Annotated in this window: 97 protein-coding genes, 3 tRNA genes and 3 pseudogenes (2 of these 103 cut by a window edge); 42 read left to right on the top strand and 61 right to left on the bottom strand. The window is 69.8% G+C overall.

Annotated elements, in window-relative coordinates:
* Nucleotides 1-204: the 3' portion of a M18 family aminopeptidase gene (locus ACZ4SA_RS02950; RefSeq protein ID WP_468269144.1), read on the top strand. 1,092 nt of this gene lie to the left of the window's left edge; the window shows 204 of its 1,296 coding nt (coding positions 1,093-1,296); its start codon lies beyond the left edge, outside the window; the stop codon is at nt 202-204.
* Nucleotides 205-345: 141 nt separating this feature from the next.
* Here the strand turns inward: ACZ4SA_RS02950 and ACZ4SA_RS02945 are convergent, their stop codons facing one another.
* Nucleotides 346-2,145 (bottom strand): NHL domain-containing thioredoxin family protein, encoded by a 1,800-nt coding sequence (locus ACZ4SA_RS02945; RefSeq protein WP_468269142.1) that lies wholly within the window; start codon nt 2,143-2,145, stop codon nt 346-348.
* 117 nt (nt 2,146-2,262) lie between these two features.
* Here ACZ4SA_RS02945 and ACZ4SA_RS02940 point away from each other — a divergent pair, with 117 nt between their 5' ends.
* Nucleotides 2,263-2,757 carry an LURP-one-related/scramblase family protein gene (locus ACZ4SA_RS02940; protein WP_468269140.1) on the top strand — a complete coding sequence of 165 codons (495 nt, stop codon included), beginning with the start codon at nt 2,263-2,265 and terminating at the stop codon, nt 2,755-2,757.
* 54 nt (nt 2,758-2,811) lie between these two features.
* Here the strand turns inward: ACZ4SA_RS02940 and ACZ4SA_RS02935 are convergent, their stop codons facing one another.
* Nucleotides 2,812-3,603 (bottom strand): carbon-nitrogen family hydrolase, encoded by a 792-nt coding sequence (locus ACZ4SA_RS02935; RefSeq protein ID WP_468269138.1) that lies wholly within the window; start codon nt 3,601-3,603, stop codon nt 2,812-2,814.
* A 168-nt stretch (nt 3,604-3,771) separates the two neighbouring features.
* On the opposite strand from ACZ4SA_RS02935, the gene ACZ4SA_RS02930 reads away from it, so the two are divergent.
* On the top strand, nt 3,772-4,596 hold the full coding sequence (locus ACZ4SA_RS02930) for a maleylpyruvate isomerase family mycothiol-dependent enzyme (protein ID WP_468269136.1): 825 nt from the start codon (nt 3,772-3,774) through the stop codon (nt 4,594-4,596).
* An 83-nt stretch (nt 4,597-4,679) separates the two neighbouring features.
* On the opposite strand, the gene ACZ4SA_RS02925 is transcribed toward ACZ4SA_RS02930, so the two are convergent.
* The 6 genes from ACZ4SA_RS02925 to pdhA (ACZ4SA_RS02900) form a co-directional block, all read right to left on the bottom strand.
* Nucleotides 4,680-5,987, bottom strand: coding sequence for an MFS transporter (locus ACZ4SA_RS02925; protein WP_468269134.1), 1,308 nt, complete (start codon nt 5,985-5,987; stop codon nt 4,680-4,682).
* Nucleotides 5,984-6,634: a GntR family transcriptional regulator gene (locus ACZ4SA_RS02920; RefSeq protein WP_468269132.1), complete on the bottom strand. Its 651-nt coding sequence runs from the start codon at nt 6,632-6,634 to the stop codon at nt 5,984-5,986. The genes ACZ4SA_RS02925 and ACZ4SA_RS02920 overlap by 4 nt, the downstream gene beginning before the upstream one ends.
* Nucleotides 6,635-6,740: 106 nt before the next feature.
* The gene (locus ACZ4SA_RS02915; protein ID WP_468269130.1) at nt 6,741-6,917 is read right to left on the bottom strand and encodes a hypothetical protein; all 177 of its coding nucleotides are present in this window, start codon (nt 6,915-6,917) and stop codon (nt 6,741-6,743) included.
* Between the two features lie 114 nt (nt 6,918-7,031).
* A complete protein-coding gene (locus ACZ4SA_RS02910) occupies nt 7,032-8,474 on the bottom strand; it encodes a dihydrolipoamide acetyltransferase family protein (protein ID WP_468269128.1) in 1,443 nt (480 codons plus the stop codon).
* A 14-nt stretch (nt 8,475-8,488) separates the two neighbouring features.
* Nucleotides 8,489-9,469: an alpha-ketoacid dehydrogenase subunit beta gene (locus ACZ4SA_RS02905; RefSeq protein WP_468269126.1), complete on the bottom strand. Its 981-nt coding sequence runs from the start codon at nt 9,467-9,469 to the stop codon at nt 8,489-8,491.
* Between the two features lie 2 nt (nt 9,470-9,471).
* On the bottom strand, nt 9,472-10,623 hold the full coding sequence (gene pdhA, locus ACZ4SA_RS02900; protein WP_468269124.1) for a pyruvate dehydrogenase (acetyl-transferring) E1 component subunit alpha: 1,152 nt from the start codon (nt 10,621-10,623) through the stop codon (nt 9,472-9,474).
* 327 nt (nt 10,624-10,950) lie between these two features.
* Here pdhA (ACZ4SA_RS02900) and ACZ4SA_RS02895 point away from each other — a divergent pair, with 327 nt between their 5' ends.
* On the top strand, nt 10,951-11,619 hold the full coding sequence (locus ACZ4SA_RS02895) for a response regulator (RefSeq protein ID WP_468269122.1): 669 nt from the start codon (nt 10,951-10,953) through the stop codon (nt 11,617-11,619).
* Between the two features lie 657 nt (nt 11,620-12,276).
* Nucleotides 12,277-13,284 (top strand): phosphotransferase, encoded by a 1,008-nt coding sequence (locus tag ACZ4SA_RS02890; RefSeq protein ID WP_468269120.1) that lies wholly within the window; start codon nt 12,277-12,279, stop codon nt 13,282-13,284.
* Nucleotides 13,285-13,316: 32 nt separating this feature from the next.
* Here ACZ4SA_RS02890 and ACZ4SA_RS02885 read toward each other — a convergent pair whose 3' ends face one another.
* Nucleotides 13,317-14,867: a protein kinase domain-containing protein gene (locus ACZ4SA_RS02885; protein ID WP_468269118.1), complete on the bottom strand. Its 1,551-nt coding sequence runs from the start codon at nt 14,865-14,867 to the stop codon at nt 13,317-13,319.
* A gap of 367 nt (nt 14,868-15,234) precedes the next feature.
* On the opposite strand from ACZ4SA_RS02885, the gene ACZ4SA_RS02880 reads away from it, so the two are divergent.
* From ACZ4SA_RS02880 to ACZ4SA_RS02855, 6 genes are all read left to right on the top strand, one after another.
* Nucleotides 15,235-16,854: a protein kinase domain-containing protein gene (locus ACZ4SA_RS02880; RefSeq protein ID WP_468269116.1), complete on the top strand. Its 1,620-nt coding sequence runs from the start codon at nt 15,235-15,237 to the stop codon at nt 16,852-16,854.
* 183 nt (nt 16,855-17,037) lie between these two features.
* Nucleotides 17,038-17,592 carry a hypothetical protein gene (locus tag ACZ4SA_RS02875; protein WP_468269114.1) on the top strand — a complete coding sequence of 185 codons (555 nt, stop codon included), beginning with the start codon at nt 17,038-17,040 and terminating at the stop codon, nt 17,590-17,592.
* A gap of 85 nt (nt 17,593-17,677) precedes the next feature.
* Nucleotides 17,678-18,358, top strand: coding sequence for a PadR family transcriptional regulator (locus ACZ4SA_RS02870; protein WP_468269112.1), 681 nt, complete (start codon nt 17,678-17,680; stop codon nt 18,356-18,358).
* A gap of 221 nt (nt 18,359-18,579) precedes the next feature.
* The gene (locus ACZ4SA_RS02865; protein ID WP_468269110.1) at nt 18,580-19,341 is read left to right on the top strand and encodes an ABC transporter ATP-binding protein; all 762 of its coding nucleotides are present in this window, start codon (nt 18,580-18,582) and stop codon (nt 19,339-19,341) included.
* Nucleotides 19,338-22,199, top strand: a complete 2,862-nt coding sequence (locus ACZ4SA_RS02860) for an FtsX-like permease family protein (protein WP_468269108.1) — start codon at nt 19,338-19,340, stop codon at nt 22,197-22,199. The genes ACZ4SA_RS02865 and ACZ4SA_RS02860 overlap by 4 nt, the downstream gene beginning before the upstream one ends.
* Nucleotides 22,200-22,378: 179 nt before the next feature.
* Complete coding sequence (locus ACZ4SA_RS02855; RefSeq protein ID WP_468269106.1) at nt 22,379-22,921, top strand: bacterial proteasome activator family protein; 543 nt, start codon at nt 22,379-22,381, stop codon at nt 22,919-22,921.
* 152 nt (nt 22,922-23,073) lie between these two features.
* On the opposite strand, the gene ACZ4SA_RS02850 is transcribed toward ACZ4SA_RS02855, so the two are convergent.
* The 7 genes from ACZ4SA_RS02850 to pdhA (ACZ4SA_RS02820) all read right to left on the bottom strand — a co-directional run bounded on the left by ACZ4SA_RS02850 (nt 23,074) and on the right by pdhA (ACZ4SA_RS02820) (nt 31,564).
* Nucleotides 23,074-24,063, bottom strand: a complete 990-nt coding sequence (locus tag ACZ4SA_RS02850; RefSeq protein ID WP_468269104.1) for an NAD(P)H-quinone oxidoreductase — start codon at nt 24,061-24,063, stop codon at nt 23,074-23,076.
* Between the two features lie 10 nt (nt 24,064-24,073).
* A complete protein-coding gene (locus ACZ4SA_RS02845; RefSeq protein ID WP_468269276.1) occupies nt 24,074-25,129 on the bottom strand; it encodes a potassium channel family protein in 1,056 nt (351 codons plus the stop codon).
* A gap of 20 nt (nt 25,130-25,149) precedes the next feature.
* The gene (locus ACZ4SA_RS02840) at nt 25,150-26,631 is read right to left on the bottom strand and encodes a molybdopterin molybdotransferase MoeA (protein WP_468269274.1); all 1,482 of its coding nucleotides are present in this window, start codon (nt 26,629-26,631) and stop codon (nt 25,150-25,152) included.
* A 320-nt stretch (nt 26,632-26,951) separates the two neighbouring features.
* Nucleotides 26,952-27,872 carry an NTP transferase domain-containing protein gene (locus ACZ4SA_RS02835; protein ID WP_468269102.1) on the bottom strand — a complete coding sequence of 307 codons (921 nt, stop codon included), beginning with the start codon at nt 27,870-27,872 and terminating at the stop codon, nt 26,952-26,954.
* 106 nt (nt 27,873-27,978) lie between these two features.
* A complete protein-coding gene (locus ACZ4SA_RS02830) occupies nt 27,979-29,406 on the bottom strand; it encodes a dihydrolipoamide acetyltransferase family protein (protein WP_468269100.1) in 1,428 nt (475 codons plus the stop codon).
* Nucleotides 29,406-30,410, bottom strand: coding sequence for an alpha-ketoacid dehydrogenase subunit beta (locus ACZ4SA_RS02825; RefSeq protein WP_468269098.1), 1,005 nt, complete (start codon nt 30,408-30,410; stop codon nt 29,406-29,408). The genes ACZ4SA_RS02830 and ACZ4SA_RS02825 overlap by 1 nt, the downstream gene beginning before the upstream one ends.
* A complete protein-coding gene (pdhA, locus tag ACZ4SA_RS02820; RefSeq protein ID WP_468269096.1) occupies nt 30,407-31,564 on the bottom strand; it encodes a pyruvate dehydrogenase (acetyl-transferring) E1 component subunit alpha in 1,158 nt (385 codons plus the stop codon). Before pdhA (ACZ4SA_RS02820) ends, ACZ4SA_RS02825 begins: the two co-directional genes overlap by 4 nt.
* Before the next feature lie 211 nt (nt 31,565-31,775).
* On the opposite strand from pdhA (ACZ4SA_RS02820), the gene ACZ4SA_RS02815 reads away from it, so the two are divergent.
* Nucleotides 31,776-32,315 (top strand): Lrp/AsnC family transcriptional regulator, encoded by a 540-nt coding sequence (locus ACZ4SA_RS02815; RefSeq protein WP_468269272.1) that lies wholly within the window; start codon nt 31,776-31,778, stop codon nt 32,313-32,315.
* Between the two features lie 100 nt (nt 32,316-32,415).
* On the opposite strand, the gene ACZ4SA_RS02810 is transcribed toward ACZ4SA_RS02815, so the two are convergent.
* The gene (locus ACZ4SA_RS02810) at nt 32,416-33,009 is read right to left on the bottom strand and encodes a TetR/AcrR family transcriptional regulator (protein ID WP_468269094.1); all 594 of its coding nucleotides are present in this window, start codon (nt 33,007-33,009) and stop codon (nt 32,416-32,418) included.
* Nucleotides 33,006-34,520 (bottom strand): 3-hydroxyacyl-CoA dehydrogenase, encoded by a 1,515-nt coding sequence (locus ACZ4SA_RS02805; RefSeq protein WP_468269092.1) that lies wholly within the window; start codon nt 34,518-34,520, stop codon nt 33,006-33,008. The genes ACZ4SA_RS02810 and ACZ4SA_RS02805 overlap by 4 nt, the downstream gene beginning before the upstream one ends.
* A gap of 122 nt (nt 34,521-34,642) precedes the next feature.
* Here ACZ4SA_RS02805 and paaN point away from each other — a divergent pair, with 122 nt between their 5' ends.
* Complete coding sequence (gene paaN, locus ACZ4SA_RS02800) at nt 34,643-36,319, top strand: phenylacetic acid degradation protein PaaN (protein ID WP_468269090.1); 1,677 nt, start codon at nt 34,643-34,645, stop codon at nt 36,317-36,319.
* Nucleotides 36,320-36,411: 92 nt separating this feature from the next.
* On the opposite strand, the gene ACZ4SA_RS02795 is transcribed toward paaN, so the two are convergent.
* Genes ACZ4SA_RS02795 through ACZ4SA_RS02785 form a run of 3 tightly spaced genes read right to left on the bottom strand, consistent with a single transcriptional unit; the run spans nt 36,412 to nt 39,343 of the window.
* Nucleotides 36,412-37,071 (bottom strand): TrmH family RNA methyltransferase, encoded by a 660-nt coding sequence (locus ACZ4SA_RS02795; RefSeq protein ID WP_468269088.1) that lies wholly within the window; start codon nt 37,069-37,071, stop codon nt 36,412-36,414.
* The gene (locus tag ACZ4SA_RS02790) at nt 37,068-38,246 is read right to left on the bottom strand and encodes an HTTM domain-containing protein (protein ID WP_468269085.1); all 1,179 of its coding nucleotides are present in this window, start codon (nt 38,244-38,246) and stop codon (nt 37,068-37,070) included. Before ACZ4SA_RS02790 ends, ACZ4SA_RS02795 begins: the two co-directional genes overlap by 4 nt.
* Entirely contained in the window at nt 38,243-39,343 is a 1,101-nt protein-coding gene (locus tag ACZ4SA_RS02785) for a DUF5819 family protein (RefSeq protein ID WP_468269082.1), read from the bottom strand. The genes ACZ4SA_RS02790 and ACZ4SA_RS02785 overlap by 4 nt, the downstream gene beginning before the upstream one ends.
* Nucleotides 39,344-39,456: 113 nt before the next feature.
* On the opposite strand from ACZ4SA_RS02785, the gene paaA reads away from it, so the two are divergent.
* From paaA to ACZ4SA_RS02750, 7 genes are all read left to right on the top strand, one after another.
* Entirely contained in the window at nt 39,457-40,422 is a 966-nt protein-coding gene (gene paaA / locus ACZ4SA_RS02780; protein WP_468269079.1) for a 1,2-phenylacetyl-CoA epoxidase subunit PaaA, read from the top strand.
* Nucleotides 40,419-40,709, top strand: coding sequence for a 1,2-phenylacetyl-CoA epoxidase subunit PaaB (gene paaB, locus ACZ4SA_RS02775; RefSeq protein ID WP_468269076.1), 291 nt, complete (start codon nt 40,419-40,421; stop codon nt 40,707-40,709). Before paaA ends, paaB begins: the two co-directional genes overlap by 4 nt.
* Before the next feature lie 47 nt (nt 40,710-40,756).
* On the top strand, nt 40,757-41,491 hold the full coding sequence (paaC, locus tag ACZ4SA_RS02770) for a 1,2-phenylacetyl-CoA epoxidase subunit PaaC (protein WP_468269270.1): 735 nt from the start codon (nt 40,757-40,759) through the stop codon (nt 41,489-41,491).
* The gene (paaD, locus tag ACZ4SA_RS02765; protein WP_468269073.1) at nt 41,485-42,000 is read left to right on the top strand and encodes a 1,2-phenylacetyl-CoA epoxidase subunit PaaD; all 516 of its coding nucleotides are present in this window, start codon (nt 41,485-41,487) and stop codon (nt 41,998-42,000) included. Before paaC ends, paaD begins: the two co-directional genes overlap by 7 nt.
* Nucleotides 42,001-43,056: a 2Fe-2S iron-sulfur cluster-binding protein gene (locus tag ACZ4SA_RS02760; RefSeq protein WP_468269070.1), complete on the top strand. Its 1,056-nt coding sequence runs from the start codon at nt 42,001-42,003 to the stop codon at nt 43,054-43,056.
* Nucleotides 43,057-43,197: 141 nt separating this feature from the next.
* The gene (locus ACZ4SA_RS02755; protein WP_468269067.1) at nt 43,198-44,343 is read left to right on the top strand and encodes an acyl-CoA dehydrogenase family protein; all 1,146 of its coding nucleotides are present in this window, start codon (nt 43,198-43,200) and stop codon (nt 44,341-44,343) included.
* A 54-nt stretch (nt 44,344-44,397) separates the two neighbouring features.
* A protein-coding gene (locus tag ACZ4SA_RS02750) for an IS5 family transposase (RefSeq protein WP_468269064.1) occupies nt 44,398-45,278 on the top strand; the annotation gives its coding sequence in 2 pieces (ribosomal slippage) (nt 44,398-44,758 and nt 44,758-45,278; 882 coding nt in all).
* 255 nt (nt 45,279-45,533) lie between these two features.
* Here ACZ4SA_RS02750 and ACZ4SA_RS02745 read toward each other — a convergent pair.
* The 9 genes from ACZ4SA_RS02745 to ACZ4SA_RS02705 form a co-directional block, all read right to left on the bottom strand.
* Nucleotides 45,534-45,878, bottom strand: a complete 345-nt coding sequence (locus tag ACZ4SA_RS02745) for a rhodanese-like domain-containing protein (RefSeq protein WP_468269061.1) — start codon at nt 45,876-45,878, stop codon at nt 45,534-45,536.
* 151 nt (nt 45,879-46,029) lie between these two features.
* A complete protein-coding gene (locus ACZ4SA_RS02740) occupies nt 46,030-46,878 on the bottom strand; it encodes a J domain-containing protein (protein ID WP_468269059.1) in 849 nt (282 codons plus the stop codon).
* 33 nt (nt 46,879-46,911) lie between these two features.
* Entirely contained in the window at nt 46,912-48,363 is a 1,452-nt protein-coding gene (locus ACZ4SA_RS02735; RefSeq protein ID WP_468269268.1) for a DUF2252 domain-containing protein, read from the bottom strand.
* 253 nt (nt 48,364-48,616) lie between these two features.
* Nucleotides 48,617-49,933, bottom strand: coding sequence for a D-alanyl-D-alanine carboxypeptidase family protein (locus ACZ4SA_RS02730; protein ID WP_468269056.1), 1,317 nt, complete (start codon nt 49,931-49,933; stop codon nt 48,617-48,619).
* A 146-nt stretch (nt 49,934-50,079) separates the two neighbouring features.
* Complete coding sequence (locus tag ACZ4SA_RS02725; RefSeq protein WP_468269053.1) at nt 50,080-50,808, bottom strand: polyamine aminopropyltransferase; 729 nt, start codon at nt 50,806-50,808, stop codon at nt 50,080-50,082.
* 154 nt (nt 50,809-50,962) lie between these two features.
* On the bottom strand, nt 50,963-52,648 hold the full coding sequence (locus ACZ4SA_RS02720) for a ribonuclease J (RefSeq protein WP_468269050.1): 1,686 nt from the start codon (nt 52,646-52,648) through the stop codon (nt 50,963-50,965).
* A gap of 372 nt (nt 52,649-53,020) precedes the next feature.
* Entirely contained in the window at nt 53,021-57,865 is a 4,845-nt protein-coding gene (locus tag ACZ4SA_RS02715) for a DNA repair ATPase (RefSeq protein WP_468269047.1), read from the bottom strand.
* An 82-nt stretch (nt 57,866-57,947) separates the two neighbouring features.
* Nucleotides 57,948-59,993 (bottom strand): flotillin family protein, encoded by a 2,046-nt coding sequence (locus ACZ4SA_RS02710; RefSeq protein ID WP_468269044.1) that lies wholly within the window; start codon nt 59,991-59,993, stop codon nt 57,948-57,950.
* A 49-nt stretch (nt 59,994-60,042) separates the two neighbouring features.
* The gene (locus ACZ4SA_RS02705) at nt 60,043-60,648 is read right to left on the bottom strand and encodes a hypothetical protein (protein ID WP_468269042.1); all 606 of its coding nucleotides are present in this window, start codon (nt 60,646-60,648) and stop codon (nt 60,043-60,045) included.
* 238 nt (nt 60,649-60,886) lie between these two features.
* On the opposite strand from ACZ4SA_RS02705, the gene ACZ4SA_RS02700 reads away from it, so the two are divergent.
* Nucleotides 60,887-61,948, top strand: a complete 1,062-nt coding sequence (locus ACZ4SA_RS02700) for a PucR family transcriptional regulator (RefSeq protein ID WP_468269039.1) — start codon at nt 60,887-60,889, stop codon at nt 61,946-61,948.
* Nucleotides 61,949-62,070: 122 nt separating this feature from the next.
* Here ACZ4SA_RS02700 and ACZ4SA_RS02695 read toward each other — a convergent pair whose 3' ends face one another.
* The gene (locus ACZ4SA_RS02695; RefSeq protein WP_468269036.1) at nt 62,071-62,763 is read right to left on the bottom strand and encodes a response regulator; all 693 of its coding nucleotides are present in this window, start codon (nt 62,761-62,763) and stop codon (nt 62,071-62,073) included.
* 303 nt (nt 62,764-63,066) lie between these two features.
* Here ACZ4SA_RS02695 and ACZ4SA_RS02690 point away from each other — a divergent pair, with 303 nt between their 5' ends.
* From ACZ4SA_RS02690 to ACZ4SA_RS02680, 3 genes are all read left to right on the top strand, one after another.
* The gene (locus tag ACZ4SA_RS02690) at nt 63,067-64,797 is read left to right on the top strand and encodes a sensor histidine kinase (protein WP_468269033.1); all 1,731 of its coding nucleotides are present in this window, start codon (nt 63,067-63,069) and stop codon (nt 64,795-64,797) included.
* 215 nt (nt 64,798-65,012) lie between these two features.
* A complete protein-coding gene (locus ACZ4SA_RS02685; RefSeq protein ID WP_468269030.1) occupies nt 65,013-65,894 on the top strand; it encodes a universal stress protein in 882 nt (293 codons plus the stop codon).
* A gap of 54 nt (nt 65,895-65,948) precedes the next feature.
* The gene (locus ACZ4SA_RS02680) at nt 65,949-66,653 is read left to right on the top strand and encodes a CBS domain-containing protein (RefSeq protein ID WP_468269027.1); all 705 of its coding nucleotides are present in this window, start codon (nt 65,949-65,951) and stop codon (nt 66,651-66,653) included.
* A 371-nt stretch (nt 66,654-67,024) separates the two neighbouring features.
* Here ACZ4SA_RS02680 and ACZ4SA_RS02675 read toward each other — a convergent pair whose 3' ends face one another.
* Nucleotides 67,025-67,981 (bottom strand): Acg family FMN-binding oxidoreductase, encoded by a 957-nt coding sequence (locus ACZ4SA_RS02675; RefSeq protein ID WP_468269024.1) that lies wholly within the window; start codon nt 67,979-67,981, stop codon nt 67,025-67,027.
* Here ACZ4SA_RS02675 and ACZ4SA_RS02670 point away from each other — a divergent pair.
* Complete coding sequence (locus ACZ4SA_RS02670; protein WP_468269021.1) at nt 67,980-68,240, top strand: hypothetical protein; 261 nt, start codon at nt 67,980-67,982, stop codon at nt 68,238-68,240. The genes ACZ4SA_RS02675 and ACZ4SA_RS02670 overlap by 2 nt on opposite strands.
* Before the next feature lie 58 nt (nt 68,241-68,298).
* On the opposite strand, the gene ACZ4SA_RS02665 is transcribed toward ACZ4SA_RS02670, so the two are convergent.
* Nucleotides 68,299-69,195: a universal stress protein gene (locus tag ACZ4SA_RS02665; RefSeq protein WP_468269018.1), complete on the bottom strand. Its 897-nt coding sequence runs from the start codon at nt 69,193-69,195 to the stop codon at nt 68,299-68,301.
* Between the two features lie 314 nt (nt 69,196-69,509).
* Here ACZ4SA_RS02665 and ACZ4SA_RS02660 point away from each other — a divergent pair, with 314 nt between their 5' ends.
* Nucleotides 69,510-70,157 (top strand): CBS domain-containing protein, encoded by a 648-nt coding sequence (locus tag ACZ4SA_RS02660; protein ID WP_468269015.1) that lies wholly within the window; start codon nt 69,510-69,512, stop codon nt 70,155-70,157.
* Between the two features lie 28 nt (nt 70,158-70,185).
* On the opposite strand, the pseudogene ACZ4SA_RS02655 reads toward ACZ4SA_RS02660, so the two are convergent.
* Together ACZ4SA_RS02655 and ACZ4SA_RS02650 are read right to left on the bottom strand one after the other, a co-directional pair.
* Nucleotides 70,186-70,335: pseudogene (locus ACZ4SA_RS02655) on the bottom strand (DUF1918 domain-containing protein); the annotation flags it as partial.
* Between the two features lie 366 nt (nt 70,336-70,701).
* Complete coding sequence (locus tag ACZ4SA_RS02650; protein WP_468269012.1) at nt 70,702-71,604, bottom strand: universal stress protein; 903 nt, start codon at nt 71,602-71,604, stop codon at nt 70,702-70,704.
* A gap of 244 nt (nt 71,605-71,848) precedes the next feature.
* On the opposite strand from ACZ4SA_RS02650, the gene ACZ4SA_RS02645 reads away from it, so the two are divergent.
* On the top strand, nt 71,849-73,246 hold the full coding sequence (locus ACZ4SA_RS02645; protein WP_468269009.1) for a nicotinate phosphoribosyltransferase: 1,398 nt from the start codon (nt 71,849-71,851) through the stop codon (nt 73,244-73,246).
* Between the two features lie 185 nt (nt 73,247-73,431).
* Here ACZ4SA_RS02645 and ACZ4SA_RS02640 read toward each other — a convergent pair whose 3' ends face one another.
* Entirely contained in the window at nt 73,432-74,118 is a 687-nt protein-coding gene (locus ACZ4SA_RS02640) for a helix-turn-helix domain-containing protein (protein ID WP_468269006.1), read from the bottom strand.
* A 130-nt stretch (nt 74,119-74,248) separates the two neighbouring features.
* A complete protein-coding gene (gene ppdK / locus ACZ4SA_RS02635; RefSeq protein ID WP_468269003.1) occupies nt 74,249-76,951 on the bottom strand; it encodes a pyruvate, phosphate dikinase in 2,703 nt (900 codons plus the stop codon).
* 284 nt (nt 76,952-77,235) lie between these two features.
* Here ppdK and ACZ4SA_RS02630 point away from each other — a divergent pair, with 284 nt between their 5' ends.
* Nucleotides 77,236-77,685 (top strand): universal stress protein, encoded by a 450-nt coding sequence (locus tag ACZ4SA_RS02630; protein WP_468269001.1) that lies wholly within the window; start codon nt 77,236-77,238, stop codon nt 77,683-77,685.
* 430 nt (nt 77,686-78,115) lie between these two features.
* Here ACZ4SA_RS02630 and ACZ4SA_RS02625 read toward each other — a convergent pair whose 3' ends face one another.
* Both ACZ4SA_RS02625 and ACZ4SA_RS02620 read right to left on the bottom strand, forming a co-directional pair.
* A complete protein-coding gene (locus ACZ4SA_RS02625) occupies nt 78,116-79,027 on the bottom strand; it encodes a universal stress protein (RefSeq protein WP_468268998.1) in 912 nt (303 codons plus the stop codon).
* A gap of 406 nt (nt 79,028-79,433) precedes the next feature.
* Nucleotides 79,434-80,504 carry a zinc-dependent alcohol dehydrogenase family protein gene (locus ACZ4SA_RS02620; RefSeq protein WP_468268995.1) on the bottom strand — a complete coding sequence of 357 codons (1,071 nt, stop codon included), beginning with the start codon at nt 80,502-80,504 and terminating at the stop codon, nt 79,434-79,436.
* 23 nt (nt 80,505-80,527) lie between these two features.
* Here ACZ4SA_RS02620 and ACZ4SA_RS02615 point away from each other — a divergent pair, with 23 nt between their 5' ends.
* The gene (locus ACZ4SA_RS02615; RefSeq protein WP_468268992.1) at nt 80,528-80,977 is read left to right on the top strand and encodes an MBL fold metallo-hydrolase; all 450 of its coding nucleotides are present in this window, start codon (nt 80,528-80,530) and stop codon (nt 80,975-80,977) included.
* 141 nt (nt 80,978-81,118) lie between these two features.
* Here ACZ4SA_RS02615 and ACZ4SA_RS02610 read toward each other — a convergent pair.
* Nucleotides 81,119-81,205 (bottom strand) — tRNA-Leu (locus tag ACZ4SA_RS02610).
* Between the two features lie 336 nt (nt 81,206-81,541).
* Between ACZ4SA_RS02610 and ACZ4SA_RS02605 the strand changes: the two genes are divergently transcribed.
* The 6 genes from ACZ4SA_RS02605 to pknB all read left to right on the top strand — a co-directional run bounded on the left by ACZ4SA_RS02605 (nt 81,542) and on the right by pknB (nt 89,644).
* Complete coding sequence (locus ACZ4SA_RS02605) at nt 81,542-82,393, top strand: FhaA domain-containing protein (RefSeq protein WP_468268989.1); 852 nt, start codon at nt 81,542-81,544, stop codon at nt 82,391-82,393.
* Between the two features lie 10 nt (nt 82,394-82,403).
* The gene (locus ACZ4SA_RS02600; protein ID WP_468268986.1) at nt 82,404-82,916 is read left to right on the top strand and encodes an FHA domain-containing protein FhaB/FipA; all 513 of its coding nucleotides are present in this window, start codon (nt 82,404-82,406) and stop codon (nt 82,914-82,916) included.
* A 141-nt stretch (nt 82,917-83,057) separates the two neighbouring features.
* Complete coding sequence (locus tag ACZ4SA_RS02595; protein ID WP_468268983.1) at nt 83,058-84,554, top strand: Stp1/IreP family PP2C-type Ser/Thr phosphatase; 1,497 nt, start codon at nt 83,058-83,060, stop codon at nt 84,552-84,554.
* A gap of 24 nt (nt 84,555-84,578) precedes the next feature.
* The gene (locus ACZ4SA_RS02590) at nt 84,579-86,006 is read left to right on the top strand and encodes an FtsW/RodA/SpoVE family cell cycle protein (protein ID WP_468268980.1); all 1,428 of its coding nucleotides are present in this window, start codon (nt 84,579-84,581) and stop codon (nt 86,004-86,006) included.
* Nucleotides 86,003-87,463 (top strand): peptidoglycan D,D-transpeptidase FtsI family protein, encoded by a 1,461-nt coding sequence (locus ACZ4SA_RS02585; RefSeq protein WP_468268977.1) that lies wholly within the window; start codon nt 86,003-86,005, stop codon nt 87,461-87,463. Before ACZ4SA_RS02590 ends, ACZ4SA_RS02585 begins: the two co-directional genes overlap by 4 nt.
* Nucleotides 87,464-87,631: 168 nt before the next feature.
* Nucleotides 87,632-89,644, top strand: coding sequence for a Stk1 family PASTA domain-containing Ser/Thr kinase (gene pknB, locus ACZ4SA_RS02580; RefSeq protein WP_468268974.1), 2,013 nt, complete (start codon nt 87,632-87,634; stop codon nt 89,642-89,644).
* 91 nt (nt 89,645-89,735) lie between these two features.
* On the opposite strand, the gene ACZ4SA_RS02575 is transcribed toward pknB, so the two are convergent.
* Genes ACZ4SA_RS02575 through ACZ4SA_RS02550 form a run of 6 tightly spaced genes read right to left on the bottom strand, consistent with a single transcriptional unit; the run spans nt 89,736 to nt 94,123 of the window.
* On the bottom strand, nt 89,736-90,413 hold the full coding sequence (locus ACZ4SA_RS02575; RefSeq protein WP_468268971.1) for a class E sortase: 678 nt from the start codon (nt 90,411-90,413) through the stop codon (nt 89,736-89,738).
* Between the two features lie 27 nt (nt 90,414-90,440).
* Nucleotides 90,441-91,751, bottom strand: coding sequence for a class E sortase (locus ACZ4SA_RS02570; RefSeq protein WP_468268968.1), 1,311 nt, complete (start codon nt 91,749-91,751; stop codon nt 90,441-90,443).
* Nucleotides 91,748-92,386, bottom strand: coding sequence for an aminodeoxychorismate/anthranilate synthase component II (locus ACZ4SA_RS02565; RefSeq protein WP_468268965.1), 639 nt, complete (start codon nt 92,384-92,386; stop codon nt 91,748-91,750). Before ACZ4SA_RS02565 ends, ACZ4SA_RS02570 begins: the two co-directional genes overlap by 4 nt.
* On the bottom strand, nt 92,383-92,556 hold the full coding sequence (locus ACZ4SA_RS02560; protein WP_403856867.1) for a hypothetical protein: 174 nt from the start codon (nt 92,554-92,556) through the stop codon (nt 92,383-92,385). Before ACZ4SA_RS02560 ends, ACZ4SA_RS02565 begins: the two co-directional genes overlap by 4 nt.
* Before the next feature lie 56 nt (nt 92,557-92,612).
* Nucleotides 92,613-93,323 carry a class E sortase gene (locus ACZ4SA_RS02555; protein ID WP_468268961.1) on the bottom strand — a complete coding sequence of 237 codons (711 nt, stop codon included), beginning with the start codon at nt 93,321-93,323 and terminating at the stop codon, nt 92,613-92,615.
* 32 nt (nt 93,324-93,355) lie between these two features.
* A complete protein-coding gene (locus tag ACZ4SA_RS02550; protein WP_468268958.1) occupies nt 93,356-94,123 on the bottom strand; it encodes a DUF881 domain-containing protein in 768 nt (255 codons plus the stop codon).
* Nucleotides 94,124-94,263: 140 nt separating this feature from the next.
* Between ACZ4SA_RS02550 and crgA the strand changes: the two genes are divergently transcribed.
* Nucleotides 94,264-94,521 carry a cell division protein CrgA gene (gene crgA, locus ACZ4SA_RS02545; RefSeq protein ID WP_468268955.1) on the top strand — a complete coding sequence of 86 codons (258 nt, stop codon included), beginning with the start codon at nt 94,264-94,266 and terminating at the stop codon, nt 94,519-94,521.
* Nucleotides 94,522-94,791: 270 nt separating this feature from the next.
* On the opposite strand, the gene ACZ4SA_RS02540 is transcribed toward crgA, so the two are convergent.
* Both ACZ4SA_RS02540 and ACZ4SA_RS02535 read right to left on the bottom strand, forming a co-directional pair.
* On the bottom strand, nt 94,792-95,694 hold the full coding sequence (locus ACZ4SA_RS02540; RefSeq protein ID WP_468268952.1) for a rhomboid family intramembrane serine protease: 903 nt from the start codon (nt 95,692-95,694) through the stop codon (nt 94,792-94,794).
* A 151-nt stretch (nt 95,695-95,845) separates the two neighbouring features.
* Entirely contained in the window at nt 95,846-96,379 is a 534-nt protein-coding gene (locus ACZ4SA_RS02535) for a peptidylprolyl isomerase (RefSeq protein WP_468268949.1), read from the bottom strand.
* Nucleotides 96,380-96,654: 275 nt separating this feature from the next.
* Here ACZ4SA_RS02535 and ACZ4SA_RS02530 point away from each other — a divergent pair, with 275 nt between their 5' ends.
* Nucleotides 96,655-97,335, top strand: a complete 681-nt coding sequence (locus ACZ4SA_RS02530) for a DUF5324 family protein (RefSeq protein WP_468268946.1) — start codon at nt 96,655-96,657, stop codon at nt 97,333-97,335.
* A 116-nt stretch (nt 97,336-97,451) separates the two neighbouring features.
* Nucleotides 97,452-97,673, top strand: a complete 222-nt coding sequence (locus tag ACZ4SA_RS02525; protein WP_468269292.1) for a hypothetical protein — start codon at nt 97,452-97,454, stop codon at nt 97,671-97,673.
* A 215-nt stretch (nt 97,674-97,888) separates the two neighbouring features.
* Here the strand turns inward: ACZ4SA_RS02525 and ACZ4SA_RS02520 are convergent.
* Both ACZ4SA_RS02520 and ACZ4SA_RS02515 read right to left on the bottom strand, forming a co-directional pair.
* Nucleotides 97,889-97,948: pseudogene (locus ACZ4SA_RS02520) on the bottom strand (DUF6344 domain-containing protein); the annotation flags it as partial.
* 728 nt (nt 97,949-98,676) lie between these two features.
* Nucleotides 98,677-98,749, bottom strand: a tRNA-Ala gene (locus ACZ4SA_RS02515).
* Nucleotides 98,750-98,938: 189 nt separating this feature from the next.
* Between ACZ4SA_RS02515 and ACZ4SA_RS02510 the strand changes: the two genes are divergently transcribed.
* Both ACZ4SA_RS02510 and ACZ4SA_RS02505 read left to right on the top strand, forming a co-directional pair.
* Entirely contained in the window at nt 98,939-99,487 is a 549-nt protein-coding gene (locus ACZ4SA_RS02510) for a helix-turn-helix domain-containing protein (protein WP_468268943.1), read from the top strand.
* Nucleotides 99,488-99,532: 45 nt separating this feature from the next.
* Nucleotides 99,533-100,652: pseudogene (locus ACZ4SA_RS02505) on the top strand (serine/threonine-protein kinase); the annotation flags it as partial.
* On the opposite strand, the gene ACZ4SA_RS02500 reads toward ACZ4SA_RS02505, so the two are convergent.
* The 11 genes from ACZ4SA_RS02500 to dnaA all read right to left on the bottom strand — a co-directional run bounded on the left by ACZ4SA_RS02500 (nt 100,565) and on the right by dnaA (nt 114,455).
* A complete protein-coding gene (locus ACZ4SA_RS02500; RefSeq protein WP_468269290.1) occupies nt 100,565-101,338 on the bottom strand; it encodes a hypothetical protein in 774 nt (257 codons plus the stop codon). The pseudogene ACZ4SA_RS02505 and the gene ACZ4SA_RS02500 overlap by 88 nt on opposite strands.
* 405 nt (nt 101,339-101,743) lie before the next feature.
* Nucleotides 101,744-101,878, bottom strand: a complete 135-nt coding sequence (locus ACZ4SA_RS02495; protein ID WP_003958712.1) for a DLW-39 family protein — start codon at nt 101,876-101,878, stop codon at nt 101,744-101,746.
* A gap of 230 nt (nt 101,879-102,108) precedes the next feature.
* Nucleotides 102,109-102,185: transfer RNA gene (locus ACZ4SA_RS02490), tRNA-Ile, on the bottom strand.
* Nucleotides 102,186-102,267: 82 nt separating this feature from the next.
* Nucleotides 102,268-102,837, bottom strand: coding sequence for a DUF3566 domain-containing protein (locus tag ACZ4SA_RS02485; RefSeq protein WP_468268940.1), 570 nt, complete (start codon nt 102,835-102,837; stop codon nt 102,268-102,270).
* Nucleotides 102,838-102,924: 87 nt separating this feature from the next.
* Nucleotides 102,925-105,546, bottom strand: a complete 2,622-nt coding sequence (gene gyrA / locus ACZ4SA_RS02480) for a DNA gyrase subunit A (RefSeq protein ID WP_468268937.1) — start codon at nt 105,544-105,546, stop codon at nt 102,925-102,927.
* A 41-nt stretch (nt 105,547-105,587) separates the two neighbouring features.
* Complete coding sequence (gene gyrB, locus ACZ4SA_RS02475) at nt 105,588-107,657, bottom strand: DNA topoisomerase (ATP-hydrolyzing) subunit B (RefSeq protein ID WP_468268934.1); 2,070 nt, start codon at nt 107,655-107,657, stop codon at nt 105,588-105,590.
* A 307-nt stretch (nt 107,658-107,964) separates the two neighbouring features.
* The gene (locus ACZ4SA_RS02470; protein WP_468268931.1) at nt 107,965-108,525 is read right to left on the bottom strand and encodes a DciA family protein; all 561 of its coding nucleotides are present in this window, start codon (nt 108,523-108,525) and stop codon (nt 107,965-107,967) included.
* Entirely contained in the window at nt 108,522-109,649 is a 1,128-nt protein-coding gene (recF, locus tag ACZ4SA_RS02465; protein ID WP_468268928.1) for a DNA replication/repair protein RecF, read from the bottom strand. Before recF ends, ACZ4SA_RS02470 begins: the two co-directional genes overlap by 4 nt.
* A gap of 56 nt (nt 109,650-109,705) precedes the next feature.
* A complete protein-coding gene (gene gnd, locus ACZ4SA_RS02460; RefSeq protein ID WP_468268925.1) occupies nt 109,706-110,584 on the bottom strand; it encodes a phosphogluconate dehydrogenase (NAD(+)-dependent, decarboxylating) in 879 nt (292 codons plus the stop codon).
* Nucleotides 110,585-110,685: 101 nt separating this feature from the next.
* Entirely contained in the window at nt 110,686-111,816 is a 1,131-nt protein-coding gene (gene dnaN / locus ACZ4SA_RS02455; RefSeq protein WP_403856816.1) for a DNA polymerase III subunit beta, read from the bottom strand.
* Between the two features lie 881 nt (nt 111,817-112,697).
* The gene (gene dnaA, locus ACZ4SA_RS02450) at nt 112,698-114,455 is read right to left on the bottom strand and encodes a chromosomal replication initiator protein DnaA (RefSeq protein WP_468268921.1); all 1,758 of its coding nucleotides are present in this window, start codon (nt 114,453-114,455) and stop codon (nt 112,698-112,700) included.
* A gap of 362 nt (nt 114,456-114,817) precedes the next feature.
* Here dnaA and rpmH point away from each other — a divergent pair, with 362 nt between their 5' ends.
* On the top strand, nt 114,818-114,955 hold the full coding sequence (gene rpmH / locus ACZ4SA_RS02445) for a 50S ribosomal protein L34 (RefSeq protein ID WP_014047156.1): 138 nt from the start codon (nt 114,818-114,820) through the stop codon (nt 114,953-114,955).
* Nucleotides 114,956-114,977: 22 nt separating this feature from the next.
* Nucleotides 114,978-114,982: the start of a ribonuclease P protein component gene (gene rnpA / locus ACZ4SA_RS02440; RefSeq protein ID WP_468268917.1), read on the top strand. It continues 367 nt past the right edge of the window; the window shows 5 of its 372 coding nt (coding positions 1-5); its start codon is at nt 114,978-114,980; its stop codon lies beyond the right edge, outside the window.

The following is a 114,982-nucleotide window of genomic DNA, read 5'->3' as shown; positions in this document are numbered from 1 at the left end:
GCCGGCGTGCCGTGGCAGACGTTCGTGTCCAACAACGCCATGCCCTGCGGCACGACCATCGGCCCCATCACCGCCGCACGGCACGGCATCCACACGGTCGACGTCGGCGTCGCGATCCTGTCGATGCACAGCGCCCGCGAGCTCTGCGGAGCCGATGACCCGTACCTGCTCGCGAACGCACTGACCGCGTTCCTGCAGGGCTGATCCCGACCGGCGACCGGCGATCCGTCACCGGCCGCCCGAGCACGCGCAAGGCCCGGCGGCCCGCGCCTGTTCCGCCGGAGCGGCGCAGAAGCCTCGCCGAGGCGACCGGGGCACGCCGACCGCCCCGGCGCCGGCGCCCGGTTACTGCGCCCGGTCCATACCGGCGAGGACCAGCGGCAGCCGGGCCGCGCCGCCCTCGGTGACCTTGACCGGAACGCCCCAGTCCTGCTGGTGCACATGGCAGGCCGGATACTCGTTCTCGGGGGCGTCGTCGCAGGAGGCCGCCATCGCGGAGACGTGCAGCACGCCCTCGGAGACGGACGGGTCGATCTCGAGATCCCGGCTCAGGTCCGTACCCGCGCCGTCGCCCGCCCGCAGCAGCTCCGGCGGGGTGGCGGAGACCAGCAGCCGGGTCGAGGGGCCGTAGCGGGTGTCCAGCTTCTGGCCGGCCGGGGCCTCGAAGACCACGTCCAGCCGCAGGGCACCCGGCGCCACGTCGGTGGCGGCGCGCCGGGTGCGGTGGGCGACGGCCTCGACGCGTACCGCCTCCTCGGGCAGTCGCAGCCGGGTCAGCCGGTGCCTGGCCGACTCCACGACCACGATGTCCTCGCCGACCAGCACGGCCCCGCTGGGCTCGCGCAGGTCCGTGGCGAGCGTCGTGACCTCACCGCTCGACGGATCGAAGCGGCGCAGGGCGTGGTTGTACGTGTCGCTGACGGCGACGGACCCGTCGGGCAGCGCCGTGACGCCCAGAGGATGCTGCAGCAGCGCCTGCCCCGCGTCGCCGTCGCGGTGCCCGAAGTCGAAGAGACCCGTGCCGACCGCCGTGTGCACCACCGACTCCCGGTCTATCCAGCGCAGCGCGGACGTCTCGGAGTCGGCGATCCACAGCCGGTCCGCCGTGGCCGCGAGACCGGACGGCTGCGCGAACCAGGCCTCGGCCGCCGGCCCGTCGACCAGCCCCTCGTTCGTCGTACCCGCGGCGACCTGCACCGTTCCGGCCTCCGGGTCGTACGTCCACAGCTGGTGCACCCCGGCCATGGCGATCCACAGCCTTCCCTGCCACCAGGCCACGTCCCACGGCGAGGAGAGCGACACCTCGAGCGCCGGCCCGGAGGTGGGCGAGCCCTGCCACCACTGCTTGCCGGTCCCGGCGAGCAGCTCGACGGCGCCGGTTTCCGGGTCGTAGGCGCGGATGGCGTGGTGGACGGTGTCGGCGACGGCGACACGGCCGTCGGGCAGCAGGGCGAGGCCTTGCGGCTCGTTGAACTCCCCGTCGCCGATCCGGCGCACCACGCTCTCGCCGTCCTCCTCCAGCTCGACCAGCTGATGCCGGGTGGAGTCGGAGACGAGGAGGTTCCCGGAGGGCAGCACCACGGCCTTCCCGGGGAAACGCAGATCGGTGGCGACCGGCTCCGGCGGCACGTACGGGCCGTCGCCGCGGCGCAGTGTGCCCTTGGCCGCGTGTTCGGCCTCCAGCTCCTCGACGAGCTTCTCGATGGCGTGGGCGTGCCCCTCGCCCGCGTGCTGGGCGACGACGTACCCCTCGGGGTCGATGACGACGAGCGTCGGCCACGCGCGCACGGCGTACTGCTTCCAGGTGGCGAGCTCGGGGTCGTCGAGCACGGGGTGGTGCACCTGGTAGCGCTCGACGGCGTCGACGACAGCCTGGTGATCGGCCTCGTGCACGAACTTGGGCGAGTGGACGCCGATGATCACCACGGTGTCGCGGTGCTTCTCCTCGAGCTCGCGCAGCTCGTCGAGGACGTGCAGGCAGTTGACGCAGCAGAAGGTCCAAAAATCGAGGATCAATGTGCGACCTCGGAACTCGGCGAGCTTCAGGTCCTTGCCGCCGGTGTTGATCCAGCCCCCCTTGCCGATCAGCTCGGGGGCACGGACACGGGCACGGCGGGGCGTGGGCGCGGGGGCGGCATCGTTCATGGTTCAAGCTTGCCATCCGTGCGCGGACGCCGGATCACACGCATACGGCCAGGTCGGCGAGGGGTGCGGGCCGGTCGGCGGTGTTCGGCCGCAACCCGCAGGGGTACGGATTCCGCCATGAAGTACCTGGTGCGGGACAAGATCTTCGCGATCGGCGACGACTACTGGATCGAGGACGAGCACGGTCGCCACGCGTTCCTGGTCGACGGGAAGGCGCTGCGGCTGCGGGACACGCTCGAGGTCAAGGACCGGGACGGGCGGGTGCTGATCACCCTGCGCCAGAAGATGTTCGCCCTGCGGGACGCCATGACGATCGAACGGGGCGGGGAGACGCTCGCCACGGTCCGCAGGAAGCGTCTGTCGCTGCTGCGCAACCACTACCGGGTCGACCTCGCCGAGGGGACCGCGCTCGATGTCAGCGGACGGATCCTGGACCGGGAGTTCGCCGTGGAGTACGAGGGGGAGCTGCTGGCGCACATCTCGCGTCGGTGGCTGACCCTGCGGGACTCGTACGGGGTGGACGTGGTGCGGGAGGACGCGGACGCGGCGCTGCTCATCGCGGTGGCGGTGTGCGTGGTCCGGATGGCGGAGAAGGAACGGGAGTCCGGCTGAGCGCGGCGACAAGGCCCGCCCCCGGCGAGGCGCGGGCCGGTCGCACGGCGGGCTTCAGCGCGGCGCGGGGAGGCCCAGGCGGCGGTCCTTGAGAGCCGGGAAGACCTCGCGCGTGGAGGCGACCTTCGCCGGGTCGAGGTCCACGGTGATGACCTCCTCGCCGGCGCCCGCCTCCGCGAGCACCTCGCCCCAGGGGTCGACGACGATGCTGTGGCCGGCCTGCTCCACGTCGGCGTGCGTGCCCGCGGTGCCGCAGGCCAGGACGTACGCCTGGTTCTCCACGGCGCGGGCGCGGGCGAGCAGGGTCCAGTGCTCGCGGCGGCGGGCAGGCCAGCCGGCGGGGACGACGAGCGCCTGGGCGCCGGCGTCCACCAGGCCGCGGAAGAGCTCGGGGAAGCGGAGGTCGTAGCAGGTGGCGAGGCCGAGGGTGAGGTCCGGCAGGGGGACGGTCACGAGGTCTTGGCCGGCGCCCATCATCACGGCTTCGCCCTTGTCGAAGCCGAAGCGGTGGATCTTGCGGTAGGTCGCGGCGAGTTCGCCCGCGGGGGAGATGACCAGGGCGGTGTTGTAGAGGGTGCCGTCGGCGGCCTTCTCGACGATGGAACCGGCGTGCAACCAGACCCCGGCGTCGCTCGCGGCCTTGGCCATGGCTTCGCAGGTGGGTCCGGTGGGTGACTCCGCCTCCGCCTCGAACTGCTGGTAGGCGAAGGCTCCCACGGGCCAGAGCTCGGGCAGGACCACCAGTTCGGCGCCCCGCTGTTCTCGCACCAGCGAGGCCACACGCCGCCTGCGCGATTCAACCGTTTCGTCCGGTTCTACTGCGATCTGGATGAGGGAGGCGCGCACACTACCACCGTCCTGGCATTCGAGCCGTCAACACGGGCCTACGATCGTCACACGAAAGCACTGCCGGGGTGCCTTCGGGCAGCGTACTGTGCTCATCCGGGGGCCACCCCCGGACCCCCACAGCCGCCGCCAGTCCAGTTTGTCCGCGTACGACCGCCGAGGGGTCCCGTGACCGTCCATCCCAGCCTCCAGACCTACGCCGATGCCTGGACCCACGCCGTCGAATCGATAGCGGAACTGGTGCAGCCGCTCGTCGAGGGCGAGTGGAACCGCGCCACGCCGTGTCCGGGCTGGTCGGTGCGTGACATCGTCTCGCATGTCATCGGCCTGGAATGCGAGATGCTCGGTGACCCCCGGCCCATCCACTCCCTGCCGCGCGATCTCTACCATGTGCAGAGCGAATTCGCCCGCTACATGGAGATGCAGGTCGATGTGCGCCGGCACCACACGGCGCCGGAGATGACCTCTGAGCTCGAGTACACGATGATTCGCCGGGCACGCCAGCTGCGCAACGAGAACCGCAGCCCGGACACGCTGGTCCGCGCCCCGCTCGGCGCCGAGCAGACGGTCGAAGTCGCTTACCGGATGCGGGCCTTCGACACCTGGGTGCACGAACAGGACCTGCGGACCGCCTTGAACAAGCCGGGCAACGTCGACTCCCCCGGCGCGTACGTCACTCGGGACGTGCTGCTCGACGGTCTGCCCAAGGTGGTCGCCAAGGACGCGGGGGCGCCCGCGAATTCGGCCGTCGTCTTCGACGTGCACGGCCCGGTCGAGTTCCTGCGGACCGTGCGGGTCGACGCCGATGGCCGTGGCTCCATCGACGGCTCGCCCTCGCTGGGCCCCCTGGTGACCCTGACCCTGGACTGGGAGACCTACTACCGGCTGGCCTGCGGTCGTGTCAGGCCCGCCGCCGTGTCGGACCGGATCAAGGTGGACGGGGACACCGAGCTCGCGGCGGCGATCCTGCGCGAGTTCGCGATGACTCCGTAGCCGACGGCGCGCAGACCCCCGGCGCGGCCCTGGGACGGCGCGCCAAGGGCCGCGGGACTCAGGGCACCGGTGGGCGCCCGTCGTCACGCCGGGACGTGCACGGTCTCCACCCGGCTCGCGACGAGCCGTTCCCGTTCACGCCTGGCCGCGCGGGCGCGCAGCCGCAGGATCTGGGTGACCCCGATCGCCTCCAGCACGAAGACCGATGCGAAGGCGATGCGGTAGCTGTCGCCGGTGGCGTCCAGCAGGACCCCCACCGCCAGCAAAGTCGTCATCGAGGCTATGAATCCACCCATATTGACGATTCCGGATGCCGTCCCCTGCCGCTCCGGCGGATTTGCCGGACGAGCGAAGTCGAAGCCGATCATCGACGCCGGCCCGCATGCCCCAAGGACCGTGCACAGTGTGATCAGCAGCCACATGGGGGCCGGTTCGCCCGGATACGCAATGGTTGCCGCCCATAGGGTCGCGGTTGCTCCGACCGTACCCAGGGCCAGTGGCACCCTCGCCGCATGGTGGCGGGCAATCACCTGCCCGTAGACCAGGCCCACCAGCATGTTGGAGAGCACCACCAGCGTCAGCAGGCCGCCCGCGACCTCCCGGGTGAGCCTCTGTGCCTCCACAAGGAACGGCATGCCCCACAGAAGCAGGAACACCATGGCGGGGAACTGGGTCGTGAAGTGGACCCACATGCCGAGCCGCGTGCCGGGTTCGCGCCACGACTCGGCGATCTGCTTCCGTACGAAGGCCGATCCCGCGTGCTGGGCGGGCGGCGGTTCGTGGCCCTCCGGGTGGTCCGAGAGGAAGAGCGAGAGCAGCACCAGCACGACCACGCCGGCCACCGCGCTGCCCGCGAAGGTGGCGGTCCAGCCCATTGGGTTCAGCATCCGGGCGATGACGAGGGTGGAAACGAGGTTGCCCGCCATCCCAAAGAGCGCGGCGACCTGCCCGATGAGCGGCCCACGACGCGCGGGGAACCAGCGTGACCCCAGCCGCAGCACACTGATGAAGGCCATGGCATCGCCGCAGCCGAGCAGTGCGCGCGAGGCGAGCGCCGTCCCGTACGAGGGGGACAGCGCGAACCCCAACTGGCCCACGGTGAACAGCACCACGCCGATGGTGAGCACCTTCTTGGTACCCAGCCGGTCGACCATCAGGCCGACCGGTATCTGCATGCCCGCGTAGACCAGCAGCTGGAGGATCGAAAAGGTGGACAGGGCGGAGGCGTTGACGCCGAAGCGGTCGGCGGCATCGAGGCCGGCGACGCCCAGGCTGGTACGGAAGATGACGGCCACGAAGTAGACGGAGACGCCGATGCCCCACACCGCGGCGGCGCGGCGGCCGCCGGGGGGATCACCGGGCAGGGAGACCGCGGGCCCTGAGCCGCTCACCGGGCCTCACCCCGGACAAGCCCCTCGACCCTGCCGAGGTGGCCGCGCACGCAGGCGGCCGCGCCGTCCGCGTCGCCGGCCCTGATCCGCTCGAGGATCTCGGAGTGCTCCTCGTGGTTGCGGGTGATGCGGTCGGGAAGCGCCTGCATCATGGCGACGCCCATGCGGAGCTGACGGTCGCGCAGCTGGTCGTAGAGCCTGGAGAGGATCTCGTTGCCGGCGTGCTTGACGATCTCCGCGTGGAAGCAGCGGTCGCTGACGGCAAAGGCGGCCAGGTCGCCCGCGTTGGCGTGCCGCTTCTGCTCCGCAAGCAGTTCCTCGAGGCGTGTGACGAGCGCGGCGGGCGCGGGCACGGCCTTGCGCACCGCGAACTCCTCGACGAGCAGCCGGGTTTCCACGACGTCGCGGATCTCCTGCGCGGACACGGCGAGAACGAGGGCGCCCTTCTTGGGGTAGAGCTTGATGAGCCCTTCGACTTCGAGCTTGAGCAGCGCTTCGCGTACGGGGGTGCGTGAGACGCCTACTGCGTCCGCCAGTTCGCCTTCGGTGAGCAGCGTCCCGCCCTCGTAACGGCGGTCGAGGACGGCCTGCTTGATGTGGGTGTAGACGCGTTCGGCGGCAGGGGGTTGCTTCACGGCGGCGGGCATGCACACAGCTTAGATACAACAGGGTTCAACCAGAAAGCCGCGTCCGCGATACGGACGCGGCTCGGTTGCGTAGGTCCGGCGGAGGCTCAGTGGCGCGGCGAAGCCGTCATCGCGTAACCGCCGCGGAGACCGGTGCGGTCGAAGACTCCTCCTGGCGCGCCATGTCCGCCAGGGACCTCCTGCGCCACCGGCCGACACAAACGAGGACGACCGCCACGGCCGCCGCCGCCACGAGGACTCCGCCCACCAGCGCCGGCACGAAGAGCGATCCGAGAGTTTCCATGCCCACCCCTTGCTCCGTACGGATTTGTCCTGCTCCCGGCCCCCGCACCCGAACGCGGACGCCCGGCCGGGGGAACCGGCCGGGCGTTTCACGTGGAACACGGCATCGGGGCCGTCAGGCCCAGGTGATGAGCCGCTTCGGATTCTCCAGGATCGCGGCGACGTCCGCGAGCACCTTCGAGCCGAGCTCGCCGTCGACCAGGCGGTGGTCGAAGGAGAGCGCCAGCGTGGTGACATGCCGGGGCTTGACCTTGCCCTTGTGGACCCAGGGCTGGAGCTTGATCGCGCCGACCGCGAGGATCGCCGACTCGCCGGGGTTGAGGATCGGCGTGCCGGTGTCGACACCGAAGACGCCGACGTTGGTGATGGTCACCGTGCCGCCCTGCATCGCCGCCGGGGTGGTCCTGCCCTCCCTGGCCGTCGCGACGAGCTCGCCGAGGGACTCGGCCAGCTGCGGCAGCGTCTTGTCGTGCGCGTCCTTGATGTTCGGGACGATCAGACCGCGCGGCGTGGCCGCCGCGATGCCCAGGTTGACGTAGTGCTTCTGCACGATCTCCTGGTTGGCCTCGTCCCAGGAGGCGCTGATCTCCGGGTTCCGCTTGATCGCGACCAGCAGGGCCTTGGCGATGAGCAGCAGCGGGTTGACCCGCAGCCCCGCCATGTCCTTGTCGGCCTTGAGCTCCTCCACGAGCTTCATCGTCCGCGTCACGTCGAGCGTCACGAACTCCGTGACGTGCGGCGCGGTGAAGGCGCTGCCGACCATCGCGGCGGCGGTGGCCTTCCGTACGCCCTTGACGGGGATACGGGTCTCGCGGACGCCGGTGGCGAGCGGTGCGGAGACCTGCTCCGGCGCGGTGGCCGGCTCGGGCACAACGGGGGCGGCGACCGCCGCCGGGGCGGCTGCCGCGTGGACGTCCTCGCGGGTGATGACACCGTCGGGGCCGGTCGGGGTGACCGTCGCCAGGTCGATGCCGAGGTCCTTGGCCAGCTTGCGCACCGGCGGCTTGGCGAGCGGACGCGGCGCTGTCGGCGCGCCGTGGCCGTTCATCTCCGCCTGGACGGCGGCGGTCACCGGGCTCTGCTCGGGGGTGCCGGTCTGCTTGCGCGGCCGGCGCTTGGTGGACGACTCGGCAACGCCGTAGCCGACGAGTACGGGCTGACGGCCCTGCGGCTTGGCCTCCTCGGCCTCGGTGGCGGTCTCGGTGACGGCCTGCGCGGCGGCCTCCGCGACGGGGGACGCCTCGGTCTGCGCGGCGGGGACCGCGGCGGCCTCGGCGGGGGCTGCTTCACCGCTGCCGGGCGCGACGTCGACCGTGATGATCGACGTGCCGACGTCGACGGTGGTGCCTTCGGCGAAGCGCAGCTCGTGCACCACGCCGTCATACGGGATGGGCAGCTCGACGGCCGCCTTGGCCGTCTCGACCTCGCACACGACCTGGCCGTCGGTGACGGTGTCGCCGGGCTGGACATACCACTTGAGGATCTCTGCCTCGGTGAGTCCCTCGCCCACGTCGGGCATCTTGAACTCGCGGAAGCGGAGCGAAGTGTCTTGCGTCATGGTCACGGCACTCCTCAGTACGCGAGCGAGCGGTCGACGGCGTCCAGCACCCGGTCGAGACCCGGGAGGTACTCCTCCTCGAGCCGCGCCGGCGGGTAGGGGGCGTGGAAGCCGCCGACCCGCAGGATGGGTGCCTCCAGCTGGTAGAAGCACCGCTCGGTGATGCGAGCGGCGATCTCCGCGCCGGAGCCGTAGAAGACCGGGGCCTCGTGGACGACGACCAGGCGGCCGGTCTTCTCCACGGAGGTCTGGACGGTGTCGAAATCGATCGGGGACATCGAGCGCAGGTCGAGGACCTCCACCGACTTGCCCTCCTCGGCGGCCGCGGCCGCCGCCTCGAGACAGACCTTCACCATCGGGCCGTAGGCGGCCAGCGTGATGTCGGAGCCGGCCCGGGCGACGTGTGCGGCATGCAGCGGCCCGGGGATCGCCTCGGTGTCGACCTCGCTCTTGTCCCAGTAGCGCCGCTTCGGTTCGAAAAAAATCACCGGGTCGTCGCTCTGGATCGCCTGCTGAAGCATCCAGTAGGCGTCCGCGGAGTTCGACGGGGAGACCACCTTGAGGCCCGCGACGTGCGCGAAGAGCGCCTCGGGGGACTCGGAGTGGTGCTCGACCGCGCCGATGCCGCCGCCGTAGGGGATGCGCACGACGACCGGCAGCTTGATCTTGCCGAGCGCGCGGGCGTGCATCTTCGCGAGCTGGGTGACGATCTGGTCGTAGGCGGGGAAGACGAAACCGTCGAACTGGATCTCGACGACCGGGCGGTAGCCGCGCAGCGCGAGACCGATCGCGGTGCCGACGATGCCCGATTCCGCGAGCGGGGTGTCGATGACCCTGTCCTCACCGAAGTCCTTCTGCAGTCCGTCGGTGATCCGGAAGACGCCGCCGAGCTTGCCGACGTCCTCACCCATGATCAGGACCTTGGGGTCGGTCTCGAGGGCCTTGCGCAGCGACTCGTTGAGCGCCTTCGCGAGGGGGAGCTTGGTGACGGCCATGACTAGTTGCCCTCCTCGGCGAACGACGCCTGGTAGGCGGCGAACTGGGCGCGTTCCTCGTCGACGAGCGCGTGCCCGTCCGCGTAGACGTTGTCGAACATCGCCATGTCGTCGGGGTCGGGCATGGCCCGCACCGCCTCGCGCACCCGCTTGGCGAGCACGTCGCTCTCCTCGTCGAGCGCGGTGAAGAAGGCCTCGTCGGCGAGGCCCTCCCGCTCGAGGTACGTACGCATCCGCAGGATCGGGTCCTTGGCCTCCCAGGCCACCCGCTCGTCGTCGTGCCGGTACTTGGTGGGGTCGTCCGAGGTGGTGTGCGCACCCATCCGGTACGTGAAGGCCTCGACGAGCGTCGGGCCCTCGCCGCGGCGGGCCCGCTCCAGCGCGGAACGGGTCACGGCGAGGCAGGCGAGGACGTCGTTGCCGTCGACGCGGACACCGGGGAAGCCGTAGCCCTGCGCGCGCTGGTACAGCGGGACGCGGGTCTGGCGCTCGGTCGGCTCGGAGATCGCCCACTGGTTGTTCTGGCAGAAGAACACGACCGGGGCGTTGTAGACCGCGGAGAACGTGAACGACTCGGCGACGTCGCCCTGGCTGGACGCGCCGTCACCGAAGTACGCGATCACGGCCGAGTCGGCACCGTCCTTGGCCACGCCCATCGCGTAGCCGGTGGCGTGCAGCGTCTGCGAGCCGATGACGATCGTGTACAGGTGGAAGTTGTTCGTGGTCGGGTCCCAGCCGCCGTGGTTCACACCGCGGAACATGCCCAGCAGATTCGTCGGGTCGACCCCGCGGCACCAGGCGACGCCGTGTTCGCGGTAGGTCGGGAAGACGTAGTCGTCGTCGCGCAGGGCGCGTCCCGAGCCGATCTGTGCGGCCTCCTGGCCCAGCAGCGACGCCCACAGACCCAGTTCGCCCTGGCGCTGCAGGGCGGTGGCCTCGGAGTCGAAGCGGCGGGTCAGGACCATGTCCCGGTACAGGCCGCGCAGCTCGTCGGCGCTCAGGTCGATGTCGTACTCGGGGTGCTGGACGCGCTCGCCCTCGGGCGTCAGCAGCTGTACGAGCTGGGGCTCGGAATTCTGTGGCTTCTTGGCGGCGCTGGCGCGCTTGCTGACGCGTCGCGGTTTACGCGCGGCAGCAGTGCTCTCCACGGTCACGTGCGTGCTCCTCCGTCGGTCCGGCCCCCGGGGTCCGCCGGAAAGCCAGTGCGGCTCGCCCGCATCCGTGCCCGCGCACGGGGTGTGTGCGACGCGGCCGGAAGTCAGGCGTGACAGGTGTCCCGGCGAACGTCCTGTCACAGGCACGTTACCCAGTGGGAAGCATTACTGCGAAACCCCATTTGACCTGCAATTTTGCTTGGATTTCCAAGTAAATCGGGAAACGGGGGAACAACCACTGGTCACAGCCCTGCAGGCCGCCGGAACACGGGCACGTTATCCCGGGCACCCCGGGCACGGGAAGAGTCAATATGTGAGACTGCCCCCGTGCCCGAAAAGGGAAAAATCACTGTATTCCTGGTCGATGACCAGGAAGTCGTGCGGCGCGGCGTTCATGAACTACTGGCGGCCGAGGACGACATCGAGGTCGTCGGGGAGGCGGCCACTGCCGAAGACGCACTGGTCAGGATCCCTGCGGCCAACCCCGATGTCGCCGTGCTCGACATCAGGCTGCCGGACCGGAGCGGCGTCGAGGTGTGCCGTGAGGTCCGTTCGCGGAACGAGAACATCAAGTGCCTGATGCTCACCTCCTTCGCGGACGACGAGGCGCTCTTCGACGCGATCATGGCGGGCGCCTCCGGATACGTACTGAAGGCGATCCGCGGCAACGAACTGCTGTCGGCGGTGCGGGACGTCGCGGCGGGCAAGTCGCTGCTCGACCCGGTGGCGACCGCCCGCGCCCTGGAGCGGCTGCGGGGCGGCGGGACGGCGCCGGCCAGAGACGACAGGCCGGCGGACCTCAACGACCAGGAGCGCAGAATCCTGGACCTGATCGGGGAAGGCCTCACCAACCGGGCCATCGGCGAGCGTCTCCGTCTCGCCGAGAAGACGATCAAGAACTACGTGTCCAGCCTGCTCGCCAAGCTGGGAATGGAACGGCGCTCGCAGACGGCGGCCCATGTGGCGCGAATCCAGGCGGAGCGTCAGCAGCGCTGAATCCGCCCGCCAGGACCGGAGCGTCAGCAGCGCTGGATCCGCCCGCCAAGACCGGAGCGTCGGCAGCGCTGGATCCGCCCACGTCAGGGCAGGCTGTTCACTCTTTCGGGCCAATAGCAACACGGACGGTTCCGGGGTTTCGGTCCCCATCCGTTCGGGACAGGCGGCTTTACTCGGCGCAGTCCGCGGTGACGGAGGGTGGACGTCATGTCCACGGACGAACTGCGCGCCGTCGAACTGCTGGGCCGCGGCCCGTACGGCCGTCTGGCCATGAGCATGCGGGCCACGCCTTCTTGGTGCCGGCGCGGCACACCGTGGTGGACGGCCGCGTCGTGCCCCGTCTGCACGCCGCCTTCGACCACCACCGGGCGTGCTGCGGCAGCGTGGTGGCGTAAGGCGCGGACAACCTCAACTCCCGCTCTGCGGCGCTCCGGTCGGTCCAGTTCACGGGCACCGCCGAGACGGTCCGGCCGTCGGCCGAGGAACTGGAACGGTCCGGGCAGCAGCCGCACCTCATCGACGGCCAGGATCTCCGGCCGGTCCACCGGCGCCTCGAGCCGCACTTCGTCACCGTGCACACCGTGGACCATCTCGTGGAGACTCGGTCACGCCACACTGCGTGACGAGGCGCCACACCTGGCAACTATCATCTGTTGGGTGTTGCGCTCATCTGTTACCGCTCCACCTCTCGACGCGCTGCTGCGCCGTTACGAGAACCCGGGCGAGCCGCTCTCCTGCAAGCCCGTCACCCAGGGGCTCCTGAACCGCGGCTACCGCCTCGCGACCACGCGCGGGGCCTACTTCCTCAAGCACCACCTCGACGGGGACCACGACGCCATCGCCCGCCAGCACCGCGCCACGCAACGGCTCCAGGCACTGGGCGTTCCGGTCGCCCCGCCCCTCGAGGACTCCGGCGGCGACACCGTCGCCGTGATCGGCGGCCGCTGCTATGCCCTGCACCCGTGGATCAACGGGCGGCACCGCAACGGTGCCCAGCTCAGCACGGCCCAGTCACGGCGGCTCGGCTCCCTCCTCGGCCTCGTCCACACCTGCCTGGCGCAGGTCATGGAACCGCATGCGGCCCGCTCCACCGAGCACGGGAGCGCCGATCCCGAGGAGACCTTCGCGCTCATCGACGAGCTGCTGGACAAGGCCCGCTCCGGTCGCCCCCGTGACTCCTTCGACACCCTGGCCGAGCACCGGCTGCTGCAGAGACGCGTCCTGCTGGAGCGGCATGCCGACCGCAGGCCGCCGGCGGGACGGGCCGGCGGCTGGGTGCACGGCGATTTCCACCCGCTGAACCTGCTCTACCGCGGTGCCGAACCCGCCGCGATCGTCGACTGGGACCGGCTCGGCGTACAGCCGCGGGCGGAGGAGGCCGTCCGGGCGGCGGCGATCTTCTTCGTCCTGCCCGCGGGACAGCTGGAGCTGACGAAGGTGCGGGCCTACGCACGGGCCTACCGGCGCGCCGCCGGGGCCGACGCGGCCGAGCTCCGGGCGGCCGTGCACCGGGTGTGGTGGGAGCGGCTCAACGACTTCTGGATACTGCGCTGGCGCTACCAGCTGCACGACCGAAGGGCCGACCCGCAGTTCCCTGCGGCGTCGGCCCTGGCGGTCTGGTGGACCGAGGAGTACGAAGCGGTGTGCGAGGCGTTCGCGGGGTGAGCCCGAAGCGACTGCCGGGGACGGCCGCCGCGTCAGTCGCCTTCGTCGCCCGCCGTGCCGCCGTTCCCGCCTTCGGTGGCACCGCCGGTCGTGGGCGGCGGGTCCGAGGGCTCGCTCGGCGGGTCCGAGGGCTCGCTCGGCGTGTCCGACGGCTCGTCCGTCGGACCCGTCGGGGTCGGGTCGTCGGTCGGCGTCTGCGGAGTGCTCGGCGTGAACGTCGGAAGGTCCGACGGCGTCCAGGACGGCTGCTGGTTGCCGCCCGTCGACGTGTCCGGCTCGTCCGTCTGCTCCGTCTCCTCCTCGGTCGGCGTCGGGGTCTCCTCCGGTGTCGTGCTCGGCGACTCGGAGACCGTCTTGCCGTCGTTCGAGGGGGTGCCGCCCGGGCTGTTGGCCCTGTCGAGCGCGAAGGCGATGCCCGCGGCGACCGCGACCACGGCGAGCGCGGCGAGCAGCCACACCTTGCCCCGGCCGCTCTTGCCGCCGCCGTGGGGACCGTTGCCGTAACCGCCGTCGTAGCCACCGTCGTTCGGGTTCATCGGCGGGAGGATCGGGCCCTGCGAGGTCTCGCCGTGCACGGGGTGCATCGTCGAGGTCGGTGCCGTGCCCCCCATCGCGGGGGCGCCGGCGCCCTCGTAGAGCTGGACGGGACCCGTGTTCCAGGCGCCGCTGTGGCTCCCCTGCTGCTGGAGCATCTGCAGCGCGTACTGCACCAGTCCGCGCATCTCCTCCGCGCTCTGGAACCGGTCGTCCGGGTCCTTCGCGAGGGAGCGCATGACCAGCCCGTCGAGCTCCGGCGGAACCACGTCCGAGACCTCGGACGGCGGCACGGGGATGTCCTGGACGTGCTGGTAGACCACGGAGAGCGGGGTCTCGCCGGTGAACGGCGGGCGCAGCGCGAGCAGTTCGTAGAGCAGGCAGCCCGTCGCGTACAGGTCGGAGCGGTGGTCGACGGCCTTGCCCAGGGCCTGCTCGGGGGAGAGGTACTGGGGCGTACCCATGACCATGCCGGTCTGGGTCATCGTCGACTGCGCGCCGTGCAGCGCCCGCGCGATGCCGAAGTCCATCACCTTGACGGCACCGGAGTCGGTGATGATCACATTGGCGGGCTTGATGTCGCGGTGCACGATGCCGTGCTGGTGCGAGTACGCGAGGGCCTCGAGGACGCCGGAGACGATGATCAGGGCCTGCTCGGGCGGCGGTGCCTCCGCGTTGACGAGCAGATCGCGGATCGTGCGTCCCTCGACCAGCTCCATCACGATGTAGGGGACGGTCTGGTTGCCGACGAGGTCCTCGCCGGAGTCGTAGACCGCGACCACCGCATGGTGGTTGAGGCCGGCCACCGACTGGGCCTCGCGCGTGAAGCGGGCCTTGGAGACCGGATCCTCGGCGAGATCGGCGCGCAGCAGCTTGACGGCGACGGTACGGCCGAGCCGTACGTCCTCCGCCGCGAACACTTCCGCCATGCCACCGCGTCCGAGACGGTGCGTCAGGCGGTAGCGGCCGTCGCCGACCAGCCCGCCGGCACCGAAGGCGTCCGCCGAATCCGGCACGCCGCTGCCGTCTGCTTCGGGTTCGGGTGCCATCAGTCCTCGCCGTCGTATCTGTCCGCGTGCGTACTCTGCGTGCGGGTCGCCATTTCTCGGGGTGCTGTGCCACGTCACGCTACAGCCTTGGCGCGGCAGGCCGGTTTCGAGAGAGACCGGCCATCAAACCCGCTGGGCGGGGAGCCGTGCAAATTCCATGCTGTTCCTGTAACGCTTCCGAGACGCTTGTTGTGCGTACGGTCACGGAACGGGCACCTGGCTTGACGTGTCGGACCCCTGGGGCAGACTTGCCCCGTAATACGGGATCACGGTCCAGGTTTCTCGGTCCTCGAGACACGGATCTCCAAGAACGCGAACCATCGCGGGCCGGGCAGCCGGGCCACCGCGCCAAGGGGGAAGCACAGTCATGAGCCAGGACGGCGCTCAGGGCCGCTATGCGGGTGGTTCCGTGGCGGGCGGCCGGTATCAGCTTCGCGATCTGCTCGGCGAAGGCGGCATGGCCTCCGTCTACCTGGCCTACGACTCGGCTCTCGACCGCCAGGTCGCCATCAAGACGCTCCACACGGAGCTCGGGCGCGAGCAGTCCTTCCGCGAGCGGTTCCGCCGTGAGGCCCAGGCTGTCGCCAAGCTGTCGCACACCAACATCGTGTCGGTCTTCGACACCGGCGAGGACGAGCTCGACGGCGCGCTGATGCCGTACATCGTCATGGAGTACGTCGAGGGCCAGCCCCTCGGCTCGGTCCTGGCCGCGGACATCCAGCAGTACGGCGCGATGCCCGCCGACAAGGCGCTCAAGGTCACGGCCGACGTGCTCGCCGCGCTGGAGACCAGCCACGAGATGGGCCTGGTCCACCGTGACATCAAGCCCGGAAACGTGATGATGACCAAGCGCGGCATCGTCAAGGTGATGGACTTCGGCATCGCCCGCGCCATGCAGTCGGGCGTCACGTCGATGACGCAGACCGGCATGGTCGTCGGCACCCCGCAGTACCTCTCGCCCGAGCAGGCGCTGGGGCGCGGCGTGGACGCCCGCTCCGACCTGTACTCGGTCGGCATCATGCTCTTCCAGCTGCTCACCGGGCGGCTGCCGTTCGACGCGGACTCGCCGCTGGCGATCGCGTACGCACACGTGCAGGAGGAGCCGGTCGCGCCGTCCACGATCAACCGGTCCGTCACCCCTTCGATGGACGCGCTCGTGGCGCGGGCGCTGAAGAAGAACCCGAACGAGCGCTTCCCGAGCGCGGCGGCGATGCGCGACGAGTGCGCGCGGGTCACCGGCGCCGGACAGACCGGCGCTCCGGTGATCATCAGCGGTGCGCCGGCGAACAGCGGCGCGGGCGTCGGTTCCGCCGTGTTCCCGCCGCTGGACCAGTCGGCCCCGGCGCCGCAGAGCGGTGTCCAGACGCCGTACCAGCCCAGCCCGTACGGCCCGCCCACCCCCTCGCCGGCCCCGGCGCCGACGCCCCACTACGGCTACCCGACGCCGGCCCCGGCGTACCAGGCACCGGCCCCGCACGCCTCGACCCCGCCCCCGTACACGATCTCGCCGCAGCAGACCCGGACCGGCGGCAGCGGTGGCAGTGGCGGCAAGCGGAACATGCCGGTGATCGTGGGCGCGATCGCGGTGGCACTGCTGGCCGTCGGCGGCCTGGTCACGGCGATCGCGATGAACAGGGACGACGACCCGGGCAAGAAGGCCGGCGGCGACCCGACGACGAGCGAGTCGCAGAAGGCGGGCTACAAGGGCCCGGAGCGCGAGCGGACGATCGACAAGACGAAGTGCTCCGACGCGCGGGAAAGCTACCACGACCCGTCGAAGGTCGACGCCCCGGACTTCGTCAACAAGGACATCCTCTCGGTCAAGGAGTGCGCGCAGGCCGCGGGCTGGAAGATCGACGAGAAGGCGAAGCCGAATTCCATGTGGGGTGAAGGTGTCGTGATCTCACAGTTCCCGCTTGCCGGCACCGAGGTGGACCCCGACAGCGCCTCCTTCACCCTCGAGGTCTCCAACGGCTATCCGGAGTAGCCCGCCCGGAGCGCCTGTGAAGGCGCCCTGAGACACAAACGGCCCGGTACGCGCCCTGCGTGCCGGGCCGTCGTGGTGCCGGAGGCCGGACGACACAATGCCCGAGATGCCGGAGACATCCCAGCATGTGACGCTGAGTCCGGTATCTCGGTGACGACGACTCGGCACGGGAGGGGTCATACGGTGACTCCAAGGCTGCGCACTCGCTGCGCGTTCACCGTTGCTTCGCTGCTGCTGCTGCCCGCGCCTCTCGCCCACGCCGAGGCGCAGGCGGCACCACAGCCGTCCCCCAAGCCCTCGGCCTCGTCCTCGTTCGCCGGGAGGCAGGCCGGTGAAGGGCGGCAGCGGCCCGGGCGCCAGATCGCACCGTCGGCCGACAAGAGCGTGAGCTCCTCGGCGACTCCCACCCGTGCGCCCGCCGCGGCCGTATCCGGCAGCCCTTCGAGGTCTGCCGCGCCCTTCCCGCCGGCTCGGGGCGAGAGCCCGCGTACGGGAGAGCGGGACGAGGATGCCCCTCCTGGTGAGGAGGAGGCACTCGAGACGGAGATGCCCGCGGAGGCCTGGGATCCGGGGGCGCCGACGCCAGGCCGAAGCGACCCCGCCGACGCCCGTCACCAGGCACCTCGGTCCGCCCCCGCGCCGGTCGCCCAGCAGATCTCCTCCCTCTCGCTGGGCGTCGGCATGGCTCTCATGGGGCTCGGAATCGGCTTCCTCGGAGTGCGACTGCGGCGGCGCTGAGCCCCGGCGTCCGTCGTGAGATGTACGCGACGGGTCCTTCCAAGGACGGTTGCCCCAGGGCGCATACTCGGTATACATACTGAGTATGTCCATCAGGCACGGGCTTCTCGCCCTCCTCGAACACGGCCCTCGCTACGGCTCACAGCTCCGTTCGGAGTTCGAGTCGCGCACGGGCGCCACCTGGCCGCTGAACGTGGGCCAGGTCTATACGACGCTGAGCCGCCTGGAACGCGACGGCATGGTCGCCCAGGACGGCGAGGACGAGGCCGGGCACGCGCTCTACGTGATCACGGAAGCCGGCCGTTCCGAGCTCAGCAGCTGGTTCACGACTCCTGTGGACCGCAGGAGCCCGCCCCGTGACGAACTGGCCATCAAGCTGGCGATGGCGGTCGGCGCACCCAACGTGGACATCCGTGCCGTCATCCAGTCCCAGCGCCACCACACGGTGAACGCCATGCAGGACTACACCCGTCTCAAGGCTCAGGCCCTCGCCGCCATCGAGAGCGGAGGCTCCCAGGAGCGGGACGACGTGGCCTGGCTGCTCGTGCTGGAGCAGCTGATCTTCCAGACCGAGGCCGAGGCGCGCTGGCTCGACCACTGCGAGGTACGGCTCATCAGGCTCTCCGCTGCGGCCGGGCGGGGAGCCGGCGCCGGCACGGCCGCGTCACCTGCCCCGCCGGCGGCTCACACCGTCGCACACGGCGCGCAGGTACCCGCCGCCGGCACCCGCCCCGCACGCCCGGACCAGGGCGCGGCCACGACCTGACCAGGGCGCGGACAGCGCCTCACCCCGCGGCTGCCACCGAACAGGCAGCGCTCGCAGAGCCGTACCGGCCACCCGGCCGACCGGCGACCTACAGACACCGGTATCAACCGCCCATCCGGCCGGCCGGCCCACAGACCTCATCATCGGCCCGCCCGGCCGACCGCCCATCTCTCCGTACACCCGCTCGTGTGTACGCATCCGTCCGAGGGGGAGACCCACCCATGCCCGAACAGCAGTCGCTGCAGCCCCAGTCGTCACAACAACCTGTGCTGCAACTCCAGCATCTGACCCGGATCCACGGCAGCGGCGCTGCCGAGGTGCATGCCCTGCGCGGCGTCAACCTCGATGTGTTCCCCGGTGAACTCGTCGCCGTCATGGGTCCGTCCGGCTCCGGCAAGTCGACGCTGCTCACCATCGCGGGCGGCCTCGACACCCCGACATCCGGACGTGTGATCGTCGAGAACACCGACATCACGACCGCAGACCGCAAGACGCTCGCAGCGCTGCGTCGCCGCAGCATCGGTTACGTCTTCCAGGACTACAACCTCATCCCGGCCCTCACCGCCGCGGAGAACATCGCCCTGCCGCGCGAACTCGACGGCACATCCGCCCGCAAGGCCCGCACCGAAGCCGTCGCCGCCCTTGAGGAGATGGACCTCGGTCTCCTCGCCGACCGCTTCCCCGACGAAATGTCGGGCGGCCAGCAGCAGCGTGTCGCGATCGCCCGCGCCCTCGTCGGCGACCGCCGACTCGTCCTCGCCGACGAACCGACCGGCGCCCTGGACTCCGAGACCGGCGAATCCGTGCTCGCCCTGCTGCGCTCGCGCTGCGACGCCGGCGCGGCAGGCATCCTCGTCACCCACGAGCCACGCTTCGCGGCCTGGGCCGACCGCGTGGTGTTCCTGCGCGACGGCGCGGTCGTCGACCAGACCGTCCGCAGCCAGGCGGACTCCCTGCTCTCCGGCCAGGCGGCCGAGCTGTGATGAACCGGTACCACTCCTGGCGCGCCGCGATCCGGATCGCGCGCCGTGACGCCTGGCGCTCCAAGGGACGCAGCTTCCTCGTCCTGGCCATGATCGCCCTGCCCATCCTCGGTGTGAGCGCCGCGGACCTGACCCTGCGCAGTGCGGAACTCTCCGCCGAGCAGAGCGCCCAGCGTTCCCTGGGCGCGGCCGACGGCCGGCTCACCGACCCGAACCTGGGCGGCATCCCCCTCATGCAGTCGCCGGACGGCATGAACTACTACCCGGTCGGCGACTTCGAGGACAAGCCGTGGCCCGAGGGGAAGGCGGACGTCACGAAGGCTCTGCCCGCGGGCGCCAAGTCGCTCACGGACACGGTCGGTTCGGCGAAGCTCCGCACCGCACACGGACTGCTGCACACGGAGGTCCGCGAGCTGAAAGCCACGGACCCGATGGCCAAGGGCCTCATGACCGTGACCGGCGGCCGTCTCCCGCAGAAGGCCGACGAGGTCGCCGCGACGACCCACTTCCTCGACAGCAGCGGCCTGAAGGTGGGCTCCAAGCTCACCGCGCGCGGGTTCGACCGCGAGTACCGCATCGTCGGCTCCTACGAGCTCCCCGGCGCGCTGGACACCGACCAGGTCAACGCACTGCCCGGCTCCCTGCTCGCGCCGCTCGACAAGGCTCTCAAGGCCGCTGACATGTCCGGCACTTCGCCCTCGACGACACTGCTGGCGACCGTGCCGGGTGGTTTCACGTGGAACATGGTCAAGGACATCAACACCAACGGTGTGATCGTCACGTCGCGCGCCGTGGCGCTCGACCCGCCGGCCGACTCCGAGGTGCCGCTCTTCCAGGAGGAGGGCTGGGGCAACTTCGAGGAGAGCACGGCCGCCAAGGCCGCCGCGCTCGCCGCCGCCGGCACCGTCGTCGGACTCGCGATGCTGGAGATCTGTCTGCTGGCCGGCCCCGCGTTCGCGGTAGGCGCCCGGCGCTCGCGCCGCCAGCTCGGCCTGGTCGGTGCCAATGGCGGCGATCGCCGGCACATCCGCGCCATCGTCCTCGCCGGTGGTCTGGTGATCGGTGTCGCCGCCGCCGTGGTCGGCACGATCCTCGGTCTGGCCCTCACCTACCTGCTGCAACCGGTCCTCGAGGACTACATGGGCAAGCGCTTCGGCAGCTTCGACATACGGCCGCTGGAGCTCCTCGGTATCGCGCTGCTCGCCGTGCTCACCGGTCTGCTCGCCGCGATCGTGCCCGCAGTCACCTCCTCACGGCAGACCGTGCTGGCCGCCCTCACCGGACGCCGGGGTGTGCGCAGGAGCAGCAGGGTCCTGCCCGTCGTCGGTCTGATCGCGGTGACGCTCGGTGCGGCGATCGCCCTGTACGGGTCGACGATGACCGACCAGTTCGTCGTCGTCGCGGGAGGCAGCGCCATCGCGGAACTGGGCGTGGTCGCACTGACGCCCGCGCTGGTGGGCCTGTTCGGCCGGATCGGCAGCATTCTGCCGCTCTCTCCGCGGCTCGCCCTGCGCGACGCGGTGCGCAACCGAGGTCGCACGGCTCCCGCAGTGGCCGCTGTGCTCGCCGCGGTCGCGGGAACGGTGGCGGTGGCCACCTACGCGGCGAGCAGCGACGCCCAGGAGGCCGCCGCCTACGAGGCGCAGCTGCCGCACGGCGCGGTCTCCATGGCCATCGAGGAGGGCGGCGGGCGGGATGTGCCGCAGGTACGCGACACCGTGCAGAAACTTCTGCCGGTGGACGTGCGTGCGGACGTCGACCGGATAGCCGTCGGAAGGGCCACCTGCTCGCCGTACAGCGACGACGAAGACTGCGGCAGGCTGGAAGTCGTGGTGCCGCTGAAGAACCAGTGCCCGCTGTGGGCGGTGGACCCGGCGAAGCCGGATGAGGACCCCGCGGCCAAGTTCAGCAAGGCCGAACGCCGCAAGCTGAACGATGACTGGCGATGCCAACAGGGCGGGGCCACCGGTGTCTACGCCGACGGCGGTGTGATGGTCGGCGACGCGAAGCTGCTCCAGGTGCTCGGGATCGACGACCCGGCCGCCGAGAAGGCCCTGGCCGCCGGGCAGATCGTGTCCTTCGACAAGCGCAACGTCAACGACCAGGGCAAGATCGACATCCGGGTGATCACCGACCAGGAGGCCGCCGACAGAGCCTTCGAGAAGGGTCGGAAGATACCGGGCGAGATCAAGAGCTTCACCGCCCACCAGGTCGCCGACACGGAGAAGTCCTACGGTCTGCAGATGCTGCTCGCGCCTGCCGCGGCCAAGTCGGCGGGCCTCACCACCGTGCCGCTCGGCGCGTACTACTCGACCGACACGATGCCGACCACCGAGCAGCGGCAGCGGCTCGACGACGAGCTGGACAAGACCGGAACCGATGTAGCCCTCCACGTCGAGAAGGGCTACACCAGCAAGGCCAGCATCATCCTGCTGTCGCTGACGGTGTTCGCCGGGCTGATCACGATCGGCGCAGCGGGAATCGCGACAGGGCTCGCCCAGGCGGACGCGGAGGCGGACCTGAAAACACTCGCCGCCGTCGGTGCCCCGCCGCGGGTCCGCAGGACGCTCAGCGGCTTCCAGTGCGGGGTGGTGGCCGCGATGGGGGTGGTCCTCGGGTCGGCGGCGGGCGTGCTGCCGGCGGTCGGGCTGCGGCTCACGGAGGAGCGCCAGCAGATGGCCTGGTACCAGCAGGCTCTGGATGAGGGCTGGGGCGTGGGCTCGATGCCGCAGGTGCCGATCGTCGTTCCCTGGGAGACGCTGGCGGCGCTGCTTGTCGCCGTTCCGGTGGGCGCCGCTCTGCTGGCGGCGCTGGTGACCCGCTCCCGGGGTGCGCTCGCCCGGCGAGAGGCGACCTGACCGGGGCTTCGGCGGCCGCCCGAGAGGCCGCCGACAACCGGGACCGGGAACACGATCACGACCGCTAAACATGGTCCGGCGGGTCAATATCCAGCGGTTTTGTGCCCCCGTAGGAGGGTGGATCACTCTCCTACGGGGGCACACCGTGTTGTGACGCCCATGTACGAGAGAATGGCGGCATGGAGATGCCGAGGAATGAACGGTCGCAGGAGAGCCCCCACGTCCTCGTCGTGGGACAGGACGGGATGGCCCTCAGTCACGGCAACGGTGACGACGAGTCGCGCGAGGTCCCGGTGACGGAAATGGTCGAACAGCCTGCGAAGGTCATGCGCATCGGCAGCATGATCAAGCAGCTGCTGGAAGAAGTGAGGGCGGCTCCTCTGGACGAGGCGAGCCGCGTCCGCCTCAAGGAGATCCACGCCGGTTCGGTCAAGGAGCTGGAGGACGGTCTCGCGCCCGAGCTCGTCGAGGAACTGGAGCGTCTGTCCCTCCCCTTCACCGACGACGCGATCCCTTCCGAAGCGGAACTGCGCATTGCGCAGGCGCAGTTGGTGGGCTGGCTCGAGGGCCTTTTCCACGGGATCCAGACGGCGCTGTTCGCCCAGCAGATGGCCGCGCGTGCGCAGCTGGAGCAGATGCGGCGCGCGCTGCCGCCCGGTGCGCCGCACGACGAGGACGAAGGCGGTCAGCACGGCGCGATCCGCTCCGGCCCGTACCTCTAGACGCCCGTACCTCTGGACGCCCGGCACCTACGGGACGCCCTGCACCTGCGACAAGGGCCCGGTCCACCGGACGGTGGACCGGGCCCCTGCACGTTCGTGCGTGTTCCGCGCTCACGTTGCGTGCGTGTTCCGCGCTCTAGGAGGAGTGGTGATCAGCCCTTGCCGGGGGCGGTCAGCAGCACCTTGCCCACATGGGTGCCGGATTCCAGCGCGCGGTGGCCCTCCGCCGCTTGGTCCAGCGGCACCGTACGGTCCACGACAGCGCGCACCCGGCCTCCGCCGATCAACGGCCAGACGTGCTCGCGTACGGCCGCCACAATCGCCGCCTTCTCGCCCAGCGGCCTGCCGCGCAGCGAGGTGGCCGTGATTGCGGCCCGCTTGGCGAGCAGGGCGCCGAGGTTCAACTCGCCCTTCACTCCGCCCTGGAGGCCGATGATGGCGAGTCGTCCGTTGACGGCGAGCGCCTTGACGTTCCGGTCCAGGTATTTGGCACCGACGATGTCGAGGATCACGTCCGCGCCGACGCCGTCCGTCGCCTTACGGATCTCCTCGACGAAGTCCTGCTCGCGGTAGTCGATCAGGATGTCCGCACCCAGTTCGGCGCAGCGCGCGAGTTTGTCCGGCCCGCCCGCGGTCACGGCCACGCGGGCTCCGACGGCCTTCGCCAGTTGGATGGCCATGGTGCCGATCCCGCTCGCGCCGCCGTGCACCAGCAGTGTCTCGCCCGGACGCAGGTGGGCGATCATGAAAACGTTCGACCACACCGTCGAGGTGACCTCGGGCAGCGCGGCGGCCGTCGTCAGATCCATACCTTCCGGCACCGGCAGCAACTGGCCGGCGGGTACGGCCACCTTCTCCGCGTAGCCGCCGCCCGCCAGCAGGGCGCACACCTCGTCGCCGACGGCCCAGCCGGAGACCCCGGGCCCGAGCGCCGCGATCCGGCCCGAACACTCGAGGCCGGGGTAGGGGGACGAACCGGGCGGGGGGTCGTAGAAGCCCTGCCGTTGCAGCAGATCCGCGCGGTTCACCGCACTCGCCACGACGTCGACGAGGACTTCGCCCTCGCCGGGTACGGGATCGGGCACCTCGGCCCAGACCAGGGCTTCGGGACCACCGGGCTCGGGAATCGTGATCGCATGCATGGCGGCGAGGCTACTCCGCGGCGTTGCCGGAGGGGGTGTTGTCCGCGCGCACGATCGTGATGAGCCGGTCGGTGAGCTGCAGAGGGCTGGCCGCCGGGTCGTCGTAGCCCAGCAGCCGATGGCCGCGCAGCACGCTCACCACCAAGTCGTCCGTCTCCCGGACCGTGCGGCCCACTTCGGCCTTTATCACCGGGCGTTCGATGAGGTCGAGGCCGCTGCCCTGCTGGATCAGGTCCTCCATCACCGTGCCTGCGCTGGGGCTGAGCACGGAGAGGCCGAGCAGTCGGCCGGCCGCGCCGGAGCTGGTGATGACGGCGTCCGCTCCGGACTGGCGCAGCAGCGGTGCGTTCTCCTCCTCACGGACCGCAGCGACGATCTTCGCGCCTCGGTTGAGCTGGCGGGCAGTAAGCGTGACCAGCACCGCCGTGTCGTCCCGCTGGGGGGCGATGACGATCTGACGGGCCTTCTGCAGCTCGGCGCGGATGAGGACATCGCTCCTGGTCGCGTCGCCGACCACTCCCACGAAGCCCTCCGCGTTGGCGGCGTCGATCACCTTGGCACTCGGGTCGACCACAACGATCTGGTCCTTGCGCAGCCCGGTGGCACAGAGAGTCTGCATCGCCGACCGACCCTTCGTGCCGAAGCCGACGATGACGGTGTGCTCGCGCAAGTGGGACCTCCAGCGGTTCAGCCGCCACTCCTCCCGGGTGCGCTCCGTGAGGACCTCGAGAGTGGTGCCGACCAGGATGATGAGAAAGAGCACCCGCAGCGGGGTGATCAGCAGCACGTTGGTGAGCCGTGCCCCGTCGCTGTACGGAACGATGTCGCCGTAGCCGGTGGTGGAGAGCGTGACGGTCGCGTAATAGAGGGCGTCGAGGAAGTCGACGCTGTTGTCCGAGTTGTCGCGGTAGCCCGCCCGGTCGGTCCAGACGATCAGCACGGTGATGGCGAGGACCGTCAGCGCCATCAGCAGCCGCTTGCTCACCTGGCGCAGCGGACGCTCGACGATGCGGCGGGGGAGCTTCACCCGGCCTGTGACGAGGTGCTCGTCGGCGTGGCGGGCCATGGCGTCCTGGCCGGGAAGTTTCACGTGAAACACCCTCCTTCGTCGTTCGAGGGTGCCCAGGGCGTCCAGGTGGCCCAGGGAAGGTCGAGGACCTCCAGCTCGTCTCCGGGCCGCGCACCACCCGGCGGAACGACGGCGAGTCCGTCGGCGGCCGCCATACCGCGCAGCATCGCCGGGCCGTGGTAGTGGAGCGGCACCAGCCGGTCGTCCCGGTGCACGAACGGAACGAGCCGGGTGTCGTACGGGTGGCCGTGCACCTCGTCGCGAACCGGCACGCTGTACGGCTCGGCCGGGGGGCGCCCGGCGAGGCCGCGCAGCAGCGGCTCGGCGAGCGTCACAAGCCCCGACACGGCGGCGAGAGGGTTGCCCGGAAGTCCCACCAGGTATCGTCCGGAAGCGAGTTCGGCCAGCAGCATCGGGTGGCCGGGCCGTACGGCGACCTGATCGACCAGCAGTCGCGCGCCGGCCTTCCGCAGGACCGGATGAACATGGTCGACGGGACCCGCCGCCGTACCTCCGGTGGTGATCACGACGTCGGCCTCGGAAGTGGTGACAGCCCGGTGCAGCGCTTCGGCGTCGTCCCCGAGACGGCGGGTGGCCAGAACCTCGGCTCCGAGCGCGCGCAGCCAGGGACCGATCATCGGGCCGAGAGCGTCACGGATCAGACCGTCGTGGGGGAGGGACGACGTGAGCAGTTCGTCGCCGAGTACGAGGACTTCGACACGCGGACGGGCGACGATGACCAGCTCGTCGTATCCGGCGGCGGCGGCGAGCCCGAGCACCGGCGGAGTCACCAGAGCGGCTGCGGACAGCAGATGGTCCCCCGACCGGCACTCCTGGCCACGCGGGCGGATGTCCTGACCGGGAATCACCTCACGCTCGGTACGGAGCTGGTGGGTGGCTGTGTCCATGCGGGCGTGCTCGCTGCGGATCACGGCCGTGGTCTCCGGCGGAACCCGGGCGCCGGTGGCGATCCGCACCGCCGTACCGTCGGGCAGCGGACGGGCGTCGCCGTGCCCGGCCAGGATCGACTCCTCACTCCCCACCGTCCAGGGGCCCGGACCCCCGACGGCCCAGCCGTCCATGGCGGAGGTGTCGAAGGAGGGCAGGTCGCACAAGGCGGTGAGCGGCTCGGCGAGCACCTGCCCGAGGGCCTCAGCCAAGGGGACGACGTGGGTACGGGGCGCGGTGGTGCGGCCGACGCGCGCAGCCAGGGCTCGGGCGTCGAGCCACGGCGAGGCGTGATGCCGGCGGGCGGCCGAGCCGCCGGAGTGAGCAGAAGCGGAGGCCGGCGCGTGGTCCTTCATCGGGCGGATCAGGGCGAGTGCTTCGTCGACACCGTCCGACTCGGAGGCGCCTGCGGGCTCGGGGCGGCCGCCTGCGGGCTGGGGGCGGCCGCCTGCGGGCTGGGGGGCGCCCGCGGCCGATGGGGGGTCGTCGGACGAGCCGGGGCCGTCGGCACGTCGGGGGGCGCGGTCCGCGTCGGAGGCGCAGTTCTCCAATGAGGCACCGCCCGTCCGGGAGACACGTTCCGGCCGGGAGGCACCGTCCGGCTCGAAGAGGCTGTCCGAGTCGAAGACGGTGTCCGGCTGGGAGGGCCTGTCCGACCTCAAGACGCGGTCGGGCGCGAACAGACTGTCCGAGCTCAAGAGGCCAGCCGGCTCGAAGAGGCTGTCCGAACCATCCGAACTGTCCGCCCCCGAGACGCCGGCCGCCTCAAGAGCGCCGCCCGGCACCGGCTCTGCGGAGGGCATCGGCGTAGCAGGGGCGGCTTGTGCCCATTCGGCGCCCGCCGAGGCCGCCGCCCTGCGATCGTGACCGGTCATTCTGTTTCGGCCCCGCCGTTCGTGCCGACCGCCGGATTCACCGGCCCACCGGCACCCTCCGACTGCTGGGCCTCCCGCTCTGCCTCTTCGGCCCAGCGCGCGGCCAGGGCGGATGCCTTGCGAGCGGCCTCCGCAACAGCCTCGGGGCCCCCGTCGGCCTTGGCCGCCGCGTAGCCCACCAGGAAGGTGGTGAGCGGTGCGGCGGGGCGCGCGACGCCGTGCGCGGCGTCGCGGGCAAGGTCGAGAAGGGCTCGGGTGTCGACGTCCAACTCGATGCCGAGTTCGTCCTTGACTGCGGTGATCCATTCGTCCAGCACGTTCCCATGCTCCCTGATGCGGGCCCGGGCTGTGGAGATGTCCTCCCAGGTGTCGCAGTCGAAGGAGGCGAGGGGGTCGGTCTCGATCCGGGCCAGGTCCAATTCCCGCGTCAGTAGACGCAGCGGCAGCCCGGAGAGGCTCCCGTATTCGGACGCAAGGAGAGCAAGCTCACGCCTGAGGGGCTCGGCGCGGTACGCGGCGACCAGGGGCTGCTCGCGACCGTCGGGGTCGGTCAGCACAACTGCCTCGCTGTCCTTGGCGGCGAGGGCCTCGATCAGTTGCCGTACGGTCCCCTCCCCGAGGAACGGAAGATCGGCCGACAGCACGAGGACGGCCTCGGCCCCTGTCTGCCGCACCCCCGCATCGAGGGCGGCCAGCGGCCCGCCGCCGGGCGGCTCCTCGCGCGCCCACACCACGGGCCGAGGCGTGGGCCGCCGGCCGCCGACCACCACGGTGCGGCCGGCGTCCCGGCATGCGGCCAGCACGCGGTCGAGCAGGGCTCGCCCGCCCACGCTCAGCCCAGGCTTGTCGGCCCCGCCGAGCCGCCTTGCGGCGCCTCCGGCGAGCACGACGGCGTCGTACGCGGTAGTCGCGGTCATTCCTGAAGTATGGTCCGCGATCCGGCGGGCGGGGAGCCCCGGTTCGATCTTCTCTTCGGCCGTGCCCGGTTTCTCTTCCGGCCGGCTGCTGTTCGGCGCGGCGGCCCTACAGGCTGCGCAGCAACACCGACGGGTGCTCGACGCAGTCGGCCACGTACCGGAGGAAGCCGCCCGCCGTGCCGCCGTCGCAGACCCGGTGGTCGAAGGTGAGCGACAGCTGCACCACCTGACGGACCGCCAGCTCGCCTTGGTGCACCCACGGCTTGGGCACGATCCTGCCCACCCCCAGCATCGCGGCCTCCGGGTGGTTGATGATCGGCGTGGAGCCGTCGACACCGAACACGCCGTAGTTGTTGAGCGTGAACGTGCCGCCCGTCAGATCCGCCGGGGTCAGTGCCCCCTGCCGGGCAGCCTCGGTGAGTCGCGCGAACTCGGCGGTCAACGACTCCGCCGACCGGTTGTGCGCATCCTTCACGACGGGGACGACGAGTCCCCGCTCGGTCTGGGCAGCGAACCCGAGGTGCACCTCGGGCAGGCGCACGATCTCCCGGGCGTCCATGTCCACCATGGAGTTGAGCTCCGGGTGGCGGGCGAGGGCCGCCGTGCAGATACGGGCCATGAGCGCGATCAGCGAGATCTTGGGCCCACCGGCGGCGTTCATCGCGGCCCTGGCCGCCATCAGTTCGGTAGCGTCGGCATCGACCCAGCAGGTGGCGTCCGGGATCTCACGCCGACTGCGGGACAGCTTGTCGGCGACGGCTCCGCGTACCCCGCGCATCGGGACACGCTCGGCGATTGCGGTCCCGGCACCGGCCGCAGCCGGTGCGGCAGGGGCCGGGGCAGCCGTCGCCGGCATCTCGGGAGCGCGCAGGGCCCGCTCGACGTCCGACCGCAGAATCAGACCGTCGGGCCCTGAGCCGGTCAGCGCGCGCAGATCGACGTCGTGCTCACGGGCGAGCTTGCGGACGAGCGGCGAGATGACGGCCACAGGGCCGCTTGCGGCCTTGTCGGCCGTGGGGGCGGTGATCGCGGCACGGCCTGCCGCGGCAGCGGGGACGGTGACGGCAGAGGCAGCAGCCGACGCGCTCGGCGGCACCTGCCCGGCCGTGGCAGGGGCCGCATCCGAAGCCTGAGCGGGCGCTGCCGTCGGCGACGCCGGGCGGATACGACGCCGACGTGCCGCCGGCGCGCCGGTCCCGTAGCCGACCAGGACGTTGCCGGACGACTCGGCGGACGCGTCCGCCGCGGAGCTCCCGGCGGCGGCCGCATCCGCTCCGGCCGCATCCGTCGCGCCCACCGCGACAGTGAGCAGCGGTGCCCCGACGGGCAGCTCCGTGCCCTCCTCGCCGAAGCGAGCGGTCACCACGCCGCCGTACGGGCAGGGCACCTCCACCATGGCTTTGGCCGTCTCGACCTCGACGACGGGCTGGTCGATCGCCACGACATCGCCCACAGACACCAGCCAGCGGACGATCTCGGCCTCGGTCAGCCCTTCCCCGAGGTCGGGAAGCTTGAATTCCAGCACCTGAGCCATCAGCTCGCCGCCTCCCACTGAAGCCGGGCCACCGCGTCCAGCACCCGGTCCACGCCCGGCAGGTGATGCCGCTCCAGCATCGGCGGCGGATACGGGATGTCGAAACCGGCGACCCGCAGCACCGGCGCCTCCAGATGGTGGAAGCAGCGCTCGGTCACCCGTGCGGCGATCTCCCCTCCGGGACCGCCGAACCCGGTCGACTCATGGACGACGACCGCGCGCCCCGTGCGCCGCACCGACGCGCAGACCGTCTCGTCGTCGAACGGCACCAGCGAGCGCAGGTCGACGACTTCCAGGTCCCAGCCCTCTGCCGCCGCGGCCTCGGCCGCCTCCATGCACACCGGCACGGACGGGCCGTAGGTGATGAGAGTGGCGCTGCGCCCCGAGCGGCGGACGACGGCCCGGCCGATCGGCTCCACCGCTGCCGGCGTCTCGGGCGACCAGTCCGCCTTGGACCAGTACAGCCGCTTGGGCTCGAGGAAGACCACGGGGTCGTCGGAGGCGATGGAGGCGCGCAGCAGTCCGTAAGCGTCCTCGACCGTCGCCGGAGTCACGACATGCAGGCCCGGCGTCGCCATGTAGTACGCCTCGGAGGAGTCGCTGTGGTGCTCGACGCCGCCGATCCCGCCGCCGTACGGCACCCGCACGGTGATCGGAAGCGGCATGCCGCCCCTGGTGCGATTGCGCATGCGGGCGACGTGGCTGATCAACTGCTCGAACGCCGGGTAGGCGAAGGCGTCGAACTGCATCTCCACGACCGGGCGCAGGCCGTACATCGCCATGCCCACGGCGGTACCGAGAATGCCCGCCTCGGCCAGCGGCGTGTCCGTGCAACGGTCCTCGCCGAACTCCTTGGCGAGGCCGTCGGTGACCCGGAAGACGCCGCCGAGGGTTCCGACGTCCTCCCCCATGACGTGGACGGACGGGTCGTCGGCCATCGCGTCGCGCATCGCGCGCTGCAGGGCCTGTGCCATGGTTGCGGGCTTCACCGCGGCCGTGGTCATCGTGCCTCTTCCTCAGCGTCCAGCTCGGCCCGGAGCAGCGCCGCCTGCTCGCGCAGCTGGGTGGTCTGCTGGGCGTAGACGTGTTCGAACAGATCCATCGGCTCGAGAACCGGGTCGGCGTTCATCCGCCGGCGCAGGTCCGCGGCCATCTCCTCCGCCGCCTGCGCGGCGGACTGCCTGCGGTCGTCGTCGAGCAGTCCTCGCTCCGTCAACTCCCGCTCCAGCAGCTGAATCGGGTCGTGCGCGCGCCAGACGTCGACTTCGCTGTCCTCGCGGTAGCGGGTGGCGTCGTCGGCGTTCGTATGGGCGTCCATGCGGTAGGTGACGGCTTCGATCAGCGTGGGGCCGCCGCCGCGCCTGGCACGGGCCACGGCCTCGCCGAGCACCTCGTGCACCGCGACCGCGTCGTTGCCGTCGACGAGCCGGCCGGGCATGCCGTACCCCACGGCCTTGTGGGCCAGGGAGGGCGCGGCGGTCTGCTTGGCCAGCGGCACGGAGATGGCGAAGCCGTTGTTCTGTACGAGGAAGACCACCGGCGCGTTCCACACGGCGGCGAAGTTCAGCGCCTCGTGGAAGTCGCCCTCGCTGGTGCCGCCGTCGCCGACCATGGCGAGTGCGACCACGTCGTCGCCCTTGAGCCGGGCGGCATGCGCCAGGCCCACGGCATGGGGCAGCTGGGTGGCCAGCGGGGTGCACAGCGGCGCGATGCGGTGCTCGTGCGGGTCGTACCCGGTGTGCCAGTCGCCGCGCAGCAGCGTCAGGGCCTGGACGGGGTCCAGACCGCGCGCCACGGCCGCGAGGGTGTCGCGATAGCTCGGGAAGAGCCAGTCGCGCTCCTCGAGCGCCAGTGCAGCGCCCACCTCGCACGCCTCCTGCCCGGTGCTCGACGGGTAGACGGCAAGCCGGCCCTGCTTGGTGAGTGCGGTCGCCTGTGCGTTGTAACGGCGGCCGCGCACCAGCTCCGCGTACAGCCGCAGCAGCAGCTCGGCGTCGGCCGCTGCGGCGGCCTTTGTGCCGAGCACGCGGTAGGGCTCCGGGTCCGGCAGCAGGGGCGTGGGGTCGATACGCGGCTGCCACGCGGGGGGCGGTGTGGGCCGGTAGGCGGCGGCAGCGGAACCGGGCAGCTCCTGAACCGTCGTGCTGCTTTTTCTCAACGCGAGCACCTCCTCGTGGGAGCGACGACGAAAGCCATGAAGAAACGGGTCGGAGGCGCGCGGGTGTGGCGCGCCTCACCTACCGATTGTTCGGTCGTGGGCGCATTTTGGCTACAGGCGCGGGCAGCCTGTGGACAAACGGTTCTCCACAGCATGAGATGGAGACAGGTCGTCCATGCTAGGAAGGCGGGGGGACGTGACTGCTGAACAAATGGCCGACGGCGGGGACCGCGCGGGGCAGACGCCCCCGGCGCGCCCGCTGGATGCGATCGACCGCGACATCCTCCGCATGCTCCAAGCGGACGGTCGCGCCTCCATCCGCTCCGTGGCGGAGCGCGTGCACGTCTCCCGTGCCAACGCGTACGCCCGGATCAACCGGCTCATCGACGACGGTGTGATCCGGGGCTTCAGCGCGCGGGTGAATCACGAGCGGGCAGGCCAGGGGGCCTCCGCCTACATCACGCTCAAGATCGTCCAGAACTCCTGGCGGACCGTCCGGGAGCAGCTGCAGGCGCTGCCGGGCGCGGCCCACATCGCGCTGGTCAGCGGAGACTTCGACGTTCTCCTGCTGGTGCACACACCCGACAACCGCACCCTGCGCGAACTGGTCCTGACCAGGCTCCAGGCCATCCCCGAAGTGCTGTCGACCCGGACGCTGCTGGTCTTCGAAGAGACGGACCTGGACCCCGTGGCGGGGCAGGGGGCGGCGGCTCCGGCTCAGGGAACGGCTCCGGAGACGGACCAGTTGTGAGCGCCCGCTGGCCAAGCGCTTCGGGCCGGTCCGGCCAAAGCGCTTCGGCAGCCGTCCGGCCAGGCACGGCAGCCCGGTCAGGGGGCCGTGCGCAGCTCACTCAGGGCGTCGTCCGGAGCCCGTCGAAGGCGAGCCGGACGACCGTCTCCGCCACCTGGTCCCCCTCGTAGCCGCCGCCGGGATGCGGGCGGTACCACTCGACCAGCGAATTGACCATGCCGAAGAGCAGCCGGGTCGCCAGCCGGATGTCCACATCGGCGCGGAGATCCCCGTCCGCGGCGGCCGCCTTCAGCAGATCGGCCACCCGCTGGTCGAACTCACGACGCCGCTCCAGCGCCCACCGCTCGGTCTTGGTGTTGCCCCGCACCCGCAGCAGCAGCGTCACGTGGGGCAGCTCGGCCATCAGCACCTCGACGGTGCGCCGGGTGACGTACTCCACCCGCTCGATGGCCCGTCCCCGCTGCGCACCGCTCTCCTCGAGGATCGCGAACAACGCGTCCAGCGCACGGCTGACGGCGCGCCGGAGCAACTCCTCCTTGCCGGAGACATGGTGGTAGATCGAGGACTTGGAGATCCCGGCCGCCTTGGACAGATGCTCCATGGACGTACCGTCGTAGCCGCGCTCGTTGAAAATCTGCACGGCGACGGTGAGCAGCGTCTCCGGCGTGTAGGTGTCGCGCTTTGCGGTGCTCACGAGGCGTCCTCACCCTCCGCGCCGGCGAGCGAGTGCTGGAACAGCGCGAGGCTGGGTGCGTAACGGCCGGTCGGGCAGCGGTCGTGCAGCAGATCCAGCAGGTCGTGTGCCCAGCCGGCGGGGAGCTTGCGGCTCCATTCCATGGGTCCCTGCGGGTAGTTGACCCCCAGGCGCATCGCCGTGTCGATGTCCTCCTCGCTGACGACGCGTTTCGCCGCCGCGTCGGCCGCGACGTCGATCAGCATCGCGACCGTACGTGCGACGATCATGCCGGGCACGTCGGGGATGACGCTGACCCTCTTGCCGAGCGCGTGGAAGAGGCCGGTCGCCTGGGCGAGCGTGTCGGCCCGGACGTCGTGCGCGGCGGACAGCGCGATCCGGGTCGCGGACCGGTAGTCGAAGGCAAGATCGAAGTAGACGACATCGCGGAACTCCGCGGAGAGCTGCCCGTCCGCGAGGACCAGCTGACCACCGCTGGGCAGTACCAGGCGCGTCCCGGAGTCCTCGCCCTCCTGCCTCACCTCGATACCGGCTTCGCGGATCATGTCGACGAGTGCGCCTGCGGGCTCGAGATCGCCTTCGACCACGACGTACTCGGGTGCGTCCTGCGGCTCCGCGGTGTGCGGCTCGGGCTTGGCGGCACCGTCCTCGTAGGAGAACCAGCCGCGACCCGACTTCCGGCCGAGGCGGCGGGACTCGACCAGGCGGCGCTGCGCAAGGGAGGGCAGGAACTTGGGGCTGTGGAAGAAGGAGTCCCAGACGGAACGGGTCACGGCCTCGTTCACGTCCTGGCCGATCAGGTCCGTGAGCTCGAAGGGGCCCATCTTGAATCCGCCGGATTCCCGCAGGATCGCGTCGATGGTCGCGGGGTCGACGCCGTGCTCCTCGTGCACAGCGAAGGCCTCCGCATAGAAGGGCCGGGCTATGCGGTTGACGATGAAGCCAGGGGTGTCGGCGCAGCGCACCGGTGCCTTCCCCCAGGCCAGGATGGTCGCGTAGGCCCGCTCTGCGGCGTCCCTGTCGGTGGCGTGGCCGCTGACGACCTCGACGAGGGGCAGGAGCGGCGCGGGGTTGAAGAAGTGCAGACCGACGAAGCGGCCGGGGTTCCGCAGCGCTCCCGCGACGGCGGTGACGGACAGGGAGGAGGTGTTCGTGGCGAGCAGGCAGCCCTCGGCGACGATTTTCTCCAGCTCCGTGAAGAGCTCCCGCTTGACCGCGAGCTGCTCCAGGACCGCCTCGATGACGAGGGCCGCGTCGGCGAGCTCCGCGAGATCCGTGGCCGGCAGGAGCCTGGCACGGGCGGCGTCCCGCTCGGCGGACGCCATTCGTCCCTTCTCGACGAGCCGGTCGAGGCGGGCGCCGATCGCGGCCGCGGCCTCGTGCGCACGCCCGGGAACGGCGTCGTGGAGACGTACGGGATGGCCTGCGACCAGGGCGACCTGCGCGATTCCCTGGCCCATGGTTCCGGTGCCGACAACGGCGACGGTACGACTCGTATCGATGGCGGTCATGGAGGCGATCCTCCCCGATGAGTTGTCCACAGGTTCGACAGGCCCCCTTGTACCGACCGATCGTTCGGTTACTCTAACTCTGTCATTCCTCCCCTGCCCAGCTCGATGAGGAGTTGGTCCGCATGCAGCTGACCGAGACCCACCGGCCCACGCTCGACCAGGCCCTCGAAGCGATCCGCACGCGCGCGTACTGGTCTCCGCACCCCGAGCACCCCAAGGCCTACGGCGAGAGCGCGCCCGCCGACGGCCTGGCCGCCTTCGAGGCGCTCCGCGGCTCGCGCTTCGACCTGGACCAGCCGGGCACGGACGGCTGGACGGGCGGCGAAGTCTCTCCGTACGGACCGGAGTTGGGTATCGAGTACCCACACCCGGACCTGGACGTCCTGCTGCCGGCGATGCGCGCCGGCATGACGGCCTGGCGCGAGGCCGGCCCCGAGACGCGCGCCCTCGTCTGCCTCGAGATCCTCTCCCGGATCAGCACCCGCACCCATGAGTTCGCACACGCGGTGATGCACACCAGCGGGCAGGCCTTCATGATGGCGTTCCAGGCCGGCGGCCCGCATGCCCAGGACCGCGGCCTGGAGGCCGTCGCGTACGCGTACGCGGAGCAGACCCGCACCCCCGCCGCCGCCGACTGGTCCAAGCCCCAGGGCAAGCGCGACCCGCTCGAGCTGCGGAAGACCTTCACGACCGCGGGACGCGGCATCGCGCTGGTGATCGGCTGCAACACCTTCCCGACGTGGAACGGCTACCCCGGCCTCTTCGCCTCCCTGGCGGCAGGTAACCCGGTCCTGGTCAAGCCGCACCCCCGCGCCGTACTGCCCCTGGCGCTCACGGTGAAGGTGGCCCGCGAGGTCCTCGCGGAGGCCGGCTTCGACCCGAACCTCGTCTGTCTCGCATCCGAGCGTCCGGGCGAGGGAATCGCGAAGATCCTGGCGACGCGCCCGGAGATCAAGATCATCGACTACACGGGCTCCACCGCCTTCGGTGACTGGCTGGAGGCCAACGCCCGCCAGGCACAGGTCTACACGGAGAAGGCCGGCGTCAACACGGTCGTCGTCGACTCCACCGACAACTACAAGGGCATGCTGTCCAATCTGGCCTTCTCCCTGTCCCTGTACAGCGGCCAGATGTGCACCACCCCGCAGAACGTGCTGATTCCCCGGGACGGCATCACGACCGACGCCGGCCCGAAGACGTACGACGAGGTGGCCGCCGACCTGGCCGCCGCCGTGGGCGGTCTGCTCGGCGACGACGCCCGGGCCAACGCCCTGCTCGGCGCCCTGGTCAACCCCGACGTCAAGGCGCGTCTCGAGGCCGCGGCCGGCCTCGGCGAGGTGGCGCTGGAGTCGCGCGAGGTCGCCAACCCGGAGTTTCCCGGGGCGACGGTGCGGACTCCGGTCATCGTGAAGCTCGACGGCGCCCGCAAGCTCTGGGAGTCGGCCGACTCCGAGCCGGCGTACCTCTCCGAGTGCTTCGGCCCGGTGTCCTTCGTGGTGGCCGTGGACTCCACGGCGGACGCGCTGGATCTCCTGCGCCGCACGGTCCGTGAGAAGGGCGCCATGACGGTCGGCGCCTACACCACCTCCGCCGAGACGGAGCGTGCTCTCGAGGACGTCTGCCTGGACGAGTCGGCCCAGCTCTCGCTGAACCTGACCGGCGGGGTGTACGTGAACCAGACCGCCGCGTTCTCCGACTTCCACGGCTCGGGCGGCAACCCGGCGGCGAATGCGGCCCTGTGCGACAGCGCCTTCGTCGCCAACCGCTTCCGCGTGGTGGAGGTCCGCCGCCAGGCCTGATGCCACGGGGTGTGGGGCGGGGCCCGAAGCGGTCCTGCCCCACAGCCCTCCGGCGGACCTCAACCGGTACGCCGGAAGCAACCCCGTGGTGATCAGGCTCCCGGGGCGGGAACGTCGGCGTGCCGCTGCACCCACGCGTGCATCGCGATGGCGGCCGCCGCGCCGGCGTTGATCGACCGTGTCGAGCCGAACTGAGCGATCGAGCACACCATCGCCGCCTGTTTACGCGCCTCGTCCGTGAGGCCGGGCCCTTCCTGGCCGAAGAGCAGCACGCATCGGCGAGGCAGCTCGGTCCGCTCCAGCGGCACAGCCCCGGGCAGATTGTCGATCCCGATGATCGGCAGATCCTCCGCCGCCGCCCATTCGGTCAGCGAGACCGTGTCCGGGTGGTGCCGCACATGCTGATAGCGGTCGGTGACCATGGCACCGCGCCGGTTCCAGCGGCGGCGACCGACGATATGGATCTCCCGGGCCAGAAACGCGTTGGCGGTGCGCACCACCGAGCCGATGTTGAAGTCGTGACCCCAGTTCTCCACTGCCACATGGAAACCGTGCCTGCGGGTGTCGAGGTCGGCGACGATCGCCTCACGCGTCCAGTACCGGTACTGGTCGACGACATTGCGCCGGTCGCCTCCGGCCAGCAGTTCGGTGTCGTACTGCTCGCCCTGGGGCCAGGGCAGCGGGTGCGGGCCGACGCCGACCTCGGGGGCGTAGCCCTCGTCGTACTGAAGCGGTTCTTCGGTGGTGCTCACCCGACGAGCGTACGGTGCCGCTCCTCGCTCGCCCGTCGCAACTGGGGCGGGACGGTCCTTCCGGGCAGCAGGCGGTTCCGCCTGCGCGCCACCAGGGCGCCCAAGTTCACCAAAAGCGCGGTCGGCAGGAACACCGCGTCCGCGGCGATCATCGCCAGCGAGAAGAACGGCAGGCCCAGCAGGACCGCGATGGCCGCGTGCTCGAGCATCATGACCGCGAGCAGGACATTCTTCACGCGCCGCTGGAGCAGCGTGAACGGAAACGCGACCTGCACGACGACCGTGCCGTAGGTCAGCAGCATCACCATCACGCCACACGAGGCCAGCAGCGCGGAGAGGTCCGGCCAGGGGGCGAAGTAGCTCAGCTTGAGGGGGTAGTACAGCGCGGTCCCGTCCTGCCAGCGCGAGCCCTGGATCTTGTACCAGCCGGCGGTCGCGTAGATCAGACACACCTCGGCCATGATCACGAAGAGGGCGGCGTTATGGGCGAGGTTCGCCAGGACGTCCAGCAGGGTGCGCGGCTCGCTCTGCGGCGCACAGCGGTTCACCGCCCACCACACGCCCTGCGAGATCCACAGGCCCCAGAAGAGGACGATCAGCCAGGTGTCCCCGCCGACCCGGCCCAGTAGCGTCCCGACGAAGAGCAGCACGCCGAGCACCGCCCACAGAACCGGCCCCACGCGGTCTTGACCGGGGTTCCTTGCCGCCCGGCGGGCGTCCAGCGACCAGACCTGGGCACAGCGTGTGAGCACCAGGTAGATGGCCATGAGATGGACGACGTTGTCGCCGCCGTCCCCCACGAAGATCGAGCGGTTCTGCAGGGACAGGACGCCGACCATGAAGACCACGGACACGGCCCGGGTGTGCCAGCCGAGCAGCATCAGCAGGCTGGACAGCACGCACACGCCGTACACGATCTCGAACCACTGGGTGCTGTCCGACACCAGGAGCACGGTGAACGCGTTGTTGTCGGCGATCAGCTCCCGGCCCATGTCCCAGCTCCAGGGACCGTCGGGTCCGTAGAGGGCATGCCGGTTGGGCAGCTCGCACAGGAGGAACAGCAACCAGGTCGCGGCGAAGCCGATCCGGACGACGGCGCTCTGGTACGGCCCGAGGGCGGTGGCGGTGACGCGCTGGACGGCGCGGGCGACCCTGCGGTCGGCGGCGGGCTTCACCGGGCCGCCCCCGCCGCGTCGATGGTCGAATCGCTGCCGGCGCGTCCGGCCTCGGCGCGCCCGTTGTCGACGCCTGCGGCCTCGGCACGTCCGTTGTCGACGCCTGCGGGCAGATCCGCCGCGGTGACCGTCCACCACGGCAGCTCACGGTGGACGGGCCGCGTGTCGATCTTCTCGTCGCTCCACTCGGGAGCCTCGATCGCCCTCGTCGACGCACGCAGCTGGATGCGCTCGACCGGACCGCCCAGGTCGTGGTGGTCGAGGCGCAGCATCGCGATGCGGCGGATGTAGCTCTCGGAGAGCCGTCCGCGCAGGCCGTTGGGTTGGTTCTCTGTGTCGTGGGAGCCCACGTAGAAGTCCCAGGCCCGGCGGAGCTGGTTCTGATGGAGGTGGCTGGGGAGCAGGTTGCCCCGGATGTCCGCACCGTCCTCGGCCGAAAGGTCGATCCAGTCGCTGCGGCGCCGGCTGCCGTCTGCGGCCGTGTACTGGGCACGCACCTGAACGGCGATGTTCTGCTGGAGCGGATTGGGTGCGAAGAGCTTCCAGTTCTGCTCGAACTCCGGGTAGACCCAGCCGTCGACCGCCTCGCCGTGCTGCTTGGTCACGGTGTTGGAGGGGGCGACGTGGAGGAAGACCATCGCCAGGTGGACACAGGCGACGACGGTGATCAGCGCGAGCGCCACGGCGGCGGCCACCTGGTAGGGGAGGGACAGTCCGGCCATGCCGCCGCCGGACGCGGGCGGTGCGAGGACGAGGGGTTCCGACGGCGGCCCGTCGGAGGGCGTCGGTGTTTGCAGAGCCTGCTGGGCCTGTTGGCCTGGCGGGGCCTGCCGGGCTATGGGCCAGGCTTCACGACCGTCACGCGGCCTCTCCCCGGCCCGAGCATCCTGTGGCCCGGCCCCGGCCGCCGGCGGCCTCTCCTCACCGTCCTGACTGTCCCAGCCGTCCTGAGGCTCGTCCCCCCGTCGCAGCTGTCGGGTCCCGTCCTCCCGGCGGGGGCCGGGGAGATCGTCCGGCCGCCGGGCAGGGCGGGGGGAACGCGGGCCGGAGCTCGAGCTTCCGGCGCCATTGGCGTCCTCATCCTCGTAGGAGTCCATCCCGCCCCGATCCCCGTCGGCCACCTCGGTTATCCACAGGGTTGACACCCTACGGGCCGCCGACCGACCATTGAAGCCGATGAACCGAACGATCGGTCGGTAGGGGAGTCCGGATGACGGCAGTGACTGCGGATGGGTACGAGGCGGCGTTCGACGCCGCCGTGGCCGCCGACGAGCGCATCGAGCCGCGTGACTGGATGCCGGAGGCGTACCGCGCCTCGCTGGTCCGCCAGATGGCTCAGCATGCGCACTCGGAGATCATCGGCATGCAGCCCGAGGCGAACTGGATCACGCGGGCGCCCTCACTGCGCCGCAAGGCGATCCTGATGGCCAAGGTGCAGGACGAGGCCGGTCACGGCCTGTATCTGTACAGCGCCGCGGAAACACTGGGCGCCAGCCGCGACGACCTGTTGGACAAGCTCCACACCGGCCGCCAGAAGTACTCCTCGATCTTCAATTACCCCACACTGACCTGGGCCGACGTCGGCGCGATCGGCTGGCTGGTGGACGGCGCCGCGATCACCAACCAGGTGCCGCTCTGCCGCTGCTCGTACGGGCCCTATGCCCGCGCGATGGTGCGTGTGTGCAAGGAGGAGTCCTTCCACCAGCGCCAGGGGTTCGAGCTGCTGCTCACCCTGTCCCGGGGTACGCCCGAGCAGCATGCGATGGCGCAGGACGCCGTGGACCGCTGGTGGTGGCCGTCGCTGATGATGTTCGGCCCACCGGACGACGCGTCGGCGCACTCCGCGCAGTCGATGGCCTGGAAGATCAAGCGCCACTCGAACGACGAGCTGCGTCAGCGCTTCGTGGACATCTGTGTCCCGCAGGCCGAGTCCCTGGGCCTCACCCTCCCGGACCCCGATCTGCGGTGGAACGAGGAGCGCGGCCACCACGACTTCGGCGCGATCGACTGGGCCGAGTTCCACGAGGTCCTCAAGGGCAACGGCCCCTGCAACGAACAGCGGATCAACCAGCGCCGGCGGGCGCACGAAGAGGGAGCCTGGGTGAGGGACGCGGCCGCCGCGTACGCGGAGAAGCACCAGGCACAGCACACCGAGTCCGTGGAGGCGACGGCATGAGCAGCTCGACCGAATGGCCGCTGTGGGAGGTCTTCGTGCGCTCGCGCCGCGGACTGTCCCACACCCATGCAGGCAGCCTCCACGCACCGGACGCGGAGATGGCCCTGCGCAATGCGCGGGACCTCTACACCCGGCGGAGCGAGGGCGTCTCGATCTGGGTGGTGCCCTCCACCTCGATCACCGCCTCCTCGCCGGACGAGAAGGACCCGTTCTTCGAGCCGGCCGCCGACAAGCCCTACCGCCACCCGACGTTCTACGACATCCCGGAAGGGGTGAAGCACCTGTGAGCACGACGCCCACGACGCAGCCCACCCCCGCGGCGGAGGCCTCCACGGTGCACGCCCCGGCGGAGGGCCCCGCGGCGAACGCCTCGGCGGCACTGGCTCTTGGCGACGACGCCCTGGTGCTCTCGCACCGGCTGGGCGAATGGGCCGGCCACGCACCGGTCCTGGAGGAAGATGTCGCCCTGGCCAACATCGCCCTGGACCTGCTGGGACAGGCTCGTGTGCTGCTCTCTCTCGTCGGGGACGAGGACGAACTGGCGTTCCTCCGCGAGGAGCGGGCCTTTCGCAACCTCCAGCTGGTCGAGCAGCCGAACGGCGACTTCGCGCACACCATCGCCCGCCAGTTCTACTTCTCGGTCTACCAGCACCTGCTGTACGGGCAGCTGGCGGCCGGAGACGGCCCGTTCGCCGGGCTCGCCGCCAAGGCGGTCAAGGAGGTCGCCTACCACCAGGACCACGCCGAGCACTGGATCACGCGACTCGGTGACGGCACCGCGGAGAGTCATGAGCGGATGCAGCGGGCGTGCGACGCGCTGTGGCGTTTCACGGGCGAGATGTTCCAGCCGGTGGACGGGCTCGACGTCGACCTCGGCGCGCTGGAGGCGCCCTGGCTGGAGCGGATCCGGGCCGTCCTGGAGCGGGCGACGCTGACCGTGCCCTCGGGGCCCCGCAGCGACGCCTGGTCGGCGGGAGCAGGACGCCAGGGACTGCACACCGAGTCGTTCGGACGGATGCTGGCCGAAATGCAGCACCTGCACCGCAGCCACCCGGGGGCGTCATGGTGACCGGGGCCGGACAGGTCGAGACCGACACGACGCTCGAGGCGGAGCTGCGCAGGATCGCGGGTTCGGTGCCCGACCCCGAACTGCCGGTGCTGACACTCGAAGAGCTCGGCGTCATTCGCGGCGTGAGTCTGCTCGGGCCCGGCAGCGTCAGGGTCGAGCTGACGCCGACATACACCGGCTGCCCGGCCATCGAGGCCATGACCTCGGACATCGAGCAGGTGCTGCACGAGCACGGTATGGCCGACGTCTCGGTCGTCAGGGTTCTCTCCCCCGCCTGGTCGACGGACGACATCAGCGCGGAAGGCCGGCGCAAGCTCACCGAGTTCGGCATAGCGCCGCCCCGTCCCCATTCGGCGGACGAGCCAGTGCCGCTGACTCTCTCGGTGCGCTGCCCGAACTGCGGCTCGACCGAGACGGAGCTGCTGAGCAGGTTCTCCTCCACGGCCTGCAAGGCCCTGCGCCGATGTGTTTCCTGTCGCGAACCTTTCGACCATTTCAAGGAGTTGTAGATGTTCCATCCGCTCCGGGTCAGCGCGGTCGAACGGCTCACGGACGACTCGGTGGCCGTCACCTTCGAGGTGCCGACCGAGCTGCGCGAGACCTTCCGCCACACACCCGGCCAGCACATAGCGCTGCGCCGGTTCGTGGACGGCGTGGAAGTCCGCCGCACGTATTCGATCTGCACCCCTGCCGCCGCGGGCGGCGCCGCCCCCGTGCTCCGCGTCGGCATCCGCCTGGTCGACGGCGGCGAGTTCTCGACCTTCGCCCTGAAGGAGCTGGCCGCCGGGGACGTGGTTGAGGTGATGCCACCCGCAGGCCGGTTCCTGTTTCCCCCCAGGCCAGGTCACTTCGCCGCGGTGGTGGGCGGAAGTGGCATCACACCGGTGCTGTCCATGGCCTCGACGCTGCTCGCGCAGGAGCCGGAAGCCCGGTTCTGCCTCATCCGCAGCGACCGCACCGCGGCCTCGACGATGTTCCTCGACGAGGTCGCCGACCTCAAGGACCGCTTCCCCGGCCGCTTCCAGCTCGTGACCGTCCTCTCGCGGGAGGAGCAGCAGTCCGGTCTGCCCTCCGGGCGGCTGGACCAGGAGCGCCTCACGAGCCTGCTGCCGGCCCTGCTTCCGGTGCCCTCTGTGGACGGCTGGTTCCTCTGCGGACCGTTCGGGCTGGTGCAGGGCGCCGAGCGCGCTCTGCGCGGGCTCGGGGTGGACCGGGGCCATATCCACCAGGAGATCTTCCACGTCGACGACGGCTCGTCGCCGGTTGGCGTCGCTGTGGCCGCACCGGCCCACGCCTCACTCACCGCGACCCTCGGCGGCAGGTCGGGCACGTGGCCGGTCAAGGAAGGCGAGTCGCTCCTGGAGACGGTGCTGCGCAGGCGGGCGGACGCACCGTACGCCTGCAAAGGCGGCGTCTGCGGCACCTGCAGGGCCTTCCTGGTGTCGGGCGAGGTCCGGATGGACCGCAACTTCGCCCTGGAGCCGGAGGAGACCGAGGCGGGCTATGTCCTGGCCTGCCAGTCCCACCCGGCGACACCGGCCGTGGAGTTGGACTTCGACCGCTGAGCCGACGAGACCGTGAGCGCGCCGCGGCCCGCACAGACGCGCTCCGAGCCCTTCCCGGTCTCCGTGCCCATTCCCTTCGGGCACAGCCTGCCCTATCTTGACGCTCCGTCAGATCTGGCTGTGTCGTGGAAGGAGCGGGCTGTGGACTTCACCTTCACCCAGGAGCACCTGGCGGCCGTGGAGGCCGCAAAGGCGGTCTTCTCGTCGGTGGCACCCGACGCGGTGCCGAGCCCGGCGATGGCCGAGGCGGCGGTTGCCGACGAGTTCGACCGCTCGCTGTGGGCCCGGCTCGCGGACTCCGACCTGCTGAGCCTGGTTCTGCCGTCGGAGCACGACGGGGCCGGCCTCGACCCCGTCGCGCTCTGCCTGGTGCTGCGCGAAGCGGCGAAGGTGCTGGCGCGTGTGCCGTTGCTGGAGACGAGCGCGGTCGCCATGACCTTGGCGCGTTACGGCAGCGCCGAGCTCCGTGAGGCGGTCCTCTCCCGGATCGGACGCGGTGAGCTGGTCTTCACGGTCGGGGCCAACGGCCGCACCGGACACGATCCCGCCGAGCACGCCGTCACAGCACGCCGCTGCCCCGCCGGATCGACGGAGGGCTGGGTCCTCGACGGGGTGCAGACGGCAGTGCCGTGGGCCCAGTGCGCAGACCGTGTCGCAGTGCCGGCCCACACCGAGGACGGCCGGGCCGTCCTGGCTCTGGTGCCGAACGTCCACGACGGCGTCACCCTCTTCGACCAGGTCTCCACGAGCGGCGAGCTTCTCGCCGAGGTCCGGCTCGACACGGTACGGGTCGACGACCGGGATCTGATCGACGACGAGGAGGCCTGGGAGTGGCTCCGGGGACTGCTCGCCACGGGCACCTGTGCCCTGGCGCTCGGCCTCGGTGAACGGGTGCTGGCCATGACCGCCGATTACACCGGCAAGCGGGAGCAGTTCGGCTTTCCGGTCGCCACGTTCCAGGCTGTCGCCGTGCAAGCCGCCGATCGGTACATCGACCTGCGAGCCATGGAGGCCACGCTCTGGCAGGCCGCCTGGCGGATCGGCACCGGCGCCGGCGGGGCTCTGCCGCCCGCCGGCGACATCGCGGTGGCCAAGATCTGGGCGTCGGAGGGAGTGCGGCGGGTGGTGCAGACGGCTCAGCACCTGCACGGCGGCTTCGGCGCGGACATCGAGTACCCGCTGCACCGCTACCACGCCTGGGCCAAGCAGCTGGAGCTCTCCCTCGGCCCTGCCGCCGCCCACGAGGAGGCCCTGGGCGACCTGCTGGCCGCCCACCCGCTCGGCTAGGGCCTGTCCGGCGGATCTTTGAGTGATCTGACGCTCGTGGCCGTGTAGTTGGTCATGGGACGTGGTGATCTGACGAACGCGGAGTGGTCGCGCTTGAAGCCGCATCTGCCTGAGACCGGGCAGCGTGGCGGGAGGTGGGCCAGCCACCGCAAGGTGATCAACGGGATCCTCTTCCGTGAGCGCACGGGGGTACCGTGGCGGGACCTTCCCTCGCGTTTCGGCAGGTGGAAGACCGTCTACGAACGGCACCGGCGCTGGTCCGCGGACGGCACCTGGGACCAGATCCTCAAGGCCGTCCAGGCCGACGCCGACGTGGAAGGCCGGATCGACTGGAGCATGGTGAGTGTGGACTCGACCTCCTGCCGCGCTCACCAGCACGCCGCCGGGGCACGCAGGAAAGCACCGCGTGTCCCGAAAAAAGATCAACGCCCCGGCATCACCGCCCCGACGAGGGGCTCGGACGGTCCCGGGGCGGCCTGACCTCCAAGATCCACCTCGCCGGTGAAGGCGGACGCCGACCCCTTGCCCTGCTCATCACACCAGGCCAATGGGGCGATGCCCCGCAGCTCATCCCGGTCCTCGAACGTGTCCGCGTCCCCCGGCTGGCAGGCGGGCATCCACGCACCCGGCCGGATCATCTCGGCGGTGACAAGGCGTACTCGTCCCGGCGGAACCGGCGCTACCTGCGCAGACGCCAGATCAAGCACACCATCCCCGAGCCGAAGGACCAGCGGGCCAACCGCAGACGCCGCGGCAGCAAGGGCGGCAGGCCCACCGGCTTCGACAAGGACAGATACAAGCGCCGCAACGAAGTCGAGCGGACGATCAACCTGCTCAAAAGCTTCCGGGCCGTGGCGACGAGGTACGACAAGCGGGCGTATGTCTTCCACGGCACGGTCACCGTCGCAGCCATCCGCTTATGGCTCCGCACATGATCCGCCGGACAGGACCTAGGGCGTGTTTCGAAAGTAGCGTCGTCCGCCCGCAGGGCGGGGTCCGCGGCGTCTGGTGCGTGCAATCGCAAGGCGGAGGATCATCCTCGTACTGGACGTACCTGGATGACTCCGACAACGCAGCGAGTGTGCGTGCCAGGCGTCGTGGGCCAGGCGGGACTTTCGAAACACGCCCTAGTGCTGTGAGCCGGCGCGCGGCTCCCACAGCGCCACCGCAGCCTTCCCGCGTCGCTGCCGTCAGAGCACGAAGGCGGGGCTGCCGTCCTCGGTGACCATCGGGCGTCCGGCGCCGTCCCAGGCGAGCATTCCGCCGTCGATGTTCACGGCGTCGATGCCCTGCTGCACGAGGTACTGGGTGACCTGCGCGGACCGGCCCCCCACCCGGCACATCACATACGCGCGGCGCCCGTCGGTGACCGCCTCCGTGACCTCGCCGAAGCGGGCCACGAAGTCACTCATGGGGACGTGCAGCGCGCCGTCGACGTGTCCGGCCGCCCACTCGTCGGCCTCCCGCACGTCCAGCACCAGGCCGTCGGCCGGTACCGCCGCGGCTTCCACCGAGGGCAGCGGGGCGAAGTTCATGGGTGATGCCTTCTCTCGTACGTGTCTGTTCGTGTCGCGGCAGCCGCGGGTCCTACAGACGCCGCGCCGCCTGCAGAGAAGCGCGCCGCCTCACGAGGGGCACGCGCCCCGTCCGCCGGTCGGGCCCTGCGACCCGAGGGCCCCAGGCAACCTACTCCACCAGGGCGGCCAGTTCTGCCTCACGCTCGCCCACCTGTGCCAGCAGCTGCTCAGCGATCTCCTCCAGAAGACGGTCCGGGTCGTCCGGCGCCATCCGCAGCATCGCTCCGATGGCGCCTTCCTCCAGCTCCCGGGCCACCGCGGTCAGCAGTTCCTTGCGTTGCGCGAGCCACTCCAGCCGGGCGTACAGCTCCTCGCTCTCGCTGGGGCGCGGCGCGGCCGGCACCGGCCCGGCGGCCCATTCCTCCGCGAGTGCCTTGAGCTGCGCCGCGTCACCGAGCCCGTATGCGGCGTTCACCCGCGTGATGAACTCCTCGCGCCGCGCCCGCTCCGTCTCGTCCTGGGCCAGGTCGGGATGCGCCTTGCGGGCCAGCTCGCGGTAGAGCTTGCGTGCCTCTTCGCTGGGCCTGACCCGCCTCGGTGCCCGCACGGGCTGGTCGGTGAGCATCGCGGAGGCCTCGGGGGAGAGGCCCTCGGAGTCCATCCAGTCGTGGAACAGCTCGTCGACGCCGGGCATCGGCAGCACCATGGCCCGTGCCTCCTGCGCCTTGCGCAGGTCCTCGGGGTCGCCGCTGCGCGCCGCCCGCGCCTCGGCGATCTGGGCGTCGAGCTCGTCGAGGCGCGCGTACATCGGCCCGAGCTTCTGATGGTGCAGCCGGGAGAAGTTCTCCACCTCCACCCGGAACGTCTCCACCGCGATCTCGAACTCGATCAGCGCGTGCTCGGCCGCCCCCACAGCCTTGGCAAGGCGGGCCTCGGGCCGCGCCTGCTCGTCCTGGTCCGCTGCCTGCTGTGCGTCGTCGTTCCGGGTCGTCGGTCCCCCGGCGGCATCCTGAGTCACCGGTCCAGACTACGGGCGCTGCCGGGCTTGCTGTCACACGCCCAGTTCAGCGGCTATCCGGCCGTTCTTGACCGCCGTCAGCAGATCCGCGTGGTCGGCCTCCGTGCGGTCCGCGTACGCCACCGCGAACGTCGCCACAGCCTCCTCCAGCTCCTCGTTCTTGCCGCAGTATCCGGCGAGCAGCCGCGGGTCGGCGCTGTGGGCATGGGCCCGGGCCAGCAGGGCACCGGTCATCCGGCCGTAGTCGTCGAGCTGGTCGGCCGTGAGCGCCGCGGGGTCCACACTGCCCTTGCGGTTCCTGAACTGCCGGACCTGGAACGGGCGCCCCTCCACCGTCGTCCAGCCGAGCAGACTGTCGCTGACCACCTGCATGCGCTTCTGCCCGAGCACCACCCGCCGGCCCTCGTGCTCCACGTCCGGGACCTGGAAACCGGCGGCGGCCAGATGGGGCACCAGCGCCGAGGCCCGGGCCTCCTTCACCTGCAGCACCAGCGGATCGCCCCGGTGGTCGAGGAGCAGCACCACATACGACCGTGTTCCGACGCTTCCCGTCCCCACCACCCGGAAGGCGACGTCGTAAATCGCATAACGGGCGAGCAGCGGGAGCCTGTCCTCACCGACGGTCGCCAGATACGGCCCGAGCGAGGCGGCGACTGCCGCCGCCTCCGCGTCGGGCACCCGGCGCAGGACCGGCGGGGCGTCCACGAACCGGCGGCCACCCCCCTGTGGGTTGTCGCCGTCCGCCACGGCCTCCGTCGCCTTGGCGGCAAAGCGCGCGCTGGTGTTGTTGCGGGCCTTGGCCGCGACCCGCTCCAGCGTTCCCACCAGGTCCCGCGCGTCGGTGTACGAGACGAGTTCCTCGTCGGCCTTCGCGTTCCACGCCTCGATCGCGGGCAGCTTGGCCAGCAACCGCATGGTGCGCCGGTAGGCGCCCACGGTGTCGAACGCAGCCGCGCGGCAGATGTCCTCGTCGACACCCGCCACCCGTCCCGCCAGCACCAGGGACACCGCAAGGCGCTTGAGGTCCCACTCCCACGGGCCGACGACGGTTTCGTCGAAGTCGTTGAGATCGATGACGAGGTGGCCGCGGACGTCCCCGTACAGCCCGAAGTTCGCTGCGTGCGCGTCACCGCAGATCTGTGCGCTGATGCCGGTCACGGGCGTGCCCACCAGGTCGTGGCCCATCAGCCCGGCCGCGCCCCGCAGGAAGGCGAACGGCGAGGCCGCCATCCTGCCCACCCTTATCGGAGTGAGCCCCGGCACCCGTCCGCGGCTGGACTCTTCGACGGCCTGCACCGCATCGGGCCGCCCTGTCGTGAGCACCAGCGAGTCGTGCGCCGAGCGCGGTACCCGGCTGCGCAGGGCCTTGCCCGCGTTCTTCGGCGACCTGCCGGCGCCCGAGATCTCGGCACGGGACGCGAAGCCCGGCACCTCAGGGATACGTATGTCGCCGCCGGAACCGCCCCGGCCGGTGTCACCCTTCATACCGGCACCGCTCGCGCGGGAATCCAGCCGCTGCTCCGGCACCGGCGCTGCCGACTCGCTCATGCCCACTGCCTCCCCCGGCGCCTGTGGACGCCATGAACATCACGTGCTCACGACCGTACCGCCGGGCCCGCGCAGCCGTCTCCCCCGAGGAAGCGGAAACGATCTCCATCCGCGGGTGTTCCACGTGAAACATCGCGTGTGCTCACAGATGCGCGCGGGCTTGCAGACCCGTGTGCGGAGTCACGTGCGCTCACAGGTCCGCAGCACGCCGGCGGAGCCGAAGCCGCAGCCGCCGCACCATGACAGAGGCCGCCCTGCGGGCAGGAACAATCCGGCCCCACGGCACCGGGGCGCGGTTCCTGCGCACCACGATGAGGCCCGCGGTCAGGAACGCGGCCGCGACGACGCCGCCGGTCCAGACGTATGCGCTCCCGCTCCCGTCCTCGTACTCCCCGCCCCCCGGCGGAGGTTCCGGTGCCGGCAGCGGCTCCGGTGCGACGGGTCGCGGTCCGGCATGGGGAATCACCTGCCGCGCGGGGGGATCCGCGCGGGTCTCGGGCGGCTGCAGTGAATCCACGGGGCTGACGTGATCCGCAGCGTCGAAGCCCCAGTCGAGCAGGTCCCGCGCCTCCCCGTACAAGGCTTGGCCGCCGGTTTGCTGAGGGTTCATCACCGTCACCAGGATCGTGCGGCCGTCGCGGCGGGCCGCGGCGATCAGCGTGTGACCGGCCTCGGTCGTGTAGCCGTTCTTGATGCCGATCAGGCCCGGATAGGCCTCGACCCCGCCCGCTCCGGTCAGCAGCCGGTTGGTGTTGAGGATGCCGTATGTCCAGGTCGGCGTCCCGTCGCTGTCGGTGTCGCCGGGGAACTGGGCGTCGACGGTCGACGCGTAGTCGGCGAACTCCGGGATCGCCAGCCCGGCCCGTCCGAAGACGGCCAGGTCGTACGCCGAGGAGACCTGGCCCGGGGCGTCGTAGCCGTCCGGCGAGACGACTTTGGTGTCCAGCGCGCCCAGACTGCGGGCCTTGTCCTGCATCTGGTCGGCGGTCTCCTCCCAGCCTCCGTTCATCTCGGCCAGTACGTGCACCGCGTCGTTGCCCGAGCTGAGGAAGACGCCCCGCCACAGGTCGGCCACCCGGTAGGTATTGCCGGGGGCGACGCCCACCAGGCTGCTGCCCTCACCCACGGTGGCGAGTTCGTCGCCGGTGACCGTGTGCATGTCCGTCCCGGAAAGCCCGGGCAGCGCGGTCAGGGCGAACAGGGTCTTCATCGTGCTGGCCGGCGGCAACGGCCGGTGTGCGTCGTGAGCGGCCAGGACATCGCCGGACTCCGCATCGGCCACCAGCCACGACAGAGCGGACACGTCGTCCGGCAGATCGGGCGCCCCGTCGCGCAGCTCCACGTGCGTCCCCGGCTCGTCCAGCCGTGACGAGCCGGAGGACGCCGATCGGGGAGGAGGGTCGTCCAGCGGGGCCGCCGCAACGGGAGCCGGGAGGAGGGTAAGGGCGCCGGCCATGAAAACCGCGGCGCCGCAGAGAGCCATCCTGGAAACAGGTCTGATGATCATTCAGTCAGCGTAAAAATGGGTCCCGCTCCCCGCAGCGCTGCTGAGCCGACCGGCCCAACTCGAGGCGGTGACCGGCCCGACCGAGGCGGATACCCAGCGCTCCCGAGCGACCGGCCCAGCCCGAGGCGGACGCGCCGCCCCGGCTCTCAGCCCGTTCCCTTCCTCCTCGCCAGGTAGACGGTGTTGGCCGCAGTCGCCTGCTGCAAGGGGTTGTCGAACTCGACGACGTGGGCTTCGGATTCCGCGAAGACCTGGCCGAGCACGGCGGTGAATTCCTCGTCCGGCGGGTCGTTCGACCACAGGGCGAAGACGCCGTCGGGGTGAAGGCGGCCGGCCAACGCCTCCAGTCCGGCGGGCCGGTAGAGCGAAGCGTGGCTCGGGTGCAGCACATGACGGGGCGAGTGGTCGACGTCGAGCAGAACGGCGTGGAAACGGCGGCCGGGCTCTTCGGGATCCAGCCCGCGCGCGTCGTCCACGGCGGCGAAGAAGTCGCCGTGGACCAGCCGGCAGCGGGGGTCGGACACCAGCCCGGCACCCAGCGGCACCAGCTCCCGCTTGTGCCACTCGATCACCTCACCGAGCGCCTCCACGACGATCAGGGAACGCACCCGCGGGTCGTCCAGCGCTGTTCGCGCCGTGTAGCCAAGGCCAAGGCCCCCGACAGCGACGTCCAGTTCGGCGACGGCGGGCAGCATCGCCAGGCCGAACCGGGCCAGTGCGATCTCCCCTGCTGTGAAGAGGCTCGACATCAGGAACTCGTCCCCGAGCTTCACCTCGTAGACGTCCTCGCCCGACGCCGGGTCCCGCCGACGCCGCAGGCTGATGTCGCCCATCGGGGTAGGACGCCAGTCGATCTCCTCGAAACGCCGGCTCATCCGTTCGCCCTTCCGCTGTCGTCGAGTGTCAGGCGTCAGGTCTCACGCCTCGGGTGCAGGCGTCAGTCTCACGCCTCGGGTGTCACGCGTCGGGCGTCGCGCCTCGAGCCGCCCCGGATGTCACGGCGTCAGGCGCAGGGGGCCTCAGGCGTCGTCAGGCGTCGATGATCACGGGGATGATGAGCGGCTTCCGGCGGTAGGTACGGAACGCCCAGGCGGCCACTGCGCGGGCGATCAGCTGTTCGAGCTGGTGGGCATCGCCGACGCCTTCCTCGGCCGCGGTGGCCAGGGTCTTCTCGATCACCGGGATGACCGGCTCGAACGTGGTGTCGTCGTGCACGAATCCCCGGGCCAGGAAGTCCGGTGTCTCCGCGAGGGCTCCGGTGTCGGCATCGACGATGGCGACCACGGTGACGACGCCTTCCTCGGCCAGGGTGAGGCGGTCCTTCAGGGACGCCTCGGTGGCACCGCCGACCGTCATGCCGTCGACATAGACATTGCCCGCAGGCACCTTGCCGGTGATCGAGGCGCGCCCGTCGACCAGGTCGACGACGACGCCGTCCTCGGCGATCACCACCCGGTCCGGGTCGACGCCGGTACGGATCGCCAGATCGCCGTTGGCTCGCAGGTGGCGCCATTCGCCGTGCACGGGCATGACGTTGCGCGGCTTGACGATGTTGTAGCAGTAGACGAGTTCGCCGGCGCTGGCGTGGCCGGAGACATGCACCTTGGCGTTGCCCTTGTGGACGACGTTGGCGCCCCAGCGGGTCAGGCCGTTGATCACCCGGTAGATGGCGTTCTCGTTGCCCGGGATCAGGGAGCTCGCCAGCAGGACCGTGTCGCCCTTGCCGATACGGATCACGTGGTCGCGGTTGGCCATCCGGGAGAGCGCGGCCATCGGCTCGCCCTGCGATCCGGTGCACACCAGGGCGATCTTGTGGTCCGGCAGCTTCTCCATTTCCTTCATGCTGACCACCAGGCCGGAGGGCACCTTCAGGTAGCCGAGCTCGCGCGCGATCCCCATGTTGCGGACCATCGACCGCCCCACGAAGGCGACCTTGCGTCCGTGCTGATGAGCGGCGTCCAGCACCTGCTGGATGCGGTGCACATGGCTGGCGAAACTGGAGACGATGACCCGCCGCGGGGCGGTGCGCAGGACCTGCTCGATCGCGGGGTTCAACTCGCGCTCGGAGGTGGTGAAGCCGGGCACCTCGGCGTTGGTGGAGTCGGTGAGGAACAGGTCCACGCCCTCCTCCCCGAGCCGGGCGAACGCACGCAGGTCGGTGATGCGCTCGTCCAGGGGGAACTGGTCCATCTTGAAGTCACCCGTGTGCAGCACCATGCCGGCACCCGTGCGGATGGCGACTGCGAGCCCGTCCGGGATCGAGTGGTTGACGGCGACGAACTCGCAGTCGAAGGGACCGAATCCCCGCCGGTCGCCCTCCCGCACCCGCACCGTGCGCGGTCTGATTCCGTGCTCCTTCAGCTTGGCCTCCAGGAAGGCCAGCGTCAGTTTGGAACCGACGACGGGAATGTCGTTCCGCTCACGCAGCAGATAGGGGACGCCACCGATGTGGTCCTCGTGGCCATGGGTCAGGACCACGGCCACGATGTCGTCGAGGCGGTCCCGGATCGAGGTGAAGTCGGGAAGGATCACGTCGACCCCGGGCTGTGTCTCCTCGGGGAACAACACACCGCAGTCGACGATGAGCAGCTTGCCCGCGTGCTCGAAGACGGTCATGTTGCGACCGATCTCGCCCAGGCCGCCCAGTGCGACGACCCTCAGTCCTCCTGCGGGCAGCGGAGGAGCGGCTTTCAATTCGGGATGTGGATGACTCATACCCTGACGCTACCGAAGAGTCCTGCGTCATGATCCCCTCTGCTCCTCCGGCCGTTTTACGCGGCAGACACCGCTGTGCGCCCGGTCGGGCCGGCGGCTGCGGAGACCCTCCCTCCCAGCAGGTCGCCCATCTCGTCCAGCGAGTTGCTGTGCGGTCGTGGCCATGTACGACCGTCTCCGCCACGTCGAGCTCCACCGCATGAAGCGGCGCGGCCACGAAAGGCCGGAAGCGACCGTACACATGTGACGGTAATCACAGAATCCGGCACCCGTTTACCTGCGCTTCACATGCCGCAAACCGCACCCTTCACTCGCGGTGGTGTCTCGGAGCAACGACCGGTCTTCCCGGCGCATCTGTCCGCGGGCGATGTGTCATCGGTCCGTGGCGCCTTCCGGGCGGGCCGCGTGTCGGGCAGGTGGGCGGCTGAGCATGTGGCGGGGATCCGCGGCGCGTGCGATCGCCGTCTCGACGGCCGCGATCCGGTCGGCCAGCAGGCCGAGGGCGGCGACCGCCCGGCCGATGGCGTCGTCGCCGGAGCCGCCGAGGGCCTGGGCCCGGGTGTACGCCGCGGTGACGGCCGCCCAGCGGTCGGCCTGGCCCTCGGTGAGTTCGCCGCGCAGGGTGGCCAGCTTCAGCAGGTTGGCCTCGGCTCCGGTGGTGAGGGTCTGGGCCTCGCCGGCGTAGTGGTCATCGATCACGGCGGCGAGTTCCGCCTCGTTCATGGCCGGGGAGATACGTGCCGCGATCTTGTTCATGTTGCGGTAGGAGCCCTGGAGCTGGAAGGGGGGTTCGGTGCGGGTGACCTCGCTCTGGCCGGCGGAGGCGATGTACGCCTCGTTGACCGCGAGGACCGTCTCACGGGCCGTCAGCAGGTGGCGCAGCACCGCGAGGAGCCGGTCGAGTTCGGCGGGTGCGTAGGAGTGGGTGAGCCGGTCCGGGTGGGTTGAGGCGTCGCTGGTGGCCAGCCGTACCAGTAGCTCCAGGTCGGTGCGGTCACGTCCGGCCAGGGGGGCGAGGACCGGGTTCGAGGTGAGGGCGTTCTCGACGAAGCTGAACGCGAAGGCGTCCTGCTTGCCGGTCAGGACGTCGCCGAGGTTCCACACATCGGCGCGGTTGGCGAGCATGTCGGGGATGCGGAAGCGCTGCCCCGCCTCGGTGTAGGGGTTTCCGGCCATGCAGACGGCGAAGCGCTTGCCGCGCAGGTCGTGGCCGTTCAGGGTGCGGGTGGCGTCGCACAGGGGGATGAACTTCTGCAGCAGTTCCGGTGAGGTGTGCTGGATGTCGTCGAGGTACAGCAGGACGTTGTTGCCCGCCTCCAGCGCGAAGTTGATCTTCTCGATCTCCTGGCGGGCGGTTGCGTTCGGCGCCTCCTTGGGGTCGAGGGAGGTGACGCCGTGCCCGAGGGCCGGTCCGTCGACCTTGACCAGGAGGAGGCCGAGGCGGTCGGCGACGTACTCCATCAGGGTCGTCTTGCCGTAGCCGGGCGGCGAGACGAGCAGCAGCAGACCGTGCTGGTCGGTCCGCTTGCCGTCCCCGGCGGCGCCGATCTGTTTGGCCAGGTTGTCGCCGACGAGCGGCAGGTACACCTCGTCGACGAGGCGGCCCCGTACGAACGAGGACATGACGCGCGGCCGGTACTCGTCGAGGCGCAGCCGTCGGCGCTCGGCCGCGACGAGTGTGCTTCTGTGCCGCTGGTACGCCCGGAAGCCGGGTACCACCCGCTCGTCGAAGTCCCCGGTCCTGGCCAGGAACTCGTCGAGGCGCAGGCGCAAGCCCCGGCGGTCGATCCTCGGGTGTGCGCCGAGCAGTGGCTCCACCCGGGTGGCGAGGGCCCCGTCCAGGTCGTGGCGGTCCAGGTCCGGGCAGGTCTCGATGGCCACGGCTTCGGCCAGGTCCCCGTCGTCGATGTCCTCGCCGCAGGAAGCGGCGTACGAGACGAGCCAGCCCTCCACCAGCCGCTGCGCGGAGGCCAGGTCACCGTCTGCGAGCCGGGTGCGCACGTCCTCGGCGTACGGCGAGGAGCCCACCGCCCGGCGGAACTTGTCGAGCAGGGTGCGGGCCGCGGGACCCGTCGCGAAGGTCTCGCCGGTCGCCAGCTCCTCGACGAGGTATTCGGCGGCGCGGCCGGACAGTGATCCGGCCCGGGCCAGCTCGGTGCGCAGCACGCCGAGTGCCGGGACCGATCCGAACGTCTCCCTGGCCCGCACCAGCGAGGCGGCTTCGCCGGCCCACGCCGCCCGGGTCTCAGGGGTGGTGCAGTGGGCCCAGAAGAGCTGGGCGGCGGCGCGGTCGGCTGCCGGGTAGCGCAGCAGTCCGGCCTGCTCGTGCAGGGCCAGCAGGGCGGAGATGATGGCCGTCGCGTCGTGGTCGTGGACGCCGCGCTCGTACCCCTCGTCGTACGCGGCTTCAGCTGCCTCCCGCACGAGCGTCGCCAGATCCGCTTCCGCCAGAGCTTCCGCTCCGTGCTCGGCAAGCAGCCGCGCGGCGAGGTACTCCGCCCGGTAGACCTCCGCGTTCTCGGAGGGCAGGAGCTGGTCCCAGTAGGCGGTGGTGTCCGCGAAGTCCGGATCGGTGACCGGGCGGCGGTAGTCCGTGCCCGTGAGGGCGAAGGCCATTCCGCCGTCCGCTCCCGGTACGACCGTGAGCTCGGGGGCCCGGGTGTTGACGGCGAACCGGTGGGCGCCGAGGCGGATGGTGTCGCCGCCGTCCTCGAACATCTCGGTACGGTCCCGCAGCGCCCGGCCGGCTTCCTGGCGGGCGGCCTTCAGCCGTCCCTCCAGCTCCTCCGCACGCACCTGGTCGCCGAGATCCCGCAGCTCGTCGGCGGTACGGCGGACCTTCGCGGCCATGGGATCGGAGGCGAAGTAGGTGTTGACCGCGTCCAGGCTGTCCAGCCCGGCGGCCCGGCGGGTGATCGTCTCCAGGACCCGCTCGGCCGAGGCCGCGAGGCGCTCGGCGCGGCGGGCGCGAGCGTCCTGGAGCGTCTGCCTGCGGCCGGAGAACGCGTCGTGGACCTCGGTGCGCTTGGCGGCGATCTCGGTGAGGAAGCCGTCGTGGTCGGCGAAGCGCGACTCCAGCGTGTCCAGTCGGAGCAGCAGCCGGGCCAACTGGTCGTCGCAGGTCTCCGGGGTGTCCGCCGCGGCCAGCGCGCCGGTGACCGCTTGGGCGAGCAGCGCGAACTCCGCGGCGAATTCCGCCCGCCCCTCCTGGTCGAGGAGGTCACGGCGCCGGGCGACCAGGGTCGCGCGGGCCCGGTTCAGCCCGCCCAGCACCTCGGCGATCCGTTCCATGATGGCGGTGCGCACCGTCGCGTCGCCGATGTCCAGGCCGGCGACGACCTCGGTGAGGCTCTGGAGGCCGAAGACCTGCTCGTCGAGTCGCTCGGTGACCGGGAGCGCCCCGGCGGCGGTGGTGATCTCGCCGGCAGCCGTCGTGAGCCGCTCCACTTCCGCGTGGTGGGCGGCGAAGGCGTCGTCGCGGTGGAGGAAGGCCACGGCCCGCCGCGCGGTGGAGACGATGTGGGTCTCCGCGTCCTGCGCGAGCGCGTCGACGGCCTGCGTGTCCGCGTACCGCATCTCCTTCAGGGTCACCAGGCGGCCCTGCGCCCGGCGCAGTGCGGTGATGCGCTCGATCCACTCCTCGGCGGTGGCGGGGGCCTCTCCGCGCACCCGCCTCACCAGGCGCCGAAGGTCCTCCGCCGCCTCCGCGAGCGCTTCGGCCGCCTGCTTGGTCAGTGACTGTACGGACGCGAACTCCGCCAGCACCTGCTCGGCTGTGGTCCGCACCTCGTCCAGCGGGGTGCGCAGGTCGCCGGCCTCCTGGTCGCCGAGCCAGTGGTAGCGGTCGGCGGCCCGGGCGCAGGCGGCAACCAGCGCTTCGTACAGCTCGGCCGTGGCGGCGGTCTCGGCGGCCTGTCGGGCGACGGCGAGGCAGTCCGAGATGCCGCGCACGAGGTCGGCGTTGCCCATGCGGGTGAGTACTCCACCGTCCGCCGGGGCGGTGAAGGTATCGGAGAGGTACGGGGTTCGCCACACCTGGACCGGGTGCACGCGTGCGGGCTGGTCCGATTCGGTGCGCAGGACCGTGAGGATCCCGTCGTCGAAGAGGGCGTAGCCCCGGCAGGCCAGGGGTGGAGCGACCTCCTTGCGGATGAGGTTGTAGGAGAGCAGCAGGGTGCGGCCCGTCGTCCGGGCGTGGAACGCGAACAGCACGTCCTCGCCGTTGGGCGAGCGGACGGCCCTTTCGAACTCCATGCCGGAGGTGTCGGTGTCGAAGGTCTTCACCCCGCCGGCGGCCAGGCAGTAGCCGCCGGGGAAGACGACGCCCTGGTCGTCGGGGAGCCGGCGGCAGGACTGGCCGATGCCGTCCAGCCGGACCACGGTCTTCGTGAGCGTATGGAAGACCAGGTACCGCCAGGCGTCCTCCTTGTAGGGCCGGACCCGCAGCAGGAGCAGGGCGCCGATGACCGCGTACGCCACGTCGGCGTCCGCCAGGGACTGCAGCGGCTCGTCGACCGGCTCGCTGTGGATGCCCTCGTCGGTCTCGGTGTCGTCCTCGGTCTTCACGGTGAGTGTCCCGCCGACCGTCGAGACGTAGACCGTGCCGTCGGCGACGGCGATGTGCGGGTGGCGACCGAGGACGTGGTCGTCGCGGGTCGCCGCCGTCCACGTGAAGTCGTAAGGGTCGGGGAAAACGTGGTCACGTTCGCCCCGGGCGTCGAGGAACCGCACCTCGCCCGACGGGTGCAGTGCCCAGCGCAGGACCCGGATGTCGTCGGCCTGCTCCCCGGTCCGGAAGACGGCGAGCAGCTTGCCCTCCACCCGGCGGAGCCGGAGGAGCCGCGCACCCTGGAAGTAGCGGTGCAGCTCCGCCGATTCGCGCACGAAGGCCGGATCATCGAGCAGTCCGGGAACCGCGTCGTCCGGAAGGCGGTTCATGTCGCGGTCGTAGAGCCCGAGGGCATCGGTTGCCGGGGCCTCGTGGCCCACGAGCAGCGCGTCGGCCACAGCCACGATGTCGCGGGCTACGACGCTGTGTTCGGTACGGATGTGCTCGGTGCCGGTCAGGGCGAGTTCAGAGCCGCCGAAAGCCTCCACACGTGCGCTGTTGAGGGCGTCGGCCCGCCGGGCCAGCTCGGCGGCCCGATCAGCGAGGCGGTCCCGCAGCACCTCGTACGTACCGGCGTCCAGACCGCTCCCTGTACCGGTCCCTGTCACTGTCCCGCTCCCTCGTATCGGTGAATGGCTCCGGAGCTGCCGCCCCCCGCGCGGCAGCTCCGGCAGATGTGGAACCCGATGGTCAGCTCTTCGCGGTGCCGTTCAGGCCGGCGAGCTCGGCTACCGGCATGTCCGCCAGGCCCAGCTGCCGCGCCTTGCCGATCAGCTCGTCGAGCTGTCCGGACCCGGCAGGCATGAGCTTCATCAGCAGCGCCGACACCGTCAGGTTCTGCACGTCGGCGGTGGACACCGAGCCCAGCACCTTCGTCAGGTCCTCGGTGAAGGAGGCGGAACCGTCCAGCCACGGTCCGGCGAGCGCCTGCGCGGTCCGCGAGCTGTCCATGAATCCGTCGACGCTCTTGCCGAGCGAGATGGACTGCACAAGGCGGTCGAAGAAGACGGACTCTCCGCCGACGATGTTGATGTCGGCGTTCTCCAGGCCGGTGGCGAGCACCGTGGCCTGTGCCTCGGCGATCTGCCGCTGGACGTCGAGCCCGGCGAGCCGGATGTCCTTCTCCGCCTCCAGGCGCAGCCGGTACTCCTCGTGCGTGCGGGACGCCTCGTCCAGTGCCGCCATGGCGGCGGCCTTCTCGGTGAGGCCCGCGGCCTCGGCCTTGAGCTTCTCCCCGATGGCGGTGGCCTCCGCGAGGGCCTTTTCGCGGGTACCGGCGGCCTCGGCGCGCAGCCGTGCCTCGGTCGCGCCGGCCTCGGCGAGGCCCGCCTTCTCGATGGCGTCCGCTTCCTTCTCGCGGACCTGGACGGCGGCGAGCCCCTCGGCGGCGGCTTCGGCCTGGATGCCCTCGGCGAGGCGGATCTTGGCGCGGGCGTCCATGTCGGCGGTCTTGTTGCGGGCCTCGGCGAGGGTGAGTTCCTCGGCTGCCCGGTGGATCGCGGCCTGCTCGGCGGCCTCGGCCGCCTTGATGTCCTTGACCAGTTGCTCCTGCGCCTCGGCCTCTGCGGCGATGACGACGGCCTGCCGGTTGCGCTCCGCCTCCTCGACGGCACGCAGCTTCTTGATGGACTCCTCCTGCTCGGCAACCGTGCGGTCCACCGCGACCCGCTCCCGGATGACCTCGGCGATCTCGCGGCGCTCCCCCTCGACCTCCTTCTCGGCGGAGATGCGGGTGAGTTCGGTCTCCCGGTCGCGGGCGATGACTTCGAGCAGCCGGTCCTTCTCGATGCGCTCGTTCTCGATGGCGATGACCCGCTCGCGGTTCTTCTGCGCGACGGCCACCTCGCGGGCCTGGTTCTCCCGCTGGACGCCGAGCTGCTCCTCGGTCTTCAGGAAGGCGCTCTGGGCACGCAGCCGCTCCTCCTCGACCACCCGGGCGGTCTCTGCCTCCTCGCGGGCCCGTACGGTCTCGATCTCCCGCTTCTGCTTGGTCTCGGCGTCCACCTGACGGCGCTCCAGCTCCAGGATGGCTTCGCGGGCGTCGACGTTCTGGCGGGTGATCTCCTTCTCCTCCGTGCGCTGGAACTCGTTGGTGCGCACGTGCTCGACGGCGGTCAGCTCGGTGATCTTCCGGATGCCCTGTGCGTCGAGGATGTTGGAGGCGTCCAGCTGTGCGAGCGGCGTCTGCTCCAGGTAGTCGATCGCCGCGTCCTCGAGGCTGTAGCCGTTCAGATCGGTGCCGATGACCTGGATGATCCGGTCCCGGAACTCGTCCCGCTTCGTGTAGAGGTCCGTGAAGTCGAGCTGCTTGCCGACCGTCTTGAGGGCCTCGGAGAACTTGGCGTTGAACAGCTCCTGCAGCGTGGCCTTGTCACTGGCCCGCGTCGTACCGATGGCCTGGGCGACCTTGATGACGTCCTCGACGGTCTTGTTGACCCGTACGAAGAACGAGATGCGGATGTCGGCGCGGATGTTGTCGCGGCAGATCAGGCCGTCGCGGCCGGTCCTGCTGATGTCGATGGTCTTCACCGAGATGTCCATGACCTCGGCCTTGTGCAGGACGGGCAGGACGACTTGGCCGGTGAAGGTGACGTCGACCTTCCGCATCTTCGACACGATCAGTGCCTTGCCCTGTTCCACCTTGCGGAACAGCCGGCTGATCACGAACAGCAAGGCGATGGCGATGAGCAGGACAACGGCGACGAGCACGCCGATACCCCAGGTGATGGCATCCATGAGCAATCCCCGGATCGAAGGGTGGGAGCTGAAGTGGGAGGGCGGTGGGTCAGCCGCGGGGGTCCAGCGCCTTGTCGAACGGCGCGACCCAGAAGAACTCTCCGGCGTCGTCGTACGCGTACAGCAGCCCGGTGCTGCCGAGTTCCAACCGGGCACCGTCGTTCTGACGGACCTGGACGACGGCGGCTGAGCCGTCCCGGGCCGTGACTTCCGCCTGACCGAAGTTCGCGTCCACCCGCCCTGTGCGGATGGTGCAGGTCAGGCCGACGAAGTCCTGCCGAGACGGCCCGGGTTCATCAGGGAAGAGCTTGGCCAGTGGCCGCCGGAACACGCGGGTCAGCCGCCAGGAACCGACGAGGGAGGCGAACAGCACGAGGACACCGAGCACGTCGACCAGGGCGTCGGGCCACCCTGTGAGGGAGAGGAGCACGGACCCGGTGACGCTGAAGAACCAGGACAGGGCGATCAGCAGTGAGGCCGACACCGAGACGGGGACTCCGCCGAGGCCCAGGGCGCTGCTGTCCACGTCCGCGTCGAAGCTGTCCGGGTCGGCTCCGCCGACCAGCACCAGCATCCAGAAGCCGATGACGACCGCGAGGGCTGCGGTGAACAGCACAGCGGGGAAGGTTGCGGTGGCGTGCAGGAACTCGCCCATGTCTCTACCCCCTTGTTCTGTGGCAGCGGCGTGCTGCTTTCCGTGCTCCGGCATGTGTCCCGTTCACCAGGCCCCGGCCAGCTCATGCTGACAGGACGGCACGCCTTCCCGCATTGCCGTCAACCGGCAATCATTACGCTCTCTTGATGCCGGTGGCCGCCCCCCGGCATCCGCATGCCACCCTTGACGTTGACGCGTCAGAAAGACGTCATCTGCGCGTCAGGAACGGGGAGGGGTCATGGCGGAGCGGGACACGGCCGACGAGTATCTACAGGGGTATGCCCAGACCCTGGCCGGCGCCTGTGCCACCGGCAGAAAGCTGACCCGGGACGAGCTCGAAGCGCTGCGGGCCCAGGGCGAGCGGGCAGCCGAGGCCGGCCTTGGACTGCGGCTGATGGTCCGCGCCCATCTGTCCGCCGCCCAGGTCGTCCACGCGGATGTGCGTGGCGCGGCCGCCGACCGCCTTCTCGCGGCGGTCGAGCAGGCGGTGGACGCCTTCGCGGAAGGCCACGAGCGGGCGCAGCGGCTCGCGATCCGCCAGCAGGAGGCCTCGCGGCGCGAGTTCATCGACGACCTGCTCCACGGTCGCAGCGATCCGGGTCGGCTCGCGGAACGGGCGGCGCGTTTCGGGCTGTTGCTGTCCCACGCCCACGCGGTCGCCGTCGCAGAGGGTCCGGAGCCGTACGACGACGGGTACTCCGTCACCCGCGGCATCGAATCGGCCCTCACGTCCCGCTTCGGTGGCCGCCGGATCCTTCTGACCACGAAGAACGGCCGGCTGATCTGTATCGCCCCCGGTGACCAGGGCGACGTCCTTTCGTTCTTCGCCAAGCAGGCGTACGCCGCGACCGACGGCGGGCGTGTGGCGGTCGGCCGCCCCCATCCGGGCGTCGGCGGTGTCGTCCACTCCTACGAAGAGGCGCTCAACGCCCTGGACCTGGCCACCCGCATGCACCTGGACGACCCGGTGCTGTACGCGGGGGACCTCCTGGTCTACCCGGTGCTCACCCGCGACCGACAGGCGATGGCCGACCTGGTGCGTACCGTCCTCGGCCCGCTCGAGCAGGCCCGGGGTGGCGCCCGGCCGCTGATCGACACCCTCGCCGCGTACTTCGACACCGGCTGCGTAGCGGCCGAGGCCGCGCGGCGGCTGTCGCTGAGCGTGCGGGCGATGACCTACCGGCTGGAGCGGATCCACCAGCTGACGGACGCCGACCCCGGCGACCCCGTCGACCGCTACACCCTCCAGACGGCGGTCATCGGGGCCCGCCTGCTGGACTGGCCGGATCAGCCGCTCTGAGGTTCACCGGTGCCCGGTGCGCGCACCGGGCACCGGGCACACAGCCGAAGATCTTGAAAGGACAGGGTCCGCTCCGTGACTCGCCGCTCGGGGGTGGTACGCGGCGGCCGGCCTGATGCAGCTCAGTGCTGCTGCTCTTCGTGTTCGTGAACCTGGGCAGCTATGACCGCCGCCTGTACCCGTCGCTCGACACCGAGTTTGGACAGCAGTCGTGAGATGTGGTTCTTCACCGTCTTCTCCGACAGGTAGAGACGCTTACCGATCTGGCTGTTGGTCAGGCCTTCACCCACCAGGTCCAGGACAGCGCGTTCCCGCTCCGACAGGACGGCCAGCCGCTCGTCCTCTTCGTGATGCGGCGCAGCGGGGCCACGCAGTGAGTGCATCAGTCGAGCGGTGGTTGCGGGGTCCAGCATGGATTGCCCTGCTGCGACCGTACGGATCGCCGCGACCAGGTCGGTTCCCTTGATCTGTTTCAGCACATAGCCGGCGGCCCCCGCCATGATTGCGTCGAGCAGGGCTTCCTCGTCGTCGAAGGACGTCAGCATCAGGCAGGCAAGGCCGGGCATTCGGTCGCGGAGCTCGCGGCACACCGTGATGCCGTCACTGTCCGGCAGGCGCACGTCGAGGACGGCCACGTGCGGGCGCAGTGCCGGTCCTCGGGCGAGCGCCTGAGCGGCGGAGGCGGCCTCTCCCACCACCTCGATGTCCGGCTCGGCGTCGAGCAGGTCGGTGACGCCTCGGCGTACCACTTCGTGGTCGTCCAGGAGGAAGACTCTGATGGGCGACTGCGCGGCAAAGACCGGTGCCTCGGTCATCTCGGCTCCCAGGGGATCGGGCCCATGATTCGATCGTGGACCTGTCGGCTCCGTACCGCCAGGGCCGAACGGGCCCTGTCCCTGTCGCGTTCCCGTCCGGCGTAAGGCGGTATCAGCCCGAGGTCCCGCGCAGAGGCCGGTCCTGCCGGCTCTCGACCTGGAATCGGGGCACGATGAGCTGATCAGTGAACTGATCGGTCTTGCCGCCGCAGTGCCGGATGTGAGCAGAAGGCCAAGGACACCGAGAGCCGGGGGTCCTACGGTAGAAAGTGGTGAAGGCCGCTTCCAGGCCTCGGAGGCACGATGAGCGTCAGTCCGGAAGGCGTCGGCCAGCTGTCGAAGCTGCGGTTGGACGAGTTGCTGGAGGAGGTGCAGGTCCGCGTCGAGGCCGTTCGCGGCATGCGGGACCGGGTGCACGGTCTGCTCGAGGCTGTTCTGTCGGTCGGCCGCGGGCTGGACCTTCCGCAGGTCCTGAGGGGGATCGTCGAAACGGCAACGGCGCTCGTGGATGCCGAGTACGGGGCGCTCGGTGTGATCGGCGAGGATCGGATGCTCTCCGAGTTCATCCCCGTCGGAATCACGCAGGAGCAGTGGGCTGCCATCGGCGATCTGCCGAGCGGCCACGGACTCCTGGGTGAGCTGATCCGCAATCCGGTTCCACTGCGGCTGGCGGACCTGTCCGCACACTCGGCGTCGTACGGGTTCCCGCCGAACCATCCTCCGATGCGGTCGTTCCTCGGAGTGCCGATCAGGGTGCGGCAGGAGGTCTTCGGCAATCTCTACCTCACGGAGAAGCGGGGCGGTGCGGAGTTCGACGCCGAGGACGAGTCGGTCGTCTCCACGCTGGCAGTGGCCGCCGGCATCGCCATCGAGAACGCGCGGCTCTACGAGGAGGCACGGCGGCGTGAACGCTGGTCGGCAGCCGGCTCGGAGGTCACCAGCGCGCTGCTGTCCTCGATGCCGCGGGCCCATGTTCTCGAACTGGTTCTGGAGCACGCCCGGTCCTTCGTGCCGGCAGATCTCGGCATGATCGCGGTACCGGCCGAGGGCACAGGACGCCTGCGTACCGCGATCGCTGCCGGGCAAGGTGCCGAACGGCACAAAGGTGCACTGCTGTCGACGGCGGAAGGGCTGGTGGCGGCTGCCTTCGAGGGCCGGTCCGCACGCACCTTGGACCTCGAAGGCGAGGAAAGTGCAATCTCGGACGCCGGGCGGTGGACAGGTCTCGGGCCGGCCATCGCGGTACCGCTCGGGACCGACAGGAGCGTGCGGGGCGTCCTCCTGCTGGCCCGGGAGAAGGGACGGCAGCCGTTCAGTGATGCGGAGTCGACGCCCCTGATGAGCTTCGCGAACCAGACTGCCCTGGCGATGGAGTTGGCAGATCGGCGCAGCGATGCCCAGGAGATGGCGCTGCTGGAGGACCGTGACCGCATCGCCCGCGATCTGCATGATCTGGCCATTCAGAGACTGTTCGCCACCGGCATGACGTTGCAGAGCGCGCAGCGATTCGTCGACCACCCTCAGGCGACGGAGAGACTGCAGCGCGCGGTGGATGACCTGGATGCCACCATCAAGATCATCAGGTCCACGATCTTCGGTTTGCGCAACCACGATGCCGCAGTCGCGCAGTCCCTCCGTGGCGCGGTGGTCAAGGCGGTTCAGGAATCAGCCGCCTCCTTGGGGTTCTCGCCTGCCCTACGGGTCGAGGGTCTGCTCGACACCCGCACCGACGGCGTAGTGGGACAGCATCTGGTTTCTGTGCTTGTCGAAGCGCTGAGCAACGTGGCCCGCCATGCGCACGCCAAGACGGTCGACGTCCAGGTATCGGTGTCGACCGACGAGCTGAGGCTGACCGTCACCGACGACGGAGTGGGAATCCCGGCGGGAGCACCCAGAAGTGGGCTGAACAACATGCGCGAACGGGCCCTGGCCCTGAACGGCAGCCTCGACACCGGCCCCGGGCCGAACGGCGGCACCCGCCTGGTGTGGCGGGTCCCCCTGGCAGCCCCCGACTCGGCATCCACGCCGGGCTGATCCACTGGTCGTAAGAGCATCCACCCCTGCCATGGCGCGTAGCCGCAGTGCTGGGGGCCGGGGGCGTGCGGTCGCCAGCCGGGGGCCGGGCCGCCTTGACCGAACCACGTAGGCCTCGTGGCCGCAGCACTGGGCCGACCGGCCCTACTGGGTCCGGTAGGGCCGGTGGGACGGTGACAGCAGGTGAACGGGTCACCGGTGAGGCGGTGAGGACAATGGCGGAGTCACCCCTGGTCGTCGGCGTGGACGGATCGGAGTTCAGCCTCCGTGCCACGGACTGGGCCGCTGATGAAGCCGCCCGACTCGGCCTGCCCCTGCGTTTGGTCTACGCCTCGCGATGGGAGCGGTACGAGGGTGCTGCGCTCTCGGTGAGTCCGGGACGCTCCGACACCCAAGTACTGGGCCGGAACATCGTGGGGACGGCGGAGCACCGTGTACACGTGCGGGCACCCGACGTGAAAGTCACCACGGAGGTACTGCCGCACGACACGGTCCAGGCCCTGCTGGAAGAGAGCCGGCACGCGACAGCCCTTGTCACAGGGTCCAGAGGCCGCGGCGAGATCGTCGGCCTGCTCGTGGGGTCGGTCAGCCTCGCCCTGGCCGCTCGCGCGCAGTGCCCCGTGATCGTCGTACGGGGCGACATGGAGGACGGCCTTGGCCGAACACATCGTCGCGTGCTGCTCGGCGTCGGCCGGCAGGACGTGAACTCCGCGGCCGTTCGGTTCGCCTTCCGGGAAGCGGCCACACGCGGTGCCGTTCTGGACGCGGTGCGGGCCTGGCGGCAGCCCATGCACGAAAGTCGCGACCTTCCACTGGCCGCGGGGGACTCTGCGCGCTTCCACGAGTACAGGGCCGCGACCCTGCTCGACGAGGCGCTGGCCGCCGGCGCCCGCGCACACCCGGACGTGGATGTGCGGCACACCACCGTCGAAGGCCCGGCCGCCAAGATCCTGACTGACCGGTCCGCCGCAGCCGATCTGCTGATCGTCGGTGCGCGCCGGCGCACGGGCCTCATCGGCATGCAGCTGGGCAGGGTCGGGCACGCCGTGCTCCACCATGCGACCTGCCCGGTGGCCGTGGTTCCGCAGGACACCTAGCGGCCCATGAGCCGGGGCGGATCCCTCGGCACGCACCGTTGGAAGGGAGTCGTCATGACAACTCGGTCACCCCACGCCGTGAACGAGGTGATGACCTCCACCGTCGTCGCCGTCGGCCTGGACGCCCGGTTCAATGAGATCGTCCGCGTCATGCGGCAGTGGCAGGTGAACGCGGTGCCCGTCCTCGAAGGCGAAGGCAAGGTCGTCGGCGTCGTCTCCGAAGCCGACCTCCTGCGCAAGGAGGCCCTGAGGGACACCAAGCCCATGCTGATCGAGCAGCGAGGGCACCTGGCCGACTACGCGAAAGCCGGCGCGCTGCTCGCCAGAGACCTCATGTCGAGCCCGGCAGTCACCATCCAGGCCACCGCCACACTCGCTCAGGCAGCACGCAGGATGGCACGACACCACGTCAAGCGCCTGCCCGTCGTGGATGCCGATGACACGCTCAAGGGCGTCGTCAGCCGGGGAGACCTCTTGAAGGTCTTCCTGCGGCCGGACGCCGATCTGGCCGACGAGATACGCCACGACGTCATCGACCGTCTGTTCCCCGGCTCCTGCCGCAGCATCCGCGTAGAGGTCAGCCAGGGCACGGTCACCCTCACCGGAAGAGTCCGCGACGCAGCGCTCGTACCCGTCGCCGAGCGTCTCACCCAGGCCGTCGAAGGCGTGGTGGGCGTGCGCTGCCGGCTCACCGCCCCCAGCAACCGGGCCGCGCCAACGGGCAGTGTCGCCGCCGGGGAAGCAGGGGCATCACCATGACGCGGTACGTGGGCGACCGGGCCATGGCCGACCTCCTCGGCCGCAAGGGCGCCGGCCTCGCGGCAATGATCCGCATGGCTTGCCCGTGCCGCCGGGCTTCACCGCCACGACCGGTGCCTGCCCGGTGTTCCTGACCACCGGCCGACGTGCGTGCCCAGCTGGGCCAGGAGGTCGCCGCACATCCGGCCACCGTGGAGGAAGCATCCGGTAAGCGTCCCGGGTAGGTGGTCAATCGCCGCTGCTCTCCGTCCGGTCCGCCCGGTGGGAAGCGGGGCGTGCCACCTGGACACCACGGCCGTTGACACACGCTGACACAAAGAGTTCCTGTGCCGGCCCCGGAAGCGCCGGCACAGGAACTGCCGTCCCTCGGATCAGACGATCTCCAGTACCTCGGACACAGGCCGACGCAGCGTCGCCGCGGGAGTAGGGCCGTAGCCCAGCCGCAGCAGGATCTGCGCGCATCCCGTGGCGAGCGGATCCCGCACGGCCCAGCGCAGTTCGGGCCACTCGAGAGCCTGCGAGCTGAGCGACGTGGACAGGCCGTCGAGTGTGGCCTGCAGCAGCACGCGTTCCATGGCCTGACCTGCGTGCAGCCAGTCCATCCGGTTGTCCTGTGGTGTCCCCAGCACAGCCAGGCACGGTTGTCGTTCGAAGACAGCGGCGACCTGACCCTGGGGCCTGCTGTGAGGAGTGAAGTCGCGGACCGGTGCCCGGCCGTCGTAGCGCCTGGGGCCCAGGGCGGACACCGGAATCCCGTCCGTCGGCGGCCCCGGGGTGGCGGCGCGGACCCAGCGTGCTGTCTCGGCGCGGCCCTCGTCGTCCGCGGTCTCCAGGTATGCCGCGTCCTCGGTCAGTTCCAGCACCGACTGCACCTGCCATTCGCCGAGGAACGTCAGCCGGGCGCCTTCTGCCACCGCTGCACCGCGCAGACCGTCGCGCAGTTCCTCCGGGATGCGTTCATCGGTGAACGGTTCCCTGCTCGTGCGTCGCCGCGGGACGGCCGGGAACAGGCAGGCAATGTGATCACGATCGGCATCGGAACGACGGAACGTGATGTCGGCGAGAAGTTCGGCTTCGCCGGCGGCAGGCAGGAGACTGATCTGCGGCTCCCAGCCGGCGTGAGAGGCAGCGACGCGAAGGTTGAACAGCGCCGCACCGCAGCTGAGATGTTGAGCTCGGTCGCCCAGGTCGGTCACCGGCATCGCACGGGCCGGATCCCTGCGCAGCTGCAGCAGTCCGCCGTCGCGCACGAACCGGAGAGCCCACGGTTGGGCATTGTGCATCGAGGGCGCGGCAATGGCGCTGCCGACCAGCTTTTCCACAGTCATGAGGTCGATCGTCCGGGTGAGCATCATGGCCTCCTTCCAGCGCCTTCAGCCTCGCAGCGACGTCACCCCGGCGGGAGGGGCCGAGCGGCGCTCCGGCCGGGCCGAACGGCCCTCGAGCGCGGAGGTCGACAATCTGTCGGCGTCACGCCTTGCGGTGCAGGTCGTCCGTGCTCCACACCAGGACGGGGAACGTCAGTACGAGCAGGACCACGTCGAAGGGCAGGGCAGCGTGCCGGACAAGCCCTGGACTGGTCGTTGACGGTGCTCCGGGAGCAGAGAGGCACGTCACGGGACAGCCTCCACACGTCGGGTGAAGATCAATGCCATTGCGGTACGACTGCCACCGGGCAGTGGGCATAGTGCAGGAGCCCGTGATTCACCCTGCCGAGGTGGAGGCCGACACTGGTGCGCCTGCACCGGGCTCCCACGATCAGCAGGTCTGTTGATTCCGAGTGCTTGAGGAGCACGTCCCGTGCCGGTCCCTCGACCACGACTCGATGGACATCGACGGACGGAAATTCGCCGGCGGATCGGGTCAGAGCCTTCTCCAGCACGGCCCTCGCCTGGTGTTCGCCCTGATCATCGCGGCGCGGGAGATCGAGGAGCCTGTTGGTGGGCGTTCGTGCCGGACGATGCCAGGCCATCACCGCATCAACGGCGCAACCGCGCGCTGCCGCTATCTCGAACGCGAAGTGGACGGCTTCCGAGCTGGATTCGGCGTCTGCGACACCGAGCAGAACCTGTTCGTACCGGCCTGCCGCAGGCTCGTCACCGTCCCGGACAACAACCACCGGGCACTGCGCGCGGGCAGCGACGGTCAGGCTGACGGACCCCAGCAGCAGGTCCTTCAACTCACCGCGGCCGCGTGCCCCGGTGATCAGTGCCGAGGCGTTGTAGCCGGCGTCCAGCAGGGCCGTGACAGCGTCGTCGCAGACGAGTTCCGTGGTCAACTTGACGTCAGGGTTGCACAGATGAACTCGCTCTTCGGCCGAATCAACCAGGTGCTTGCCAAGGTCCCTCTCCAACGGATTCGCGGCGCCGGTCTCCGGACTCCATGAAGGCGCGTCGCCGTCATCCATGGTCGCGTGCACGATCTTCACGGGGAGGGCGAGCCGGGCTGCTTCATCCACCGCCCAGTCGAGTGCGCGAAGGCTGGAGGCCGATCCGTCTACTCCGACAACGAGGGGCAACCACACGGAACCCACCACTTTCATGCTGGTGCCGAACTACTCACCTGAGGTCACCGTCGCACTGAGCACCCACGCGGACCAGAGGCGCACGGGGCAGCGCGGAGGGCCGTCCGGCCCCGTCGAATCCGAGGACGGGCCCGGAGTGACGGAGCCAGAGGCGTCGACTTGCCGCATCAGCGGAAGAGAGGGCCATTCGGCCCCCGTCGTCTGCCTCAGGGGCCCTTCAACGGCCCGGCGCACCGGCGCAAGCTCGAGGTGGAATCACTTGAAATGCGCCTCGAAGAAACCGGACGCTGCGCTGGGCACATGCCGGCCGGCTCGAGCGGAGGAGGCTTGCGATGACTGCATCACCACACACCGTGAGCGACGTCATGACCCACACCGCTGTGGCGGTGGGCAGCCGAGCGTCGTACAAGGAGATCGTCGAGCTGATGAACCAGTGGAAGGTCAGCGCCCTGCCCGTGCTGGCGGGCGAAGGCCGTGTCATCGGCGTGGTCTCGGAAGCCGATCTGCTGCCCAAGGAGGAGTACCGCATCGACGACGAGGTCCTGCGCGACCGGCCGCCCGCCGACACCGCCAAGGCGGGTGCGGTGTACGCGGAGGAACTGATGTCGAGCCCCGCGATCACCGTCCACGCGGACGCGACCATCGCCGAAGCCGCCAGGATCATGGCCAGACGGCATGTCAAGCGCCTGCCCGTGGTGGACAGCCTCGGTGTGCTGGAAGGCGTCGTCAGCAGAAGCGACCTGTTGAAGGTCTTCCTGCGCTCCGACGAAGACATGGCCGCCGAGATCCGGAACACCGTCCTGGCGGACCTGCCGACCACGGCTCAGGTACACGTGGAGGTCACGGATGGTGTCGTGACCCTTGGGGGCCATTTGCGGGAGCGAGCTCTGGTGCCATTGCTGGCGCGGGCGATTCGGGCCGTCGAGGGAGTCGTTGACATCCGGGTGGACCTGCACAGTCCGGAACTGATCCCGCACTGACGCAACGCCGGACGGGGGGCGCACGGGTGGCGCCCGGCCCCGGGAAGAACAGCGTGACCTTTCCGGTGTCGGACCAGCGCAGGTCGTGAGACGGGCTGCCGTCGTCATGGTGCAGGCCGACCACTTCGCCGTCTCGTCGCACCACGCCCGCGGTAAGCCCAGCCCGCGAGAAGCCCAGCCCCTCACCTGCCGTCCGGTGACGACCTCTTCGTCGGGGCTGGCCCCGGTGAACAGGCGCACGCGCGGTGAACAGGCGCACGCGCGGTGAACAGGTGCACGTGCCCGGCTGTCGCGCTCGCGGTCGCCTGGGTGGTCGCCGGTGATCAGTACATCGCTCCGGCTTCCGGCCGACCGGTCCGGTTCAGGTATTGCTGGTGGGCACGGTGATGACGGGGCACTGTGCACGGTGCAGAAGCCCGTGCACCACAGTGCCAAGGCGCACTGCCTACGCCAAAGGGGGCACCGAGACCTCGACCTGGCGAGGGTCGATGCCCACGAGGATCTCGTTGCGGGCCATGGAGTTCGTCATCACTGGAGTTCGTCATCACTCCTCCTCGCTGTTCCTGTCCCTTCGGGGCACGATCGCGACCGGGCAGTGCGCGTGGTGCACGAGGGCATGGGCCACGTGTCCCAGGCTGGGGCCGAGGCCCATGGGCCGTCGCCGCGCGCCCACGACGAGCAGATCCGTGTGGCGGCTCGCTTCGACGAGGATGCCGGCGGCGGAAGTACCGCCGGCGACCTCCGTGGTGAGCGTGAGGGCCGGGAAGGCACGGCGAAGCGCCTCGGCCAATGTCTCCATGTGCCGGCCATGTGCCTGCGCCATCTCGTCCAGGCCGTCGAGCATGGTGGCCATGCTCCCGGCGTGGGTCAGGGGGTTCCACACGCTCAGCATCCGCAGGGTGGCCTTGCGAAGCTGTGCCTCGCGGGCCGCGTAGCCCATCCAGTCGGCGTCGGCCGTGCCGCGGACCGCGGCCGTGACGACCCCCGTGGCAGGGCCGGCGGCTTCTCCCCGTACCACCACGACGGGCACCTGGGAACGAGCGGCCACTTCCAGCCCGACCGATCCGAGCATGAGTGTGCCGAAACCTCCGCGGCCTCGGTTGCCGACCACGATGGTGTCGTGCGGGCCGGCCGATATCTGGAGGCCGGACGCGGGGCCTTTGCGGCTGAGCTCTCTGATGACGGTGAGGTCCGGGAACCGTTCCTGCACGGCCAGCGCGGCTTCGAGGAGCAGTGCTCGGCCGGCTTCGTGGATCCGGTCGACCGATTCCGCGGACGCCAGCAGCGTCAGGCGGTCGAGGTCCGCCCCATACACGATGCGCAGTGGCCGGCGGCGCCTGTCCGCCTCGGCCGCTGCCCAGAGCGCTGCGCATTTGGCGGGCGCGGAGCCGTCGACGCCGACGACGACCGTTCCAAGGTCCAGGCCACCGGGGATGTCGGTGTTCATGGTTCCTCCTGTGGAGTAGTGGTCGCATCTTCACGCTGTCACCGCGCCGCGGGCTCGGGCAGGGCCGCGCAGGTCCCCGGTAAGGCCGAAGGTCCCTGCTCGTCTCGCTCGAAGCCTCGGCCGGTGCTTGTACCACTCGGCCCTGTACGCCCGTCCCGGCCGCGTCCGACGCTGGAAGCACGGGAGGGCCGGCCCACCCGGGACACGCCCCCCGTACTCGCACGGCGAGAAGGCGGTGAAGAGGATGTCTCGCGTCACGACGACAGATCTCTACGAAGTGACCATGGCCCTGACCTATCTCAGGGAGGGCATGGATGGGACTGCGACGTTCAGCCTCTTCGTCCGTGACCTCCCGCCCGGCCGTGGCTTCCTGGTCAGTGCCGGCTTGGAACCGGCACTCGACTATCTGACCGACTTCCGTGTCACTCCGGCCGACGCCGACGACTTCGCCGCCGTGCTGCACCGTCCACGCCAGGAGCTGGAGCCGCTCGTCGGTCTCACGTTCCGTGGTGAGGTGCGCGCCGTCCCTGAGGGACGTGTCGTCTTTGCCGGAGAGCCGCTCATGGAGGTCACCGCGCCCCTGCCGCAAGCGCAATTGGCGGAGACGTACCTCCTGAGTCAGGTCAACCACCAGACGACGGTCGCGTCCAAAGCGGCCCGTTGCGTCCTGGCAGCGGCAGGACATCCCGTCATCGACTTCTCCTTGCGCCGCACCCATGGGCCGGAGGCCGGCATGCAGGCGGCCCGTCTCGGGGGCCTGGTCGGCTTCGCCGGCACCAGCAACGTCGCCGCGGCCAAGCGCTGGAATCTGCGCGCATCGGGCACCATGGCGCACTCCTTCGTCGAGGCCTTTCCCGACGAGGAGACGGCTTTCAGGGCCTTCGCCCGTGCTCACCCCGGTCCGGTCACGTTCCTCGTCGACACGTACGACACTCTCAACGGTGTCGCGACGGCGGCACGGGTACTGAACGACCTTCGCCGTGGCCCCGGTTGCGCGATCCGTCTCGACAGCGGTGACCTGGGCGACCTGGCCCGGCAGGCCCGCGCGGTACTCGACGCGGCCGACCTGCCGGACGTGGCGATCATCGCCAGTGGTGGACTGGATGAGTACGGCCTCGATGCGCTCGTACGCTCGGGTGCTCCTGTCGACATCTACGCAGTGGGTACCCGGGTAGGCACTTCTGCCGACGCCCCTTACCTGGATTCGGCCTACAAACTGGTGGAGTACGACGGCCGGCCCGTCATGAAGCTGTCGTCCGCCAAGGTGACCGCGCCCGGGCGCAAGCAGGTGTTCCGCACTCCGGGCGAGCCCGACCGGATCGCGTTGTGGGACGAGCCGCGACCGGCGGGAGCGGAGCCGCTGCTGCGCACTGTGATGCGTGACGGCCGCAGGACCGGCCTGCCGGACGACCTCTCCGCTGCCCACGCGCGGCTTCTCACCGATGTGTCCGCGCTCCCGGAGCCGGCACTGCGGGTCCACGATCCGGAGCCGTCCAAGCCGCTGGTCTCGCAGCGGCTTTCGCAGCTGACCACCGATGTACGCCTGTGTCTGCTGTCCGGCGGGCTCGACGCCTTGTCCTTCCACGGCTCTACCGCCGAGGCATCCTTCGGAGACCGTGGAGAAAGCCTGCGAGGGACTTGACGCGACGAAGAGTCATGGGAGTTGACGTCATGGCGACGCTCTCCGCGATGTGAGGGTGATCCCGTACCACTTCGTGCTGTTCTTACCCGTACCTGGGTTACGGACCCGAAGCACCCGCAAGCCCTCGCACGCCCGTGTCCGAGTCCTGGCCGTCCTTGGACGTTCGGCAGCCACGAGGGCGTATGTCACTGGTCCGGTACGACGATCCGGCGCCCGGTCACCTGACCTGGCGTCACGGTGATCCACAGGTCCCTCACACCGCCGGCCCACGGCGTACTGCGGCTGTGTGTCTCGAGCCTCCGGACCGCGTGGGGATCGGTGACCGTACGTGCTTCACCGACGACGAGGACGCTCCATCCGCGGCTGAACGCGTCGTCGATGCGGTCCACTTCGAAGGCGACCTCGTGGCCGGCGGCTCTCGCCGGTCCGGCGTCCGGTGACGTCCTGAAGGCGATCTCTCCGCCGAGGGCCAGATAATTGACCGGGAGGATGGCCGGCCCCGCCTCGGTGGTCACGGCGACGCGCCCGACGCCGTTGCTGCCCAGCAGTTCCCAGCACTCATGCCGACCGAGTTCCACCAGCTCCGGGTGGTAGGCGGCCTCGCCGATGCCCGGAGGAAGGTCGACTTTGCCACCGGCGAGATCGTCGACACTCGTTTGGAGAGCATCGGCCAGACGGAGCAGAAAGCCGATGCCGTGCGTGGCCGGATACGTTTCCACGTACTGGATGTATTCGGGCGCCGCACCGGTGCGCATGGCGATGTCCTCGTGGGACATGCCGAGCTGTTCACGGCGCGCCGCCACCCGTCTGCCCAGGTCACCCCTGGCCCGCGATCCGGACGACGCCGGGCCGGTCTGCGGTCGGTCGGACATCACGGCTCACTTTCCTGATCTCGACGACGTTCCGGGCGGCGGGCGAGGAGCGAGGCTCACAGCGGTGCTCGATGGGCCCGCATCACTTCACGCTAGGCACTGATCGAGGGCGTCGCACCAGGAGTCCGGTTCACCTGCTCGCCGGGGCCGCGGTGGCCTGAAGGGCCGCGCGCCCGGCTTCAAGCCGTGCGACGGGAACGCGGAAGGGCGAGCAGGACACGTAGTCCAGGCCGGCCTCGTGGAAGAAGTGGACGGAATCCGGGTCTCCCCCGTGCTCCCCGCACACCCCGATCTTCAGCCCGGGGCGGGTGGCCCTGCCTTCCGCAACCGCGATCCCGACCAGGCGGCCCACACCTTCGCGGTCGATCGTCTCGAACGGGGAGGTCTCGAAGATGCCCTTGTCAAGGTAGGCCGAGAAGAACGCCGCCTCGACGTCGTCCCGGGAGAAACCCCAGGTCGTCTGGGTGAGATCGTTCGTGCCGAAGGAGAAGAACTGTGCGTCCTGCGCGATCCGGCCCGCGGTGAGAGCAGCCCGGGGAAGCTCGATCATCGAACCGACCGGGCAGTCCAGGGCGACGCCGGTACCGGCGGACACCCGCTCCAGCACGCGGTCCACTTCGGCCCGGACCAGCCGGAGCTCCTCCACGGCGTCGACGAGCGGCACCATGATCTCGGCCCGGGGATCGCCACCGGCCCGCTGACGCGCCACAACAGCTTCGGCGACGGCGCGCACCTGCATGGCCACGAGCCCGGGGACCACCAGCCCGAGCCGTACGCCGCGCAGGCCGAGCATCGGATTCTCCTCGTGCATGCGGGTGACTGCCGCAAGCAGTTCGGTGTCCCGCGGGTCGGGCGTCCTGCCGAGGGCCTCGTGCCGGGCGAGGCGTACGGACAGCTTCGTGAGGTCGGGCAGGAACTCGTGCAGGGGCGGATCGAGCAGCCGGATGGTCACAGGCAGCCCGTCCATCGCTGCCAGGATGCCGATGAAGTCCTCGCGCTGCAGGGGCAGGAGGGCGTTCAGGGCGGCTTCCCTCTCTGCGTCGTCGTGCGCCAGGATCATCGCTTCGACCAGGGGGCGGCGGTCGCCGAGGAACATGTGCTCGGTGCGGCACAAGCCGATTCCCTGAGCCCCGAACCGCCGGGCGCGGGCAGCGTCCTCCGGCGTGTCGGCATTGGCCCGCACCTCCATTCGACGGGCCTCGTCCGCCTGCCCCATGAGGCGATGCACATCGCGTACGACCTGCGTGGCCGACTCGCCCGGCGGCGGCTCACCGTCCTCGAAGTACCGCATCACCGGAGAATCCACGAGAGCTGCGGCGCCCAGGAACACCACTCCCTCGGACCCGTCGACGGAAACGACGGTGCCTTCCCTCACCGTGGCCGAGGACGTCGTGAAGAGCCGCCCGATGGGATCGACGGTGATCCCCTCGGCACCGCAGACGCAGACCTTGCCCATCCCCCGGGCGACGACGGCCGCGTGGCTCGTCTTGCCGCCGCGGCTGGTGAGCACGGCCTCAGCGGCGATCATGCCGGGGAGGTCGTCGGGCGTCGTCTCCTGACGTACGAGCACGACCTTCTCACCGCCGGCGGCCCGGCGGACCGCTTCGGCCGAGTCGAACACGACGGATCCGACGGCCGCACCGGGCGAGGCGGGGATGCCCCGGGCGAGCGTCTCGCGCGTACTGGAGCTGTCGAACCGGGGGAACATCAGCCGTGCCAGCCCTTCACCATCGACCCGGCCCAGTGCCTCACGCGGGGAGATCAGCCCCTCGTCGACCAGCTGACCGGCGATGGCGAAGGCAGCCTGCGAAGTGCGCTTGCCGACTCGGGTCTGCAGCATCCACAGCGTGCCGTGTTCGATGGTGAACTCGATGTCGCACAGGTCGCGGTAGTGCGCCTCCAACTGCTGCATGCAGTCGTGCAGCCGGGCGAAGGAGCGAGCGTCCAGCGCTTCGAGCTCCTGGAGGGGCACGGCGTTGCGGATGCCCGCGACAACGTCCTCTCCCTGGGCGTTCGGCAAATAGTCGCCGTACATGCCGGGCCGGCCCGTGGCCGGGTCACGGGTGAATGCCACACCGCTGCCCGAGTCGGGGCCGAGGTTGCCGTACACCATGGTCTGGATGTTGACCGCGGTGCCCAGGTCGTCGGGGATGTGCTCGCGGCGCCGGTAGAGGCGTGCCCGCTCGCCGTTCCAGGAGGTGAAGACGGCGAGAACGGCCCGTCGGAGCTGTTCGGCGGGGTCCTGTGGGAACTCCTCGCCGGTTTCCTCCCGGACCAGGTCCTTGTACTCCTCGACCAGCCTGATCAGGTCACTGGTGTCGAGCTGCGTGTCGTCGGCGGCACGGTGCTGCTTCTTGATCCTTGCGAGCGCTTCCTCGAAGCGTGCGCTGTCGACTCCCAGAACCGTACTGCCGAACATCTGCACAAGACGTCGATACGAGTCCCAGGCGAACCGCTCCCGCCCCGGGGTCTTCGCCAGGCCGAGGACGGAAAGATCATTGAGGCCGATGTCGAGGACGGTCTCCATCATGCCCGGCATGGAGAACCGGGCACCTGAGCGGACCGAGATCAACAGCGGATCATCCACCTGCCCGAGCCGCCGTCCCACCGCACGTTCCATGGCCGCGAGGTGCTCGCCGACCTGGCGCTCCAGCTCTGGAGGCGGCTCCCCGGTCTCGAGGAAAACCCGGCAGGCCTCCGTGGTGACGGTGAAGCCGGGCGGCACGGGCAGACCCATGCGAGCCATCTCCGCGAGATTGGCGCCTTTGCCGCCGAGGAGGCCGGCCATGCCCCGGCCACCTTCGGCAAAGTCGTACACGTACTGAGGATGCATAACGACCTACCCGTCTCTTGTTCTGGTCGGGTCCCCCCGACTGCCCGGTTGATACGGCTCATCGCTCCCCACAGCGCATGACGGGACGGGCGTCGTTGCTCCACACGTGGATCAGACGCAGCAGCCGTGAGCGGCTGAGGGCCTCGTCGGCAGCCCGAACCGCTCGGTCAACCCGATCAAGAAGGGAGAGCCGCCTGACCGGATGGAGCATTTCAGGTTGGCGTAGACCATCCGCCGGGGGCAACGTGAAGAAGCCACAGGCCGGGTGAGAGGTGAAGCGGGTTATGAGCAGCAGTCAATCGGTTCCCCGCGTCGTTGTCGGGGTCGACGGTTCCGCGTCGTCGCAGGCAGCGCTGCGGTGGGCGGCCCGGCACGCCCAACTCATCGGCGGCATGGTGGAAGCCGTCTGCGCATGGGACACACCTTCGGAGTCCGGTTGGGCGGGACCGGCGACGGAATCCGGCTTCGATCTGGAGCAGGCCCGCCGCGACTTCACCGAGGAGATCGGGACGGTCTTCGGCGACAGCAGGCCTGTAGAGGTACGGGAGATGCTGGTCCGAGGCGACCCGTCGGAGGTCCTGGTACGCGCCTCCGAAGGAGCCGAGTTGCTCGTAGTGGGCAGTAGGGGTCGCGGAGGGTTCGCGCGGGCCATGCTGGGGTCTGTCAGCCAGCGCTGTGCCCAGCACGCCTCATGCCCGGTGGTCGTCGTGCGTCCTGCCGGCAAGGAGAAGTGAGTTCCGGACCACAGACCACAGACTTCGTTGACTGCGGGCCCCGGCTGGCCCCGGCTGGCCCCGGCGTCTCGCCCACTTCGTGGCACTCACATGACGCCGCACGACATCGTCGGCGCCGACCCCCGCCTGCGGACTCTCCGTCGGAACCGACCGTGCGAGCGGAGCCGGGTGGCGTGCCGTCGGGGCTGTGCCCGGCTCCAGCCGGGCGTAAGCGAAGCCGAGTGGGCGCGCACGCCTGAGGTGTTTCGTCCGGATCAGGCCGGATCAGTGAGCGGGGTCCGGTGCCGTGGATCGCACGGCGGAGATGGGGGTACCTCCCATGCCGAGGCCGCAGGGGGAGGAGGCATGGCGGATCCATGCCGACCGACGACAACGCGGCCAGGGCGCGGTGCCAGGGCACGCGAGCCCGGCAAGATCCGAACGAGAGGCCTCAGGGAGTGTGCGGCACCACAGCCACGGGGCAGGCCACGTGATGGATCATCGCGTGCGTCACAGGCCCGATGCGCGCACCGGCGTCGGCGCGGTGACCGATGACGACGAGGCTCGCATCCTCGGCGGCCAGGCGCAGGCAGTGGGCGGCACGCTCTTCGGCAAGCCGCTCCGTGACTGCCACGTTCCCGTACTTCTCGCGCCACGGGTGCATTACCGCGGCAAGGGAAAGCCGCTTCACGTTCCGCATGGTGTCGGCCTCCGCCTCGGCCTCGGCCGTCGGCAGCGAGCCGTCGGCCCGACCGTAGGTGCGAAGAGCGGGTACTTTCCACGCATACACAGCGGTCAGTGACGTCGCCCTCGCCTTCGCCGCCTCAAAGGCGAACGCCAGCAGTTCCTCACCCGGGTGCTCCAGGTCGAGCCCGAGGACGACCGGTCGGAAGGGCGACCTCGTGGATGCCGCGATGGTGGAGGCATGAGCATGTTCTTCCTGTGCACGCTCACCGGCGCGGACGAGAACGACCGGGCCTCGCGCCCGAGCAGTGACGTCCAATGCCACGGAACCGACCATGAAGCCCTCCAGGCTGCTGAACCCTCGGGATCCGAGAGCCAGCATTGCGGAGGACTCCGCCGCAGCCAGAAGGGCCGCTACCGGAGCGTCCGTAGTCCGGTGGGGGACGAGATCCAAGCCGGGGTGCTCCGCCAGGAGCCTCCTGCCTATGAAGTCCATTGCTCGGTTCTCACGCTCGGCCGGTACGTCGATCTCCGGCAGGTGCGTCCGTGGTGCCGGCTCGTAGCCGGCCTGCAGCAGGGTCAAGGGCAAGCCCCGAAGCGTCGCCTCACGGGCCGCCCACTCGGCGGCGGCGATGCTCTCGGCGGAGCCGTCCATGCCGACGGTGATGGGCTTGCGCATGGTGCACCTCTCGGTCACGTCGCGTGCGGCAGGCTCCGGGGACCGTGCCGACGTGGCCCGGCTGGGAGCGTGGCATGCACCGGCTCGCCCAGCGGCCGGCCGAAGCAGGAGCAGTGCCGGTCGAACCGCACATCACAGCAAGAGGCGGAAGGAGCCCCATCCACTTCTCGCGGATCCTGATTGCGCGGTGCGCGGTTCATGACCGCTTCCCCGCGTCTCTGTCAGGGCTCCTTCCGTCAATTACAGGTAACCACCGCCCATGCCCGTCCGCCAGGGCCTACCGGGCCCCTCTTGTACCTGTTCGGCCTTGGTCGACCAGGCGGTGGCTGACGGTCCGGCCGGCCGGCCCATGGTTGGTGGCCTCAGGGAGGGCAAGTGCCTGAACGATCACCACGTACCGGCCCCGCTAGACGGCCACGCTGACCTCGTCGTGCTTGGGGCCGCCCAGCACCACCTTGAGCGCTCCGGTGTGCGACGCACCGGCGAAGACGTCGTACGCCTCCTCCATCTGCCCCAGCTCGAACCGGTGGGTCACCATCGCCGACGCCGCGGGAAGTCTCCCGGCCGCCATCATGCGCAGCAGCAGCGGAGTGGAGTGCGTGTCGACGAGCCCCGTGGTGATCGTCACGTCCTTGATCCACAGGTCCTCGAGGTGGAGCGCTGCCGGCTTGCCGTGCACGCCGACGTTGGCGACATGGCCTCCGGGCCGGACCATGCGCGTGCACTGTTCGAACGCCTCGGGCACGCCGACGGCCTCGACGACGACGTCGGCGCCAAGGCCGTCGGTGAGGTCCTTGACCAGCTGTTCCGGTTCTTCCGCGGCGTTGACGGTGGCGTCCGCGCCGATGGCGCGTGCGGCTTGAAGGCGGGGTTCCGCAAGGTCGACCGCGACGATCCGGCCGGGGGTGTACAGCTGGGCAGTCGCAATGGTGGCGAGCCCGATCGGTCCGGCGCCGACCACGACGACCGTATCGCCGGGGCGGACCCGGCCGTTGAGAACGCCGACCTCGTAGGCGGTGGGGAAGATGTCGGCCAGGAGCACCGCGTCCTCACTGTTCACGGCGCTTGGCAGCGGATGCACCGAGAGGTCGGCGAAGGGAATGCGGACGTATTCGGCCTGGGTGCCGTCGATGAGGTGTCCGAGTACCCAGCCACCGCCTCCCCGGCACTGGCCGTAACGGTTCTCCCGGCAGAACGCGCAGCGGCCACAGGCGGCGATGCACGAGACCAGGACGCGGTCGCCCGGGCGCACCGTCCGTACGTCGCTCCCGACCTCCACGACCTCGCCCACCGCCTCGTGGCCCAGGACCGTGCCCGGGGGCACCTCGGGCACGTCACCTTTGATGATGTGCAGGTCGGTACCGCAGATGGTGACGGCCTCCACACGTATCACCGCATCAGCGACGTCCTTGGTACCGGGATCGGGAACGTCCTGCCAGGCCGTCTGCCCAGGACCTTGAAACACCAATGCCTTCATGACGTCGTCCTTTCCGATGCGATGTGGAACCAGAGTCGCGCCACTGGGCACCGGGCGCTTGGGCCGGGCGGCCCCTGCGGTCTCTTCCAGGGTCTCGCCGACCTGCGGCGGCGCAACTGGCGCCCGCTTCCCCGCTCGCCTCGGACGTCCGTGCGGTCGTCATCACGCACGCACACCTCGACCACTGCGGGTACGTGCCCCGTCTGGTCCGCCACGGCTTCCGCTGCCCCGTACTCATGAGCCCCTGCACGGCTCGTCTTGCGGAGATCGTTCTGCGCGACAGCGCGCATCTGCAGATGGAGGCGGCTCAGCACGCCAATGAAGCCGGGTGGTCGAAGCACAGGCCCGCCGAGCCGCTGTACGACATCCAGGGGCAGCTGGACCGCCACCGGCTACCTCGCACTCGTCAGCCAGACGTGCCGGGGGGCGGTCACACAGTCGAAGGTCTTGAAAGGACAGGGCCCGTTCCATGATTCGTGCCACGGAGCCGGCCGTCCTGGACTCCGGCCGCCACACACACCACGAGGCCCGGCGCCACTGAGGCTTCCGGGCCGGATCAACGAGAAACGGGCCCCCACCGGTACTTTCGTCCGGTGGAGACCCGTCTCCTGTGGTGGTGCGCGAGGGGGGAGTTGAACCCCCACGCCCTTGCGGGCACTGGAACCTGAATCCAGCGCGTCTGCCTATTCCGCCACCCGCGCATTGGGTGTTGTCGTTGAGTGCCGCACCTGTCGGTGCGCCCCCTGGCGACATGCAGAAGATTAGCACGCTGCACAGGGTGGATTCACATCCGATTGTTTCGGGGCCCCGAGGAACGAACAGGGAACGAAGCGAGTGATCGGGGAACGAAGGGCGGCCTCCCCCCACTCCTCCTGTATGCACCCCGGGTGCGGGACACTGGCAGGAGGCCGCCTCTACGATCCGGTGTGAGAGGTGACACTCATCGACGGGGCAGACAAGGGGAACCAGCCGATTTCCCGACGCGTGGATACGATCAGTAAGCAGTACGACGGCGACAACGACGGAGGAGGTGCCCCATGGGAGTCCTGAAGCGATTCGAGCAGCGTCTCGAAGGCCTGGTCAACGGCACCTTCGCCAAGGTGTTCAAGTCCGAGGTCCAGCCCGTCGAGATCGCGGGCGCCCTCCAGCGGGAGTGCGACAACAACGCGACGATCTGGAACCGCGAGCGGACGGTCGTCCCCAACGACTTCATCGTGGAGCTCAGCACCCCGGACTTCGAGCGCCTCAGCCCGTACTCGGGCCAGCTCGGCGACGAACTGTCCGGCCTGGTCCGCGACTACGCCAAGCAGCAGCGCTACACCTTCATGGGCCCGATCAAGGTCCACCTGGAGAAGGCCGACGACCTCGACACGGGTCTGTACCGGGTGCGCAGCCGCACTCTCGCGTCGAGTACGTCACAGTCGCCGGGCGGCCGGCCCGCCGGCGGCGCCCCGGGTGCCCAGGCAGGTGCCCGAGGCGGCTACGGTTATCCTCCGGTCGGTGCTCCTCCGATGCCGGCCGCACCGCCGCCCGGTATGTCCGCGGGCCCGCGTCCCGGCCCCGCACAGGGCCAGCGCGCACCCGGCCCCGGCGCCATGCCAGGCGCACAAGTACGACGCTGGATCGAGATCAACGGCACCCGCCATCAGATCTCCCGCCCGACGCTGGTGCTGGGTCGCAGCACCGACGCCGATGTGCGGATCGACGACCCCGGCGTATCGCGCCGGCACTGTGAGATCCGGACCGGAACGCCCTCGACGATCCAGGATCTCGGGTCCACCAACGGCATCGTGGTGGACGGGCAGCACACCACCCGCGCTACGCTCCGCGACGGCTCGCGGATCGTCGTGGGCAGCACCACCATCGTTTACCGGCAAGCCGAAGGGTGAAGCGGGGGCAATGTCAGAGCTGACCCTGACGGTCATGCGGCTAGGTTTCCTGGCTGTTCTGTGGCTGTTCGTCATCGTGGCCGTCCAGGTCATCCGCAGCGATCTGTTCGGTACGCGGGTGACGCAGCGCGGCTCACGCCGTGGCGCCGACCAGCGACCCCAGCAGTCGCGCCAGAACGCGGCACCGCCGCAACAGCGCCAGCAGGCGGGCGGCCGCCAGCGGCGCGGAGCGCCGACCAAACTGGTCGTGTCCGAGGGCACACTCACGGGCACGACCGTCGCCCTCCAGGGCCAGACCATCACCCTGGGCCGGGCGCACGACTCCACGATCGTGCTGGACGACGACTACGCGTCCAGCAGGCATGCCAGGATCTACCCGGACCGTGACGGCCAGTGGATCGTCGAGGATCTCGGGTCCACCAACGGCACGTATCTCGACCGGACCCGACTCACCACCCCGACACCGATTCCGCTGGGCGCGCCGATCCGCATCGGCAAGACCGTCATCGAGCTGCGGAAGTAGTACGACAATGAGCGAGCGGAGCGAGCGAGCCGCGGCGGTCCCCACAGGCGACCCGCACCGGCTCCCGACCGGAGGGTGGGCAGTGTGGCTCGAGACCGGCTGGCGCGACAGTCGAGCGGCGAGCCGACGGGCGAGGTGCGCATGAGTCTCTCTCTGCGTTTCGCCGCCGGATCGCACAAGGGCATGATCCGGGAGGGCAACGAGGACTCCGGTTACGCCGGCCCCCGCCTTCTGGCCATCGCCGACGGCATGGGCGGCCAGGCCGCCGGTGAGGTCGCCTCCTCCGAGGTCATCTCCACACTCGTCACGCTCGACGACGACGTGCCCGGCTCCGACATCCTCACCTCGCTCGGCACCGCGGTGCAGCGCGCCAACGACCAGCTCCGGATGATGGTCGAGGAGGACCCCCAGCTCGAGGGCATGGGCACCACGCTCACCGCCCTGCTGTGGACCGGGCAGCGGCTCGGCCTGGTCCACGTCGGCGACTCCCGCGCCTATCTGCTCCGCGACGGTGTGCTGACCCAGATCACGCAGGACCACACCTGGGTGCAGCGGCTCGTCGACGAGGGCCGGATCACCGAGGAAGAGGCCACCACCCATCCGCAGCGTTCGCTGCTGATGCGCGCGCTGGGCAGCGGCGACCACGTCGAGCCCGATCTCTCCATCCGTGAGGTGCGCGCCGGTGACCGCTATCTGATCTGCTCCGACGGCCTGTCGGGCGTCGTCTCCCACCAGACCATGGAGGAGACCCTCGCCAGCTACCAGGGCCCGCAGGAGACCGTGCAGGACCTGATCCAGCTCGCGCTGCGCGGCGGCGGCCCCGACAACATCACCTGCATCGTCGCCGACGTCCTCGACACCGACTCGGGCGACACCCTGGCCGGGCAGCTCAGCGACACGCCGGTCGTCGTCGGCGCGGTCGCCGAGAACCAGCACCAGCTGAACGACGGCGGCGCCATGCAGACCCCGGCCGGCCGCGCCGCGGGCCTCGGCCGCCCCTCGGCGCCCCCGGCACCGAACGGCAGCTTCGGCCCGCCCGGCTCCGGCGACTCCGGCTACGGCGGCATGCCGCCCGAGGGCAGCTTCGGCTCCTACACCGACGACGACTTCGCCAAGCGCGGCGGCGGCCGCAAGTGGCTGAAGCGGTCGTTCTACATGGTGCTCGCCCTGGCGGTCGTCGGCGGCGGCCTGTACGGCGGCTACCGCTGGACCCAGACCCAGTACTACGTCGGCTCCCAGGGCGAGCACGTGGCGCTGTACAGAGGTATCAGCCAGGACCTGGGCTGGGTCTCGCTCTCGGAGGTCGAGAAGGACCACCCCGAGATCGAACTCAAGTACCTCCCGCCCTACCAGCGCAAGCAGGTCGAGGCGACGATCACCGAGGACAGCCTCGGCAAGGCCCGCACGAAGATCGAAGAGCTCGCCCGGCAGGCGGAGGCCTGCAAGAAGGACGAGCAGCGCCGCGAGGCGGCCGATCGCGCGAGCACCCCGCCCCCGGGCGAGGGCGAGGCCGGCGGCACCGCCGGCACGCCCACGACCCAGGGCGCACAGACCAAGCCGACCGCAGCCTCTCCCTCCCCGGGTCCCACCCTCTCGGAGGAGGAGCAGAAGCTGGCCTCGAACTGCGGCAAGCAGTAATAGTCCGTAGGGGGCCTTCTCCACATGAGCGTTGTCACCAACACGACCACGATCGGCGCGATCGACGCACCGAGCCGGCGGAACACGGAGCTGATGCTCCTCGCCTTCGCCGTCGCCATCCCCGTCTTCGCGTACATCAACGTGGGACTCGCCCTCGACGGCGAACTGCCCGCGGGTGTCCTCGGTTACGGGCTCGGTCTCGGCCTGCTCGCGGGCGTGGCCCACATCGTGGTCCGCAGATTCGCCAAGTACGCCGATCCGCTGCTGCTGCCGCTGGCGACGCTGCTGAACGGCCTCGGTCTGGTGCTGATCTGGCGGCTGGACCAGTCTCCCCGCCTGCTGGCGCGCAGCGACTTCGCACCGCAGGCCACGAACCAGCTGATGTACTCGGCGCTCGGTATCGCGCTGTTGGTGGGTGTGCTGCTGACCCTGAAGGACCACCGCATCCTCCAGCGGTTCACGTACATCTCGATGGCGGCGTCCATCGTCCTGCTGCTGCTGCCGCTGGTGCCGGGGCTCGGCGTCCCGATCTTCGGCGCCAAGATCTGGATCCGGGTCGCCGGCTTCTCCATCCAGCCCGGGGAGTTCGCGAAGATCGTGATCGCGGTCTTCTTCTCCGGCTACCTGATGGTGAAGCGGGACGCCCTCGCGCTCGCCAGTCGCCGCTTCATGGGCCTGTACCTGCCGCGCGGACGCGACCTCGGTCCGATCCTGATGATCTGGGCGGTGAGCCTGCTGATCCTGATCTTCGAGAACGACCTCGGTACCTCGCTGCTCTTCTTCGGCATGTTCGTGGTCATGCTGTACGTCGCCACCGAGCGGACCAGCTGGATCGTCATGGGTCTGCTGATGTCCATGGCCGGCGCGGTCGTCGTCTCCCAGTTCGCGAGCCACGTCCAGTCCCGTGTGGCCGCCTGGCTCGACCCGTTCGGGTGCCTGGAGACGGCTCCCGAGGGCTCCAACATGATTTTCGCCTGCGACCAGATGACCCAGGTACTGATGTCGTTCGGTGCGGGAGGCACCCTCGGTACCGGCTGGGGCCAGGGCAACTCCGACCTCATCGCCTTCGCCGCCAACTCCGACTTCATCTTCGCCACCGTCGGCGAGGAGCTGGGGCTGGCCGGCGTGATGGCCTTCCTGCTGCTGTACGGCCTGATCATCGAGCGTGGTGTGCGGACCGCGCTGGCGGCGCGCGACCCGTTCGGCAAGCTGCTGGCGATCGGCCTGTCCGGCGCCTTCGCGCTCCAGGTGTTCGTCGTCGCCGGCGGTGTGATGGGCCTCATCCCGCTGACCGGTATGACGATGCCGTTCCTCGCGGCCGGTGGTTCGTCCGTGATCGCCAACTGGGCGCTGATCGGAATCCTGCTGCGTATCAGCGACACCGCCCGCCGCCCGGCGCCCGCGCCCGCACCTTCACCCGACGCCGAGATGACCCAGGTGGTCCGACCGTGAACAAGCCCCTGCGCCGGATCGCGATCTTCTGCGGGCTGCTCGTGCTCGCCCTGCTGATCCGGGACAACTGGCTCCAGTACGTCCGGGCCGACGAGCTGAACACGCACAAGCTCAACAAGCGCGTGGAGATCGAGCGCTACGCCTACGAGCGCGGCAACATCGTCGTCGACGGCAAGGCGATCACCGGCTCGGCCGAGACCAAGGACACCTACTACAAGTACAAGCGGACCTACGCCGACGGGCCGCTGTGGGCTCCGGTGACCGGTTACGCCTCGCAGGTCTTCGGTGCCAACCAGATCGAGAAGCTCGAGGACGGCATCCTCACCGGCAACTCGGACCAGCTCTTCTTCGACCGCACGATGGCGATGTTCACGGGCGACACGAAGAAGGGCGGCAACGTCGTCACCACCCTCAACGGCAAGGCCCAGAAGGCCGCCTTCGAGGGTCTCGGCGACAAGAAGGGCGCCGTGGCGGCGATCGAGCCGAAGACCGGCAAGATCCTCGCCCTGGCGTCCACCCCGTCGTACGACCCGTCGTCCTTCGCCGGCCGTCTGAAGGACGACGAGAAGGCATGGGTCGCGCTCAACAAGGACCCGGACAAGCCGATGCTGAACCGCGCGCTGCGCGAGACGTACCCGCCCGGATCCACCTTCAAGGTGCTCACGGCCGCGGCGGCTCTCGAGCACGGGGCGGTCGACGACATCAACGCCGCCACGGACACCCCCGAGCCGTACATCCTGCCGAACACCAGCACTCCGATGGTCAACCACGCGAACGGGTGCGAGAACGCCAGCCTCAACAAGGCGCTCGAGGTCTCCTGCAACTCCGTCTTCGCGAAGCTCGGTGACACGGTCACCCGCGACAAGATGCTGGAGACCGCGGAGAAGTTCGGCTTCAACAACCCCGAGATCGACACCCCGGTCCGCGCCGCCGCCTCCGTCTACGACAAGAAGATGGACCGGCCCGGCAACGCACTGTCGTCCATCGGCCAGTTCAACACCGCCACCACCCCCCTCCAGATGGCCATGGTCACCGCGGCGATCGCCAACGACGGCAAACTGATGAAGCCGTACATGGTCGACCAACTGGAAGCGCCCAACCTGGACGTGATCGAGAAGACCGAGCCGGAGGAGATGAGCCGGCCGCTCAGCCAGGAGAACGCCCAGCTGGTCCAGCAGATGATGGAGAACGTCGTCGAGAACGGCACCGGCGGCAACGCGGCGATCAGCGACGTGAAGGTCGGCGGCAAGACCGGTACCGCCCAGCACGGCGAGAACAACAGCAAGAACCCGTACGCCTGGTTCATCTCGTACGCCAAGGACGACAACGGTTCGCCGGTCGCCGTCGCGGTCGTGGTCGAGGACAGCAACGCCCGCCGTGACGACATCTCCGGCGGCGGTCTGGCCGCCCCGATCGCGAAGGCCGTGATGCAGGCCGTACTCAACGACGAGCAGTGACGAGGATCACTCCCGGGCTGCATACCTGCACATTGCGATACCGGTCGGGTATCAGCTGTCGATTGCAGGCGGATCAAGCACGGCGTGCCCGGTAGCCTTTGCGCGAACAGCACACCGGAGGACCACACACGGGTGCGGTCGGGACTGACGGAGAGGGCTGGAACAGTTATGGAAGAGCCGCGTCGCCTCGGCGGCCGGTATGAACTGGGCTCGGTGCTCGGCCGCGGTGGCATGGCCGAGGTCTACCTCGCCCACGACACCCGGCTCGGCCGCACTGTCGCCGTGAAGACGCTGCGGGCCGACCTCGCCCGCGACCCGTCCTTCCAGGCCCGGTTCCGCCGTGAGGCCCAGTCGGCCGCCTCGCTGAATCACCCGGCGATCGTCGCTGTCTACGACACCGGCGAGGACATGGTGTACGACAACGCCTCGGGTGCCGGGGCCGGTGTCTCGATCCCGTACATCGTCATGGAGTACGTCGACGGGTCCACGCTGCGTGAGCTGCTGCACTCGGGCCGGAAGCTACTGCCCGAGCGCACGCTCGAGATGACCGTCGGCATTCTGCAGGCCCTCGAGTACTCGCACCGCGCCGGCATCGTCCACCGCGACATCAAGCCGGCGAACGTCATGCTGACGCGTACCGGCCAGGTCAAGGTCATGGACTTCGGCATCGCCCGCGCCATGGGCGACTCCGGCATGACCATGACGCAGACCGCGGCCGTCATCGGCACCGCCCAGTACCTCTCCCCGGAGCAGGCCAAGGGCGAGCAGGTCGACGCACGCTCCGACCTGTATTCCACAGGCTGCCTGCTCTACGAGCTCCTCACCGTCCGTCCCCCGTTCGTGGGCGACTCCCCGGTGGCGGTGGCCTACCAGCACGTACGGGAAGAGCCGCAGCCGCCCAGCAACTTCGACCCCGAGATCACGCCCGAGATGGACGCGATCGTGTTGAAGGCCCTGGTCAAGGACCCCGACTACCGCTACCAGTCCGCCGACGAGATGCGCGCGGACATCGAGGCGTGTCTCGACGGGCAGCCGGTCGCCGCCACGGCGGCGATGGGCGCCGCCGGCTACGGCGGCTTCGGTCCGGACGACCAGCCCACGACGGCGCTCCGCCAGGCGGACCCGGCCGGCCAGACGTCGATGCTTCCGCCGATGAACCCGGACGACGGGGGATACGGCGGCTACGACACCCGCGGGGACCGTCGGCGCCAGAAGAAGTCCAACACCTCGACCGTCCTGCTCGTGCTCGCGGGCATCCTGGTGCTGATCGGCGCCGTGCTGATCGGTAAGTCGCTCTTCGGCACGAACAGCGGCGGCAACCACGTGACGGTGCCGAAGCTGGTCGGCATGACCTTCAAGGAAGCCGAGAGAGCCGCCGAGAGCGCCCTCGTCAAGGTCACGCAGTCCGGCACGGAGCGCTGCGACCAGCCCAAGGGCAAGATCTGCAGGCAGACACCGGAGAGCGGAAAGATGGCGGAGGGCGAGACCGTCACGGTCGTGGTCTCCGAGGGCGCTCCCAAGGTCAAGGTCCCCGATGTCGTGGACAAGGACGTGGACCAGGCGACCGAGATCCTCGAGGACGAGAAGTTCAAGGTCGAGACCGAGGAGATCGAGTCCGCCGAGGAGCCCGGCACGGTCCTGGAGCAGGACCCTGCGGGCCGCAGTCTGGCCGAGGCCGGCACCACGGTCACGCTGACCGTCGCCAAGCAGGCCAAGCAGGACGTGCCCCCGGTGGTCGGCCAGCAGTTCGACGCCGCGAAGGCCCAGCTGGAGGCGGTCGGATTCCAGGTCGCCCGACAGGACGTCGACTCGGAGAGGCCCGCGGGCGAGGTCACCGAGCAGAGCCAGTCCGGCAAGGCAGCCAAGGGCAGCACGATCACCCTGAAGGTCTCCAAGGGCCCGCAGCAGACGCAGGTCCCGGTTCCCGCCGGCATCATCGGCAAGCGGCTCTCCGAAGCCCGGCAGATCCTGCAGCAGGCCGGATTCACCAACATCCAGATCGCCCCGGGCAAGCCTCAGGACGACAATGCCATCGTCCTCGGCTCCAACCCCACTCCGGGCACACCGGTCGACCCGGCGACGACACCGATCGTGCTCGACACCTTCGGTGGCGACGGCAACGGCGGTAACGGGAACGGCGGCGGAGACGGCGGCATCTTCGGCGGCCGGGACGGCGACTGACGTCGCCCATCCGTCCCGCACGACATGGCGATGAGCCCCCGGCACTTTCCCAAGGTGCCGGGGGCTCACTGCTTCAGCGAGGAGACGACGGTCAGCGCAGCTCCGCCGGCGGTGTGCGCTTCGTGTCGACCTTCTCCGTGCGCTCCAGCTCGCCCCACACGATGTACCGGTAGTCCGACGTGTAGACGGGCGTGCAGGTCGTCAGCGTGATGTAGCGCCCGGGCTCCTTCTTGCCCGACTCCTTCGGGACCGGCTGCAGGACGTCCACGTTGAACTTCGAGGTCTTCGGCAGCCTCTTGTAGACCTTGTAGACGTACCAGGTGTCCTTCGTCTCGAAGACGATCGGGTCGCCGTCCCTGATCTTGTGGATGTTGTGGAACTTGGCGCCGTGGCCGTCCCGGTGCGCGGCGAGGGTGAAGTTGCCCTTGGCGTCCGAGGGCAGGGCCGACGTGATCGGTTCGGTGTAGTAGCCGGCGATGCCGTCGTTGAGCTCCTCGGTGTCGGTGCCCTTCTTCACCAGGATCTCGTCGCCGCTCATCGCGGGTACGTGGAGGAAGCCGATGCCGTCCTTGGTGTCCAGATCGCCGGGGCCGCTGTTCGCCCAGTCGCTGCGGATCTGGTCGCCCTGCTTGGAGGCTTCGCGGTCGGCGAGAACGTTGGTCCACCACAGCGAGTAGACGACGAAGAGCCCCAGCACCACGCCCGCGGTGATCAGCAGCTCTCCGAAGACACTGATGGCGCCGGCGATCCGGCTTCGTGCTCGTGCCACTGCACCTGTTCCCTGTCTTGAAGTGTCTCAGCCGACGAGTGCGTCGGGTTTGCCCTTGCTGCGCGACCGTTCCTCGACCATCTTGCCCCACACGATCATTCGATAGGTACTCGTGAATTCGGGGGTGCACGTCGTCAACGTGATGTAGCGCCCGGGCTCCTTGAACCCCGACTGCGGGGGCACGGGACCGATCACGCTCACGTTCGACGGCGCGGTCTGCGGAAGGATGTTCGCCATCTCGTACGTGTAGTAGGTGTCCTGCGTCTCGACGACGATCGGATCTCCCGGCTCGAGGCGGTTGATGTAACGGAACGGTTCGCCATGGGTGTTGCGGTGGCCGGCGACCGCGAAGTTGCCCTGCTTGTCCTCGGGCATCGCCGTCTTGAGCTTTCCCTCGCCGTAGTGGCCGACCATGCCCCGGTCGAGCACGCTCTGCTTGTCGATGCCCTCGGCGATCGGCACGACGACGTCCAGCTTGGGGATGTACATGATGGCGAAGCCCTGCCCGGGCTCGAACGCGTCGGGCTTGCGGCCCTTGGCCCAGTCGTCCTGGATCTGGTTCGCCGCCTTGTCCGCCTGCTGGCCGGCCAGCACGTTCGTCCACCACAGCTGGTAGGTGACGAACAGCAGCATCAACACGCCGAAGGTGATGAACAGTTCGCCGATGGCCCGGCTGGCGATGACCGCGGGGCTGTCCTTGGCCGCGCGCGCGGCACGGCGGGCCTCGACGCGGGAGAGCGGCTTCGCCGGTTCTGCCGGCTCCGGGGCCGCGCCTGCCGCCGAAGCGCGTCTCCGGCCACCGCCCCGCCCCTTGGCCGCCTTGCGGCGCTCCGCCCGTCCGGGGCCGGGAGGCGTCTCCACGGCGCGGCGCGTGTCGGACGTGCGCAGTGCCACCGTCTCGTCGTCGGGCACGTCAGGCACGTTACGCGTGTCGGGCACCTCGGGCACGGCGATGGGCTCCGACACCGGCCTGCGCGGCTGCTCCGGTTCGGACACGGGTGCCCGCACAGGTACGGGCGCGGGCGGGGGCGTGTACGTCTCCCGCCCGTACCAGTCGTGTTGTTGGCCCTCCGGTTCGTGCAACGGGCCGCTCAACGGTTCGTGCAACGGGCCGCTCAACGGATCGCTCAACGGGTCCTGCGGACCGGCCCACCCCTGCGGCTGCGCCTCCTCGTCCGCCGGGACGTTCGTCGCCCGGAACCACGGCGAGCCGTGCTCGCCGGGCGGGATGGGGTCCGTCAACGGGTCGTACGCAGGCTCGCTCTCCCCCTGTGGCCCGTACCCGTACCGGCGCTCGTACTCGTATTCGTGCTCGTGCCCGGGGCGCACGGCGCTCACGCCAGAGCCTTGCCCACCACCGGTGCGAGCCCCGCCGAACGCCCGACCGCCCCGGTGTCGCCGCACTGCTCGAGCCAATTGGCGAGCATCCGGTGGCCGTGTTCGGTGAGAACCGACTCGGGGTGGAACTGCACGCCCTCAACCGGCAGTTCACGGTGGCGCAGCCCCATGATGATGCCGTCCGCCGTACGTGCCGTCACTTCCAGCTCCGCGGGGAACTGAGCCGGCTCCGCCGCCAGTGAGTGGTAGCGCGTCGCGATGAAGGGTGACGGCAGGCCGGCGAAGACGCCTCGGCCCTCGTGCGTGACGGGCGAGGTCTTGCCGTGGAGCAACTCGGGCGCACGGTCGACCACGCCGCCGTAGGCGACGGCCATCGACTGCATCCCCAGGCACACCCCGAAGACGGGCACGCCGGTGGCCGCGCAGTGCCGCACCATCTCGATGCACACACCGGCCTCTTCGGGCGCGCCGGGCCCGGGAGACAGCAGCACGCCGTCGAAGCCGTCCTGGGCGTGCTCCAGGGCGACCTCGTCGTTGCGCACGACCTCGCACTCGGCGCCGAGTTGGTACAGGTACTGGACGAGGTTGAAGACGAAGCTGTCGTAGTTGTCGACGACGAGAATGCGCGCACTCAACGTTCCGCCCCCTCACCGTCGACCGTGACATCGCCGAACGGAAGCAGCGGCTCCGCCCACGGGAAGACGTACTGGAACAGCACGTAGACGACCGCCAGGACGAGGACGAGCGAGATCACCGCCCGCACCCACACGTTGCCCGGCAGATGCCGCCAGATCCAGCCGTACATGCTGTCCCTTTCCGTTCGGTACGGCACCAGACTAAAGGGCCGCAGGGGCGCGTGGGTCAGCTGCGCAAAGCCGGAGGTCTGCCGTCGGTCACAGGCTGCGTCGCATCGAGGTGGGCCCAGACCACGAGCCGGTGGCTGCTGCCCCACTCGGGCTCGCAGGTGGTCAGGGTCAGATAGCGCCCCGGCTCGTCGAATCCGGTCGCGTCCTCGTTCAGCGGCCTGGGCACGGCGTCGATGACGCCGACATCGCTCGGGACGGTCCGGTACGGCTTGCGCTCTATGCGGTACGTGAACCAGGTCGTGCCGTCCGTCAGTACCACCGCGTCACCGGCGCGCAGCTCCGGGAAGTCCTTGAACGGGTCCCCGTACGTGCGGCGGTGTCCCGCGACAGCGAAGTTTCCCGTGGCGCCGAGCCCGGCGGTGGAGGCGTAGTGCCCGAGCCCTTTCTTCAGCACGCCCGTGCCGGTGCCTTGGAGGACGGGCCAGTCCCAGCCCTTGCCGAACCTGGGGATGTACATGACCGCGAACGGCTCTCCCGGCTCGTACGCCGCCGGGGCGGGCGTCGTCGTGTCCTGGGGTGCGGGCTCCGGGGCTTGCTCGGGAGCTGCCGTGGGTGTTTGCGCCGACCAGCCGGCCCGCAGCCGCTCGATCTCGCGGTCGGTGGCGTCCTCCGCCCGGACTCCGGTCCAGAAGAGCAGGTGGACGACGAAGAGCACGATCAGGGTTCCGGCGGTGATGCACAGTTCGCTGAAGGTCCGGACGACCACACGCACCGACCCCGACACCGGCTCCCCCAGGTCTACCCGACAGGCTTCGCGTAGTGGAGGTCCACTGTGCCCGAGTAGCCGGGGAGAGTCACCGCCTCCTTCTCGTCCACTTTCCAGCCGAGGCCGTAGGCCTCCACATACAGCTGGTAGTTCTGGACCGCGGGTGACCGGGTGAGCGCCTTGGCGAGCGCCTCCTGGTCACCGACGGCGGTGATCTTGTAGGGCGGGGAGTAGACCCTGCCCTGCAGGATCAGGGTGTTGCCCACGCAGCGCACGGCGCTGGTGGAGATCAGCCGCTGGTCCATCACGCGGATGCCGTCGGCGCCGCCCTCCCACAGTGCGTTGACGACGGCCTGCAGATCCTGCTGGTGGATGACCAGGTCGTTGGCCTGCGGCTCGGGGTAGCCGGGCGCCGCCCTGGCGTCGGGCGGGGCGTCATTGAGGGTGACGGTCAGCGCCGGGCCCTTGAGCGGCTCGGTGCCCGCGGACTTCTCCAGCGCCTTCAGCTTCGCGTCCTCCGCCTGGGTGGAGCCGTCGTCGCGCTGCGCGAGCGCGTCCACGTCCCGGCGTACGGCGGCGGTGGACTCCTCGAGGTCGCCGTTCTTGTCGCTGCGCTGCTTGATCAGGTCGGAGAGCTTCAGCAGGGAGTCATCGGTGCGCAGGTCCGTACCCTTGGCAGTATTGAAGCTGGTCACGAAGATCAGGCCCGCCAAGGCGAAAACGGCAGCTGTGAGCAGCCGTACCGGCCGCCACGCGAAGCGGCGAACGGGCCCTTGGGGGGTGTCGGCAGAATTGCTCAACGTACCCTTATCTCCTTCGACGCCGCGGAAGCACTACGCTAACGGACGCCCGGGGGCGGTAGTGGTCCCCCTGGCTCCATCCCCGGCGCCAGCCACAGTTCCCTGCGCGGTCACGCAGCGCATCGACAGGAGAGTCCCTCGTGCCGAAGTCACGTATCCGCAAGAAGGCAGACTTCACGCCACCCCCGGCTGCAAAGCAGACGACGAACATAAAGCTCACCAACCGCAGCTGGGTCGCTCCGGTGATGCTCGCGCTGTTCCTGATCGGTCTCGCCTGGATCGTCCTCTTCTATGTGACCGAGGGCGAACTTCCGATCAAGAGCTTCGGCAACTGGAACATCGTCGCCGGTTTCGGTTTCATCGCCGCGGGCTTCGGCGTCTCCACCCAGTGGAAGTAGCAGCTCACCAGCCGGTCCGCCGGGCCGTATCCCGAGTTGTCCACACGGTTTTCCACAGGCCGGGGAAAAGGTCAGACGATCTGTGGATAACTCTCGGGACGTTGACGCCGATGTGACTGCGTCGGCCATGTCAGTGAAGCGATGCGCCCCTTGTCGCTACTGGGAAACCCCAGTTCAGCGACAAGGGGCACGCGTGTTCCACACGCGATGCACAAGATCCACCACACGCTGTGGACAACTCTGGGGAAAGCTCGCCTCCGCTGTCGCGGCTCACGTGAGGGAAACGGTCCTGACCACCAACATGACGGCGACGATCAGCACCATGAGCGCGCAGGCCGCGAACTGCACGGCGTTCCGCCGCTTGCCCTGCGGGGCGTGGACCATTCCGTAGGCGATCACCACTCCGGCGATCAGACCGCCGATGTGCGCCTGCCAGGCAATGCCCTCCCACCAGAAGGTCATGACGAGGTTGATCGCCAGCAGCACCAGGATCGGGCGCAGGTCGTACCGCATACGGCGCATCAGGACGACGGTCGCGCCGAGCAGGCCGTAGATGGCGCCGGAGGCGCCCAGCGAGCCCTGGTTGGGCGCGGCGATCAGGTAGGTCAGCGCACCGCCGGCCAGCCCCGAGATCAGGTAGAGAGCCAGGTAGCGCACCCTGCCGAGCGCCTGCTCCAGGGGGCCGCCGAGCCACCACAGCAGCAGCATGTTGAAGAAGATGTGCCAGACCGCCTCGTGCAGGAACATCGACGTGACCAGGCGATACCACTCACCCTCGGCCGCGACGCCCACCGGCTCGCCCAGGTCGGGGTCGAAGGCGCCCGCGATGAGCGTCAGCCGGTTGAGAAGTTGGTCCCCGAGCGCCAGGACCGCCAGGAAGACCGCCAGATTGATCCCGATGAGGGTCTTCGTCACCAGGTGCGGGTCCGCAGCGACGGTCCCGCCCGCGATCGTCCGCGGCCGGCTCGCATTCGGATGGTGGCCCGTGCCGGACCCGGTCCGTACGCACTCCGGGCACTGGAAGCCGACCGATGCGTCGACCATGCAGTCCGTGCAGATCGGCCGTTCGCAGCGGGTGCAGCTGATGCCCGTCTCACGGCCCGGATGCCGGTAGCAGCTGGGCAGGCCGTGGGCGTTCTGCGGCTCCTGCGGGCTGCCTGGCGCCTGGTCCATGAGGTCACCTCACCAATCTGGGGTCGCGACATCGCCCCGACCATCCTTACGGACGGACGGGGCGAAAAGGTTCCCCTGGGCCGATCCCGCGAGGCGCGAGCCCCCGGGACAGACCTTCGCGGATCAGCCCTGGCCGATCAGCCCTCGCCGATCAGCCCTCGCGCGTCTCCACGACGACGGACTCGATCACGACCTCGTTGACCGGGCGGTCGGTGCGCGGGTTGGTCGGGGTACCGGCGATCGCGTCCACGACCTTCTTGCCGGCCTCGGTGGAGACCTCACCGAAAATCGTGTGCTTGCGCGTGAGCCACGCGGTCGGCGACACGGTGATGAAGAACTGCGAGCCGTTGGTGCCCGGTCCGGCGTTGGCCATGGCCAGCAGATACGGCTTGTCGAAGGCGAGGTCCGGGTGGAACTCGTCCTCGAACTCGTAACCCGGGCCGCCCGTGCCGTTGCCCAGGGGGTCGCCGCCCTGGATCATGAAACCGCTGATCACGCGGTGGAAGACCGTGCCGTCGTACAGCCTGTCCGTGGACTTCTTACCGGTTGCCGGGTCGGTCCACTCCCGCTCGCCCTGGGCGAGCTCGACGAAGTTCTTGACCGTCTTGGGCGCATGGTTCGGCAGAAGCCGGATCTCGATGTCGCCTTGGTTGGTCTTCAGGGTGGCGTAAAGCTGCTCGGCCACGATCTGCCTTCCGTAAGTCTTCTCTGACGTCTCCCGATCCTCGCACGGAAGAGCCGGCTCCGGAGAAAGGCAGTCTGTCACCGTCGTACGGGCGCATCACGAGCGGAACAGTGGCATCGTCGTCCACAAGCTCCCGGCATGACCCGGATGCCCGCCCCACATGCCGAGGCGGCTTTCAACGGGCATGATTTCGAACCGGGTGGATAGGCGGAACAGTGCCCCAACAGGGGACGAACTCCAGTCACCCTCAGTACGCCACCGAGGAGGAGGATCCCGTGACCCGCATGGACAGCGTGCGCGCCGCGACCGGTACGGCGAAGGACAGCGTGCTGCACGCCGCGGACGTGGTGGCGCCTTACGCCGGCACGGCCAAGGACCAGGCCACGCATTATGCGCACGAGGCCCGCGTACGGCTCGCGCCGAAGGTTTCGCAGGCCGCTACCGCGGCCCGTGTTCAGTACGGCAGCCGTGTCGCACCCCACGTGCCGCCGAAAGTCGATGTTGCCGCGCGCCGCGCCGCGGTGCAGGCCAGGAGGGCCGCCCGCCAGGCGGCCGACTACACAGTCCCGCGCGTCGAGCACGCGATGGCCGCTGCTCAGCCCGTGCGGGAGGAGGCTGCGGCTCGTTCTGCCGCTGCTCTGGCCGCTCTGCGCGGTCAGGTGACGGCCAAGGAAATTCAGAAGCTTGTGAGAAAGCACGAGCGGCGGTCCAGGGCCGGCCGTCTCGCCAAGGGCCTCGCGGTCCTGGGCGTACTGGCCGGTGGTGCTTTCGCCGCATGGAAGTGGTGGGACAAGCAGGCCAACCCCGACTGGCTGGTGGAACCGCCCGCTGCCACGGAGGTTTCCGACCGTGCACCGCTGGCGTCTGTCGACGGCAGCAAGCAGACCGGGCTGGACCCCGAAGTAGAGGCGAAGCAGGACGAGGCGGAGTCTGCGGACCGCGACGACCGTCCCTGACGGTCACGTGTCCTTCGGACTTCTTCGGGCGCCGGGAGTGGAGAACGCTCCCGGCGCCTCATGCTGCGAGGAGTGCGGCGTGCGGACCCTGCTCGTCGTCGGCGGGGGAGCCGGCCGTGAAGCCGGTTCGAGAGCCGGCAGAGGAAGCGGCCGGGAAACCGGACGAAGAACCGGCCGAGGCGTCGGAAACGGCGATCGAAGTGACGGACGCGGTGACGGGCCTGGCGACCGGCTCGGCGACGGACGGGACCATGGCCGACGAACCGTCGGGCGCCGAACCACTGCTGGGGGAGCTCACATCTGCGTCCGCCGGGGATCCGGCCCGAACGCCGAGGTGAGCGCCGGCCGGCGAGCCGAGCGGAGCGTCGTTCCCGGTCACGCCGTCGGATACAGCCGCGGAATCCGCGACGGGGGCTGCAGGGGCGGCCGCAGCGGCGGAGCCGGTTGAGGACGGGGTAGCCGCAGAGGCAGGGGAGGCGGGGCCGGCCGGGGCTGGGACGGCGGCAACACCGTTCGCGTAGGCGGCGATTTCGAGCCCGTTCGCATCGAGAACGGGCTTATGGCGGACGGCCGGTGACGATCCGTGCGCCTCAGCGCTGATGCGCTGCTTCATCGTGGGCGGCAGTGCCCGGGCGCGGGCCGTCGGCACCCATCGTGTACTCGGTCGCCTCGACTGCGCCGGGACGGTCGGGCGAACGCCCTCCTGGCGAGCGGCCTTTGCCGGCTCGTCGGACGTCTGGACGGCCGGCTGCGTCGAGGCAGCGGCGGTGGTGGTGAACCCCACCGAGGCAAGCAGAGCAAAGAACGCGGTGATGAACGCGGTCCACAGATTCCTGACCTTCAAGGCGGCCATGACCCCTCGCTTTCGGGTTGAGCGCTTTACATACCTTCCTCATGATGTGTGCGCATTTCGAGAAGTGGGGGAGCGACGCCGCCACTGCGCAGTTCTTCTGATGAACACCACCCGGATGGGTCAGCCCCTGGCCCGAAGGCCCCGAGTTGCGCGTACGCCCAGCCTCATCCAGCAACCGTTCCGCCTTCTCCCCCAGCGGCGAATACGCAGGTCAAGGTGGTAGAGCGCGGCTCTTCCCGCGCGCGCCGCCGCCGTGGCCCCGGCGCGCCGACGCGCTGTGCACGATCCGGAACCCCCGTGACGGCCCAGCGCCGGGGAGGGAGAGAAGTGATGACGCCCGATTCGACAGAGCCCGCTCACACGGTTACAGGGGGCCATGTGCGTACTCCTGTCGCCGGCGGATCCGGCCACCGCCGTCGACAACGGACCGTCGGAAACACGAAGAGGTCCCCTGACCACCGAAGGCGGTCAGGGGACCTCTCACGCTGTGGAGCCTAGGGGAGTCGAACCCCTGACATCTGCCATGCAAAGACAGCGCTCTACCAACTGAGCTAAGGCCCCGGAACGGCGACGACGACCGAGGGGAACGATTCCCCGGCAACCGCCGTGCACCAGAGTACCGGGTCACCCCCGTGATCCTGCAAAAACATTGGGGTTCCGACTGGACTCCCCCTGACCGGACACGCTCCGTAAGATGCAGCACGAGGTTCGCAGCAGCGAAGCCGCTTGGGGAAGCGATGGGGAGACGCAATGGACGCAGCGCAGCAGGAGACAACCGCAAGAGCCAGGGAACTGCAGCGCAGCTGGTACGGAGAGCCCTTGGGGGCCCTCTTCCGTCGCCTCATCGACGACCTCGGGCTCAATCAGGCCCGGCTCGCAGGCGTCCTCGGGCTGTCGGCTCCGATGCTGTCCCAGCTGATGAGCGGCCAGCGCGCCAAGATCGGCAATCCCGCGGTGGTCCAACGCGTCCAGGCTCTGCAGGAGTTGGCGGGCCAGGTCGCCGACGGCAGCGTGAGCGCCGTGGAGGCGACCGCGCGGATGGACGAGATCAAGAAGTCACAGGGCGGCTCCGTCCTCACCGGCACCAACCAGTCGACCGGCACCTCGGGCGGACCGACGGTCCGGCGCGTGGTGCGTGAGATCCAGTCCCTGCTCCGCTCGGTGGCAGCGGCCGGGGACATCATCGATGCCGCGGACTCCCTCGCCCCGACCCATCCGGAGCTGGCAGAGTTCCTCCGTGTGTACGGTGCCGGGCGCACGGCCGACGCAGTGTCCCACTTCGAGTCGCACCAGAGCTGAGCGAGGCATTCGCTTCCATGAGGAACGGGGAGCTGGCGCAGCACCATGGGTGAGCTCTTCGCTGGTCGGTACGAACTGATCGACCCGATCGGACGCGGTGGTGTCGGCGCGGTGTGGCGCGCCTGGGACCACCGTCGTCGCCGCTATGTGGCAGCGAAGGTTCTGCAGCGGAGCGACGCGCACACCCTGCTCCGCTTCGTGCGTGAGCAGGCGCTGCGGATCGACCATCCCCATGTCCTCGCCCCGGCCAGCTGGGCCGCGGACGACGGCAAGGTGCTGTTCACCATGGACCTGGTGAGCCGTGGCTCGCTGGCTCACGTCATCGGTGACTACGGGCCGCTGCCACCGCGGTTCGTGTGCGCCCTGCTCGACCAGTTGTTGTCCGGACTTGCCGCGGTGCACGCGGAGGGGGTCGTGCACCGCGACATCAAGCCGGCCAACATTCTGATGGAGGCGACCGGGAAGGGGCGGCCCCATCTGAGGGTCTCCGACTTCGGGATCTCCATGCGCAAGGGCGAGCCCGGCTGACCGAGACGAACTACGTGGTGGGAACGCCCGGTTACTTGCGCCGGAGCAGATGCTCGGCGCGGAGCCGGACTTCACCGCCGACCTCTTCGCCGTCGGCCTCGTCGCCCTCTATCTGCTCCAGGGCAGAAAGCCCGACTCCCAGGCTCTGGTCGAACGCTTCGCCAACCACAGCACGCCGGGCGCCGCCCAGGGGATCCCCGAGCCGCTCTGGCAGGTGCTCGCCGGCCTGCTGCAGCCGGACCCGCAGGTGCTGTTCCGCACAGCCACCGGGGCGCGCAAGGCGCTCACAGCCGCTGTGGAGATGCTCCCCGAGCCCGCGCCGGACGAGGAGCCCGTCGAGATCTTCGACCAACTGGGGCCGCTCCCGGCCGGTTTCGGCCCGAACGGCCCGGAGACCGCCGCCCAGCAGGCCTCCGATCAGTCATCGCCCCCACAGCAGCCCTCTCCGCCGTCGGAGACGGGGGGCCCTGGCCGGACGGCTGAACCGGTGTCCGAACGGTCCCGTGCGGCTGGCCCTGCCCCGGCATCGAGAAGGCGGCGGCCTCCCGGTCAGCCGGCACCCGGCGCCGTGCCAGCAGCGTCCAGACCCCGAGACCGAGCACCAGAACCGTCCCCCGCGCCGATCCCCGCGGCGGCGACGAGCACCATCGTGTGGCTCTTCGCCGTCTCTTCGGCGTTCTTGCCGCTGTCCGCGGCCGCCTGGTCGTCCTCGGTGACCTGGAAGTCATCAACCGGGCCCGCGTACGCGGGCGACGACGTCGGCTCGCCCTTGACGTTCACCCGCAGCGTCAGCGGAATCGCAGCCTTCCCGTACGACTCCGCGATCTCCGGGCTGAGCGTGACCGAGAGGTAGTACCAGCCCGCGAACCGCATGGCGCCGACGGAATCGTCGGAGTCGTAGCGGTTCTGGTACGCCACGGGCGGGAGCGGGTCGAGCGGGATCGACTTCTGCTTGCCGTCGTAGTACATGCTCGACTCGTCGTCGACGAAGCCCCTCGCCGGGTTGAAGAGGGCGAGCACCAGGGCGTTGCCGACGCTCTTGAGCCCGTCGCCCTTGGGGCTGTTGGCGAGGTCGGCACCGGCGAAGATCTGCTGCCCCCAGTCGACCGGCACCTGGTAGAAGGGCGTCTGGCCGGGCTTGATCTCGTCCTTCCACTCGCCCTGCTTGAGGCCGGTGGAGTCGTGGAAGCTGGTGCGCCGTGACGTGTCTGCGGGCCGTCGGCCGGTGCCGCGGGCAAGGCGGAGGGCCAGCTCTCGGGAGCGGCGGTGGGGCAGGCGGTCTTCAGGGCGGGCTCGGAGACGTAACGGAGCTCCACGTCCCACGGTCCGGGTGTGGACGTGGTCCCGCTCGACCGTGAATCGCCCTTGTTGTCCGTCGGCTTGTCGCCCTGCTCGTCCGTGTCGGCGGCCGGCACGGGCGCGTCGTGCTGCGGCCCGGCCAGTTCGTCGCCCAGGACCGCGAGCAGCGCCCCTCCGATCGTCGCCACCGTCGCACGACGGCACCGTCATGCTTCACCGTGATCCCCCACAACCCCCAAAATTTGCTACCGCAAGCCATCGATTTGCTGGAGCGAACTCAAGTGGATTGTGTCACGGTCACGCAACAGCGGGTGGCGGCCGGTGCCGCCCGGCGTCGGCCGACGACGAACGCTCCGGCGGAACCGCCCGGGCGGCACGAAGCCCCGGCCGCTTCCGCGACCGGGGCTCATGTCCAAGAAACGCTGCGTCTCACACACCCGAACCTGCGGGCACGGAGTCGGTCGCCTCCGTCCACAGATCCTGCTCGGCGCGATCCGCCTGGATCTGGCGGTACACGAGGAGCCCGCCGATGGCGGCCAGTGCGACCAGGAGAAGCTTCTTCACCGCGCGACCTCGTCTTTCCTTGACGTATGAGGACTTCTGGCGCCCGACTATACACACCGACCGATACCGATCGGTGACCTACGTTCCCCCGGCACACACTCATGCCACTCCCCAACTCGGGCCACGGGCAAAGCGGCAGGCCCGGACGGAGATCCTCCGTCCGGGCCTGCCGTCGCTGCGGGACCGGATGACAAAGGCCCCCAACCGGAATCGGCTGGGGGCCTTTGCACTGGTGGGGCTAACAGGATTTGAACCTGTGGCCTCATCCTTATCAGGGATGCGCTCTAACCAACTGAGCTATAGCCCCGCCGCGCTGCGCGCTGACCTCTGAAGATTAGCGCACACGCGGTGCAGCGCCAAAATCGGAATCCGCGGACCCCGGAGCGGCGCTACTCGTCCTCGGCGAGCGTGAGCTCGACACCGCCCACAAAACCGGCGGAGAGGTTGTAGATGAAGGCTCCGAGCGTCGCCAGGGCCGTGGCCAGGACCACATCGATCACCGCGATGACCGAGGTGAAGATGAGGACCCGCGGGAGCGACAGGAACGACTGGAGGTCGAAGCCGTTGCCCTCGTTCGAGCCGGTCGCCTCGCTGATCGTGCCGCCGACGGTCGAGAACACTCCCATCGCGTCCATGACCATCCACAGCACTGCCGCCGCGACCACCGTGCACACGCCCAGCGCGATGGAGAGCAGGAAGCTGACCTTCATCACCGACCACGGGTCGGCCTTGGCCACCCGCAGCCGCGCCTTGCGCGTACGCGGCGTCGTACGGGCCCCTGTGCGCGGCCGGCGCACGGTGGCGCCCGCCTGCTGCCCGGTCCGCTGCTGACCACCGTGTGTGCCGTCCGGCGAGGGATACGCCTGCGGCGGGTGGTACGGCTGCCCGGCCTGCTGCGGAGTGGGCTGCTCGCCGCCAAACATCTCGTACGGGGGCTGGTGCCCCCGGGTGTCCGTCACTGTGGCCCCCTGGGAGTCCGCGGCAGGGCCACGGGCACCGTTCGCTCCGGATGCGGATGATCCGGCGCCCGTGGCTCCACTCACGCTCTACTCCTCGTGCTCCCCTGCCGAAGGCTGTGTGCCCTCGGCTGCCGCCTCAACCGTCTCCGCGCCGGCCTCTTCGGTCGCGTCGGCCGGAGCGGCCCCCTCGACCTCTTCGGCCTCGCGACCGGCCTCGGCGTTACGAGCGATGCCGACGACGGCATCGCGCTTGCCCAGGTTGATCAGTTGGACGCCCATGGTGTCACGGCCCGTCTCCCTGACTTCGCTGACTCGCGTGCGAATCACACCGCCCCCGAGCGTGATGGCGAGGATCTCGTCGGACTCCTCGACCACCAGTGCACCCACGAGCGAACCACGGTCCTCCACGATCTTGGCGGCCTTGATACCGAGGCCGCCGCGACCCTGGACGCGGTACTCGTCGACAGCGGTCCGCTTCGCGTACCCGCCATCGGTGGCAGTGAACACGAACGTACCGGCCCGGACGACATTCATCGAGAGCAGTTCGTCGCCTTCCCGGAAACTCATGCCCTTGACGCCGGACGTCGCGCGTCCCATCGGGCGCAGCGCCTCGTCGGTCGCGGTGAACCGGATCGACTGCGCCTTCTTGCTGATGAGCAGCAGATCGTCCTCCGCGGACACCAGCTCGGCACCGATCAGCTCGTCGTCGCCGCCGCTCTCCGTCTCGCGGAGGTTGATCGCGATGACACCGCCGGAGCGTGGCGAGTCGTAGTCCTTGAGGGGCGTCTTCTTCACCAGGCCGGCCTTGGTCGCGAGCACCAGGTAGGGCACGGCCTCGTAGTCGCGGATCGCCAGGATCTCGGCGATCTGCTCGTCCGGCTGGAAGGCCAGCAGGTTGGCCACGTGCTGGCCGCGCGCGTCCCGGCCGGCGTCCGGCAGCTCGTAGGCCTTGGCGCGGTAGACCCGGCCCTTGTTGGTGAAGAACAGCAGCCAGTGGTGGGTGGTGGAGACGAAGAAGTGGTCGACGATGTCGTCTTCCTTCAGCTTCGTGCCGCGCACGCCCTTGCCGCCGCGCTTCTGCGAGCGGTAGTCGTCGGTCTTCGTGCGCTTCACATAGCCGCCACGGGTGATCGTGACGACGATGTCCTCCTCGGCGATCAGGTCCTCGATGGACATGTCACCGTCGAAGGGCACCAGCTTGGAGCGACGGTCGTCGCCGAACTTTTCGACCAGCGCCGCCAGTTCGTCACTGACGATGCCGCGCTGCTTCTCGGGCGAGGCGAGGATCGCGTTGTATTCGTTGATCTTCGCCTGCAGCTCGTCGTGCTCCTGCACGATCTTCTGGCGCTCCAGGGCGGCCAGCCGGCGCAGCTGCATCTCGAGGATCGCGTTCGCCTGGATCTCGTCAATCTCCAGCAGGCCCATCAGGCCCTCGCGCGCGACGTCGACCGTGTCGCTGCGCCGGATCAGCGCGATGACCTCGTCGATCGCGTCCAGCGCCTTGAGCAGACCGCGCAGGATGTGCGCGCGCTCCTCCGCCTTGCGCAGCCGGAACTTGGTGCGCCGGACGATGACCTCGATCTGGTGCGTCACCCAGTGGCGGATGAACGCGTCCAGCGACAGGGTGCGGGGCACACCGTCGACGAGCGCCAGCATGTTGGCGCCGAAGTTCGTCTGCAGGTCGGTGTGCTTGTAGAGGTTGTTCAGCACGACCTTCGCGACCGCGTCGCGCTTCAGCACGATCACCAGGCGCTGACCGGTGCGCGACGAGGTCTCGTCACGGACGTCGGCGATGCCGCCGATCTTGCCGTCCTTCACCAGGTCGGCGATCTTCTGCGCCAGGTTGTCAGGGTTGGTCTGGTACGGAAGTTCCGTGACCACCAGGCACTGGCGGTTCTGGATCTCCTCGACCTCGACGACCGCGCGCATCGTGATGGAGCCGCGACCGGTGCGGTACGCCTCCTCGATGCCCTTGCGGCCCACGACCAGCGCGCCGGTCGGGAAGTCGGGGCCCTTGATCCGCTCGATCAGGGCCTCGAGCAGCTCCTCGTGAGAGGCCTCGGGGTGCTCCAGCGCCCACTGGGCGCCGGCCGCGACCTCGCGGAGGTTGTGCGGCGGGATGTTGGTGGCCATACCGACGGCGATACCGGCACTGCCGTTGATCAGCAGGTTCGGGAAACGCGCCGGCAGAACCGTCGGCTCCTGGTTGCGGCCGTCGTAGTTGTCCTGGAAGTCGACGGTCTCCTCGTCGATGTCCCGGAGCATCTCCATGGACAGCGGCACCATCTTGCACTCGGTGTACCGCATGGCGGCAGCCGGGTCGTTGCCGGGAGAGCCGAAGTTTCCGTTGGAGTCCACCAGCGGCATGCGCATCGACCACGGCTGGGCGAGGCGCACCAGGGCGTCATAGATCGAGGAGTCGCCGTGCGGGTGGTACGTGCCCATGACGTCGCCGACGACGCGCGCGCACTTGTAGAAGCCCTTCTCGGGCCGGTAACCGCCGTCGTACATCGCGTACAGCACGCGACGGTGAACGGGCTTCAGACCGTCCCGCACGTCGGGCAGCGCACGCGAGACGATGACGGACATCGCGTAGTCGAGGTACGAGCGCTGCATCTCGGTCTCGAGCCCCACGGGCTCCACGCGCATGCCCACGCCCGGAACGATGGGCTCCTCTTCGGGCGTCACTTTGGTGTTCTCGTCGGCCATTGCTGGTCGTCAGTCCTTTCGTGCGGTCAGCTGAGACCGACTCAGATGTCGAGGAAACGAACGTCCTTGGCGTTGCGCTGGATGAACGAGCGCCGCGCCTCCACGTCCTCACCCATCAGCACAGAGAACAGGTCGTCCGCCTGGGCCGCGTCGTCCAGCGTGACCTGGCCGAGCACTCGGTGGTCCTGGTCCATGGTGGTGATGCGCAGCTCCTCGGCGTTCATCTCGCCGAGGCCCTTGAAGCGCTGGATCGAGTCTTCCCTGACCCTCTTGCCGTTCCGCTTGCCCAGCTCGACCAGGGCGTCACGTTCACGGTCGGAGTAGGCGTACTCGAAGTCGTCCCGGCCCCACTTGATCTTGTAGAGCGGCGGGCGCGAGAGGAAGACGTGACCCGCCTCGACCAGCGGCCGCATGAAGCGGAAGAGGAAAGTCAGCAGCAGCGTGTTGATGTGCTGGCCGTCGACGTCGGCGTCCGCCATCAGGATGATCTTGTGATAGCGGAGCTTCTCGATGTCGAAGTCCTCGTGGACACCGGTGCCGAAGGCCGAAATGAGCGCCTGCACCTCGGTGTTCTGGAGGATCTTGTCGATCCGCGCCTTCTCGACGTTCAGGATCTTCCCCCGGATGGGCAGGATGGCCTGGTACATCGGGTTGCGGCCGGACTTCGCCGAGCCGCCGGCGGAGTCACCCTCGACGATGAAGATCTCGCACTTCGTCGGGTCGTTGGACTGGCAGTCGCTCAGCTTGCCCGGGAGGGAGGCGGACTCCAGCAGGCCCTTGCGGCGCGTCAGGTCGCGCGCCTTGCGGGCCGCGACGCGTGCCGTCTGCGCCTGGATGCCCTTGCGGATGATGTCCGCGGCCTCGTTGGGGTTGCGGTCGAACCAGTCGGTGAGGGTCTCGTGGACGACCTTCTGCACGAAGGTCTTCGCCTCGGTGTTGCCCAGCTTGGTCTTCGTCTGGCCCTCGAACTGCGGCTCGCCGAGCTTGATCGAGATGATCGAGGTGAGACCCTCGCGGATGTCCTCGCCCGAGAGGTTGTCGTCCTTCTCGCGCAGCAGCTTCTTGTCGCGCGCGTACCGGTTCACCAGGCCCGTCAGAGCGGAGCGGAAGCCCTCTTCGTGGGTACCGCCCTCGTGGGTGTGGATGGTGTTCGCGAAGGAGTACACACCCTCGGTGTACTGCGAGTTCCACTGCATCGCGATCTCGACGGAGAGCATCCGCTCCTTGTCCTCGGCCTCGATGTCGATGACCGTGGGGTGGATGAGCTCGCCCTTGCGGGAGTTCAGGTACTTCACGAAGTCGACGATGCCGCCCTCGTAGTGGTACTTGACCGTACGGGCCGGCTCCGCGATGTCCTCCGGCTCCTCGCCCGTCTCCGCGCCCGCGGTGGCCTTGGCCGACTCACGCTCGTCCGTGAGCGTCAGGGTCAGGCCCTTGTTGAGGAAGGCCATCTCCTGGAAGCGGCGCGAGAGCGTCTCGAAGGAGTACTCCGTCGTCTCGAAGATGTCGGGGTCCGCCCAGAACGTGACGGTGGTGCCGGTCTCGGTGGTCTCCTCGTTCCGCGCCAGGGGGGCGGTGGGCACGCCGAGCTTGTAGTCCTGCGTCCAGCGGTAGCCGTTTCGCTTGACCTCGACCGCGACCCTGGACGACAGCGCGTTGACGACGGAGACACCGACGCCGTGCAGGCCGCCGGAAACCGCGTAGCCGCCGCCACCGAACTTGCCGCCCGCGTGCAGCACGGTCAGGACGACCTCGACGGCCGGCTTGTTCTCGGACGGAACGATGTCCACCGGGATGCCTCGGCCGTTGTCGACGACCCGTACGCCGCCGTCGGCGAGGATCGTGACATCGATCGTGTCGGCGTGGCCGGCCATCGCCTCGTCGACGGAGTTGTCGACGACCTCTTGGACGAGGTGGTGCAGACCGCGCTCACCGGTCGAGCCGATGTACATGCCGGGGCGCTTGCGGACCGCGTCCAGACCCTCGAGGACGGTGATCGCGCTGGCGTCGTACGAGGCGGTGACCTCGCCGTTCCCACCGGCAGGGGTGGACGGTGTGTTCTCGTTGGGGTTGCCGGAATCGGCCACGAAGCGCCCTTTCTGGCACAGCACGAGCCGTTCTCCGGCTAGCGGGAGCGGCTGCGTCGTTCGGCATCTAATCGACGTGTCCCGCAACAGAAGCGGGACTGTGGACCAGTCTACCGGTATCGCAGACACTAATGGGGGTTTGCCGGTAGCTGAGTCCGCCTGTGCCGCCCTGAACCGTCACCGTCCGACTCCCCATATCCGGGAAGGGGCTCCAAGAGGCTCACACGGGCTTTGAGCGCTTCGGGCTGTCAACCTCCCGCTACCGTGAGGGACACCTCACTCGCACCGGACGGTTCCTCCTGTCGCAGACGGCACCCGCCCCGGCGAAACCTCAGCCGTACGTGTCGCCGGGGCCGGTGCTGCCCGGTGCCCGCAGAGGGCCGTAGCGGCGCTGCGGGCCCCCGGGCCCCAGCACCTTGATCACGCGGACGGTGCCGTGGCCCAGGTCCTCGTTGAGCCGCGCCACCAGGCGCGGAGCGAGCAGGCGCAGCTGCGTCGCCCAGGCCGTCGAGTCGCACTGGACCGTGAGCACCCGCTCGTCGGGTGCCTCGTCGTATCGCAGCGGTGCGCAGTGCTTCGCCAGGTCCTCGCCCACGATCTGGGGCCAGCGGCCCATCACACCGCCCACGGCGGCCGGCGTCTCCCAGCCCCGCTCGGTGATCAGACGGTTGATCGCGGCGCCCAGCGGCAGCGGATCACGCCCGTCCGCCCTGGCCCCGGACCGCAGACCGCCGCCCCGCCGGGCCTGCTTCTTCTGCTGCGCGGCCGCGCCGCGGGCCTTGGCCTGCTCCTTCGCGGCGCGCAGCGCCACCCGGGCCAGGTCCACACCCGACGACTCGGCCGCCTTGGGGGTCTGCGGCTCCGCCGGCCGCTCCGCGTTCTCGCCGGTCATACCCGCTCCACCGCCCCGCCGGCGACGGTGAACCGCGCGCCGGCCAGCACTGCGGGTACATCGTCGTCGACTGCGGCGGTCACCAGTACCTGCTCACCCGGAGCGACCAGCTCGGCCAGCCGCTCCCGGCGCCGGGCGTCCAGCTCCGCGAAGACGTCGTCGAGGACCAGCACCGGCTCGTTGCCCTCGGCCCGCAGCAGGTCGTACGAGGCCAGCCGCAGCGCCAGCGCGAACGACCACGACTCGCCGTGGCTCGCGTATCCCTTGGCGGGCAGCTGCCCCAGCCTGAGGACCAGCTCGTCACGGTGCGGGCCGGCCAGGGTCACGCCACGCTCGATCTCCTGCTTGCGCACTTCGGCCAGCGCGGCCATCAGCTGCTCGTACAGCTCCTCGCGGCTGTGTGCCTCGCCCGCGGGACCGGCGGAGGAACGGTACTCCAGCGCGACGGGACCGCCTCCCGGGGCGAGCGCCTCGTACGCCTTGTCGGCCAGCGGCTGCAGAGCGGCGATCAGGTCCAGCCGCTGGGCCAGGACCTCCGCACCCGCCCGCGCCAGATGCTGGTCCCACACGTCGAGCGTGGACAGGTCCATGCCCCGTCCGCCGTGGCGGCGCGCCATGGCCGCCGACTTCAGCAGGGTGTTGCGCTGCTTCAGCACCCGCTCGTAGTCGGAACGCACACCCGCCATCCGCGGCGAACGCGCGGTTACCTGCTCGTCGAGGAAGCGCCGGCGCTCGCCCGGGTCGCCCTTCACCAGCGCCAGATCCTCCGGCGCGAACAGGACCGTACGCACTATCCCCAGGACGTCACGGGGTTTGACCTGCGAGGACCTGTTGATCCGAGCGCGATTCGCCCTGCCCGGATTCAGCTCGAGCTCGACCAGCTGCGAGCGCTCCCCCTGGGTCACGGCCGCCCGGATCACCGCCCGGTCGGCCCCCATCCGCACCAGCGGAACATCGGAGGAGACCCGGTGGCTGGCCAGCGTCGCGAGATAGCCGACGGCCTCGACGAGGTTCGTCTTGCCCTGCCCGTTCGCCCCCACGAAAGCGGTGACGCCCGGATCGAGCGGGACCTCGACCCGGGCGTACGAGCGGAAGTCGGCCAGCGACAGATGCGTGACGTGCATGGTGTGCGCCGACCTTCCCCCGGCATGGCTGTGCGGTGTGATGCACAGCCTGTGGACTACTTCGCGCTCTCCACCGCGTGGCCGCCGAACTGGTTGCGCAGCGCCGCGATCATCTTCATCTGCGGCGAGTCGTCCTGGCGGGACGCGAAGCGGGCGAACAGCGATGCGGTGATCGCGGGCAGCGGGACCGCGTTGTCGATGGCGGCTTCCACGGTCCACCGGCCCTCGCCGGAGTCCTGTGCATAGCCGCGCAGCTGGTCGAGGTGCTCGTCCTCGTCCAGCGCGTTGACCGCGAGGTCCAGCAGCCAGGAACGGATGACCGTGCCCTCCTGCCAGGAGCGGAAGACCTCACGCACATCGGTGACGGAGTTGACCTTCTCGAGGAGCTCCCAGCCCTCCGCGTAGGCCTGCATCATCGCGTACTCGATGCCGTTGTGGACCATCTTGGCGAAGTGGCCGGCGCCGACCTTGCCGGCGTGCACGGAGCCGAACTCGCCCTCGGGCTTGAGGGCGTCGAAGATCGGCTGCACCTTGGCGACGTTTTCTGCGGTGCCGCCGTACATCAGCGCGTAGCCGTTCTCCAGGCCCCAAACGCCTCCGGAGACACCGCAGTCGACGAAGCCGATGTCCTTCAGGCCCAGCTCGACCGCGTGCTTCTCGTCGTCCGTCCAGCGGGAGTTACCGCCGTCGACGACGACGTCGCCCGGGGAGAGCAGTTCGGCGAGCTCGTCGATCGTGGACTGCGTGGCGGCACCTGCGGGGACCATGACCCAGATGACCCTGGGGCCCTTGAGCTTGCCCACAAGCTCCTCAAGGCTGTGGACATCGGCGAGGTCCTGGTTGCGGTCGTACCCGATGACGGTGTGGCCGGCGCGGCGAATGCGCTCGCGCATGTTGCCGCCCATCTTGCCGAGACCGACGAGACCGAGCTCCATCAGATGATTCCTCAATCGTTGTGTGCAGTACCTACCCGTGTCCGAGCCTACGCCCGGGCACGGGTGCACACCTGTGGGGTCAAGCGCTCAAAAGCCGCTGATCAGCCGCTCAGACGCACCGGCATGATCAGGTACTTGTAGGCCTCGTCCGCCTCCGCGTCCACAGCCGGCCTGCCGCTCAGCAGGGCGGGCTTGGTCGACGTGGTGAACGAGAGCTGAGCGACGGGCGAGTCGATGGCGCTCAGACCGTCCAGCAGGAAGGTCGGGTTGAAGGCGATCGAGATGTCGTCACCCTCGAGCTGCGCGTCGACACGCTCCACAGCCTGTGCGTCGTCGCTGGAACCGGCCTCAAGGATGAGCACGCCCTGCTCGAAGCTCAGCCGCACCGGGGTGTTCCGCTCGGCGACGAGAGCCACACGCTTGACGGCCTCGACGAACGGAGCGGTCTCGATGACGGCCACCGAATTGAACTCAGTGGGGAAGAGGGTCCGGTACTTGGGCAGGTCGCCCTCGAGCAGACGGGTCGTGGTCCGGCGCCCGGCGCCCTCGAAGCCGATCAGACCCTCACCGGCACCGGAGCCGGAGAGCGCCAGGGTGACCGTGTCACCGCTGGTCAGCGCCTTGGCCGTGTCCAGCAGCGTCTTGGCGGGCACCAGAGCGACCGCGGAGGCGTCCGGGTTCTCGGGCTTCCACAGGAACTCGCGGACCGCGAAGCGGTAGCGGTCGGTGGAGGCCAGGGTGACGGTGTCGCCCTCGATCTCGATCCGCACACCGGTCAGGACGGGAAGGGTGTCGTCACGGCCGGCGGCGATGGCGACCTGCGCCGCGGCGGAGGCGAAGACCTCGCCGGGCACGGTGCCGGTCGCGGTCGGCATCTGCGGCAGGGCCGGGTACTCCTCCACAGGCAGGGTGTGGAGTGTGAACCGGGAGGATCCGCAGACCACGGTCGCCCGTACGCCGTCTGTGGAAATCTCCACCGGACGGTTGGGGAGAGCGCGGCAGATGTCGGCGAGGAGGCGGCCGGAGACCAGGACGGTGCCGTCCTCGTCCACCTCGGCCTCCACGGAGACCCGCGCCGAGACCTCGTAGTCGAAGCTCGAGAAGCTGAGGGCGCCGTCCTCCGCCTTCAGCAGAAGGCCCGCGAGAACGGGCGCCGGCGGACGGGCCGGGAGGCTACGAGCTACCCACGCCACCGCCTCCGCGAGTACATCGCGCTCCACCCGGATCTTCACCGGAACCGCCTCCTGCTGTTGCTGGCTCGCCCTGCTGGCCTTCGTCGTCGGCTTGATGCCGGAGACCAGTCTGACGCACCGCGCCGACAGTCGGTGCGGGTCGGGGTCAAGTCGCTGCGAGAGACAGCGGGCGTCCCGGGCTCGAGTTGTACACAGGGCCCTCTTCGAAGCGAATTCCCCGGTAACTCTAAGTGGGAGTAGTAGTAGGGGCTGTGGAAACCGTGGATAACGTCATCGACGCAGGTCAGAGCCACTTTTTTGTCCACTGTGCCTGTGGGTGGAACCCGTGGACAACCCGGGCGTTCTGTGGACGCGCGAAAGTTCTGCACACCCGATGCACAGCCGAGGGGCACTTCTCCCCAGCGCCGTCCCCAGCTTTACCCACGTTCCCCACAGGCCAACCGACCTCGTTGGTGTGACGGCTTTCACTCGAGGCGGTGAGCGGGTGTGTTTCGTTGCCGAACAGTGGACAGGCGTGTGGAGAAGCTGTGGGCAACGCGCCGTTGCCTGTGGGCCGCCGGTGGACAACAACGATCAAGGCCTGTGGAAGCTTTCTGTGTCCACAGTCTGTGGAGTCCGGTTGGCCACAAATCCCCAAGGTACTGACCTGGGGCGACGACTCTCCGGCCGGTGCGCCTGTGGACGGGGTCTGGACAACTTCACGGTCCCCAGGTTGTGGACGGAAGATTTCTCCGCCATCTGTGGAGAACTGCTCGAACTCGGCTCGCATTCGAACAGGGCCGAGGCGGAGGGCACGCTCGACAGGGGGCGCAGGAACGTCGGTACAGGGCGCAGGAACGTCGGTACAGGGCTCGGGAGCGACGGAGGGCGCCCCGGGAAGGTGTCCCGGAGCGCCCTCAGAAGTCGCGCTGGAGGCTCTGTCAGCCGTTCTTGATGCGGTTGGTGAGCTCGGTGACCTGGTTGTAGATCGACCGTCGCTCCGCCATCAGCGCGCGGATCTTCCGGTCCGCGTGCATCACCGTCGTATGGTCACGGCCGCCGAACTGCGCGCCGATCTTCGGCAGTGAGAGGTCCGTGAGCTCCCTGCACAGGTACATGGCGATCTGCCGCGCCGTCACCAGCACGCGGCTGCGGGACGATCCGCAGAGATCTTCCACCGTGAGTCCGAAGTAGTCCGCGGTGGCCGCCATGATGGCGCTCGCGGTGATCTCGGGGGCCGCGTCCTCACCGCCGGGGATCAGATCCTTCAGCACGATCTCGGTGAGTCCGAGGTCGACCGGCTGCCGGTTGAGCGACGCGAACGCCGTCACGCGGATCAGCGCGCCCTCCAGCTCCCGGATGTTGCGCGAGATACGGGAGGCGATGAACTCCAGGACCTCCGGAGGCGCGTTGAGCTGCTCCTGGACCGCCTTCTTCCGCAGGATCGCGATACGCGTTTCGAGCTCCGGCGGCTGCACGTCCGTGGTCAGACCCCACTCGAAGCGGTTGCGCAGCCGGTCCTCGAGCGTCATCAGCTGCTTGGGCGGCCGGTCCGAGGACAGCACGATCTGCTTGTTCGCGTTGTGGAGGGTGTTGAAGGTGTGGAAGAACTCCTCCTGCGTCGACTCCTTGCTCGCCAGGAACTGGATGTCGTCGACGAGGAGGATGTCCACGTCCCGATAGCGCTTGCGGAAGGTGTCGCCCTTGCCGTCGCGGATCGAGTTGATGAACTCGTTGGTGAACTCCTCAGAGCTCACATACCGCACCCGGGTCCCCGGATAGAGGCTGCGGGCGTAGTGCCCGATCGCGTGCAGCAGGTGCGTCTTGCCGAGGCCCGACTCCCCGTAGATGAAAAGGGGGTTGTACGCCTTGGCCGGAGCCTCCGCGACCGCCACGGCCGCCGCGTGCGCGAAGCGGTTGGAGGCGCCGATGACGAAGGTGTCGAAGAGGTACTTGGGGTTGAGTCGGGCGTGCGGCTCACCGGGGCCCGGTGCCGGTGCGGGCTGCGCGCCCAGCGGGCCGGGTGCTCCCGAGGGGCCGCCGCGGCGCGGTGCCTGCGGCTCGGGCAGCTCACGGCGCTCCGGGTGGGGCTCGTACTGCCGGCTCTCGGGAGGCTGCGGCGACCGGTAGTCGTGCTGAGGCCGACGCGGCGGAGCGGAGGCGTAGGGGTCGCGGTCCTGGAAGCCGCCGAGTCGCGGCTGCTGCCACGACAGGTCCTCCTGGGTGCGCGGCCATGCGCCGGGTTCGGGGCGCTGCTGGTACTCGGGGTAGGCCGGCCGGGCCGTGGGCAGGCCGTCGTCGGAACCGGAGCGGTGCCCGTACGTGTCGTAGGGATCGCTCTGCCGGGGCTCGTCGTGCTGCGGGCCCGGATAACGCGGCGCCTGCTGCTGATGATGCGGAGGCGCCTGGGGACCGGGCGCCTCACCGACCGAATCGTCGACGGTGATCGCGATCCGGATGGGGCGGCCGCACTCGCGGCTCAGCGTCTCGCTGATGAGCGGGGCCAGCCGGCCCTCGAGGACGCGCTTCCCCCACTCGTTGGGCACGGCGAGCAGAGCGGTGTCGGCGACCAGGGCGAGCGGCTGGCAGCGCTCGATCCACTGTTTGTCCTTCGGCTCGACCCCCTGCTGGCCCTCGTCGAGGAGCTGCTCCAGCACTCGTGGCCACACTGCGGCAAGATCGGCAGGTACGTCAGCCACAAGGCACGCTCTCTCGCAGGTCCCACGAATGTGTGGTTCTCGGGACGGGATGGGAAGACAGGCAGGAAAAGAATCCAAGTTCAGCCACGGTAGTCAGGGCGACCCGCGCGGTTCAAGTTGTTGTCCACAGCCTGTGCACAGTGGACCACGGCGCAGGGTTGGTTTGACCGGATGGCGTAGCCGCGCGTACCGTAACCAGGTCGAGTTGTCGATGGCTGCTGCCGCCTGCCTCCGATGGGCAAAGATCACGGTCTGTGATCGTGAAGCGGTGTGCACTCGGGCGTAATCGCGAGCTACTCGTGGGCGCACGGTGACAGCCAGGCGATGTCCCGCCACCAACGAATCATTTCTGGAGCCCCCGAGTGAGCAAGCGCACCTTCCAGCCGAACAACCGTCGTCGCGCCAAGACCCACGGCTTCCGCCTGCGGATGCGCACCCGTGCCGGCCGCGCGATTCTCGCGAACCGCCGTGGCAAGGGCCGCGCCAACCTGTCCGCCTGATCGCGTACAGGTCGGTCATGACGTGCT

The organism is Streptomyces sp. NPDC027962, from assembly GCF_055566095.1.
This window is presented reverse-complemented; position numbering and strand designations above follow the sequence as displayed.

Excerpts from the sequence above, each read along its gene's own strand:
- ACZ4SA_RS02945 (WP_468269142.1), bottom strand. The coding sequence starts at position 2,145 with ATGAACGATGCCGCCCCCGCGCCCACGCCCCGCCGTGCCCGTGTCCGT.
- ACZ4SA_RS02940 (WP_468269140.1), top strand. The coding sequence starts at position 2,263 with ATGAAGTACCTGGTGCGGGACAAGATCTTCGCGATCGGCGACGACTAC.
- ACZ4SA_RS02920 (WP_468269132.1), bottom strand. The coding sequence starts at position 6,634 with ATGCCCGCCGCCGTGAAGCAACCCCCTGCCGCCGAACGCGTCTACACC.
- ACZ4SA_RS02915 (WP_468269130.1), bottom strand. The coding sequence starts at position 6,917 with ATGGAAACTCTCGGATCGCTCTTCGTGCCGGCGCTGGTGGGCGGAGTC.
- ACZ4SA_RS02910 (WP_468269128.1), bottom strand. The coding sequence starts at position 8,474 with ATGACGCAAGACACTTCGCTCCGCTTCCGCGAGTTCAAGATGCCCGAC.
- ACZ4SA_RS02905 (WP_468269126.1), bottom strand. The coding sequence starts at position 9,469 with ATGGCCGTCACCAAGCTCCCCCTCGCGAAGGCGCTCAACGAGTCGCTG.
- ACZ4SA_RS02885 (WP_468269118.1), bottom strand. The coding sequence starts at position 14,867 with ATGGCACCCGAACCCGAAGCAGACGGCAGCGGCGTGCCGGATTCGGCG.
- ACZ4SA_RS02880 (WP_468269116.1), top strand. The coding sequence starts at position 15,235 with ATGAGCCAGGACGGCGCTCAGGGCCGCTATGCGGGTGGTTCCGTGGCG.
- ACZ4SA_RS02870 (WP_468269112.1), top strand. The coding sequence starts at position 17,678 with ATGTCCATCAGGCACGGGCTTCTCGCCCTCCTCGAACACGGCCCTCGC.
- ACZ4SA_RS02865 (WP_468269110.1), top strand. The coding sequence starts at position 18,580 with ATGCCCGAACAGCAGTCGCTGCAGCCCCAGTCGTCACAACAACCTGTG.
- ACZ4SA_RS02855 (WP_468269106.1), top strand. The coding sequence starts at position 22,379 with ATGGAGATGCCGAGGAATGAACGGTCGCAGGAGAGCCCCCACGTCCTC.
- ACZ4SA_RS02850 (WP_468269104.1), bottom strand. The coding sequence starts at position 24,063 with ATGCATGCGATCACGATTCCCGAGCCCGGTGGTCCCGAAGCCCTGGTC.
- ACZ4SA_RS02845 (WP_468269276.1), bottom strand. The coding sequence starts at position 25,129 with ATGGCCCGCCACGCCGACGAGCACCTCGTCACAGGCCGGGTGAAGCTC.
- ACZ4SA_RS02835 (WP_468269102.1), bottom strand. The coding sequence starts at position 27,872 with ATGACCGCGACTACCGCGTACGACGCCGTCGTGCTCGCCGGAGGCGCC.
- ACZ4SA_RS02830 (WP_468269100.1), bottom strand. The coding sequence starts at position 29,406 with ATGGCTCAGGTGCTGGAATTCAAGCTTCCCGACCTCGGGGAAGGGCTG.
- ACZ4SA_RS02825 (WP_468269098.1), bottom strand. The coding sequence starts at position 30,410 with ATGACCACGGCCGCGGTGAAGCCCGCAACCATGGCACAGGCCCTGCAG.
- ACZ4SA_RS02815 (WP_468269272.1), top strand. The coding sequence starts at position 31,776 with ATGGCCGACGGCGGGGACCGCGCGGGGCAGACGCCCCCGGCGCGCCCG.
- ACZ4SA_RS02805 (WP_468269092.1), bottom strand. The coding sequence starts at position 34,520 with ATGACCGCCATCGATACGAGTCGTACCGTCGCCGTTGTCGGCACCGGA.
- paaN (WP_468269090.1), top strand. The coding sequence starts at position 34,643 with ATGCAGCTGACCGAGACCCACCGGCCCACGCTCGACCAGGCCCTCGAA.
- ACZ4SA_RS02785 (WP_468269082.1), bottom strand. The coding sequence starts at position 39,343 with ATGGACTCCTACGAGGATGAGGACGCCAATGGCGCCGGAAGCTCGAGC.
- paaA (WP_468269079.1), top strand. The coding sequence starts at position 39,457 with ATGACGGCAGTGACTGCGGATGGGTACGAGGCGGCGTTCGACGCCGCC.
- paaB (WP_468269076.1), top strand. The coding sequence starts at position 40,419 with ATGAGCAGCTCGACCGAATGGCCGCTGTGGGAGGTCTTCGTGCGCTCG.
- paaD (WP_468269073.1), top strand. The coding sequence starts at position 41,485 with ATGGTGACCGGGGCCGGACAGGTCGAGACCGACACGACGCTCGAGGCG.
- ACZ4SA_RS02760 (WP_468269070.1), top strand. The coding sequence starts at position 42,001 with ATGTTCCATCCGCTCCGGGTCAGCGCGGTCGAACGGCTCACGGACGAC.
- ACZ4SA_RS02745 (WP_468269061.1), bottom strand. The coding sequence starts at position 45,878 with ATGAACTTCGCCCCGCTGCCCTCGGTGGAAGCCGCGGCGGTACCGGCC.
- ACZ4SA_RS02735 (WP_468269268.1), bottom strand. The coding sequence starts at position 48,363 with ATGAAGGGTGACACCGGCCGGGGCGGTTCCGGCGGCGACATACGTATC.
- ACZ4SA_RS02730 (WP_468269056.1), bottom strand. The coding sequence starts at position 49,933 with ATGATCATCAGACCTGTTTCCAGGATGGCTCTCTGCGGCGCCGCGGTT.
- ACZ4SA_RS02725 (WP_468269053.1), bottom strand. The coding sequence starts at position 50,808 with ATGAGCCGGCGTTTCGAGGAGATCGACTGGCGTCCTACCCCGATGGGC.
- ACZ4SA_RS02720 (WP_468269050.1), bottom strand. The coding sequence starts at position 52,648 with ATGAGTCATCCACATCCCGAATTGAAAGCCGCTCCTCCGCTGCCCGCA.
- ACZ4SA_RS02710 (WP_468269044.1), bottom strand. The coding sequence starts at position 59,993 with ATGGATGCCATCACCTGGGGTATCGGCGTGCTCGTCGCCGTTGTCCTG.
- ACZ4SA_RS02705 (WP_468269042.1), bottom strand. The coding sequence starts at position 60,648 with ATGGGCGAGTTCCTGCACGCCACCGCAACCTTCCCCGCTGTGCTGTTC.
- ACZ4SA_RS02700 (WP_468269039.1), top strand. The coding sequence starts at position 60,887 with ATGGCGGAGCGGGACACGGCCGACGAGTATCTACAGGGGTATGCCCAG.
- ACZ4SA_RS02695 (WP_468269036.1), bottom strand. The coding sequence starts at position 62,763 with ATGACCGAGGCACCGGTCTTTGCCGCGCAGTCGCCCATCAGAGTCTTC.
- ACZ4SA_RS02690 (WP_468269033.1), top strand. The coding sequence starts at position 63,067 with ATGAGCGTCAGTCCGGAAGGCGTCGGCCAGCTGTCGAAGCTGCGGTTG.
- ACZ4SA_RS02685 (WP_468269030.1), top strand. The coding sequence starts at position 65,013 with ATGGCGGAGTCACCCCTGGTCGTCGGCGTGGACGGATCGGAGTTCAGC.
- ACZ4SA_RS02680 (WP_468269027.1), top strand. The coding sequence starts at position 65,949 with ATGACAACTCGGTCACCCCACGCCGTGAACGAGGTGATGACCTCCACC.
- ACZ4SA_RS02670 (WP_468269021.1), top strand. The coding sequence starts at position 67,980 with ATGAGGTCGATCGTCCGGGTGAGCATCATGGCCTCCTTCCAGCGCCTT.
- ACZ4SA_RS02675 (WP_468269024.1), bottom strand. The coding sequence starts at position 67,981 with ATGACTGTGGAAAAGCTGGTCGGCAGCGCCATTGCCGCGCCCTCGATG.
- ACZ4SA_RS02665 (WP_468269018.1), bottom strand. The coding sequence starts at position 69,195 with ATGAAAGTGGTGGGTTCCGTGTGGTTGCCCCTCGTTGTCGGAGTAGAC.
- ACZ4SA_RS02660 (WP_468269015.1), top strand. The coding sequence starts at position 69,510 with ATGACTGCATCACCACACACCGTGAGCGACGTCATGACCCACACCGCT.
- ACZ4SA_RS02650 (WP_468269012.1), bottom strand. The coding sequence starts at position 71,604 with ATGAACACCGACATCCCCGGTGGCCTGGACCTTGGAACGGTCGTCGTC.
- ACZ4SA_RS02645 (WP_468269009.1), top strand. The coding sequence starts at position 71,849 with ATGTCTCGCGTCACGACGACAGATCTCTACGAAGTGACCATGGCCCTG.
- ACZ4SA_RS02640 (WP_468269006.1), bottom strand. The coding sequence starts at position 74,118 with ATGTCCGACCGACCGCAGACCGGCCCGGCGTCGTCCGGATCGCGGGCC.
- ppdK (WP_468269003.1), bottom strand. The coding sequence starts at position 76,951 with ATGCATCCTCAGTACGTGTACGACTTTGCCGAAGGTGGCCGGGGCATG.
- ACZ4SA_RS02630 (WP_468269001.1), top strand. The coding sequence starts at position 77,236 with ATGAGCAGCAGTCAATCGGTTCCCCGCGTCGTTGTCGGGGTCGACGGT.
- ACZ4SA_RS02625 (WP_468268998.1), bottom strand. The coding sequence starts at position 79,027 with ATGCGCAAGCCCATCACCGTCGGCATGGACGGCTCCGCCGAGAGCATC.
- ACZ4SA_RS02620 (WP_468268995.1), bottom strand. The coding sequence starts at position 80,504 with ATGAAGGCATTGGTGTTTCAAGGTCCTGGGCAGACGGCCTGGCAGGAC.
- ACZ4SA_RS02605 (WP_468268989.1), top strand. The coding sequence starts at position 81,542 with ATGGGAGTCCTGAAGCGATTCGAGCAGCGTCTCGAAGGCCTGGTCAAC.
- ACZ4SA_RS02600 (WP_468268986.1), top strand. The coding sequence starts at position 82,404 with ATGTCAGAGCTGACCCTGACGGTCATGCGGCTAGGTTTCCTGGCTGTT.
- ACZ4SA_RS02595 (WP_468268983.1), top strand. The coding sequence starts at position 83,058 with ATGAGTCTCTCTCTGCGTTTCGCCGCCGGATCGCACAAGGGCATGATC.
- ACZ4SA_RS02590 (WP_468268980.1), top strand. The coding sequence starts at position 84,579 with ATGAGCGTTGTCACCAACACGACCACGATCGGCGCGATCGACGCACCG.
- pknB (WP_468268974.1), top strand. The coding sequence starts at position 87,632 with ATGGAAGAGCCGCGTCGCCTCGGCGGCCGGTATGAACTGGGCTCGGTG.
- ACZ4SA_RS02560 (WP_403856867.1), bottom strand. The coding sequence starts at position 92,556 with ATGTACGGCTGGATCTGGCGGCATCTGCCGGGCAACGTGTGGGTGCGG.
- ACZ4SA_RS02540 (WP_468268952.1), bottom strand. The coding sequence starts at position 95,694 with ATGGACCAGGCGCCAGGCAGCCCGCAGGAGCCGCAGAACGCCCACGGC.
- ACZ4SA_RS02510 (WP_468268943.1), top strand. The coding sequence starts at position 98,939 with ATGGACGCAGCGCAGCAGGAGACAACCGCAAGAGCCAGGGAACTGCAG.
- gyrA (WP_468268937.1), bottom strand. The coding sequence starts at position 105,546 with ATGGCCGACGAGAACACCAAAGTGACGCCCGAAGAGGAGCCCATCGTT.
- ACZ4SA_RS02470 (WP_468268931.1), bottom strand. The coding sequence starts at position 108,525 with ATGACCGGCGAGAACGCGGAGCGGCCGGCGGAGCCGCAGACCCCCAAG.
- recF (WP_468268928.1), bottom strand. The coding sequence starts at position 109,649 with ATGCACGTCACGCATCTGTCGCTGGCCGACTTCCGCTCGTACGCCCGG.
- gnd (WP_468268925.1), bottom strand. The coding sequence starts at position 110,584 with ATGGAGCTCGGTCTCGTCGGTCTCGGCAAGATGGGCGGCAACATGCGC.